General features: G+C 62.2%; 105 protein-coding genes, 1 tRNA gene and 1 pseudogene (1 of these 107 only partly in view). 65 read left to right on the top strand and 42 right to left on the bottom strand.

Translation table 11 applies throughout. The annotated features are described in order from the left end of the window. The 3 genes from ACWTU9_RS09215 to ACWTU9_RS09205 all read right to left on the bottom strand — a co-directional run. Positions 1-642 carry the 5' portion of a hypothetical protein gene (locus ACWTU9_RS09215; RefSeq protein ID WP_455858021.1) on the bottom strand. It extends 147 nt beyond the left edge of the window, so 642 of the gene's 789 nt are visible here — the first part of the coding sequence; its start codon is at positions 640-642; its stop codon lies off the left edge, out of view. 56 nt (positions 643-698) lie between these two features. Then, positions 699-1,979 carry a hypothetical protein gene (locus ACWTU9_RS09210; protein WP_455858020.1) on the bottom strand — a complete coding sequence of 427 codons (1,281 nt, stop codon included), beginning with the start codon at positions 1,977-1,979 and terminating at the stop codon, positions 699-701. 365 nt (positions 1,980-2,344) lie between these two features. Beyond that, positions 2,345-6,121, bottom strand: a complete 3,777-nt coding sequence (locus ACWTU9_RS09205) for a vitamin B12-dependent ribonucleotide reductase (RefSeq protein ID WP_455858019.1) — start codon at positions 6,119-6,121, stop codon at positions 2,345-2,347. 733 nt (positions 6,122-6,854) lie between these two features. Here ACWTU9_RS09205 and gltX point away from each other — a divergent pair. Beyond that, on the top strand, positions 6,855-8,228 hold the full coding sequence (gene gltX / locus ACWTU9_RS09200; RefSeq protein ID WP_455858018.1) for a glutamate--tRNA ligase: 1,374 nt from the start codon (positions 6,855-6,857) through the stop codon (positions 8,226-8,228). Here the strand turns inward: gltX and ACWTU9_RS09195 are convergent. Further along, on the bottom strand, positions 8,146-9,339 hold the full coding sequence (locus ACWTU9_RS09195) for a DUF2865 domain-containing protein (RefSeq protein WP_455858271.1): 1,194 nt from the start codon (positions 9,337-9,339) through the stop codon (positions 8,146-8,148). The genes gltX and ACWTU9_RS09195 overlap by 83 nt on opposite strands. A gap of 204 nt (positions 9,340-9,543) precedes the next feature. On the opposite strand from ACWTU9_RS09195, the gene ACWTU9_RS09190 reads away from it, so the two are divergent. After that, entirely contained in the window at positions 9,544-10,161 is a 618-nt protein-coding gene (locus ACWTU9_RS09190; protein ID WP_455858017.1) for a DUF1287 domain-containing protein, read from the top strand. A gap of 5 nt (positions 10,162-10,166) precedes the next feature. Here ACWTU9_RS09190 and ACWTU9_RS09185 read toward each other — a convergent pair whose 3' ends face one another. Both ACWTU9_RS09185 and ACWTU9_RS09180 read right to left on the bottom strand, forming a co-directional pair. Then, complete coding sequence (locus ACWTU9_RS09185; RefSeq protein WP_455858016.1) at positions 10,167-12,491, bottom strand: NADP-dependent malic enzyme; 2,325 nt, start codon at positions 12,489-12,491, stop codon at positions 10,167-10,169. 177 nt (positions 12,492-12,668) lie between these two features. After that, complete coding sequence (locus ACWTU9_RS09180) at positions 12,669-13,448, bottom strand: SDR family oxidoreductase (protein WP_455858015.1); 780 nt, start codon at positions 13,446-13,448, stop codon at positions 12,669-12,671. A gap of 120 nt (positions 13,449-13,568) precedes the next feature. On the opposite strand from ACWTU9_RS09180, the gene ACWTU9_RS09175 reads away from it, so the two are divergent. Continuing rightward, positions 13,569-14,384 carry a UDP-2,3-diacylglucosamine diphosphatase gene (locus ACWTU9_RS09175; RefSeq protein WP_454576220.1) on the top strand — a complete coding sequence of 272 codons (816 nt, stop codon included), beginning with the start codon at positions 13,569-13,571 and terminating at the stop codon, positions 14,382-14,384. A gap of 103 nt (positions 14,385-14,487) precedes the next feature. Further along, a complete protein-coding gene (locus ACWTU9_RS09170; protein WP_455858014.1) occupies positions 14,488-15,705 on the top strand; it encodes an MFS transporter in 1,218 nt (405 codons plus the stop codon). A 68-nt stretch (positions 15,706-15,773) separates the two neighbouring features. Here the strand turns inward: ACWTU9_RS09170 and dgcA are convergent, their stop codons facing one another. Next, positions 15,774-16,757: an N-acetyl-D-Glu racemase DgcA gene (gene dgcA, locus ACWTU9_RS09165; RefSeq protein WP_455858013.1), complete on the bottom strand. Its 984-nt coding sequence runs from the start codon at positions 16,755-16,757 to the stop codon at positions 15,774-15,776. 77 nt (positions 16,758-16,834) lie between these two features. Between dgcA and ACWTU9_RS09160 the strand changes: the two genes are divergently transcribed. The 4 genes from ACWTU9_RS09160 (at position 16,835) to ACWTU9_RS09145 (ending at position 20,909) form a co-directional block, all read left to right on the top strand. After that, positions 16,835-18,022, top strand: coding sequence for an ABC transporter permease (locus ACWTU9_RS09160; protein ID WP_455858012.1), 1,188 nt, complete (start codon positions 16,835-16,837; stop codon positions 18,020-18,022). Between the two features lies 1 nt (position 18,023). Continuing rightward, on the top strand, positions 18,024-18,842 hold the full coding sequence (locus ACWTU9_RS09155) for an ABC transporter ATP-binding protein (protein ID WP_455858011.1): 819 nt from the start codon (positions 18,024-18,026) through the stop codon (positions 18,840-18,842). Positions 18,843-18,856: 14 nt separating this feature from the next. After that, entirely contained in the window at positions 18,857-20,230 is a 1,374-nt protein-coding gene (locus tag ACWTU9_RS09150) for an MlaD family protein (protein WP_455858010.1), read from the top strand. A gap of 79 nt (positions 20,231-20,309) precedes the next feature. Then, the gene (locus ACWTU9_RS09145; protein ID WP_455858009.1) at positions 20,310-20,909 is read left to right on the top strand and encodes an ABC-type transport auxiliary lipoprotein family protein; all 600 of its coding nucleotides are present in this window, start codon (positions 20,310-20,312) and stop codon (positions 20,907-20,909) included. A 130-nt stretch (positions 20,910-21,039) separates the two neighbouring features. Here ACWTU9_RS09145 and ACWTU9_RS09140 read toward each other — a convergent pair whose 3' ends face one another. After that, a complete protein-coding gene (locus tag ACWTU9_RS09140) occupies positions 21,040-27,105 on the bottom strand; it encodes an apolipoprotein A-IV repeat region-like domain-containing protein (protein ID WP_455858008.1) in 6,066 nt (2,021 codons plus the stop codon). A 314-nt stretch (positions 27,106-27,419) separates the two neighbouring features. Between ACWTU9_RS09140 and ACWTU9_RS09135 the strand changes: the two genes are divergently transcribed. The 3 genes from ACWTU9_RS09135 (at position 27,420) to ACWTU9_RS09125 (ending at position 29,361) form a co-directional block, all read left to right on the top strand. Beyond that, positions 27,420-27,758, top strand: coding sequence for an Hpt domain-containing protein (locus ACWTU9_RS09135; RefSeq protein WP_455858270.1), 339 nt, complete (start codon positions 27,420-27,422; stop codon positions 27,756-27,758). 158 nt (positions 27,759-27,916) lie between these two features. Then, complete coding sequence (locus ACWTU9_RS09130; protein ID WP_023707481.1) at positions 27,917-28,237, top strand: 2Fe-2S iron-sulfur cluster-binding protein; 321 nt, start codon at positions 27,917-27,919, stop codon at positions 28,235-28,237. Positions 28,238-28,329: 92 nt separating this feature from the next. Beyond that, the gene (locus tag ACWTU9_RS09125) at positions 28,330-29,361 is read left to right on the top strand and encodes an NAD(P)/FAD-dependent oxidoreductase (protein ID WP_455858007.1); all 1,032 of its coding nucleotides are present in this window, start codon (positions 28,330-28,332) and stop codon (positions 29,359-29,361) included. 20 nt (positions 29,362-29,381) lie between these two features. Here ACWTU9_RS09125 and ACWTU9_RS09120 read toward each other — a convergent pair whose 3' ends face one another. Together ACWTU9_RS09120 and ACWTU9_RS09115 are read right to left on the bottom strand one after the other, a co-directional pair. Continuing rightward, the gene (locus tag ACWTU9_RS09120) at positions 29,382-30,866 is read right to left on the bottom strand and encodes an MDR family MFS transporter (protein WP_455858006.1); all 1,485 of its coding nucleotides are present in this window, start codon (positions 30,864-30,866) and stop codon (positions 29,382-29,384) included. Positions 30,867-31,072: 206 nt separating this feature from the next. After that, complete coding sequence (locus tag ACWTU9_RS09115) at positions 31,073-31,693, bottom strand: DUF922 domain-containing Zn-dependent protease (RefSeq protein ID WP_454587099.1); 621 nt, start codon at positions 31,691-31,693, stop codon at positions 31,073-31,075. Between the two features lie 118 nt (positions 31,694-31,811). On the opposite strand from ACWTU9_RS09115, the gene folP reads away from it, so the two are divergent. The 3 genes from folP to folK are packed head-to-tail and all read left to right on the top strand — an operon-like array spanning position 31,812 to position 33,530. Beyond that, positions 31,812-32,657 (top strand): dihydropteroate synthase, encoded by an 846-nt coding sequence (gene folP, locus ACWTU9_RS09110; RefSeq protein WP_455858005.1) that lies wholly within the window; start codon positions 31,812-31,814, stop codon positions 32,655-32,657. A gap of 17 nt (positions 32,658-32,674) precedes the next feature. Continuing rightward, a complete protein-coding gene (gene folB, locus ACWTU9_RS09105) occupies positions 32,675-33,034 on the top strand; it encodes a dihydroneopterin aldolase (RefSeq protein ID WP_142865847.1) in 360 nt (119 codons plus the stop codon). Next, positions 33,018-33,530 carry a 2-amino-4-hydroxy-6-hydroxymethyldihydropteridine diphosphokinase gene (gene folK / locus ACWTU9_RS09100; protein WP_455858004.1) on the top strand — a complete coding sequence of 171 codons (513 nt, stop codon included), beginning with the start codon at positions 33,018-33,020 and terminating at the stop codon, positions 33,528-33,530. Before folB ends, folK begins: the two co-directional genes overlap by 17 nt. Here folK and ACWTU9_RS09095 read toward each other — a convergent pair. Both ACWTU9_RS09095 and ACWTU9_RS09090 read right to left on the bottom strand, forming a co-directional pair. Then, on the bottom strand, positions 33,527-34,075 hold the full coding sequence (locus ACWTU9_RS09095; RefSeq protein ID WP_455858003.1) for a DUF924 family protein: 549 nt from the start codon (positions 34,073-34,075) through the stop codon (positions 33,527-33,529). The two genes, folK and ACWTU9_RS09095, sit on opposite strands and share 4 nt — an antisense overlap. Then, positions 34,072-35,922 carry a monovalent cation:proton antiporter-2 (CPA2) family protein gene (locus ACWTU9_RS09090; RefSeq protein ID WP_455858002.1) on the bottom strand — a complete coding sequence of 617 codons (1,851 nt, stop codon included), beginning with the start codon at positions 35,920-35,922 and terminating at the stop codon, positions 34,072-34,074. Before ACWTU9_RS09090 ends, ACWTU9_RS09095 begins: the two co-directional genes overlap by 4 nt. A gap of 161 nt (positions 35,923-36,083) precedes the next feature. On the opposite strand from ACWTU9_RS09090, the gene ACWTU9_RS09085 reads away from it, so the two are divergent. The 3 genes from ACWTU9_RS09085 to ACWTU9_RS09075 all read left to right on the top strand — a co-directional run bounded on the left by ACWTU9_RS09085 (position 36,084) and on the right by ACWTU9_RS09075 (position 38,791). After that, positions 36,084-37,073, top strand: coding sequence for an AraC family transcriptional regulator (locus tag ACWTU9_RS09085; protein WP_454587094.1), 990 nt, complete (start codon positions 36,084-36,086; stop codon positions 37,071-37,073). A 60-nt stretch (positions 37,074-37,133) separates the two neighbouring features. Further along, entirely contained in the window at positions 37,134-38,342 is a 1,209-nt protein-coding gene (locus ACWTU9_RS09080; protein ID WP_455858001.1) for an MFS transporter, read from the top strand. A gap of 182 nt (positions 38,343-38,524) precedes the next feature. Beyond that, positions 38,525-38,791, top strand: a complete 267-nt coding sequence (locus tag ACWTU9_RS09075) for a hypothetical protein (RefSeq protein WP_352561783.1) — start codon at positions 38,525-38,527, stop codon at positions 38,789-38,791. A 71-nt stretch (positions 38,792-38,862) separates the two neighbouring features. On the opposite strand, the gene ACWTU9_RS09070 is transcribed toward ACWTU9_RS09075, so the two are convergent. From ACWTU9_RS09070 to ACWTU9_RS09055, 4 genes are all read right to left on the bottom strand, one after another. Next, positions 38,863-39,411 carry a hypothetical protein gene (locus tag ACWTU9_RS09070; RefSeq protein WP_112561509.1) on the bottom strand — a complete coding sequence of 183 codons (549 nt, stop codon included), beginning with the start codon at positions 39,409-39,411 and terminating at the stop codon, positions 38,863-38,865. Between the two features lie 83 nt (positions 39,412-39,494). Further along, entirely contained in the window at positions 39,495-40,559 is a 1,065-nt protein-coding gene (locus tag ACWTU9_RS09065) for a YcjF family protein (RefSeq protein ID WP_455858000.1), read from the bottom strand. Then, on the bottom strand, positions 40,556-42,034 hold the full coding sequence (locus ACWTU9_RS09060) for a YcjX family protein (protein ID WP_455857999.1): 1,479 nt from the start codon (positions 42,032-42,034) through the stop codon (positions 40,556-40,558). The genes ACWTU9_RS09065 and ACWTU9_RS09060 overlap by 4 nt, the downstream gene beginning before the upstream one ends. Before the next feature lie 85 nt (positions 42,035-42,119). Continuing rightward, positions 42,120-42,623 (bottom strand): SixA phosphatase family protein, encoded by a 504-nt coding sequence (locus tag ACWTU9_RS09055; protein WP_455857998.1) that lies wholly within the window; start codon positions 42,621-42,623, stop codon positions 42,120-42,122. A 254-nt stretch (positions 42,624-42,877) separates the two neighbouring features. On the opposite strand from ACWTU9_RS09055, the gene dksA reads away from it, so the two are divergent. The 5 genes from dksA to ACWTU9_RS09030 all read left to right on the top strand — a co-directional run bounded on the left by dksA (position 42,878) and on the right by ACWTU9_RS09030 (position 47,519). Continuing rightward, positions 42,878-43,294, top strand: a complete 417-nt coding sequence (gene dksA, locus ACWTU9_RS09050) for an RNA polymerase-binding protein DksA (protein ID WP_112395407.1) — start codon at positions 42,878-42,880, stop codon at positions 43,292-43,294. 644 nt (positions 43,295-43,938) lie between these two features. Then, positions 43,939-44,061, top strand: a complete 123-nt coding sequence (locus ACWTU9_RS09045) for a hypothetical protein (protein WP_455857997.1) — start codon at positions 43,939-43,941, stop codon at positions 44,059-44,061. A gap of 26 nt (positions 44,062-44,087) precedes the next feature. Then, positions 44,088-44,462, top strand: a complete 375-nt coding sequence (locus ACWTU9_RS09040) for a c-type cytochrome (protein ID WP_455857996.1) — start codon at positions 44,088-44,090, stop codon at positions 44,460-44,462. Between the two features lie 322 nt (positions 44,463-44,784). Then, entirely contained in the window at positions 44,785-45,258 is a 474-nt protein-coding gene (locus ACWTU9_RS09035) for a (2Fe-2S)-binding protein (protein WP_455857995.1), read from the top strand. 14 nt (positions 45,259-45,272) lie between these two features. Then, positions 45,273-47,519 (top strand): molybdopterin cofactor-binding domain-containing protein, encoded by a 2,247-nt coding sequence (locus tag ACWTU9_RS09030; protein ID WP_455857994.1) that lies wholly within the window; start codon positions 45,273-45,275, stop codon positions 47,517-47,519. Positions 47,520-47,617: 98 nt separating this feature from the next. Here the strand turns inward: ACWTU9_RS09030 and ACWTU9_RS09025 are convergent, their stop codons facing one another. Next, positions 47,618-48,511: a LysR substrate-binding domain-containing protein gene (locus ACWTU9_RS09025; RefSeq protein WP_455857993.1), complete on the bottom strand. Its 894-nt coding sequence runs from the start codon at positions 48,509-48,511 to the stop codon at positions 47,618-47,620. A gap of 115 nt (positions 48,512-48,626) precedes the next feature. Here ACWTU9_RS09025 and ACWTU9_RS09020 point away from each other — a divergent pair, with 115 nt between their 5' ends. Continuing rightward, a complete protein-coding gene (locus ACWTU9_RS09020; RefSeq protein WP_455858269.1) occupies positions 48,627-49,793 on the top strand; it encodes an NADH-dependent flavin oxidoreductase in 1,167 nt (388 codons plus the stop codon). 36 nt (positions 49,794-49,829) lie between these two features. Further along, positions 49,830-50,669, top strand: a complete 840-nt coding sequence (locus ACWTU9_RS09015) for an SDR family NAD(P)-dependent oxidoreductase (protein WP_455857992.1) — start codon at positions 49,830-49,832, stop codon at positions 50,667-50,669. Positions 50,670-50,852: 183 nt separating this feature from the next. Here the strand turns inward: ACWTU9_RS09015 and ACWTU9_RS09010 are convergent, their stop codons facing one another. After that, the gene (locus tag ACWTU9_RS09010) at positions 50,853-51,569 is read right to left on the bottom strand and encodes a hypothetical protein (protein ID WP_455857991.1); all 717 of its coding nucleotides are present in this window, start codon (positions 51,567-51,569) and stop codon (positions 50,853-50,855) included. A gap of 211 nt (positions 51,570-51,780) precedes the next feature. Between ACWTU9_RS09010 and cckA the strand changes: the two genes are divergently transcribed. The 3 genes and pseudogenes from cckA to ACWTU9_RS08995 form a co-directional block, all read left to right on the top strand. Further along, on the top strand, positions 51,781-54,354 hold the full coding sequence (gene cckA / locus ACWTU9_RS09005; RefSeq protein ID WP_455857990.1) for a cell cycle histidine kinase CckA: 2,574 nt from the start codon (positions 51,781-51,783) through the stop codon (positions 54,352-54,354). Positions 54,355-54,438: 84 nt separating this feature from the next. After that, positions 54,439-55,149, top strand: coding sequence for a purine-nucleoside phosphorylase (locus tag ACWTU9_RS09000; protein ID WP_455857989.1), 711 nt, complete (start codon positions 54,439-54,441; stop codon positions 55,147-55,149). Between the two features lie 48 nt (positions 55,150-55,197). Then, positions 55,198-55,345 (top strand): annotated as a pseudogene (locus tag ACWTU9_RS08995) (GMC oxidoreductase); the annotation flags it as partial. A gap of 68 nt (positions 55,346-55,413) precedes the next feature. Here ACWTU9_RS08995 and ACWTU9_RS08990 read toward each other — a convergent pair. From ACWTU9_RS08990 to ACWTU9_RS08980, 3 genes are all read right to left on the bottom strand, one after another. Beyond that, positions 55,414-57,327 (bottom strand): PhoX family protein, encoded by a 1,914-nt coding sequence (locus ACWTU9_RS08990; protein ID WP_455857988.1) that lies wholly within the window; start codon positions 57,325-57,327, stop codon positions 55,414-55,416. Positions 57,328-57,537: 210 nt separating this feature from the next. Next, positions 57,538-58,884 (bottom strand): FAD-binding oxidoreductase, encoded by a 1,347-nt coding sequence (locus tag ACWTU9_RS08985; protein ID WP_455857987.1) that lies wholly within the window; start codon positions 58,882-58,884, stop codon positions 57,538-57,540. A 109-nt stretch (positions 58,885-58,993) separates the two neighbouring features. After that, on the bottom strand, positions 58,994-59,389 hold the full coding sequence (locus ACWTU9_RS08980; protein ID WP_455857986.1) for a hypothetical protein: 396 nt from the start codon (positions 59,387-59,389) through the stop codon (positions 58,994-58,996). Positions 59,390-59,702: 313 nt separating this feature from the next. Between ACWTU9_RS08980 and urtA the strand changes: the two genes are divergently transcribed. From urtA to ACWTU9_RS08945, 7 genes are all read left to right on the top strand, one after another. Beyond that, positions 59,703-61,013, top strand: a complete 1,311-nt coding sequence (gene urtA / locus ACWTU9_RS08975; RefSeq protein ID WP_112561521.1) for an urea ABC transporter substrate-binding protein — start codon at positions 59,703-59,705, stop codon at positions 61,011-61,013. 118 nt (positions 61,014-61,131) lie between these two features. Continuing rightward, positions 61,132-62,748 carry an urea ABC transporter permease subunit UrtB gene (gene urtB, locus ACWTU9_RS08970; RefSeq protein ID WP_455857985.1) on the top strand — a complete coding sequence of 539 codons (1,617 nt, stop codon included), beginning with the start codon at positions 61,132-61,134 and terminating at the stop codon, positions 62,746-62,748. Then, positions 62,745-63,974, top strand: a complete 1,230-nt coding sequence (urtC, locus tag ACWTU9_RS08965) for an urea ABC transporter permease subunit UrtC (RefSeq protein WP_455857984.1) — start codon at positions 62,745-62,747, stop codon at positions 63,972-63,974. Before urtB ends, urtC begins: the two co-directional genes overlap by 4 nt. 4 nt (positions 63,975-63,978) lie before the next feature. Next, positions 63,979-64,725 carry an urea ABC transporter ATP-binding protein UrtD gene (gene urtD, locus ACWTU9_RS08960; protein WP_455857983.1) on the top strand — a complete coding sequence of 249 codons (747 nt, stop codon included), beginning with the start codon at positions 63,979-63,981 and terminating at the stop codon, positions 64,723-64,725. A 69-nt stretch (positions 64,726-64,794) separates the two neighbouring features. Continuing rightward, entirely contained in the window at positions 64,795-65,490 is a 696-nt protein-coding gene (gene urtE / locus ACWTU9_RS08955) for an urea ABC transporter ATP-binding subunit UrtE (RefSeq protein WP_142876834.1), read from the top strand. Between the two features lie 174 nt (positions 65,491-65,664). After that, on the top strand, positions 65,665-66,309 hold the full coding sequence (locus ACWTU9_RS08950) for a glutathione S-transferase family protein (RefSeq protein WP_455857982.1): 645 nt from the start codon (positions 65,665-65,667) through the stop codon (positions 66,307-66,309). A gap of 312 nt (positions 66,310-66,621) precedes the next feature. Continuing rightward, on the top strand, positions 66,622-66,798 hold the full coding sequence (locus tag ACWTU9_RS08945; RefSeq protein WP_112561526.1) for a hypothetical protein: 177 nt from the start codon (positions 66,622-66,624) through the stop codon (positions 66,796-66,798). Here ACWTU9_RS08945 and ACWTU9_RS08940 read toward each other — a convergent pair. The 9 genes from ACWTU9_RS08940 to ACWTU9_RS08900 all read right to left on the bottom strand — a co-directional run bounded on the left by ACWTU9_RS08940 (position 66,795) and on the right by ACWTU9_RS08900 (position 75,425). Then, complete coding sequence (locus tag ACWTU9_RS08940; protein WP_455857981.1) at positions 66,795-67,940, bottom strand: GGDEF domain-containing protein; 1,146 nt, start codon at positions 67,938-67,940, stop codon at positions 66,795-66,797. The two genes, ACWTU9_RS08945 and ACWTU9_RS08940, sit on opposite strands and share 4 nt — an antisense overlap. A gap of 231 nt (positions 67,941-68,171) precedes the next feature. Next, positions 68,172-68,975 (bottom strand): DUF72 domain-containing protein, encoded by an 804-nt coding sequence (locus ACWTU9_RS08935; protein ID WP_455857980.1) that lies wholly within the window; start codon positions 68,973-68,975, stop codon positions 68,172-68,174. A 25-nt stretch (positions 68,976-69,000) separates the two neighbouring features. Next, the gene (locus ACWTU9_RS08930; protein WP_455857979.1) at positions 69,001-69,465 is read right to left on the bottom strand and encodes a GNAT family N-acetyltransferase; all 465 of its coding nucleotides are present in this window, start codon (positions 69,463-69,465) and stop codon (positions 69,001-69,003) included. A gap of 34 nt (positions 69,466-69,499) precedes the next feature. Beyond that, positions 69,500-72,421, bottom strand: a complete 2,922-nt coding sequence (uvrA, locus tag ACWTU9_RS08925; RefSeq protein ID WP_454587078.1) for an excinuclease ABC subunit UvrA — start codon at positions 72,419-72,421, stop codon at positions 69,500-69,502. A 736-nt stretch (positions 72,422-73,157) separates the two neighbouring features. After that, entirely contained in the window at positions 73,158-73,415 is a 258-nt protein-coding gene (locus ACWTU9_RS08920; RefSeq protein ID WP_455857978.1) for a hypothetical protein, read from the bottom strand. A 108-nt stretch (positions 73,416-73,523) separates the two neighbouring features. Then, a complete protein-coding gene (locus ACWTU9_RS08915) occupies positions 73,524-74,132 on the bottom strand; it encodes an ATP-dependent Clp protease proteolytic subunit (protein ID WP_455857977.1) in 609 nt (202 codons plus the stop codon). A gap of 29 nt (positions 74,133-74,161) precedes the next feature. Beyond that, on the bottom strand, positions 74,162-74,635 hold the full coding sequence (locus ACWTU9_RS08910; protein ID WP_455857976.1) for an SRPBCC family protein: 474 nt from the start codon (positions 74,633-74,635) through the stop codon (positions 74,162-74,164). Then, the gene (locus ACWTU9_RS08905; RefSeq protein ID WP_454576260.1) at positions 74,632-74,946 is read right to left on the bottom strand and encodes an ArsR/SmtB family transcription factor; all 315 of its coding nucleotides are present in this window, start codon (positions 74,944-74,946) and stop codon (positions 74,632-74,634) included. The genes ACWTU9_RS08910 and ACWTU9_RS08905 overlap by 4 nt, the downstream gene beginning before the upstream one ends. A 44-nt stretch (positions 74,947-74,990) precedes the next feature. Then, positions 74,991-75,425, bottom strand: coding sequence for a cupin domain-containing protein (locus ACWTU9_RS08900; protein WP_454576261.1), 435 nt, complete (start codon positions 75,423-75,425; stop codon positions 74,991-74,993). A 164-nt stretch (positions 75,426-75,589) separates the two neighbouring features. Between ACWTU9_RS08900 and ssb the strand changes: the two genes are divergently transcribed. Genes ssb through ACWTU9_RS08885 form a run of 3 tightly spaced genes read left to right on the top strand, consistent with a single transcriptional unit; the run spans position 75,590 to position 77,005 of the window. After that, complete coding sequence (ssb, locus tag ACWTU9_RS08895; protein ID WP_455857975.1) at positions 75,590-76,117, top strand: single-stranded DNA-binding protein; 528 nt, start codon at positions 75,590-75,592, stop codon at positions 76,115-76,117. 39 nt (positions 76,118-76,156) lie between these two features. After that, positions 76,157-76,555, top strand: coding sequence for a DUF2306 domain-containing protein (locus ACWTU9_RS08890; RefSeq protein ID WP_455857974.1), 399 nt, complete (start codon positions 76,157-76,159; stop codon positions 76,553-76,555). A gap of 24 nt (positions 76,556-76,579) precedes the next feature. Next, on the top strand, positions 76,580-77,005 hold the full coding sequence (locus tag ACWTU9_RS08885; RefSeq protein ID WP_455857973.1) for an OsmC family protein: 426 nt from the start codon (positions 76,580-76,582) through the stop codon (positions 77,003-77,005). Positions 77,006-77,022: 17 nt separating this feature from the next. On the opposite strand, the gene ACWTU9_RS08880 is transcribed toward ACWTU9_RS08885, so the two are convergent. The 3 genes from ACWTU9_RS08880 to ACWTU9_RS08870 all read right to left on the bottom strand — a co-directional run bounded on the left by ACWTU9_RS08880 (position 77,023) and on the right by ACWTU9_RS08870 (position 78,689). Next, positions 77,023-77,652: a MarC family protein gene (locus ACWTU9_RS08880; RefSeq protein ID WP_454576265.1), complete on the bottom strand. Its 630-nt coding sequence runs from the start codon at positions 77,650-77,652 to the stop codon at positions 77,023-77,025. Positions 77,653-77,751: 99 nt separating this feature from the next. Then, positions 77,752-78,129 carry a VOC family protein gene (locus tag ACWTU9_RS08875; protein ID WP_455857972.1) on the bottom strand — a complete coding sequence of 126 codons (378 nt, stop codon included), beginning with the start codon at positions 78,127-78,129 and terminating at the stop codon, positions 77,752-77,754. 32 nt (positions 78,130-78,161) lie between these two features. Beyond that, positions 78,162-78,689 (bottom strand): hypothetical protein, encoded by a 528-nt coding sequence (locus tag ACWTU9_RS08870; protein ID WP_455857971.1) that lies wholly within the window; start codon positions 78,687-78,689, stop codon positions 78,162-78,164. 87 nt (positions 78,690-78,776) lie between these two features. On the opposite strand from ACWTU9_RS08870, the gene ACWTU9_RS08865 reads away from it, so the two are divergent. Then, entirely contained in the window at positions 78,777-79,652 is an 876-nt protein-coding gene (locus ACWTU9_RS08865; protein ID WP_455857970.1) for a helix-turn-helix transcriptional regulator, read from the top strand. 119 nt (positions 79,653-79,771) lie between these two features. On the opposite strand, the gene ACWTU9_RS08860 is transcribed toward ACWTU9_RS08865, so the two are convergent. Next, complete coding sequence (locus ACWTU9_RS08860) at positions 79,772-81,454, bottom strand: SulP family inorganic anion transporter (protein WP_455857969.1); 1,683 nt, start codon at positions 81,452-81,454, stop codon at positions 79,772-79,774. Between the two features lie 210 nt (positions 81,455-81,664). Here ACWTU9_RS08860 and gyrA point away from each other — a divergent pair, with 210 nt between their 5' ends. Next, positions 81,665-84,454: a DNA gyrase subunit A gene (gyrA, locus tag ACWTU9_RS08855; protein WP_455857968.1), complete on the top strand. Its 2,790-nt coding sequence runs from the start codon at positions 81,665-81,667 to the stop codon at positions 84,452-84,454. Between the two features lie 59 nt (positions 84,455-84,513). On the opposite strand, the gene ACWTU9_RS08850 is transcribed toward gyrA, so the two are convergent. Then, the gene (locus ACWTU9_RS08850; protein ID WP_192253752.1) at positions 84,514-84,660 is read right to left on the bottom strand and encodes a hypothetical protein; all 147 of its coding nucleotides are present in this window, start codon (positions 84,658-84,660) and stop codon (positions 84,514-84,516) included. 191 nt (positions 84,661-84,851) lie between these two features. On the opposite strand from ACWTU9_RS08850, the gene coaD reads away from it, so the two are divergent. From coaD to tgt, 7 genes are all read left to right on the top strand, one after another. Beyond that, positions 84,852-85,352: a pantetheine-phosphate adenylyltransferase gene (gene coaD, locus ACWTU9_RS08845; RefSeq protein WP_454574951.1), complete on the top strand. Its 501-nt coding sequence runs from the start codon at positions 84,852-84,854 to the stop codon at positions 85,350-85,352. 109 nt (positions 85,353-85,461) lie between these two features. Then, complete coding sequence (locus ACWTU9_RS08840; RefSeq protein ID WP_455858268.1) at positions 85,462-85,956, top strand: peptidylprolyl isomerase; 495 nt, start codon at positions 85,462-85,464, stop codon at positions 85,954-85,956. Positions 85,957-85,999: 43 nt separating this feature from the next. Further along, on the top strand, positions 86,000-86,512 hold the full coding sequence (locus tag ACWTU9_RS08835; protein ID WP_454587063.1) for a peptidylprolyl isomerase: 513 nt from the start codon (positions 86,000-86,002) through the stop codon (positions 86,510-86,512). 12 nt (positions 86,513-86,524) lie between these two features. Next, the gene (locus ACWTU9_RS08830) at positions 86,525-86,974 is read left to right on the top strand and encodes a DMT family transporter (RefSeq protein WP_455857967.1); all 450 of its coding nucleotides are present in this window, start codon (positions 86,525-86,527) and stop codon (positions 86,972-86,974) included. Further along, a complete protein-coding gene (queA, locus tag ACWTU9_RS08825) occupies positions 86,974-88,062 on the top strand; it encodes a tRNA preQ1(34) S-adenosylmethionine ribosyltransferase-isomerase QueA (protein ID WP_455857966.1) in 1,089 nt (362 codons plus the stop codon). Before ACWTU9_RS08830 ends, queA begins: the two co-directional genes overlap by 1 nt. Further along, on the top strand, positions 88,052-88,321 hold the full coding sequence (locus ACWTU9_RS08820) for a hypothetical protein (protein ID WP_454574955.1): 270 nt from the start codon (positions 88,052-88,054) through the stop codon (positions 88,319-88,321). Before queA ends, ACWTU9_RS08820 begins: the two co-directional genes overlap by 11 nt. Then, positions 88,314-89,444, top strand: coding sequence for a tRNA guanosine(34) transglycosylase Tgt (gene tgt, locus ACWTU9_RS08815; RefSeq protein ID WP_455857965.1), 1,131 nt, complete (start codon positions 88,314-88,316; stop codon positions 89,442-89,444). The genes ACWTU9_RS08820 and tgt overlap by 8 nt, the downstream gene beginning before the upstream one ends. Positions 89,445-89,450: 6 nt before the next feature. On the opposite strand, the gene ACWTU9_RS08810 is transcribed toward tgt, so the two are convergent. Then, positions 89,451-89,879, bottom strand: a complete 429-nt coding sequence (locus tag ACWTU9_RS08810; protein WP_455857964.1) for a DUF4864 domain-containing protein — start codon at positions 89,877-89,879, stop codon at positions 89,451-89,453. A gap of 265 nt (positions 89,880-90,144) precedes the next feature. On the opposite strand from ACWTU9_RS08810, the gene ACWTU9_RS08805 reads away from it, so the two are divergent. The 16 genes from ACWTU9_RS08805 (at position 90,145) to glpK (ending at position 106,958) form a co-directional block, all read left to right on the top strand. After that, positions 90,145-90,687, top strand: a complete 543-nt coding sequence (locus ACWTU9_RS08805) for a DsbA family protein (protein ID WP_455857963.1) — start codon at positions 90,145-90,147, stop codon at positions 90,685-90,687. A gap of 67 nt (positions 90,688-90,754) precedes the next feature. Then, a complete protein-coding gene (locus ACWTU9_RS08800; protein ID WP_112561551.1) occupies positions 90,755-90,991 on the top strand; it encodes an Lrp/AsnC ligand binding domain-containing protein in 237 nt (78 codons plus the stop codon). Between the two features lie 173 nt (positions 90,992-91,164). Continuing rightward, complete coding sequence (locus ACWTU9_RS08795) at positions 91,165-92,577, top strand: circularly permuted type 2 ATP-grasp protein (protein ID WP_455857962.1); 1,413 nt, start codon at positions 91,165-91,167, stop codon at positions 92,575-92,577. A 21-nt stretch (positions 92,578-92,598) separates the two neighbouring features. Continuing rightward, complete coding sequence (locus tag ACWTU9_RS08790) at positions 92,599-93,540, top strand: alpha-E domain-containing protein (RefSeq protein WP_455857961.1); 942 nt, start codon at positions 92,599-92,601, stop codon at positions 93,538-93,540. An 85-nt stretch (positions 93,541-93,625) separates the two neighbouring features. Continuing rightward, positions 93,626-94,420 (top strand): transglutaminase family protein, encoded by a 795-nt coding sequence (locus tag ACWTU9_RS08785; RefSeq protein WP_455857960.1) that lies wholly within the window; start codon positions 93,626-93,628, stop codon positions 94,418-94,420. Between the two features lie 32 nt (positions 94,421-94,452). Further along, positions 94,453-95,184: a peptidase gene (locus ACWTU9_RS08780; protein ID WP_455857959.1), complete on the top strand. Its 732-nt coding sequence runs from the start codon at positions 94,453-94,455 to the stop codon at positions 95,182-95,184. 71 nt (positions 95,185-95,255) lie between these two features. After that, the gene (locus tag ACWTU9_RS08775) at positions 95,256-96,665 is read left to right on the top strand and encodes a pyridoxal phosphate-dependent decarboxylase family protein (RefSeq protein ID WP_455857958.1); all 1,410 of its coding nucleotides are present in this window, start codon (positions 95,256-95,258) and stop codon (positions 96,663-96,665) included. A gap of 200 nt (positions 96,666-96,865) precedes the next feature. Continuing rightward, entirely contained in the window at positions 96,866-97,633 is a 768-nt protein-coding gene (locus ACWTU9_RS08770; protein WP_454587053.1) for a DeoR/GlpR family DNA-binding transcription regulator, read from the top strand. A 115-nt stretch (positions 97,634-97,748) separates the two neighbouring features. Further along, complete coding sequence (gene glpD / locus ACWTU9_RS08765) at positions 97,749-99,269, top strand: glycerol-3-phosphate dehydrogenase (protein ID WP_455857957.1); 1,521 nt, start codon at positions 97,749-97,751, stop codon at positions 99,267-99,269. Between the two features lie 38 nt (positions 99,270-99,307). Beyond that, entirely contained in the window at positions 99,308-100,387 is a 1,080-nt protein-coding gene (locus ACWTU9_RS08760) for an ABC transporter ATP-binding protein (RefSeq protein WP_455857956.1), read from the top strand. A gap of 10 nt (positions 100,388-100,397) precedes the next feature. Then, positions 100,398-101,465 carry an ABC transporter ATP-binding protein gene (locus ACWTU9_RS08755; protein ID WP_455857955.1) on the top strand — a complete coding sequence of 356 codons (1,068 nt, stop codon included), beginning with the start codon at positions 100,398-100,400 and terminating at the stop codon, positions 101,463-101,465. Then, on the top strand, positions 101,466-102,332 hold the full coding sequence (locus tag ACWTU9_RS08750) for a carbohydrate ABC transporter permease (RefSeq protein ID WP_454574966.1): 867 nt from the start codon (positions 101,466-101,468) through the stop codon (positions 102,330-102,332). A 1-nt stretch (position 102,333) separates the two neighbouring features. Next, positions 102,334-103,248 carry a carbohydrate ABC transporter permease gene (locus ACWTU9_RS08745; protein ID WP_454587049.1) on the top strand — a complete coding sequence of 305 codons (915 nt, stop codon included), beginning with the start codon at positions 102,334-102,336 and terminating at the stop codon, positions 103,246-103,248. Positions 103,249-103,250: 2 nt separating this feature from the next. After that, positions 103,251-103,538 (top strand): DUF2160 domain-containing protein, encoded by a 288-nt coding sequence (locus ACWTU9_RS08740; protein ID WP_454574968.1) that lies wholly within the window; start codon positions 103,251-103,253, stop codon positions 103,536-103,538. Between the two features lie 77 nt (positions 103,539-103,615). Then, the gene (locus tag ACWTU9_RS08735; protein ID WP_454587047.1) at positions 103,616-105,343 is read left to right on the top strand and encodes an ABC transporter substrate-binding protein; all 1,728 of its coding nucleotides are present in this window, start codon (positions 103,616-103,618) and stop codon (positions 105,341-105,343) included. Positions 105,344-105,428: 85 nt separating this feature from the next. Continuing rightward, positions 105,429-106,958 carry a glycerol kinase GlpK gene (gene glpK, locus ACWTU9_RS08730; protein WP_455857954.1) on the top strand — a complete coding sequence of 510 codons (1,530 nt, stop codon included), beginning with the start codon at positions 105,429-105,431 and terminating at the stop codon, positions 106,956-106,958. Positions 106,959-107,022: 64 nt separating this feature from the next. On the opposite strand, the gene ACWTU9_RS08725 is transcribed toward glpK, so the two are convergent. Further along, entirely contained in the window at positions 107,023-107,472 is a 450-nt protein-coding gene (locus ACWTU9_RS08725) for a BA14K family protein (protein ID WP_455857953.1), read from the bottom strand. Positions 107,473-107,797: 325 nt separating this feature from the next. On the opposite strand from ACWTU9_RS08725, the gene ACWTU9_RS08720 reads away from it, so the two are divergent. The 3 genes from ACWTU9_RS08720 (at position 107,798) to ACWTU9_RS08710 (ending at position 110,093) form a co-directional block, all read left to right on the top strand. Beyond that, positions 107,798-107,873: transfer RNA gene (locus ACWTU9_RS08720), tRNA-Lys, on the top strand. A 627-nt stretch (positions 107,874-108,500) separates the two neighbouring features. Continuing rightward, entirely contained in the window at positions 108,501-108,962 is a 462-nt protein-coding gene (locus ACWTU9_RS08715; RefSeq protein ID WP_455857952.1) for a DUF4145 domain-containing protein, read from the top strand. Between the two features lie 579 nt (positions 108,963-109,541). Beyond that, positions 109,542-110,093 carry a hypothetical protein gene (locus tag ACWTU9_RS08710; RefSeq protein ID WP_455857951.1) on the top strand — a complete coding sequence of 184 codons (552 nt, stop codon included), beginning with the start codon at positions 109,542-109,544 and terminating at the stop codon, positions 110,091-110,093. 15 nt (positions 110,094-110,108) lie between these two features. On the opposite strand, the gene ACWTU9_RS08705 is transcribed toward ACWTU9_RS08710, so the two are convergent. The 5 genes from ACWTU9_RS08705 to ACWTU9_RS08685 form a co-directional block, all read right to left on the bottom strand. Beyond that, positions 110,109-110,330 carry a hypothetical protein gene (locus ACWTU9_RS08705; protein ID WP_455857950.1) on the bottom strand — a complete coding sequence of 74 codons (222 nt, stop codon included), beginning with the start codon at positions 110,328-110,330 and terminating at the stop codon, positions 110,109-110,111. A gap of 140 nt (positions 110,331-110,470) precedes the next feature. Continuing rightward, the gene (locus ACWTU9_RS08700) at positions 110,471-111,175 is read right to left on the bottom strand and encodes a hypothetical protein (protein WP_455857949.1); all 705 of its coding nucleotides are present in this window, start codon (positions 111,173-111,175) and stop codon (positions 110,471-110,473) included. 106 nt (positions 111,176-111,281) lie between these two features. Beyond that, entirely contained in the window at positions 111,282-111,665 is a 384-nt protein-coding gene (locus ACWTU9_RS08695; RefSeq protein WP_455857948.1) for a hypothetical protein, read from the bottom strand. 2 nt (positions 111,666-111,667) lie between these two features. Then, a complete protein-coding gene (locus tag ACWTU9_RS08690; RefSeq protein ID WP_455857947.1) occupies positions 111,668-112,018 on the bottom strand; it encodes a hypothetical protein in 351 nt (116 codons plus the stop codon). Positions 112,019-112,492: 474 nt separating this feature from the next. After that, a partial coding sequence (locus tag ACWTU9_RS08685) for a Stf0 family sulfotransferase (RefSeq protein WP_455857946.1) occupies positions 112,493-113,520 on the bottom strand: 1,028 nt, incomplete at its 5' end.

Here is a 113,520-nt window from a genome sequence, read left to right as displayed (position 1 = left end):
GCCGTACCAATGGTTGATCGTGAACCAGGATACATGTTCGCACCAAGCATACCCGTTCGTGACGGCCGGGTCTGATCGCGACTGAAGCGGGTACAGATTGCCCTTGCCGATGAACCCGTTGCGATCCGCAGGTGGCATCAGGACGATGTCCTCATTGACCGAGAAAGTGATCCTGAGAGCCGTGGGGAAACAGCTCCGAGGCAGAAGAGCAATGAGGTCTTGGGGAACGGGCATGCCGGCGTCAACCAACCTGCAGCCGAAGGTCTTCACGAAATACTTGTAGAGATCGGTTTGCATCTCTGCCCAATCCAAGCCGTAGACTTCGTTGAAATCGATTAGCCGCCTTTTCAGCACGATCTGCTCATTGGCGAATACCCAACTTATTAGGCGGTCGTATGCGATGTCATACTGCTGCGTGCGCGATGTATTGCAGTCGTGACAAAGAAACTGAGTGTACTTGATAGCAGCCGAACGCGGCCCCTGTATGGGAGTGACGGTACCGCCGACGACGTGCACGGGCCTACGATCGCCGACATAAGGACCCGGTCCGTAGGCGCGTACGATATCGGCTTTCTTCAGCCGATGTTCCGCGCTGTCAGCTGGCGACTCACAAATCCAGCACCGTGCAGCCGTCTGGTTCAATTGAATTCCCCTGCGATTCGAGCCGGTGACCTAGTCCGGTGTCTGGCTAGTCCCGTTTAGACAATGCGCCCTGTCTTCTCCTTGATGAGTTCGGCATAAGTATGCGGCCTCTCCTCCATCGCGCTGCCGAAAATCTCTTGCCGCAGGCATTTTGAAGCAATATTTTCAAGATCAGAAATCGGGTCCTCACCGTAATCGACGTAGTAATCATGGTATTTGTCAGACTCGACTACGTCGGGCGCGCCACCATGCATGACCGACCCCCGCAAACTCATCATTTTCTTCAGTCTCGCATAGTCGTATTCTGGGCCAATGAGAGGAGCCACGGACGCCACGACAGCTTGGGTCGCTTGGCTGGCATCACCAAAGATTGCATCTAGTGCCATAAAGAGGGTCGGAAAGCGTGCAACCGGGCTTGGTCCCCAAGCGCGATAGAAGTATTCGAGGGCCTTCGTGTGCTTACGGTCCTGCTTCTGGTCGGAATTGAGCTTCTTGGCTAAGATTTCGAGCCAGGATTTGTCATTTTCAGTCAGAACTATGTCTTCCGAGAGCGGTGGCGTTTCGGAGGCGTGAAAGCCGAAAGAATAACCGCCGCCTTCAAAAGAGGCCCTCCCACCAAAAACCTTTCTGCCAGTGAAGATGTATCGTTCAAAATGATGGGGAAGCAGCGCAAGAGCGCCTAAAACCGTAGCCTTAGTCTTTCCGGCAGCGAAGGAAGTTTTCGCCCGTGTCCCTAACCAGGCCGCAGGCGTGTGCTTATCCCCCTCGTGGTCCGAAAACGGTGGAAACTGATTGGGCAGCAATAACTTTTGGGGAAAAGCCGTCGGCACCTTTCCCGCAAGCGACGACGGAGCAATGAGGAAAAAGGCGCCGCCGTCAAAGTCCTCCTTCACCGTGAGTGGCACAATGGGGTAGATCGTAAGGACGTCTTCAGCCTTGAACAGATCAGAGCCCTTTATTGCCTCCTCCAATTTGGCTTTGGCCGATTCAGAAACGACTTGGGAAAATGGCCCTGTAAAGCGGGGAAAAAAGGCGTCATCCATCATGTGCCAATAATTTTCGGAGACGAAATTCGTAAGCCTGTTTTCGATTTGCCCCATTGGCAGCATTCGCAGGAAACTCGGCCCTTTCTCACGCGCGAAGATGGCGGCGCTTTGCAGGCCTCGACGGCTGTAGTGGACCTCCGTTCCAAACCGCCTTTCAAAGGGAGGAGCACCGGGCTTGCCGAAAAGAAACTTATGTATCGTACCGTCCGTCATTGTCTTGAACATCGAGGCTAGAAGAAGATCTAGCAGTTCGCGTTCGATGCTTCTCTGTGGGATGTCCCTCACTGTCATGGCCGCATGCTAGCGCAAAGTTTTCTTCTTAAATAGCGAGTTAAATAGCGCGAATCAGACCTCGATCTTCTGACGGGCTGTTCGGCCGCCCGCAATCGGTCGAAATCAGTCGTTCTGTGTGATTGGGTTTTGGCCTAAGGCGTTAGATGCCTTCAACTGCGGACGAGAGGCTCCCTGTCGAAACCCGGACCACGTGAACTGCACTGCTCTATGCCTCACGACATGGACGACGCGCGAGAACGGGGGCGGCCTGATATCTAATTTTGGTTTGTAGGACCCAAGTCGAATGTGTTGTCATATTGCACACAATAAGAAGCCCGAGACGATGGTCTCGGGCTTCTTAAATCAACCAAGCCAAACCTTACTCAGCTGCACCCGCTCGTGGCGCCGCACGTATCGCACTTCTCGCAAGTCCCATTCCTTACCATGGTAAAATTCTGGCACTCGGAGCAGGAATTGCCGGTGTAGCCTTGCAGCAGCGACTTGGCGCGGCGGTCGGCGGCGAGTTTCTTTGCCTCGGCCGCTTCGTTGGCTGCGGCGTCGGTGAACAGTGCTGCGGTGGCGTCGGTGGAAGCCGCGTTCTCCTCGAAGGCGATGTCCTCGGCCAGTTCCCTGGCACGCTCCTCATAGTCACGCTTGTAGGCAACCGCCTCGTCGCTGGCCGGCTTCAGCGCCAGCACGTTGGAGCCGGAGAAGGCGGTGGGCGCCGAGCGGGCAGGGGTGCTCGCCGAACCGCCGGCAAAGCCCTTCGGATCGCTGCTTGCCGCGCGGGACACCAGCTTCACCGGCGAACCGCGGGTCAGGCCCTTGGAGACCGCGTCCGTCTTGCCTTCGCTGATGCCACGTCCCAGTGCCGTGTTGGAAAAGTCCGACTGGTCGACATGGGCGAGGTCGTTGCGACCGAGATAGGAGATGGCGAGTTCCCGGAACACGTAGTCGAGGATCGACGTCGCGCTCTTGATGGCGTCGTTGCCCTGCACCATGCCGGCCGGCTCGAACTTGGTGAAGGTGAAGGCGTGCACATATTCGTCGAGCGGCACGCCGTACTGCAGGCCGAGCGAGATGGCGATGGCGAAGTTGTTGAGCAGGCCGCGCAGCGTTGCGCCTTCCTTGTTCATATCGATGAAGATCTCGCCGAGGCGGCCATCGTCATATTCGCCGGTGCGCAGGAAGATGGTGTTGCCACCGATCTTGGCCTTCTGCGTGTAGCCCTTGCGGCGTCCCGGCAGCTTTTCCTGCTCACGCGAAACGCGCTCGATGATGCGCTCGACGATCCGCTCGGTGATCTGCGCCGCGCGCGCCGCCGCCGGGGCCTGGATCAGCTGCTCGACCGCATCGTCCTCATCCTCCTCGCCATCGGCGAGCAGCGACGAATTGAGCGGCTGCGAGAGTTTCGAGCCGTCGCGGTAGAGCGCGTTGGCCTTCAACGCCAGCTTCCACGACAGCATGTAGGCGCCCTTGGCGTCCTCCACCGTCGCGTCGTTTGGCATGTTGATGGTCTTGGAAATGGCGCCGGAGATGAAGGGCTGTGCGGCCGCCATCATCTGGATGTGGCTGTTGATCGACAGCGAACGCTTGCCGATCTTGCCGCACGGGCTGGCGCAGTCGAACACGGCAAGGTGCTCCGCCCTAAGGAAGGGCGCGCCCTCCAGGGTCATCGCACCGCAGACATGGATGTTGGCGGCCTCGATGTTCTTCTTCGAGAAGCCCAGCGCCGGCAGCATCTCGAACGAGAAATCGTTGAGCTGCTCGTCGGTGAACCCGAACGTTTCCTTCACCCAGTCGGCGCCGAGCGTCCACTGGTTGAAGACGAACTTGATGTCGAAGGCCGACTTCAGCGCCGCATTCAGCGCCGCGATCTTCTCATCGGTAAAGCCCTTCGCCTTGAGCGAGCCGGGGTTGACCGCCGGCGCCTGGTTCATGTTGCCGTGGCCGACCGCATAGGCCTCGATCTCGGCGATCTGGCTTTCGGAGTAACCGAGCGTGCGCAGTGCTTCCGGCACGGCGCGGTTGATGATCTTGAAGTAGCCGCCGCCGGCGAGCTTCTTGAACTTCACCAGCGCGAAGTCGGGCTCGATGCCGGTGGTGTCGCAATCCATGACTAGGCCGATCGTGCCGGTCGGCGCGATCACGGTTGCTTGCGCATTGCGGTAGCCATGCTCCTCGCCGAGCTCGATGGCGCGGTCCCAGGCAGCCTTGGCGTGCGCTGCGAGTTCCGGCTGCTTCAGATCGGAAGCGACCAGCGGCACCGGGTTGACGGCAAGCTTCTCGTAGCCGCCCTTTTCACCGTAGGCAGCGCGGCGATGGTTGCGCATGACGCGCAGCATGTTCTGCGCATTGCGGTCGTAATCGGCGAAGGCGCCGAGTTCCGACGCCATCTCGGCCGAGGTGGCATAGGCGACGCCGGTCATGATGGCGGTGAGTGCGGCGCAGATGGCGCGGCCCTCGTCCGAGTCATAGGGAATGCCGGACGTCATCAAGAGACCGCCAATGTTGGCATAGCCGAGGCCGAGCGTGCGGTATTCGTAGGACTGCTTGGCGATCTCCTTCGACGGGAACTGCGCCATCATGACGGAGATTTCCAGAACGACGGTCCACAGCCGCACCGTGTGCTCATAGGCAGCGATATCGATCGTGCCGTCGGCGTTACGGTAGGGCAAAAGGTTGATCGAGGCGAGATTGCAGGCTGTGTCGTCGAGGAACATGTATTCCGAGCACGGGTTGGAGGCCCGGATCGCACCGGCCGAAGCGCAGGTGTGCCAGTCGTTCATCGTCGTGTTGAAATGCAGGCCCGGGTCAGCAGACGCCCAGGCGGCATAGCCGATCTTTTCCCAGAGGTCGCGCGCCTTGAGCGTCTTCAGCACCTTGCCGTCCTTGCGGGCGGTCAGGTGCCAGTCGGCATCGTCCTCGACGGCGCGCAGGAAATTGTCCTTCAGCGACACCGAATTGTTGGAGTTCTGGCCGGAAACGGTGAGGTAGGCGTCGGAATCCCAGTCGGTGTCGTAGGTCTTGAACGACATCGAGGTGTAGCCCTGCTTGGCGAACTGGATGACGCGATAGATGTAGTTCTCCGGCACCGCAGACTTCTTGGCCGCCTTGATCTCGCGCTTCAGCGCGGTGTTGAGCGCCGGATCGAAACAATCGTCGGCATTGCCGTCGCAATTGATGCAGGCCTTCATGATCGCTTCGAGATGCTTCTTGACGATCTTGGATCCTGTCACCAGCGAGGCGACCTTCTGCTCTTCATTGACCTTCCAGTCGATGAATTCCTCGATATCGGGGTGGTCGGCGTCGACAATGACCATTTTCGCCGCGCGGCGCGTCGTGCCGCCCGACTTGATGGCGCCCGCCGCGCGGTCGCCGATCTTGAGGAAGCTCATCAGGCCGGACGAGCGGCCGCCGCCCGACAGTTTTTCGCCTTCGCCGCGCAGCAGCGAGAAGTTGGAGCCGGTGCCGGAGCCGTATTTGAACAGGCGCGCTTCACGCACCCACAGATCCATGATGCCGCCCTCGTTGACGAGATCGTCCTGCACGCCCTGGATGAAGCAGGCATGTGGCTGCGGATGCTCGTAGGAGGACTTCGACTTGGTCAGCTTACCGGTGAACGGGTCGACATAGTAGTGGCCCTGGCTTGGGCCATCGATGCCATAAGCCCAATGCAGGCCGGTGTTGAACCATTGCGGCGAATTCGGCGCCACGCGCTGGGTGGCCAGCATGTAGGCGAGCTCGTCGCGGAAGGTCAGCGCATCGTCTTCCGACTTGAAGTAGCCGCCCTTGTAGCCCCAGTAGGTCCAGGTACCGGCCAGCCGGTCGAAGACCTGGCGAGCGTCGATCTCGGAACCGTAGCGCTCGGCCTCCGGCAGTTTTGCCAGTTCGGCCTCGTCGGCGACGGAGCGCCACAGGAAGGACGGGACGTCGTTCTCCTCGACCTTCTTCAGGCGCGCAGGCACGCCGGCCTTGCGAAAATACTTCTGCGCCAGAATGTCGGCGGCAACCTGGGAAAACTGCGCCGGCACATCGATGTTATCGAGACGGAACACCACCGAGCCATCCGGATTCTTGATCTCCGAAAGCGCCTTGCGGAATTCGATCTCCGCGTAAGCCGATTGCCCTTGCTTGGTGAAACGACGCTCGATGCGCATTGGTCCGATCCCTTTTGTCTATATATAGCGCTTTTCCCCAGGGATTTCTGCCCCACATGGCGAAAAGCACGGTCCGCCGTTTGCCGGTGCTGCAAGCAACACCGACACTCTCCTCGTCGCGGGCGCCAAGCAGCGAACTGGCAAACACCTCTTCAGGCGCTTACCCTGGCTGCAGGCCGACCCACGGGTCCCTCAAAACTGAAACTTTGATCGATTCCCTCGCTGGAGGGAGGTTCACACTATCTAGCGTCGAGACTGCCTGCAAACACTAAATATAGTGTTAACAGATGATTTTTTCCAGTCCGACAATTCTCCCTTTCGTCACCCCAAGCCCCACGATCCCAACGCTTCCGCCAACCTCGTAAACAGGCGAAAATCTGGGCAAAAACGCACAAAATCCGGGAAAAAAGACCGGGCTCTAAACTCTCCGGTCGCGCCCTCAACAAGAGCACATGGCATATAAAAGGCGACTCGGTTTGCGTCGTCAAGGATTCGTTTACGTAGCTTTTGTGACCCCAACATCTTGTGTGTCACATATGTGGATAACGGGGATAGAAAGCGGCTGGGGAAAGCCCGGTTTTGCCGGCGTACATCACTGGTGAGCGGTTCACCGGGGACAGGCCCGGCCGGATTCGGCTCACAGCCTTTTCATTTTAGCTGGCGTGCATTATGTCTTTGGCGTCGCGCGGGGGCGCGTCTTGTCAATTCCAAGAGCATCCGTTACGCCCCGCCCATGACAGTTACCGTCCGTTTTGCCCCCTCACCAACCGGCCGCATTCATATCGGCAATGCCCGCACCGCCTTGTTCAACTGGCTGTTTGCCATGAACAACAAGGGCCGTTTCATTCAGCGTTTCGACGACACCGACATTGGCCGCTCGAAGCAGGAATTTTCCGACGCCATCCTGTACGACCTGCACTGGCTGGGCATTTTCCCCGACGCCACCGAATACCAGTCGCGGCGCTTCGAAGCTTACGACGCGGTGGTTGAACGGCTGCAGGCGGCAGGCGTGCTCTATCCCTGCTACGAAACCCCTGAAGAACTCGACCTGCGCCGCAAGGTGCGCCGCACGCGCGGCCTGCCGCCGGTCTATGGCCGCGAGGCGTTGACGCTTTCGCAGCAGCAGATCGCCGAGTACCGGTCGGACGGGCGCCGGCCACACTGGCGCTTTCTGCTGCCCAACTTCACCAGCGACCCGTTGCAGCCGGAACGCACCGAAATCCACTGGGAGGATCTGGTGCGCGGCGAGGAAACCGTCGACCTCGCCTCGCTGTCCGATCCGGTGCTGCGGCGCGAGGACGGCACCTATCTCTACACGCTGCCTTCGGTAGTGGATGATATCGATATGGGGGTCAGCCACGTTATCCGCGGCGACGACCACGTCACCAACACCGGCGTGCAGATCGCGCTGTTCAAGGCGCTGGGCGCCGAGCCGCCTGTGTTCGGCCACCACAATCTGCTGACCACGGCCTCGGGTGAGGGCCTGTCGAAGCGCAGCGGCGCGCTGTCGATCGAGAGCCTGCGCGAGGACGGCATCGAACCGATGGCGGTCGCTTCTCTGGCCGTGCTTGTCGGCACCTCGGAAAATGTCGCGGCCATGCATGACATGCCGGCACTCGCCGAGCGCTTCGATCCCGCCGCAACGTCGAAATCGGCGGCCAAATTCGACCCGGACGAGCTGTTCGTGCTCAATCGCGCGCTCATGCATCACATGCCATTCGCCGAGGCGCAGGACCGGCTGATTGTGCTCGGCATCTCGGGCGACAAGGCCGAACCGTTCTGGCTGGCGGTGCGCGGCAATATCGACCGGCTGAGCGATGCGGCCGGCTGGTGGCGTATCCTTGCCGACGGGCCGCAGCCGGCGCCGGAATTTTCCGACGAGGATCGCGACTTCCTGCAGCAGGCTTTCGACCTCTTGCCGGAAGAGCCATGGACCGGCACGGTCTGGAAGGACTGGACGGCCAGGATCAGGGAAGCCAGTGGCCGCAAGGGCAAGGCGCTGTTCATGCCTCTGAGGCTGGCGCTTACCGGACTTGCTTCCGGGCCGGAGCTTGCAGATCTATTGCCGCTGCTGGGTCGGGAAGGAACGCTGGCCCGACGACCCTGACCTTGCGCTGGTCGGGCGGGATCAGCGACACCGGCGATACCACCGGTTTGACGGCTAGGCGCTTGATGGCGTCGCGGTCGAGCCCGCCTTGCATGTTGGCCAGCGTCTCCGGATCCGCGCCCGCATCGGGCTTTGCGGCCGGCATCGGAATGAACGGCGTCGCCTGGGTGTCAGGCCGCGATTGTTCGGGCGGTGGCGGGTTGCCGCCGATGATCTCGAAATTTCCAGCCTGCGAATTGCAGCCGCAGGCCAGGGGCCGCGACATGTCGGGTTTTTTGTAGAGATAGGCGGTTGGCAATTCGCTGTAGGGACGGCCGGTGACCGATGACGTCATGTTGGCCGAATCGTCATCCATGCCGCGCGAATAGAACACCTGCATCTCTGTGCCGGGGCAGCTCGATTCGCAGTTTTTCTGATCACGCTCGAAATCGCCCAGCGAAGCCGAATTCGACATCGGGAAGAAATAGCCGTCGCAGGTGCGTACACAGCTCGTATGGAACTCGCCGCCGACCGTCGGGAAATCCGGCACGCCGGGCTGGTTGAGCACGCGGCGCACATTGCGTTCTTCGTCGGGATCGTCGGGCTGATCGAGCGTGTCGATCTCCCGGTTGCCACCGAAAAGCTGGTCGAACAGATTGCCGTCGTCGGGTTCGCGGCTGGCTTCTTGCTCCTGCAGGCGTGGCGCGGGCTCGTCCCGGCAGCCATTGGCGTCGAGCGCGGCCAGGATGCGGCCGCGGTCGCGCCGCGAACCGCCGCCGGCAAGCTGCGCGCGCTTGGCTTGCAACGCGTCGAGATTGGCGTTCATGCGATCGATGCTGCTGTTCAGCGCAGCACATTGGCTGACGTTGCGCGAAAACAGCGAAAACCCGCAATTCGCATCGCTCGCCCGGCCGCGCACCTTTGACAATTGTTCCAGCTGGCGGGCGATGGCGTTGTCATACTTGCGCACCATGCCAGACTTGCCGCCGCCATTCGATGAAGAAGCAAGCTCGGCTTCCAGCTGCCGGCAGACACGCGAAGCGGCTTGTGGTTCGGTGGCGGCGACGGCCGAAAGCACCAGCGCGCCAAGCAGCGCAGCCAAATGCGTCCACTTTCCGCCTGCCATTGCCAGAGACCCCGCTTGCCTGCCTGTCGCGATGCTACCGGATTCGCGGTTAACCGTTCCCTCAATCTACAACCAAAGATGGTCTTAGCCCATAGACGCGGTGCAAGAGGTGTTCGGATAAGGCGCATCTGCGCCATCTCACCGCTGCAATGAAAAAGGCGCAATCGCTCGGGAAATATCCCTCGATCAAGCAATGCCCCGGGGCCTGGCATGACCACGATCAGCCGTCGAACCGCACTGCAATTCGGTCTGGTCTGCTTGGCGGCGCCCACCCTCGCGCAGGAAAGGCCAGCCGCGCCGGACTGGCGCAGCAGACTGGTCGAAGCCGCGCGTGAGCAGATCGGCGTCACCACTCTCTACGACCCGACCTATGTCCGGCTCGGCTATCCCGGCGGCGATGTCGCGCCGGATCGGGGCGTGTGCACGGATGTCGTCGTGCGCGCCTATCGCCGCGCCTTCATTCTCGACCTGCAGAAACTGGTGCATGAGGACATGGCGGCCAATTTTGCGGCCTATCCCAAGACCTGGGGCCTGAAAGCGACTGACCGCAACATTGACCACCGACGGGTAGGCAACCTTGCCGCCTTTTTCGGCCGCAAGGGCGTTTCCTTGGCCGTAAGCGAGGAGCCCGCCGACTTTCAGCCAGGCGATCTCGTCACCCAGATGCTGCCCGGCAATCTGCCGCACATCGTCATCGTCTCGTCCGAACGCTCGGCGGACGTGCCGGAAAGGCCGCTCGTAATTCACAATATCGGGGCGGGCGCCCGGCAAGAGGATACTTTGTTCGCCTTCAGGCAGACCGGGCACTACCGCTTCGCGCCTGCCTGAGGAACTCAGCCGAAATCAACCACCGCCTGCGCCTTGTGCGCTGCCTCGACCACCGCCAGCGCCGTCATGTTGACGACGCCGCGCGAGGTCACCGACGGCGTCAATATATGCGCCGGCTTGTCGGTGCCGAGCAGGATCGGGCCGACATGCAGCGCGTCCATCATCGTCCTCAGTGCGGACAGCGTGATGTTGGCGGAGTCGAGGTTCGGGAACACCAGCAGATTGGCTTCGCCCTTCAACCGCGAATGCGGATAGACGCGCTGGCGCAGATTCTCCGACAGCGCGGTGTCGGCATGCATTTCGCCGTCGCATTGCAGGTCGGGCGCAACCCGCGCCAGGATCGCCGCTGCCTGCCGCATCTTCAGGGCGCTGGGGGAATCGCGCGAGCCGAAATCCGAATGCGAGAGCAGCGCCGCCTTCGGCTCGATGCCGAAGCGCTGGATTTCCTCCGCCGCCAGAATGGTCATTTCGGCAATTTCCTCGGCCGTCGGATCGACCGAGACATGGGTGTCGGTCAGGAAAATGATACCGCGCTGCGAGATCAGCATCGACAGCGTCGACAGATCGCGGTCCTTGACGCCGGGGCGAGCGCCGATGACCAGCGTCACATTGCGCAGATGCCGCTCGAAACGGCCTTCGAGGCCGCAGACCATGGCGTCGGCATCGCCGCGCTTCAGCGCCAGTGCCGCGATGACCGTATTGTCGGTGCGCACCATGGTGCGCGCGGCTTCGGTCGTGACGCCGCGCCGGCCGGCAAGCTCGATCAGCAGGTCGACATAGTGGCGGTAGCGCGGATCGTCCTCGGGGTTGATCAGGCCGAAATCGACGCCGGGCTTGATGCGCAGGCCATAGCGCTTCAGCCTGACCTCGATGACATGCGGGCGACCGATCAGGATTGGCTCGGCGATGCCTTCCTCCAGCACCACTTGCGCCGCGCGCAACACGCGTTCGTCCTCGCCGTCGGCATAGATCACGCGCTTGGCGCTCGACGCCTTGGCCGAGGAAAACACCGGCTTCATCACCAAACCGGAGCGGAAGACGAAGCGGTTGAGCTGGTCGATATAGGCGGCGAAATCGGTGATTGGCCGGGTCGCGACGCCGGTGTCGCAGGCGGCCTTGGCCACGGCTGGCGCAATGCGCAGGATCAGGCGCGGATCGAAGGGCGATGGGATCAGGAAGTCAGGCCCGAAGATCGGGGTCTCGCCGGAATAGGCGCGCGCCGCAACATCGGACGGCTCTTCGCGGGCAAGGGCTGCGATCGCCCGGACCGCCGCCATCTTCATCTCCTCGTTGATGGCGCTGGCGCCGCAGTCCAGCGCGCCGCGGAAGATGTAAGGAAAACACAGTACGTTGTTGACCTGATTGGGAAAATCGGAACGGCCGGTGCAGATCATCGCGTCCGGACGTGCGGCGCGCGCCGTCTCCGGCATGATCTCGGGATTGGGGTTGGCCAGCGCCAGGATCAGCGGCTTTTCCGCCATGTGCTGCAGCAGTTCCGGCTTCAGCACGCCGGCCGCCGACAGGCCGAGGAAGACATCGGCGCCCGGGATCACATCGGCCAGCGTGCGCGCCTCGGTGTCCTTCACATAGGGATCTTTCCAGCGGTCCATCTCATCGGTGCGGCCCTTGTAGGCGACGCCGAACCGGTCGGTGACCCAGATGTTTTCAACTTTGGCGCCGAGCGAGACCAGCAGATTGAGGCAGGCGAGCGCCGCCGCACCGGCGCCCGAGGTGACGATCTTGATGTCGGAAATGGTCTTGCCGGCGAATTCCAGCCCGTTGAGCACGGCGGCGGCGACGATGATGGCGGTGCCGTGCTGGTCGTCGTGGAATACGGGAATGCTCATGCGCGCCTTCAACTGCGCCTCGACCTCAAAACATTCCGGCGCCTTGATGTCCTCGAGATTGATGCCGCCGAAGGTCGGCTCCAGCGCCGAGATCGTCTCGACCATGCGCTCGATGCCGGGCGCGTCGATCTCGATGTCGAAGACGTCGATGCCGGCGAACTTCTTGAACAGCACCGCCTTGCCTTCCATCACCGGCTTGGAGGCGAGCGGGCCGATATTGCCGAGGCCAAGCACCGCCGAACCGTTGGAGACGACGCCGACCAGATTGGCGCGCGCCGTATAGTCGGCGGCGGTCGCCGGATTGTCGCGGATTTCAAGGCACGGGGCTGCGACACCCGGCGAATAGGCCAGCGCCAGGTCGCGCTGGTTTCCGAGCGGCTTGGTTGCCTGGATCTCGAGCTTTCCCGGTCGCGGATGCTTGTGGAAGTAAAGGGCGGCTTCGTCGAGGTCCGAACGTGCCGGTTTCTTGTTGTCGCCTTCCATGCGGCCGCTCCCTCGAAACTGCTATGCCAGCGTCCTTTTAGCATGCGGCCAAGGTTTGTCGCGACGCTAAATGACGCGCCGTCAGCTTTCCGCCACCGCACGTCGAAAGCGCCGTTGTATCAGATATTTATACCGATTTCATCGCGAACGACTCCTGCTGCTTCGCAGGCGCGTCGATCAGAATGCGCTGACATAGAGGCCGCCATCGACCGGGATGTTCTGGCCCGTGAGGTAGCCGGCATGGACCGAGCACAGGAAGGCGCAGATCTGGCCGAACTCTTCCGGCGTGCCGAGCCGCTTGGCCGGAACGTCGGCGCTGATGCGGGCCTTGCGGGCGGCAGCAGCGGCCGGGTCTTCCGTCGTGCCGGCCTCGTGCGGGCCGCGTAGCCGGTCGGTGTCGAGCTTGCCCGGCAGCAGGCTGTTGATGGTTACGTTGCGGTCGATCACCGTGCGCGCCACGCCGGCCAGGAACGAGGTCAGGCCCGCGCGGGCACCCGATGACAGGTCGAGGCCAGGGATCGGCACATAGACCGACAGCGAGGTGATGTTGACGATGCGGCCGAAGCCGCGCTTGGCCATGCCGTCGATGACAGCCTGCACCAGTTCGATCGGCGTCACCATGTTCTGCGTCACGCCTTCGAGGATTTTTGCACGGTCGAGCTCGCGGAAATCGCGCAGCGGCGGACCGCCATTGTTGTTGACCAGAATGTCGGGGTCGGGGCAGGCGGCAAGGAGTGCCTTCTGTACATCGGGTTTCGAGACGTCGCCGATAATCTCCGTCACCTTCACGCCGTAGCGTTCGCGCAGTTCGGCGGCGGTTTTCGCCACCAGTTCGGCATTGCGTCCGTTGACGACCAGATCGCAGCCCGCCTCGGCCAGCGCCATGGCGCAGCCGCGGCCGAGCCCCTTGCTTGAAGCGCAGACAATGGCCTTCTTGCCCCTGATACCGAGATCCATGACGATTTTCTCCTGTGATTGGCGCGGCACGCTAGCTCTTTGGCTGGCCCAATCGCAACCGTCATACGGTTGTTGCATGAATCGGGGCATAGCCTGCGCGAAAGCAACGGTGACGATCTGATGTCCAGCACAGAAACCCGCACTTTCCGCAGCATGTTCATATCCGACCTGCATCTCGGATCTAAGGCGGCCAAGGCCGAGTTCCTGATCGACTTCCTGCGGTATCACGACGCCGATATCATCTATCTCGTCGGCGACATCGTCGACGGCTGGCGGCTGCGGCGCAGCTGGCATTGGCCGCAGAGCCACAATGACGTCGTCCAGAAACTGCTGCGCAAGGCGCGCAAGGGCACCTCGATCACCTACATCGCCGGCAATCACGACGAGTTCGCGCGCCAGTTCCAGGGCGTGCATTTCGGCGGCATCGTCGTTGCCGACCGAGCCATCCACGAAACCGCCGACGGCAGGCGCCTGCTGGTCATCCATGGCGATCAGTTCGACACCGTCGTCCACAATCAGCGCTGGCTGGCGTATCTCGGCGACTACGCCTATGACGCGGCCATGATGGTGAACCGCGTGGTGACGAAGCTCCGCCATCTGTTAGGCCTTCCTTACTGGTCGTTCTCGTCCTGGGCAAAGGGAAGGGTCAAGAGGGCGGTCAATTTCATCGGCTCGTTCCAGACCGTGCTCTCCGACGAGGCGCGCCGCTCGCATGTCGACGGCGTCATCTGCGGCCATATACACCACGCCGTGATCGAGAATTACGGCGATGTGCAGTACATCAACACCGGCGACTGGGTGGAGAGCTGCACGGCGGTGGTCGAGCATTTCGACGGCCGCATGGAGATCATCCACTGGGCGAAAATCCTGCCCGAGGCGCCAGACGAGCCCTTCATCCCGATGCTGATCGAGGACAGGGTCGTCGAAGCGGCGTGAACCCCTGTTAATCGGTTAGTCCAGGCAGTTTCGACTCGCTTCCCCGCATGTTAAGGGATCGATGCGCGTTGCAGCCCTTTGTGCAGCGTTATTGGATCGATTCATGTCGCTGCCGCCGCTCTCGCCTGAACAACTCGTCAAGCCGCGCCATTTCGAACTGCGTATGAGCCTGATCTTCGCGACACTCTTTGTGTCGCTGGGAACGCATGTGCCCTTTTTCCCGGTTTGGCTCGAGGCTCAGGGGTTTGACGCCGAGCAGATCGCCATTATCCTGGCCGCGCCGATGTTTTTGCGCGTGGTGACGACGCCGCTTCTCACCGCACTGGCCGACCGGGCGAAGGACAGGGCCGACGTCTATATCGCGCTGGTGGCAGCAACCATGGTGCTTTCCGCCGGCTATTTCCTCACCCCCACCTACGTCATGGTGCTTGCCGTTTCGCTGGCGCTGACGGTGGTGTGGACGCCGCATTCGCCGATCGCCGATTCACTGGCGCTGTCGGGCGTGCGCCGTTTCGGTTCCAACTACACGGCGATGCGCAAATGGGGCTCGATCTCCTATCTCTGCGCCAATGCCGTCGGGGGCTTCATCCTGTACTGGACAAGCGTGCAGGCCGTGCCGGTGATCATCTTCCTGTCGCTTGCAGCCGCACTCGTCGCCGGGCTGCTGGCGCCCCGCCTTGGCCGTCCGCGCCGGGCCTCGCCGCTGTCGGCCACCGACATCCAGCATTCGGCGCCCAGCCTGCTTAACCCGTATTTCCTCTATTTCACCCTCGGCGTCGGCATCATCACCGCCAGCCATGCCTTTCTCTACGGCTTCGTATCGATCTACTGGAAGTCGATTGGCATCAGCGGCTCCGTCATCGGCCTGCTATGGGCTTGGGGCGTCGTAGCCGAAGTCTGCATGTTTTTGTTTTTCAACCGTATTTTCGCCTCCGTCTCGGTCGTCAAGGTGATGCTGATCGCCGGTATCGGCTCGATCGTGCGCTGGATCGCCTTTCCGCTGATCTGGCCGCTCGGGCTTGGCGTTATCGGCTTCTTCGGCGTCCAGACCTTGCACTCGGTGTCAGTGGCGATGGTGCTGATCGGCTTGCAGAGGATGATCGGCGAGACGGTTTCGGAAGAGCGCACCGGTGCCGCGCAAGGCATTGCCTACTTCTTCAATGGCTTCTTCATGGCTGCGGTGACACTGGCATCCGGCCCGCTTTACGAGCGCTACGGCGTCGACGGCTTCCTGGCGATGATCCCGATCGCCATCACCGGCCTGGCGCTGATCGGGCTCGCCGCGCGCTCAGAGCATCTCACCGTTTCACTCAGACGGTGAGATGCTCTGGTTTTTGTCTTTAACGCAATTCCGGACGGAAAACCGCTTCGCACTTTTCCTGGAATTGCTCAGCCCCACAGCATCCTGTCAGGCGGTGACACCAGCGACCCCTGGTAGACGAGGCTGGGATCGCGGTCGCGCGCCAAAAGCAGCGGACCGTCGAGATCGACGAACTCGGCGCCTTGCGCGAGCAGCACCGCCGGCGCCATCGCCAGCGAGGTGCCGACCATGCAGCCGACCATCACCTCGAAGCCCAGTTCGCGGGCGCGGTCACGAAGGGTAAGCGCAGCAGTCAGGCCGCCGGATTTGTCGAGCTTGATGTTGACGGCGTCATAGAGGCCGACAAGTCCTTCGAGGTCCTTGGCCTCGTGCACGCTTTCGTCGGCACAGATCGGCAACGGGTGCGCGATGTGGCGCAAGATCGCGTCATGACCGGCGGGAAGCGGCTGTTCGATCAGGGTGATGCCGTGATCGGCCGCAAAAGCTAGGTTCTCGACGATGTTGGCATCGGTCCAGCCTTCATTGGCGTCGAGGATGATGCGGCTGTCGGGCGCCGCTTCGGTCACGGCGCGGATGCGGGCAACATCGTTGTCGCCGCCGATCTTAACCTTGAGCAACGGCCGCCCCGCATTGGCGCGGGCTTGCGCCGCCATCGCCTCCGGCTCGCCCAGCGACAGCGTGTAGGCCGTCTCCAGCGCCGACAAGGGCATGGCGTGGATAATGTCCGCCACCGCTATGCCGCTCGTCTTCGCCTCCAGGTCCCACAAGGCGCAGTCGATGGCGTTGCGCGCAGCACCAGCCGGCATCGCATCGAGCAGGTCCTTCCGGCTGATGCCGCCTTCTATCTGCCGGCGCATCGCCTCGATGGCGTCGCGCACGCCGTCCATGGTCTCGCCATATCGCTTGTAAGGGACGCATTCGCCCCATCCGCGATTGTCCCCATCGCTGATCGTGCATGTGATGACTTCGGCTTCGGTCTTCGATCCGCGTGAGATGGTGAAGGTGCCGGCGATGGGAAAACGCTCGGCCTCGACCGAAATGACACGCGCCATAATTTTCTGCTCCGGCTATGCAACATCAGCCTGTCGGCAAATCGACAGGCTCGACCCGTCAGGCTAAACAGGACGCCATGTTGACCATCGGCAAACGCGACGCAAGCGGCAACGCCGCCAAGGAGGCCGACCACCAGCCCCGCGTCGCGGTCGGCGAGGAGGGCGGCGTCCTCGGATGCGCTTTCTCCGGAATCTGGACGACGCGGACGGTGGCGCTGATCGATGCCGAGATGCGCAAGATCGAGCAGCGCAAAGGCTTTCAAACGCTGGCCCTCGACCTCTCCCACATCGAGAAGATTGATACGGCCGGCGCCTGGTTGATCGACCGCCTGGTCAGCGTCTTTGAGAAGAAGGGCGTCGAGGTCAGGATGCAGGGGCAAAGCGATGTTGCCTCGATCCTGCTTGGTGCTGTCGGCGAGGCCGTTCGGCGCGAGCCCGAATCGGGTCGTGTCCGGCGCCCCAACATCGTCCTTCGCGGGCTGGAGGCGATCGGCCGCCGCGTCTATGAGATGCGCGACGATTTCCTCGCCTCGATGAACATCCTCGGCGCCACCATCGGCGGCGCGCAGATGAAACTCGGGCGCGGCCATGCCATCAACCCTGCGGCGATCTTCAACCAGATCGATCGCATGGGTGTCGGCGCCATCCCGGTGGTGGCGTTGATGTCGGCCATCGTTGGCGCCATCGTCGCCCAGCAAGGCGCCTACCAGCTCAACTATTTCGGCGCCAACATCTTCGTTGTCGACCTGGTCGGCGTGCTGATCCTGCGCGAACTCGGCGTGCTGATGACCGCAATCATGATCGCCGGCCGCTCCGGCAGCGCCATCACCGCCGAGATCGGCTCGATGAAAATGCGCGAGGAGGTCGACGCGTTGAAGGTCATCGGCCTCAACCCGATCGGCGTGCTGGTGTTTCCGCGCCTGGTGGCGCTGGTGATCGCGCTGCCCTGTCTCACCATCATTGCCAATTTTGCAGCCCTTGGCGGCGGCATCCTCGCTGCCTGGCTTTATTCCGGCATCACGCCGTCCGCTTTCATCGATCGGCTGCGCGGCGCGATCGACATCAGTACCATCTTCGCCGGCCTGATCAAGGCGCCGTTCATGGCCATGATCATCGGCACCATCGCTTCCGTCGAAGGCATGAAAGTCGGCGGCAGCGCCGAATCGCTGGGCCTGCACGTCACCGCCTCGGTGGTGAAGTCGATCTTCGTCGTCATCATCCTCGACGGCCTTTTCGCCATCTTCTACGCCTCGATCGAGTTCTGACATGACGGGTAAGAGCTCAAAGGCGATCAAGGCTGAGCAAGGGACGAACGAAAGCGATATCGTGCTCTCCGTGCGCGACATTACTGTCTCCCTGGATGACAAGCTGATCCTCGACAAACTGGCGCTCGACATCAAGCGCGGTGAAATCCTCGGTTTCGTCGGTGCTTCGGGCGCCGGAAAATCGGTGCTTCTGCGCACCATTCTCGGCCTGCTGCACAAGCAGTCCGGGACGATCAAGCTGTTCGGCGTCGACGTCGACAAGGCGAGCGACATCGAACGGTTGCGCGTCGACATGCGGCTTGGCGTGCTTTTCCAGCATGGAGCGCTGTTTTCGGCGCTGACGGTGCAGGAAAACGTGCAGGTGCCGATGCGCGAATATCTCGATTTGCCGAAGAAGCTGATGGACGAGCTGGCCTTGCTCAAGATCGAGCTGGTCGGCCTGCCGCCGGACGCCGCGCAAAAATTCCCCTCGGAGCTTTCGGGCGGCATGATCAAGCGCGCCGCCCTGGCGCGGGCGCTGGCGCTCGACCCCGACATCGTCTTCCTCGACGAGCCGACGTCCGGCCTTGACCCGATCAGCGCGTCCGAGTTCGATGAATTGGTCGTCAAGCTGCGCGATACGATGGACCTGACGGTCTATATGGTCACACACGATCTCGACACGCTCTTTACCGCTTGCGACCGGGTGGCGGTGCTCGGCAACAAGAAAATCCTGGTCGAAGGCACGATCGACGACATGCTGAAGAGCGAGGAGCCGTGGGTAAAATCCTATTTCCGCGGAAAACGCGCCCGGCAACTTGATCTTGCGGCGCGCGCATAGCCATAAGTGGGGCAATGGAAACCAGAGCCAACTACGTCATTGTCGGCATTTTCACGCTGGCCGCGATCCTGGCGGCCTTCGCGTTCGTCTACTGGACAGCGCAGATTGGCGATCGCGGCGAGACGGCGGAGTTGCGCGTGCGCATTCAGGGCTCGGCCTCAGGCCTTGGCCCAGGCAGTCTGGTGCTGTTCAACGGCGTCAAGGTCGGTGTGGTCAAGCGGGTCTATTTCGACCGCAACGATCCGAATGCCGCCATCGCCACGACCGAGATAGACACGACAACACCGCTCACCAAATCGACGCAGGCCGATATCGGCATCGCCAGCCTTGCCGGCCAGGTCAACATCGAATTGAAGGGTGCCAATCCCAAGGAGCCGAACCTGCTTGAGGAGGCGGCCAAGGAAGGCAGGGTCGCTGAAATTCTCGCCAACCCGTCGGCTGTCAACAATCTCCTGCAGACAGCGCAAAACATCTTCACCCGTGCCGACAAGGTGCTGTCGGACCTCGAAGGCTTCACCAAGGATGTGCGCGGGCCACTGACCCAGACCGTCAAGAACGCCCAGACGTTCTCGGATGCGCTTGCCAAGAATGCCGACGGCATCGACAAGTTCCTGACCGCCGTCAGCGCGCTGTCGGACGAGTTGAAGGGTGTTTCGGGCAAGCTCGACGGCACGCTGAAGGCCGCCGAAGGCCTGCTCAACGCCGTCGACAAGGACAAGATCAAGAGCATCGTCGCCAACGTCGATGCGGTGACGGGCAACCTCAAGGAAACGTCGAAGCAGCTCGATGGCGTGATCAAGAACGTCGATACGGCGGTCGGCTCGGTCAATGATTTCGCCACGCGCACGCAAGGCACGCTGGCCAAGGTCGACAATGTGCTCGACGGCATCGATCCGGCGCAGGTGCGGGTGGCGCTCGCCAACATCCAGAAGGCCAGCGAAAACGCCAACAAGGCCGCCGCCGACATCGCCAAGGTGACCGACAAGTTCGCCGACCGGGCCGACGATATCGACGAGACGATCAAGGATGCCAGACAGCTGGCGCAGCGCCTCAACGATGCCTCGGTGCGCGTTGACGGCATCCTGAAAAGGGTCGACACGCTGCTGGGTTCAGGCCAGGCCGACGGCGTGATGGCGGACGCCAGGGACACGTTGAAATCGTTCAAGCAGGTCGCCGACACGCTGAACGCACGGCTTGGCACCATTACCGACAATCTGGCGCGGTTCTCCGGCCAGGGCCTGTCGAATGTCGAAGCGCTGGTCCAGGACAGCCGGCGTTCGATCAGCCGCATCGAAGAGGCGGTGACCGATCTCAGCCGCAATCCGCAACGCATCCTTTCGGGCGGCGCCGGCGAGGTTCGTCAGTTCGACGGCAGGGCGCGGCGTTGACTTCGGCCGCCGCCCGCCGCAAGAAGTTGAACCGCGACTGCGGGTTGGTCTTACGATCCGGGGACAATGGGGATCGCGCGTGACGTTCAGCTTGGGTGGGTATAAGTCTGCTGTCGTGTTGCTTGGCTTGACGTTGGCCGGTTGCGCGGCATTGGGGGGCAAGCCGGCGCCGCTCGATACATTCGAGCTTTCCGCTCCCTCGATCGACATGCGGGGCCACAGCCGCCGCCAGATCCTGATCGCCCAGCCTTCGGCGCTCAAGGCGCTGGACAGCCAGAACATCGTCATCAGGCCGTCCGACCACTCGATCCAGTACCTCAAGGGCGCGCAATGGGCGGATCGCCTGCCGCTCATCGTGCAGGCAAGGCTCGCCGAAACCTTCCAGCATTCCGGGAGCTTTAGCGGTGTTGGCAAGCCGGGCGAGGGGCTGGCGATCGACTATCAAATCATCGTCGAGGTGCGGTCCTTCGACGTTCGCGTCAATGGCGGCGAACATGCCGAGGTCGACCTGTTCGTGCGCATCCTCAACGACCGCAACGGCGAGGTGCGCGCCTCCAAGAGCTTCACCGCATCTGCTCCCGTCTCGGGCAGCGGCAATCCGGCCTATGTCAGCGCACTCGACAGCGCCTTTGGCGAGGCTGCGAAGGATATCGTGCGCTGGACGGATTCCGTGATCTGAGCGAGGCGATTGCTTCGTATCGCGACAAGATAGTGCGTTTGGTTGCGATCCTTCGCGCCCCTCCAAGCTCTCGGGAATGAAAAAAGGCGGGAAAAATCCCGCCTTTTGCTTGTCCGGTGATTTTGCCCGATCAGTGCAACCGGCCGCTCGCGTGGGCCAGCATGGTGTAGACCTTGCCGGTGTCCGACGTCAGGTAGGTCTGCGCCATGATGTTGTCGCGGTCGTTGCGCGAGACGTCCTTGAGCAGCTTTTCGAAGTCGTCGCAATAGCGATCGACGGCGGCGCGGAACTCCGCCTCACCCTGATACTTGCGCCGGATTTCGTCGAAGGTCTGCTGGCCCTTCAGCGTGTAGAGGCGGCGCGTGAACACGTCACGTTCGCCGCGCCGGTAGCGGTTCCACAGCTCGATCGAAGCGTCATGGTCGATCGCCCGGGCAATGTCGACGGAGAGCGAGTTGAGCGACTCCATGACATGCAGCGGCGAACGCTGGGCGGGTGTTGCGCGCGGCGCTTCCGCGGGCGCTGCCGGCCTGGCGACTTCCTCCTCGCGCGATGCCCCGGTCAGGAGGTCGCGCACCCATCCGCCTTGCGGTGTACGGGCGTTGGCGTCGCGCTGGCGCGGTGCTTCGGCGGGACGTTCGATATCGAGCGTGCCGCGCAGGCCACCAAGCGGCACCTGCGGTGCCGGACGCTCGTCCTGCGGCGCTGGCGGCGGGCGGCGTACCGGCTCGGCCGGGCGCTGGACCGGCGCCTGGGGGGCCGGGCGCAAATTACGGGGCTCGGAATTGTCGCCCCCGCCGCGGCCCGATTTCGCAACGATATCCGAAAGTTCCTTGAGCGCGTTGATCTGCTCGGAAACGGCACGGCGGATCGCCGACGTCGATTCCTTGGCCTCTTCCGGCATCTCGATGACGCCCTTCTTGAGCTCGGCGCGTGTGAGGTCAAGCTCGCTCTTGATCGAGCTTGCGGTGCGCCGCATCTCCTCGGTCGCATCGGCAAACCGGTTGGTTGCCGAATCGACCACTTCCGCAATGGCAATGCGGATCTTGTCGGCCGATGCCAGCGTCCTGCCTTCGGCATTCTGCATCGTCTGACCGACAAGGCTCTCGAACGAACGCATCACCTTCTCGAGGTCTTCCGACTTCTTGACCAGGCCGACGGCGAGATCCTCCAGTGAGGACTGCCTCTCCAGCGTGTGTTCCAGGTTACTCTGCGCCGAGCTCAGCAGGTCGGAAGCCGACGACAACAGACGGCTGTGCTCGTCGAACTTGGTGGCGATCGAGGCGACTTCGCGCAGCGTCGCAGACGACAGTTCGGTAAGCCGTGTCGTGTTCGAATCGACCAGGCGGGCCGAGCTGGCGAAGGTCTGCGCCGCCTTTTCGGTGGTCGCCGCGAAGCTTTGCGTGCTGCCGCTGAGGCGTTCGTCGACCTGGCCGAGATTGAGCGCCGCCTGCTCGATCAGCTCACCGAGTTGCGAGCTGGAGACGCTCATCCGGCCGATAAGATCGGCGACACTGTCGGCAAGCGAAGAGCGCGCGCCTTCGACGGCCGACAGAGTCTCGGCCGTACGGCTGGCGAGCGCGTTGACGAGGGCGGCGTTTTCGCTGCGCAGCTTCTCGGTGGCGCGTTCGGTGACCTCTTCCATGCTCTTTTGCAGTTCCGAGCCGCCCTGGGCGAAGCGCTCGACCAGCGGCCGTGCGGTTTCGTCGAGGATCTTCGACATTTCGGCCGAACGTGCCGCCAGCATCGTGTTGAGCTCGCGGGTGTTGGTGCCGATGGTCTTGGCCGCGTCGTTGGTGCTCTGGCCGATATGTTGGCCAACCGCGGTGAAGGTCTCGGCAATCGTGTTGGCGCGCGAGATCAGTTGCGCCTCGGCGCTCGACACCTGCTCGTTGAGCTTCTGGCCCATCGTCTCGGTGGTGTAGGCGAGGCGGTTTTCGACACTCGCGACCTGTTCCTCGACGCGGGTGGTTGCGGCAGCGACGCTCGCTGCCAGCCGCTCGTCGGCGCCGGCCAGAGCCTGCTCCATCTCGCGGGCGTGGACGGCAAGTTCCTGGCCGGTTTGGCGTGCGCGTTCGGCAACCCGCTGCTCGGTATTGGTGAACGCGCCGACGATGTTGTCGGCATGCTCGCCGATCGTCGAGGTGGAGTCGGCGATGCGCGACACCAGGCGGTGATCGGCCTCGTCGAAGATGCGGCTGATCTCGGTGGCGCGCGCCGACAGGGCGTCTGAACCCTCGGCAATGCGCGAGATGAGCTGCTGGTCGGCGGCGTCGAAGATGCGGCCGAGGTCGGAGGCGCGGGCGGCAAGCGCTTCGGCGGATTCGCCGATGCGCATGCTCAGCCGTTGGTCTGCACCCTCGAAGTTGCGCAGGATGTCGCCGGCGCGGTCAGCCAGCGACTGCGCCGTCTCGACCGCACGGGCGACTAGCTTCTGGTCGGCGGCGTCGAACGTGCCGGCGATTTCGCCGGCGCGGGCAGCCATCCGTCCGGCCGTTTCTTCGGCGCGGGCGAGCAGCGAGTTCGACGTCTCGTCGTGCCGGGCAAGCAGCGCGCTCGTCGTGTCCTCGGCACGTGCGTGCAGGCGGCGATCCGCGTCCTCGAAGGTGCGGGCGATGTCCTCGGCGCGGGCGAGCAGGGCGGCCGACGTCTGCTCGGCGCGCTCTGCGATCTTGCGGTCTGCATCGCTAAAGGCAGCGCCCGCCTGTTCGTGCAAGGCACTGGTGACTTCCATCACTTTCTCGCGCAGGGCGCCGGCAACGAAGACGGCGCTCTTTTCGAGCACGTTGCGGACATTGTCGACACCCACCGACAGCGCACGCTCCATCGTTCCAGCGCGCTCCTCGATGATGCCGGTCTGCTTGCTGAAGGCCTGCTCGATCTTTTCGACGTCGGCTGCGATGGCCGCCGAGATATCGCTGCTCCTGGCGGCAATCTGGTCGATATGCCCCGACAGCGAGATGTCGACATCCTTGCGTGTGTCGGCGAGCTTTGCCAGATCGTCTTCCAGCGCCTGCGTCAGCATATTGCGGCCTTCGGCCAGCTTGCCGACATGCCCCGCAATGATGTCGTCGACCTCACTGCGGCTTGCCGACAGCTTCTGCAGGTCGGCTTCCAGGGCGCGCTTGAGGATGTCGCGGCCTTCGGCCAGCTTCTCGACCTGGCCGGCGACCAGCCCGTCGATGCTCGACCGGCTCTCGGCCAGCTTGGCGAGGTCGTCCTCAAGAGCCTTCGACAGCGTCGCGCGATCCTGGACGAGCTTGTCGCTGTGGCCCTGGAGCAGGCTGTTGACATTTTCCAGATCGGCTTCCAGCACCCGTGCGAACTCTCCACGGTTTTGGGTCAGCTTCTGCGACTGGTCGGCAATGGCGCTCCTGATCGTGTTGAGATCGGCTTCGAGCGCCCGCTTGAGGATGTCGCGGCCCTCGGCGAGCTTCTCGACCTGTCCGGCGACCAGCCCATCGATGCTGGAGCGGCTCTCCGCCAGCTTGGCGATGTCGTCTTCCAGTGCCTTCGAGAGGGCCGAACGGTCCTGGACGAGCCTATTTTGATGATCGGCCATGATGCCGCTCACATTGTGCAGATCATCCTGAAGCGCCTGGGATAGCGTCGAACGATCCTGGACAAGCCGGCTCGTGTGGTCGGCGATCAGGCTGTTCACATTCTGCAGGTCGGCTTCCAGTGCCTTCGAAAGCTGGCTGCGCTCTTCCGCCACCCGGTCGGAATGACCCACGATGGCACCCTTGATGGTATTGATGTCGGCTTCGAGCGCGCGCTTGAGGATGTCGCGGCCTTCGGCCAGCTTCTCGACCTGGCCGGCGACCAGCCCGTCTATGCTCGACCGGCTTTCGGCCAGCTTGGCGAGGTCGGCCTCGAGCGTCTGTGACAACAGGCCACGATCGTCGGCGAGCCGGTTCGAATGGTCGGAGAGCAGGCCCCTGATCCCGGACAGATCGTTCTCCAGCGCCTTGCTGAGTTCGGTCCGGTCCTCGGCCAGTTTCGCCGAGTGGTTCTCGATCACGCCCTTGATGCCGATAATGTCGTTTTCGAGCGCCTTGGTCAGGACGGCGCGGCCCTCGGCGATCTTTTCGACCTGACCGGCGACCAGCCCGTCAATCGAGGCGCGGCTGTCGGCAAGCTTGCCGAGATCGGCTTCCAGGGCGCGTGAAAGAATGTTGCGGCCTTCAGCCAGTTTCCCAACATGTCCGGCGACCATTTCATCAATGATCGTACGGGCTTGCACAAGTTTTCCGGAGTCTTCATGCAAGGCCTGGTTAAGCCGGTTGCGGCCCTCTTCGAGCCGTTCGAGATGGCTGCCCAGCGACGCATCGATGGCGGCGCGGGACTCGTTGACCTTGCGCAGATCCTCTTCCAAAGCGCGCGAAATCAGGTTGCGGCCTTCGGCCAGCTTCTGCACCTGGTTGGTTACGGCTGCGTCGATGCCGGCGCGGCCCTCGGCGAATTTCGCCAGGTCGGCCTGCATGGCCTCTGCCATGCGTTCGCGGCTTTCGGACAGCTTGCGGCTGTGGTTTTCAACAGCTTCCTCGATGCCGACGCGAGCGTCGGCGAGGCGCTGGATGTCGGTATCGAAGGAACGCGACACGACATGGCGGGCCGCTTCCATACGGCCGGCGAAATCGCTGGCGCGGGCTTCGAGCATGGACGAGGTCGACGAGACGATGTCGGCCATGTCGGCGCCGATCTGGGTCTTGCCCTGATCGATCATCGCCGACAAATGGTCCTTGCTCTCGGCAAAGGTGTGGGCGATCTCGCGAGCGCGCTCGACCAGCGTCTCGTTGATCTGGCGGGCACGCGCCTCAAGCGCGGCGTTGAGTTTTTGCGTGCCGGTGTCGAGCGCTTCTGCGCGGGTCTCGAATTCACTGATCAGCGCCTGGCCACGTTCGGCCAAGGTGCGCTCGATGCCGCTGAGGCTGGATTCGAATTCCGAGCTCAGGGTCCGGGCGGCGCCGCCGAGCAGCGACACCATTCCGGTGGTGCGGTCGTCGAGCAGGTCGGTCAGCGACCGGGTCAGGCCGTCCGTGGTGTCCGTCAGCTTGGCGATGCGGGTATCGAGCAGCGATGCGAAGGCTTCGCCCGACGTCGACAGCCGGTCGGTGATCGTATCGAGCCGGCCTTCCACCTGATCGAAGATCGACATCGAGCTTTCGTTGATGCGGTCGATCAGCGTGTCGCCGGAATTGGTGATCGTCATCGAAAGCTTGGTCGAGGCGTTGAGGATCGAGTCGCGAATGATGTCCGAGGCAGCGCCGATTTCGTCCTTCAGTGTCTCATGCGCGCCTGTGATCGAGGCGCGCACGCGCTCGGCATGGGTGACGACGGCTTCGCGCTCGCTGCCCAGACCGTCGACCAGCGAGCGGATGCGGGATTCGTTCTCGGAATAGGAGCGTTCGATCTGGTTGACTTCGCTGTGGACCAGCGTTTCGAGCTCGACGGCGCGCGCCAAAGTGCGCTCGATGCCTTCGCCCATCGCCGCCACCTCGCGGCGAACGGCCTGGCCGATCATCATGACACGGTCCTGGGCGAGGTTTTCCGGCTCCGCCAGGCGGAAAGCCACTTCCGTCATCGACTGGGCGGCGATGCGCATTTCCTGCGCGCGGCGGATCATCGCCGCGAAGGCCCAAAACAGGACAACCGGAATGATTGCCGCGATTGCGAGGCCGATCAGTTCGGGGCGGGCCAGGAGCTGATCGAATGTACGGATTTTCCAGATGCTGGGGCCAAACAGGAGGTTGGCAAGGCCGCCGGCGCCGGCAATCCAGGCCAGCGACACGAACGCCACGACCCAATAGATCGTGCTCGACGCGCGCCGGTTGAGGCTGTGCAGCAGCGTCTTGTAGTCTTTCTGGTGGTCATCGTTTGCCGGCTTGAAACCGGCCGGCTGGGCGGCGTTGCGCGATTCAACCGGGCGCAACTCCGCGGGCTTGGCCTTGGCAGCCGGCGTTGCGCTTTGATTTTGTTGGACGGGTGCGCTTTGAACGGGGGCGGGTTTTTGGGTGCGGCCTTCGCGCGCCAGTTCATCGGCGGCCTGCGAAATCTGCGCTTCCAGATCTTCCATCGACGCCGCAATATCGAGATCGCCGCTGCCGTCCCCGCTAAGGTCGAGGTCTAGTGCCTTTTCGAGTTCCCTGGCTACGTCGCTGTCGAGATTTCTGGTCGTCGTTGGTTTCTTCGCCATGCCTTCGCTACCCTGTACTAGCTGCCGAGGGACTTTATGATTTTGGCCTGATTCTGGCTTGTCTGGTCCCACGCAGGAGGCTGAAAATGGACCCTCGTATCGTAATGACACACAGGGGTAAAGAAAACATGCATTCCGCGAGATACGTAAAACTTTAAATATAAGGTTAACGAGAACGTGATTTCGCCGCCTCCACGGCAACAATTTTCCAGCCCATTCATTAACGCGTTGGCGACGGAAATCGCCTAGGTTTTTTGGTGATTGGCACAGGGAGTTTCAAATTGGTACGCGGTGAAAGCGGCATTGCCTTCTCAATGCCGGGCGGCGATGTGTCGGGACCGGCCCGTTCGCGGCCGGTGGATATGGCCCATCTGGCCCGTCAGACAATGGGCGATCGCGCCCTCGAACAAGAGGTATTGGCACTCTTCGTACAGCAGGCGCTTTCCGTCCGCGACAGAATAGTCGACGCCGACGTCAGGGAGAGGCTGCTTCTGGCACATGGGCTGAAAGGTTCGGCGCGCGGGGTCGGCGCCTTTGCCATCGCCGACTGCGCCTCATCGATCGAACGGCAGCCGGAAGACATGCGCACCCTCAAGCGCCTCGGAGCCCTGATCGAGGAAGTGCGCGATTTCATCGCCGCCATCAACCGGTAATGGCTGCCGCTCGGCAGCGGCCACCGGGATGAATCAGCGGGGCCAGGGCGCGCTTTAGCCAGCTTTCTGAAAAAAACGTCACAGAGCGGCGCTTTCGCGCCGCAGTTGACTTGTCCGGCGGAGTGATTATCTCGGCTGAGACTCCCTTCAGGTGACAAATGACCAAGCTGACCTTCATCGCCCATGACGGCACTCCTTTCGATGTCGAGGCCGAAAACGGCTCGACCGTCATGGAGAATGCGATCCGCAACGCGGTGCCGGGCATCGAGGCGGAATGCGGCGGCGCCTGCGCCTGCGCGACCTGCCATGTCTATGTCGACGAAGCCTGGACGGCAGAGGTCGGCGAGCCGGAGGCGATGGAAGAGGACATGCTGGACTTCGCCTATGACGTCCAGCCGAACTCACGCCTGTCCTGCCAGATCAAGGTGCGCGACGCGCTTGACGGCCTCGTGGTGCGTGTGCCCGCCCGCCAGGGCTGAACCAACTTCTTTCGGATTTTTATCGCCGGCGCTTGGCAGCAAGCCAATGCTCATGCAGTCTCGCGCCAGTTTGGCAATGAGGCTCACCTGGCATGACCGATGTAATCAAGACCGACGCACTTATTGTCGGGGCAGGGCCGGTTGGCCTGTTCGCTGTGTTCGAACTCGGCCTCTTCGACATGAAGTGCCATTTGATCGACATCCTCGACCGGCCGGGCGGCCAGTGCGCCGAGCTTTATCCGGAAAAGCCGATCTACGATATTCCGGGCTGGCCCTCGATCTCGGCGCAAGGCCTGGTCGACAAGCTGCTCGAGCAGATCCACCCGTTCAAGCCCGATTTCACCTTCAACCGCATGGTCTCCAGCCTGGAGAAACTCGACGACGGCTCATTTCGGGTCACCACCGACGAGAACGAGGTGTTCGAGGCCAAGGTGGTGGTGATCGCCGCCGGCGGCGGCTCGTTCCAGCCCAAGCGGCCGCCGATTCCCGGCATCGAGGCCTATGAGGGCAAGAGCGTCTTCTATTCGGTGCGCCGCATGGAGGACTTTCGCGGCCACGACCTCGTCATCGTCGGCGGCGGCGATTCCGCGCTCGACTGGACGCTGAACCTGCAGCCGGTGGCAAAGAGCGTGACGCTGGTCCACCGCCGCCCGGAATTCAGGGCGGCGCCCGACAGCGTCAACAAGATGTACGCCATGCAGGAGATGAAACAGCTGGAATTCCGCGTCGGGCAGGTGAGCGGCCTGGCCGGCGCCGACGGCCAGCTGGCGTCCGCGACCATCAAGGGCGGTCCTGAGGGCGATATCGAGGTGCCATGCACGCGCATGCTGCCGTTCTTCGGCCTGACCATGAAGCTCGGCCCGATCGCCGAATGGGGACTCAATCTTCACGAGAACCTGGTTCCGGTCGACACCGAAAAGTTCCAGACCTCGGTGCCCGGCATCTTCGCAGTCGGCGACATCAACTGGTATCCCGGCAAGCTGAAGCTGATCCTGTCGGGTTTTCACGAAGTCGCGCTGATGGCGCAGGCGGCCAAGCGCATCATAAGCCCCGGCGAGCGCATCGTCTTCCAGTACACGACGTCGTCGACGAGCCTGCAGAAAAAGCTCGGCGTCGTGGAGTAGGTCCTACCGGGCTCTCTGGATCACTCCACCAGGACTGCCGCCTCGGTCTCGTCGCGGCCACGCAGCGACTTCTCCGGCATCAGCGCCAGTGTGATCAGCGACAGGACGAGCGTGATGGCCGCGGCAAGGAAGATCATCATGAAGGGCGTCGCCGACACGATCTGTCTGGCGGCGGCAGGCGCGCCTTCGCCGGCAAGCGGCAGGCCATAGCCGAGCGCGACGGCGCCGAGCATGGCGACGCCGAGCGCGCTGCCCAGCGAACGCAGGAAAGTCAGCACGCCGGTGGCGACGCCGAGATGCGCGCGGTCGACGGCGTTCTGCACCGAGACGGTGACGACCGGGAAGGTGGTGCCGCTTCCAAGCCCGATGCAGATGGTCAAGAGTTCGACCACCAGCAGCGAGGCGCGGCCTGCAGCCAGGCTGAGCACGCCAAGACAGATGATGGCGAAGAGAACGCCGATCATGGCGATGCGCTTGTAGTGGAAGAAGCGCGGTATCGTGCGGCCGCTGAACGTCGCGCCGGCGACCGTGCCGAGCAGCAGGCCGAGCATGGCAAGGCCTGACTGGCTGACCGATAGGCCGATGATCGACTGCAAATAGACCGGCAGGTACACGGACAGGCCGATATTGGCGGCCTGCAGCAGGAACATCGACGCCGTTCCGGCAAGCACGATGGGATTGCTGAGCACTTCCAATGAAATCAGCGGCTCGGTCGCTCGCATCAGCCGCAGCGCGAACGCGCCCCAGAAGACCGACGAACAGGCGAGCAGGCCGAGAATCTCGCGAGAGGCCCATGGATAGGCGCTGCCGCCCCAGTTGAGCGCCAGGAGCAGCAATGCCGTCGCCACAACCAGAAGCAGCGCGCCCAGGGCGTCGATGCGATGGCGCTTTGCGGCGACCGGCAGTTTGCGCAGCGGCTTGTTGATGATCGCCATCGCCACCAGGCCAAGCGGAATGTTGATCCAGAAGATCAGCGACCAATGCAGATGTTCGGCAAAACCGCCGCCGAGCAACGGTCCGGCGATGCTGGCGACAGCCCATGTGCCCGAAATCCAGGCGGCATAGCGCGCCCGTTCGCGCGGCGGCACCAGGTCGCCGATGACGATCTGCGCCAGGGCGAACAGGCCACCGCCGCCCCCACCCTGGATCGCCCGGCCGATGACCAGCACGAACATGTTGGGCGCCAAGGCACTGACCAGCGACCCCACGAGGAAGATCAGGATCGCCGCATAGACGGTCGGCCGGCGGCCATGGACGTCGGAGATCTTGCCATAAAGCGGCGCCATGGCGGTCGCCGTCAGGAGATAACCGGTCACGATCCACGGCAGATAGTCGGCGTGGCCGAGCGCACGGCCGATGGTCGGCATGGCCGGCGCGACGATTGTCTGGTCGAGCGCCGCCAGGAGCATCGACAAAAGGATGCCGGCGATGATGACGTTCTTCTCGCTTTCCGTCAGCGGCGCGGCGGGCGCCACCATAGCCGGATTGTCGACAGCCTGGTCCATATCAGTTCATCCATAACGTTTGAGTGCGGCGCCAAATGGCCGCTTCGCTATACGCCGCCTCAATTGGTCTTGATCTCGTGTTTCGAAGCTCGCGTCTTGCGGGCCTGACATATGTCGTCCCGTATAGGCCGATTTCGACCCTTGCCCGAAAATTTTCAGCGGCTGGCCTCATGTTTCGGCAGGATTGGCTTGTTCCAGTCCCGTGGTCAGCCAGGCGGAACCTGGCCGCTTTCGACGCGCTGCATGCGGTAGCGCAGCAGCCGCAGAATGCGGCTTTCGAAGTTGACGCCTTCGACGCGGTCGAAGCGCAGCTGGTCCTGGTCATGCCGGGCGAGCTCGGTCGCGGTGATCTGCGCCGCTTTCGCCTTTGCCTCGGCGCAGGTCTTTTGCGGAAAGCTCCCGTTCAGCGCGTCCTCGAGCTGACGGCCGTGGTTCTTGGCAATCTCGACATGGCGCTCCTCGTGGCGCTTGATGTCTGCCGACAGCGTATCCCAGAACAGCCTGACATCGGGGTCGGCCTTGCGCGGCCGGCGCCACTCCGGAAGGATGACCTTGACCTTGACGGTGACGGCAGCCTTGGCAATGTGGCAGGAATCGGCAGTCTGCGCGTAGCTGATGCGGGTGGTGAACGCCATCTGGGTCGCACCCGGATGCCGCATGCCGGTGCTTTTCACCTCGGGTCCATGCTTCGACAATTGCGTCTCGATGTCATCGAGCGTGCTGCCGCCGATGGCAAAATAGCTATAGGTCTTCACCAGATTGGTCGCGCCCGCCGGCGGGGCGGTCAAAGCCAGCATCAGGGCGCAGAGCAGGGGTCGCTTCATCATGTTGCCTCTTCACTCACCTTGCTTTACGGCCGTTGCCGGCGCAACCGAATTGATCCTCCACCGATCACGCATCGTTGATGGATTGCAAGCGCTCGATGGGTCACATGGTTGAAGGACAATGACGACAAGGCGATGGCAACTGGCGCATGGGCGCCATCTCGACCTTGGCGAGAAGGCCATAGTGGTCGGCATTCTCAACGTCACGCCGGACAGTTTTTCGGATGGCGGGCGGTTCATCGCGCCTGACCAGGCGGTGGCGCGGGCGCGCCGCATGGTGGAAGAGGGCGCTGCCGTCATCGACATCGGCGGAGAATCCACGCGCCCCGGCGCCTCTCCCGTAACCCCTGAGGACGAGCAGGCCCGCATCCTGCCGGTGATCGCAGCACTCGCCGGCTCCGGCGATGCCCTGATTTCGGTCGACACCTATCGCGAGCAAACCGCGCGCCTCGCCGTTGCCGCCGGCGCGCATATCGTCAACGATGTCTGGGGCCTGCAGCGTGAACCCGGCATTGCCCGCGTCGCCGCTGAGACCGGCGCTGGGCTGGTCATCATGCACACCGGGCGCGAGCGGCAAAAGCTGCCCGACGTCATCGACGATCAGTTTTTATTCCTGAAGAAATCGCTGGAAATCGCGAAGCGCAGCGGCGTCAAGGACGACCATATCGTGCTCGATGCCGGCTTCGGCTTCGCCAAGGAGACGGCGGAGGAGAACCTCGATCTGATGGCGCGGTTTTCCGAACTAAAGGCGCTCGGCTTTCCCCTGATGGCCGGCACCTCCAGAAAACGCTTCATCGGCACGGTCACCGGCCGCGAGGCCGCCGCGCGCGGCGCCGGCACGGCCGCCACCAGCGTCATCCTCAGGCTGAGGGGTGCCGATCTGTTTCGCGTCCACGATGTCGCAATCAACGTGGACGCACTGGCCGTGGCCGATGCTATGCTGGCGCGTGAAAAGCCGGGATACTAAGCCCAGGAAGCTAAGAAATGTACGTGATCCGCATGAAGAACTGCGCCTTCTTTGCCCGGCACGGCGTGCTGGACGAGGAGGAGGCGCTTGGCCAGCGTTTCTACGTCGATGCCGAATTGACGGTCGAGCCCAGCCGCCCGCTGGAGGATGATTCCATCGAGGACACCGTCAATTACGGCATCGCCTTCACGGTGATTGAAAAGATCATCACGGGGCATCGCCGTTTCCTGATCGAGGCGCTGGCGCTCGAAGTGGCGAAGGCGCTGACGGCGCGGTTTCCACAGATCAGGAAGGCCGAGATCACCGTGCGCAAACCAAACGCGCCGGTGCCCGGCGTGCTCGATTATGTCGAGGTGACCGTTGTCTGGCCCGAATAACACGGTCTATCTCAGCCTTGGCGGCAATCTCGGCGATCCGGCGGCCTCGATGGCCACGGCGCTGCGCCTGCTCGACGCCGACGAGAGCACGCGCGTCATCGCTGTTTCCTCGCTCTACCGCACGCCGCCCTGGGGCAAGCTCGACCAGCCGGATTTCCTCAACGCCGCTGCCGAGATTTCGACGGCGCTGGCGCCGAGGGCGCTGCTCGACCTCTGCCTCGAGGCCGAGCGCAAGCTGAAGCGGGTGCGTGAGGAGCGCTGGGGGCCGCGCCTGATCGACATCGACATATTGGTGTTCGGCGACCGCATCATCCACGAGACCGGGCTGGAAGTGCCGCATCCCCGGATGCTGGAGCGCGCCTTCGTGCTGGCGCCCCTGGCCGAGATCGCGCCGGAGCTGGCGGTGGGAGGCCGCAGCGTGTCAGAGCGGCTTGGCGCCGTCGACACGTCTGGCATAGAGCGGCTCACGTCCGGCCGTGACTGGTGGTTGAGCTAACCCGAAAACCCGCCGCCATCGAGAAATGCCTGTTCGTCGGCAGTCGTCTCACGGCCAAGCATCTTGTTCCTGTGCGGAAAGCGCCCGAAACGCTCGATGATGTCGCGATGCTCGATCGCGTATTTGATATACTCCGGCGCCCTGGCGGTCGTGAGTTCGACCGATCTGTCCTGGTCGGCGGGCAATTCCGAATGTTCGTAGGGAAGGTACAGGAAGACGCGCAAGTCTTTTTCCAGCGCAACGTCATGGCCGGCGGCGATCGCCTTGCCGGCAAAGTGCCTTGCCAGCGGATCGGTGGCGTACATGTGGCCGGTGCCGCGAAAGCAGTTGCGCGGGAACTGGTCGAGCAAGATCATCAGCGCCAGTGAGCCCTCGGCATGCTCCGACCATACATCGCATTCGCGGCGCGCGGCGGCAAAATGCAGGTCCAGAAACCGGCTGCGGAAATCCGCGTCGAAAGCGTCGTTCTTCTCGAACCACGCATCTTCACCGGCCTCGCGCCAGAATTTTGTGACGGCGAGCGCGCGCTCATCCAATACGGTCATCGGCCTTCCTCTGGCTGGGCTTGTTCGGATTTGCTCAACACACCGGCGGTTTCCTCATTCAGTGCCTGGCCGGGTCGGCGTGGCGGGGCAAGCGGCGTCGGTATGGGCGTGCCGATATTGCCCCTGAGGAAGCGCCGGCCAGCCCGTATGCCTTCCGCCAGTTGCGTCTCGAAGCGGTCGTTGTCGCGGCGGCGCACGTCCTCGATGACGTCGGCGACATCTTCCGGTTCGACGCCAAGTGCTTCGAGCGCCGAGCCACCAAAAACGAGGGCCGATTCGAAGGTTTCGCGCAGCTGGAAATCCACTCCGACGCGAATGAGCGACAGCGCGGTGCCGCGATCATACGCACGCGCCAGAACGGTCAGCAGCGGGAACTCCGCCTTAATCAGTTCGGCAATGCGAACGGCAGCGTCCGCCTTGTCGACGCAGATCAGCACGGCGCGTGCGCGGCCAGCACCGGCGGCGCGCAGAATGTCGAGCCGGGTGCCGTCGCCATAATAGACCTTGAAGCCGAAATCGGCGGCCGCCTGGATCATTTCGACATCATTGTCGATGATCGACACGTCGATGCCGCGCAACAAAAGCGGCTGGCTGGCGATCTGGCCGAAGCGACCGAAACCGATGACCAGAACGCTGCCGGTCAGGCCGTCGGCGATGTCCACGCCCTCGAGCGACTGCTCATCGCGCGGCGTCAGATATCTAAGCGCAATGATGGCCAGCGGAGTCAGCACCATGGAGATGATGATGATCGCGGTCAGCGTGGCGTTGGCCCGGCTGTCGATGATGCCGACTGCCGCGGCGGCGGAATAAAGCACGAAGGCGAATTCGCCGCCCTGCGCCATGAACACGGCGCGCTCCAGCGCTTCGCGGTGGCCGCTCTTCAGCATGCGGGCGACGAGATAGATGCCGAGCGCCTTCATCGCCATGTAGGCGACGACATACACGGCGACGAGCCGCCAGTTGTCGACGACCACATGCAGGTCGAGCGACATGCCGACAGCGAGGAAGAACAGGCCGAGCAGGATGCCGCGGAACGGTTCGATGTCGGCTTCCAGTTGGTGGCGGAATGTCGATTCGGACAGAAGCACGCCGGCCAGGAACGCGCCCATCGCCATCGACAGGCCGGAAAGCTGCATGACCAGCGCCGACCCCAGCACGACCAGCAGCGCCGCCGCCGTCATCACTTCGCGCGCCTTGGCGTCGGCCAGGATGCGGAAGAACGGATTGAGCAGATACCGGCCGGCGACCACCAGCCCGACGATGGCGCCAAGGCCGATGCCGATCTCGGTCAGCCTTTGCTGCAGGGTCATCTCGGCGCCACCCGGCGCCAGGAAGGCGACCAGCGCCAGCAGCGGCACGATCGCCAGATCCTCGAGCAGCAGGATGGAAACGATGCGCTGTCCCTTCGGGCTGGCCATCTCGCCGCGCTCTTCCAGCAGCTGCATGACGATTGCCGTCGAGGTCAGCACGAAGCCGGCACCGGCAACGAAGGATTGCGCGATCGGAAATCCGCCGGCGAGACCGACACCGGTGAGCAGCAAGGCGCAGACGCCAACTTGCAGGGCGCCGAGGCCAAAAATCTCACGCCGCAGGCCCCACAGCCGCGATGGCTGCATCTCCAGCCCGATGATGAACAGGAACATGACGACGCCGAGTTCGGCGACATGCAGGATGGCTTCCGATTCGGAAAAAATGCCGATACCGAACGGCCCGATGACGACGCCGGCGGCGAGATAGCCGAGGATCGAGCCCAGCCCCATGCGTTTGAAGATCGGAACAGCGACGACGCCCGCGGCAAGCAGCGCCACCACCTGAATGAGATCGCTGCCCGATGCTTCCGCCGCCATGCCTCTTGTCCCTGTGTTCTCCAGCACTCCTTGCATGCAGTTGGAGTGGGAGGCAAGGGCGGGAAGCCTGCCAGGAAGGGTAGGGCGTCATCGTAGCGGTCGCCCCGGTGGAACAACGGTCTCTGCTTGCCTGCCGGACGTTCGGCATCTATATTCGGCAAATGCTTGACCATTCGTCCCGACCGTCTTCGCCGCCCCATATCCCGATGGACGCGCTAAGCGAAGTTTTGCAAGACTTTCGCTTGAGTGGCGTCAACTATGGCCGCTGCGAACTCCGGCATCCATGGAGCATAGAGTTTCCGCAACAACCGCTGCTTCGTTTTCACTTTGTAGGCCAGGGTCCATGCTGGATTCATACCGAAGCGCAAGGCTGGCAGGAGTTGCGCGATGGCGATCTGGTGCTGCTCCCGCAAGGCACCGCCCATCGGCTGGCGAGTGCGCCGGACGTTGAAGGCGACTCGCTCGAGGGCTGCCAGGTGACCAAGTTGGGTGGCAATGTCTGCGAAGTGGTAAGGCAGGGAACGGGCGCGACAAGCACCCTTTTCTGCGGCTCCATGGCCTTGGGCTCCTGTGCGCTCAACCCGTTGATCACGTTGATGCCGCCTGTCATCAAGGGTTGCGATGTCGCCGGCAATGACCCGGTCGTCGGTCCTTTGCTGGCGGCGATGACGGTGGAGGCCGCGCAACCGCAGATGGGCAGCGCCACGATTCTGTCGCGTATGGCGGACTTGCTGACAGCCCGGCTCATCCGCTGCTGGGTCAATTGCAACGGAGCCTCGACGACTGGTTGGCTCGCCGCCATCCGCGACCCTCATATCGGCCGCGCTCTGGCAGCCATGCACCGGGACCCCGGCCATAACTGGACGCTGGGAAGCCTGGCCGGCGTGGCGGGCCAATCGCGGTCGATTTTCGCCGAGCGCTTCAGCGCTGTCTTGGGGGAGGGCGCTGCACATTATCTCGCCCGCCTGCGTATGCAGCTTGCCCGCGATTTGCTAGGGCAAAACGGCATGTCGGTTGCCGAAGTCGCTACCCGTCTGGGCTATGATTCCGAGGCATCATTCGCCCGCGCGTTCAAGCGCATCACCAATGTCTCGCCCGGCGTTGTGCGCCGCACAATTCCCGGACGAATAGATATGAATTTCGGATTTTAAGATACATATAATCCGGGCAGACTCGCCTATCTAAGATCTCCAAACTTTGGAGATCGTTCCGTGACTGACACAACATTACAGCTTGAAGACACCGCGATCGGCCTTGACGCCGATGCGCCAGCAGCGTGGAGCACAACCACCTGGTTCGCGGTCATTTCATTGGCTGCCACCAGCTTTGCGCTGGTGTCGGCCGAATTCCTGCCGGCAGGTCTGTTGACGCCGATGGCGCGCGATCTGGGCATCAGCGAGGGAACGGCCGGACAGGTCGTTACCGCCACCGCGTCCGTCGGTGCCGTGACGGCCATGTTGAGCAATGTTCTCATCGGCCGGTTGAACCGCAAGACCGTGCTGGTTGGCCTCATGGCCCTGGCGGTCGGTTCCAACATTCTTGCAGCGTTGGCGCCCAATTTCTGGCTGCTGTTGTTAGGCAGGGCCGGGCTGGGCGTCGCTCTCAGCGCTTTCTGGGCACTTTCGGTTGCCGTCGTGGCGAGGCTAGTCGGCGCTAATGCGACAGGTCGAGGCATGGCCATCGTCACCCTCGGCGTCTCGCTTGCCACCATTGCCGCGCCCTCGATGGGTGCGTTGATCAGCGACTGGCTGGGATGGCGCAGCGCCATGGCCATGACGGCGGGGCTGGCCGTGATTGCCATGCTGCTGCAACTGCTTAGCCTGCCGACCTTGCCTGCGGCTGCAAGCAACAGTCTTGGAGACGTATTTCGACTGACACGGCGGCGTGGCGTTCAACTCGGCATGCTTGCCATTGTCTTGCTGATGACGGGGCATTTTGCCGGCTCCGTCTATGTGCGCCCCTTCCTCGAACACGTTTCGCTGCTCGCAACCGGGCCGATTGCGTTGGCTCTGCTTGGATTTGGCATCGCCGCCGTAATCGGCAACATTGCCGGCGGCCGCTTGGCCGATGCCAATATCCACATGGCGCTCCTGGTCACCGCCGCTTTGATGGGGTTTGCGGCGCTGGCATTGGTACTTTGGGGCGTGCACATCGGTATTGCCTTCGGGTTTGTCACGCTTTGGGGCTTCGCCTTCGGCATGGCGCCGGTGGTGCTGCCGACCAATCTGTCCCGTGCGGCGCCTGATGCGCTGGAAGCAGCGGGCAGCCTGATGGTCACCTCTTTCCAGGTCGCCATCACCATGGGCGCGGTGGTCGGTGGTTATGTCGTGGACACCTATGGCGCTACGGGGCCCTTGACCCTTACCGCGGTCCTTGCCGCATCGACAGCCGTGCTGGCGATGCTGCAGCCTCGCGGCTGAACCTTGCTCCCGCTCACGCCGGCGGCCTGAAGTCCGGGCCGCCGCGATGTTGCAGCCGCGTTACACAAGTTTATGCGGTGCGCGCGTTGCGTTTTGCCGCAATCGGCGGCTAAGGGACGCTCGGCTTCGGCCGTTGGAAGGCAGCGACGATCAAGTTCTGCCTTTTTGAGGAGATGACTGACATGAAGAAGTTTTTGCTCGCCGGCGTGGGTGTCGCCATGCTTGCCGCATCGGCCTGCTCGAAGGCGCCTGAATGCACGCAGGAGATCGCGGCCAAGAAGGCGCAGGAGATGACCGCCGCGCTGCAGGAGGCGATCACCAAGGACCCGTCCAAGGCCGCCGACCTGACGGCCAAGGTGCAGGCGGTGACAACCAAGTACCAGGGCGCCACGACGCTGGACGAAGCCTGCAAGGCCTATGACGAGCTGACGGCCGCCATAAAGGGCTGATTGTCGTTCGGGGAATTGAAGAAGGCGGTGGCTCGGATGGCCGCCGCCTTTTTTCTTGCCGCTGCCGGCAATCAGTTCTTGGCGATGGAACCGACTTCCACGGCATCGACGCGCTTGAGGCTCATGCCGATCACCGGCACCAGTTGCTGGTCGACGCGCACGGCGATGGTCACCGTCATCGAATTGTCGTCGGGAATGCGAGCCTGCATGACGCCACGCAACTGGTTGCGGTTGATGGTGAAGACCACCTTGCGGGGATCGACGACATTGCCGCCGATAATGTCGAGACCCGAACCCGCGGCGCCGCCCATGAAGTTGCCCTTGTAGTCGCGTCCCTTGCGCTCAACGGTCGCTGACATTTTCTGGGTGAAAACACCGACCCGGCAGTCGCCGTCCAGCGACATGCCCGTCTTGTTGTCAGGCGTCGAGCCGTCGAAGCTGCAGGTGAATTTCGTGCCCTTGTACTTGCCGGCAACGATCTCGCCCGGGCCGACCCATTTGCCTTCGACGGTGCGGAAGAATTGCTTGTCGGGTTCGGCTGCAGAGGCTTTCCCGGCCAGGCCCAGAGGTGCTGCAAGCGCGACCAGGGGCAGGACGCAGGACAAGATTACGCTTTTCATGGACGACACCCGGCAACAAGGAGGCTGTTGTTGGACGACCATGAACAAGATTGGTTAATGCTTGGTGACCGCCGGGCGGGAAGTTACTTTCCGGCTTGCGCTGTTTCGCCTTCTTTTTTGGTCGCGAAAGAGGTCAGCGCCGACAGGAAATCGCCCATACCCGGCCGCCTGGCGGCAATGAAGGGCAGGGGTCGCGCCGTCTCCATCGCCGCAATGCCGATGCGCGCCGTCATCATGCCGTTGACGACGCCTTCGCCGAGTTTGGCCGAAAGCCGCGCGGCAAGGCCGTGGCCGACGATCTGCTGGACAAAGCTGTCGCCGACGGCGATCGAGCCGGTCACCGCCAGATGGGCGAGAACGCTGCGCGCCAGCCGGAAAAAGCCCAGTGTGCCCGGCCGGCCACCGTAAAGCTCGGACAGGCGGCGGATCAGGCGCCCCGCCTCGAACACGACATAGGCGACGTCGACCAGCGCCCGTGGGCTGACCGCCGTCACCAGGGACACACGCTTGGCCGCTTCCAGGATCATCACCTTTGCCCGTGCGTCGAGCGGCCCGAGAATCTCGGTTTCGGCCAGCCGCACCAGATTGCCGCCATCGATGATCTCGCCGCGCAATTCGGCCAGCGATCGTCTGCCTGCCGCCGTTTCGGGTTTGGCCGCGACAAAGGCCGAGAGTTCGTCGACGACGGCCCTTGCCGCCTTCGGATCGTCGCGCGCCACGGCATCGAGAGCCCGCTTTTGCAGCTTTTCGACCTCGGCCAGCCGGGCGATGGCCAGGAATTCGCGCACCAGCACGATCACCAGCGCCAGCACGGCGATCCCGGCCATTGCGGCCGCCAGCCAGCCCAGCCACTCTGCGCGCTCGAACAGGTCGCGAATGAGCTGGTCGGTCCACAGGCCGACGGCCAGCGAAACCAGCACGCCGACCGCGCCGAAAAACAGGCTGGCAAACAGCGAGCGCTTGCGCGGCACGGTCGCTGGCGGTGGTTCGGCAGCAATGATTTCGGGTTCGTCGAAGACGTCGATCTCGGCCGGCACGACCACGGCGCGCGGCTTGCGCGTCGGAAGCGGCTCGGCATGGCTGCGGGCCTGCTTCGGTTCGGCCGCCGGCTCGATACGGAAAGCTGCCGGTCTGCGGGGCGCGGTCATGCCAGATGGTCTCCGATCAGGAACTGCAGGGCGCGGTCGAGCCTGATATGCGGCAACGACAGCGTGACGCCTTCGGCGGTGCGTTCGAGCTTTGGCGGGCGAAAGCGCACGAAACGGATCGCCGGATCGTCGCTGCTTTGCCGATGGTCGGTTTCGGAAACATCGAAAACGGCATCAATTTTTTCCGGCAAGTCCCCGGGAAATATGGCGGTTTCGGTTTTGCCATCGAAGGTTTCGCCGTTGATTTTTTCGCCGTTCAGCGGCGTGCCGATGATAACTGGCAACGTCTCCCGGCCCTGCTTGACCGTGCCTTCGCGTGTCGCGCGCATAGCCGCCATGGCGACCACGTCGACATCGGCGCCGGTGAAATTTGCCCGCGCCACGGCCCGGTCGGCAAGCCGCCGCACGATCGCCTGCAGCCGGTCATGGCTTTCGTGATGCAGATGGTCGGCCTTGGTCGCAGCGACGAGAATGCGGTCGATGCGGCGTGAAAACAGGTCGGTAAGGAAATTGCCCCGGCCGGGGCGGAAGCAGGAGAGGATCTCGGTCACCGCACGTTCGAGGTCGGCCATCGCGCCAGGGCCGGCGTTCAGCGCCTGCATGGCGTCGATCAGCACGATCTGGCGGTCGAGGCGGGTGATATGTTCGCGGAAGAACGGCTTCACCACATGTGTCTTGTAGGCCTCGTAGCGCCGCTCCATCATCGCCTGCAGCGAACCGGAGCGCGGCCGCCGCTCGCTTTGAAGCAGCAAGGGCGCGAAGGTCAGCGCCGGCGAACCCTCGAGGTCGCCAGGCATCAGGAAACGGCCGGGGGGCAAGGTCGAGAGCGCCCGTTCGTCGAGCTTGCAGGCCTTGAGATAGGCGGCAAAGCTCTCGGCCAGCCGGCGCGCCGTCATCTCGTCGGCGTCGGCATTGGGGTCGATCGTCCCCGACAGGGCCCGCCAGTCCTGCGACAGGTCGACCCGCACCGGCAGCATCGCCATCTCGAAGGCTTCGCGCGAGAAATCGGCGAAGGATTTGCCGAGCAGCGGCAGGTCGAGCAGCCATTCGCCGGGGTAGTCGACGATGTCGACCGACAATCGGCCGCTGGAAAACATGCGGTTCCAGCCGGAGGCCGATTCATATTCGATGGTGAGCCTGAGTTCCGAAATGGCGCGCGTCGAGTCCGGCCAGATACGGTCATTGACCAGGACGGCGATATGGTCCTCGTACTGAAAACGCGGCACCGCGTCATCCGGCTGTTCCTCGAGGAAGGCCCGCGCGATGCGTCCAGACTTTTGCGCCTCGAACAGCGGCAGCCGCCCGCCGTGGATCAGATTGTGGACAAGAGCCGAGATGAACACCGTCTTGCCGGCGCGGGAAAGGCCGGTGACTCCGAGCCGCAGCGATGGCGAGAAAAGCCCACTCGCGCGCCCCGAGAGCGTATCCAGGGCAATTCTCGCTTCGTCGGTAAATGTCGTCAGCGATGATGCCAAAATCTGTTCTCTCGGGGCTTCCCTCAGCCCCGATATAGGCTCTGCGGCTCAAGTTTGAAATGGCGCCCGGGCTGGCCGGCTCCGCTCAGAGATCGGCGGGGGTCAGGAAGGCTTCGAGATAGCCGGCACCTTGCGCGGCCTCGGCGAGGGCGCCGTTAAAGCGGACGACGGCAAGGCCGGAGGTCGGGAAACCATGGTTCATGATGGCCCGCGCCGCCTCGTCGCCATTGCCGGAAACCGCCATGGCAAGGTCTTCCGTCATCGGATTGTGGCCGATGACCAGCAGCGAGCCGGGGCCGCCATTGCCGCGGATGATGCCCAGGTAACCGGCGGCGTCCTCGCTGTAGAGCGTGTCGAAGAACAGCACCCGGCCGGTATCGGTGTGGCCGGCGATGCCCTCCAGCGTTTGGCGCGCTCGCTTGGCATTGGAGCAGAGCGTGATATCGGGAATGTAGTTGCGGGCACGCATGGCTGTGCCCATCGTTTCGGCATCGGCAATGCCCGATGCGTCGAGCGGGCGGTCGAAGTCGCGCACGCCGGGCAGGGCCCAGCCAGCCTTGGCATGCCGCAACAGATACAGTCTGCTCACCGGACCCCCCATGGCGTGCTGCCTATCAAATGACACAATGGATTAGCCACGAGAACGGCCTGCCGCACAATGGGCGGCGGCACCCAAGCGCAACGAATCATGTGCGAATTCGCGCGCGCCCTTGCTGTGGAAGGCTTTGCCGCGCCTCGCCAGTACGGCATTAACAATTGCGTGAAACGCGCGCCGATTACGCTTGTGCAGCCCCCTCCGCGCGAATATATAAGCGCAAAATTTGGGGTTGTTGGGTGAGTCGAATGAACGATATCTCTACCGCCGATTACGTACCCTCCGAAGACGAGCCGTTCATGAACGAGCGGCAGAAATCTTACTTTCGCTTGAAGCTCGTCACTTGGAAGAACGACATACTGCGCGAAGCGCGCGAAACTCTCGAAATCCTGCAGCAGGAAAACGCCAACCACCCGGATCTCGCAGATCGGGCTTCTTCGGAAACCGATCGCGCCATCGAGCTTCGCGCCCGCGACCGCCAGCGCAAGCTCATTTCAAAGATCGATTCGGCGCTGCAACGCATCGATGAAGGCACTTACGGCTATTGCGAGGAAACCGGCGAGCCGATCGCGCTGAAGCGGCTCGACGCGCGCCCGATCGCGACCTTGTCGATCGAAGCGCAGGAGCGCCACGAGCGCCGCGAGAAAGTCTATCGCGACGATTGAGAGGCAGCCGCAGGGCAGCAATTCAAAAATGGCCGGGATTCCCGGCCATTTTTGTTTTTTGCCATGTCGTGACGGGCGGAAACCTCATCCGACGAAACGCTCATCCCTAAAGGTCATAAACAGGCGTTCAGCAAAGACGGGGCGACGTTTTTGAGCAGTACAACATCTGACGTGTGATTGGTGAAGCATGCAGCAGAGCCACCACACAGTCCGCACATTTCCTGAATGGCAAAACGCCATTGGCCGGGTCAAGCGCTGCCGGTAAATCCGGCCGATAACACCCGAAACATCAGAAAATGTCGCTTCAATCGTTATTATCCTCGATATCCATGTGACTTCGAAACCAGATCGTCATGCGCTTGGTTCAGCGCATCTCGTGGACCAGCGCACAGCCGTGCGGATTCAGTCCGCGTGTTGAAGTCGGGCCGTGTGTCGTCTCCGTGAAATTTCATCAATCCTGGAATAGGGACGGGAACCCGCCGTGCCGATGCTTGGGGAGATATCCCACGAGTCAAAGAAGCGGCTTGAAATAATGTATTTCGAGATCCGAATGCGGTTTCCTTCGCACATTCAGAAATCCCGTTTCTAGGCTCATGCAAATAATAGCTCCTAACCGTCGGTCGGTTAGCGAGGTATCGTCGTCCGTGAACGTCAACGCCATCGACTTCAGTTTTTGGTTCATCGGTGGCTCGCATGCTTTTTGCACGAACAGCGCCGCCAGCAACGATGCTGAAGTGCGGAAATCCGCGATCCATTCGGGCCTTTGACAGCCTACTCACCTGGAAGAAGACGCATGATAAAAATGATGGTTTCTGTTGCGGGCTCTTCTCTGGTCCTTCTGTCAACAATAGTCTCCGCCGCTGCAGAGGGAGATGCGGCCCAGGGACAAAAAGCGTTTCAGCGCTGTTCCGCCTGTCATTCGACCACCGACCAGATGAAGGTGGGACCTGGCCTCGGCGACGTGATTGGGCGCACCGCAGGCACGGTGGAGGGCGTCCGCTATTCGGCGGCCATGAAAGCATCAGGACTGGTGTGGGACGAGGCGACGCTGGATCGGTTCCTTGCAGCGCCCCGCGATGTCGTGCCGAAGACCACAATGACGATGGGCGTGCCCAAGGCTGAAGATCGGCAGAATATCATCGCCTACCTGAAGTCCCTATCCCAGTAGGGGCGATCGGCCCACACATGGCTGATTGTGGGCGAACTCACTTGGAAGGTGATGTCTCGCGCCCGACGAAACTGACGTGACTGTCCTTAAACACGCCTCGCATTCAGAAGCGGTGTTTCTAGCCACATGCAGTTTGCGCAATCTAATCCTCTGCCGCAGGCCTGGCTATCGTCGCCTGGAGAATAGGCATTTGGCCAACGGCACATGTTCATCTCTCGGGTTGGCGTTGGCACCCGCCTTGGTGACGATTGGTTCTAACGACCAACTGAAAAGCCTCCGGCAAGGAGCAGAGCCGAAGAAACTATAGGAGACCGACCAAGCTATGATCACACTGAATATCAACGGCAGTCAGCACGAGGTCGATGCCGACCCCGAAACTCCCGTCCTTTGGATCCTGCGTGATACGCTCGGCCTGACGGGAACCAAGTTTGGTTGTGGCGCAGCGCTTTGCGGCGCTTGCACAATTCATCTCGACGGGGAGGCTGTCCGCTCGTGTAGCACGCCTATTTCCGCTGCGGAGGGGGCGAAAATCACGACGATCGAAAAGGTGACCGACGGCACCGACCGCATTGGTGCCGCTGTTCATGCCGCTTGGGTGAAGAACGACGTGGTCCAGTGCGGCTACTGTCAGAGCGGTCAGATCATGAGCGCCACGGCGTTCCTCGCGTCCCTCCCAAAAGGCAAGCAGCCGACTGTCGCTGAGATCGATGCTGCAATGGAGGGCAACATTTGTCGCTGCGGAACTTATGTCCGTATCCGCGCCGCCATAGCCGACGCTGCCAGCATTCTCGTCTAAAGGAGACGCTCCGTATGTTGCCTAACCCGAACCTAGAATATAGCCAACTGCCGCGTGCCCTGCAGCACATGCTAGAAAAAGGACGCTCAACGGTTGTCCCGGCGATGCCGCGCCGGAGTTTCCTTAAAATGGCGGGAGCCGTCGGTTTGGCCGTCGGCGTTTTCCCCCATCTTGCCGCCGCGCAGTCCACCAACGCCGCTGACGCGGGCTTGAAGCCTACCGAGCAACCCTCAGCATTCGTCCAAATCGCGCCAAACGGCGAGGTGACGGTCACGATCAATCGATTGGAGTTCGGCCAGGGCGTTCAGACGGCATTGCCAATGATCCTTGCCGAAGAGCTCGACGCGGACTGGAGATTGGTGCGCAGCCAGCTCGGCACCAATGACGCGGCCTACGTCGATCCGCTTTTCGGCATGCACCTCACCGGCGGTTCGAACACGATCAAGAACAGCTTTACGCAGTATCGCGAACTCGGTGCCCGCGTCCGCGCCATGCTCCTTGCTGCGGCGGCCGCCCGCTGGAACCTGGAGGTTGCTACGCTGCGGACCGAGGCGGGTGCGGTCCTTGCCTCCGATGGTCGCAAACTCGGTTACGGTGAGCTCGCCGAGGCGGCCATGACCCTGCCGGTGCCCCAGAAGATTGCGCTGAAGGACCCCAAGGATTTCCGCATTATCGGCAAGCCCACGCAGCGTTTGGACGCAAAAGCCAAGAGCAGCGGTCAGCAGAGTTTTGGCATCGATTTCAAGCTCCCGGGACAACTGACGGCCGTTGTCGCTCGCCCACCGGTGTTCGGAGCGAAGATTGCCTCCCTGGACGACCGCGCGGCCCGTTCGATAACGGGCGTAAGAGCTGTTTTGCGGATTCCGTTGGACCGCGGTGCCGAGGGCGTAACTGTTATCGCCGACGGATATTGGCAGGCCAGCCAAGGCCGTAATGCCCTGAAGATAGAATGGGACACATCGGCGATTGAAAAGGTCGATAGCGAAAAGCAGCTTGCTCAGTTTCGCGAAATGGCGACTCGATCTGGCCCGCGCCATTTCGACGCGGATATGGCACCCATGGACACAGCACCGCTCACCTTGGATGCCGAGTTCGTGTTCCCGTATCTGGCTCACGCGGCCATGGAGCCGCTGAACTGTACGGTTCGGCTTTCCGACGATCGTGCCGAGATTTGGATGGGGAGCCAAAGTGCCGGGCTCGACGCCGGCGTTGCCGCGAACGTGCTCGGCCTCAAGCCGGAGCAGGTCGTGGTAAACGTGCTGACATCGGGCGGCGGCTTTGGTCGACGCTTCTCGAGCAGCAGCGACACGGCAATGGAGGCCTGCCAAATAGCCAAGGCCGCCAAGGCGGCAGGGATCGATGCACCGGTGCGCATGCTCTGGAGCCGCGAGGACGATATGAAGGGCGGCTACTATCGCCCGACGCACCTTCATCGTGCCCGCATCGGCTTTGACAAGCAGGGCAAAGTACTGGCTTGGGATCATACCATCGTTGGCCAGTCCATACTGACGGGAACGGTGTTCGAGCAATTCCAGGTGAAGAACGGCATCGATGCCGCCACGACCGAAGGAATGCGGAACCCTTACCCTCTTCCGATGCGCCTGACAGTGCATCATCCCGTTGCCAACGTGCCCGTTCTCTGGTGGCGCAGCGTTGGCTCCACCCATACGGCTTTCGTTATGGAGACCTTGCTCGACGATATAGCGCGCGCCACCGAGCAGGACCCGGTCGCATACCGTATGAAGATGTTTGGCGAGGAGCACACTCGTCATCGCGATGCCCTGCAACTCGCCGTGGACAGAAGCGGCTACGGCAGCAAGACCTTGGCGGAAGGCAGGGCCTGGGGCGTGGCGGTGCATGAATCCTTTTCGTCCGTGGTGGCATACGTGGTTGAAGCCTCCGTCGTCGATGGGCAACCGAAGCTGCATCGGGTCACCGCCGGGGTTCACTGCAATCTGGCCGTCAACCCCCGGACAGTCGAAGCACAGGTGCAAGGCGCGGCGATCATGGGTCTTTCAGCCTGCCTTGCGGGCTCTGAAATCACCCTCAAGGACGGTGTTGTGGAGCAAAGCAACTTCAGCGAATACACGGTGGCAAGGATAACCGATGTGCCGGAATTCGACGTCCACATCGTACCAAGCGCTGAAGCCCCGACAGGCATGGGCGAACCCGGCCTGCCGCCTTTGGCCCCCGCTTTTGCCAATGCCATTTCGCGGCTGACAGGCAAGCCGGTACGGCAGATGCCTTTCAACATCGTTTAGACCACCACAGGATGAACTGGTCTGGATCCCGTGCGCCCCAAAGCGAAGGCGCCGCACGGGACCAGGACGCACTTCATGGCGTTAGGTCCAAGCCCGCTCTAGCCTTTGAAACGAAGCGCTTCGACGAACAAGGCAAACGCTGCCGTGTGCTGACGTCTGCTCGGATAGTAGAGGTGATAGCCAGGGAAAGGCGCGCACCAGTCTTCCAGGATTCGGATCAGTCGGCCGTCCGCAATATGTTTCGAGACCTGATCTTCGAACGTGTAGGCGAGCGCCAGCCCGTCCAAGGCTGCGGCTTCCAGCATGAGTCCATCATTCAAAATGAGCGGCCCATTCATCCTGACTTGGAGTTCTTCTCCGTCGCGCTCGAACTCCCATGCGTACAATCCACCTCCAGTAGTCTGCCGGTAACTCACGCCCCGGTGTTCCCCGAGCTCGCGCGGTGTTTGCGGGATTTTGTGGTTCGCGAAGTAGGATGGCGACCCGACGACGGCCATACGCAGGTCCGGACCGATCCTGACGGCCACCATGTCTTTCTGGATCTGTTCACCCACCCGGATACCCGCGTCGAACCGGTCCGCCACAATATCGGTGAGGCCCTCGTCAAGGATGATTTCCATTTCGATATCAGGGTATTCCGCCAAGAACTTGGTGACGACGGGCCAGAGCACGCTTGTGGCGGCATAGCGAAACGTCGTGATGCGGATCGTACCCGCAGGCTTGTCGCGAAGTGCGGTGACGGCTGCGATTTCGCTTTCGATGTGATCGAACGCCGGACGGAGGTTTCGCAGCATGCGTTGCCCGGCGTCCGTCAGCGACAGGCTTCGGGTAGTGCGAGAGATCAGCCGCACCCCCAGCTTCTGCTCCAGCATCCTGACTGAATAGCTGACAGCGGATTGGGAAAGCCCCAGCTTGGCGGCCGCGCGTGTGAAACTGCCAGCCTCGGCGACGGCGATGAAGGCTGCAAGTTCGCTGAAATCACCCTGACGCATTTATCAATCCCATTTCTGACTTCATGCAGATTATAGCGACTAATCAATGTTTGTCGTCATCGTTATCTGTGCGTCTCACAGCCGTCGTAGCGGCGATCAAGAGAGACGTTTCACCATGCAGACCGCCCCCACACTCTTTGAACCATTTACCTTCGCCAATGGAATCACCTTGCGAAACCGGATCGTCATGGCTCCGATGACGACGTGGTCGGCGAACGACGACGGAACAGTGTCCGATGAGGAGGTCTTGTACTATCGCCGTCGGGTGAAGGACGTCGGTCTGGTTCTGACGGGCTGCACGCATGTCATGCCGAATGGCATCGGCTTCACGGGTGAATTTGCTTCCTATGACGACAGGTTCATGCCAAGCCTCCGTCGTCTGGCGGACGCTGCCAAAAGCGGAGGCGCGCCAGCCGTTCTCCAGATTTTCCACGCGGGCAACAAGGCCGTGCCGGACCTTATCCCTGGCGCGGACGTGGTTGGCGCGAGCGCGGTGCAGGTTCCTCCGGGCCTTTTCAATCCGGGCGGCGTTACACCTCGCGCGTTGGGCGATGCCGAAATCCTTGAAGTAATTTCCGCTTTCGGTGATGCGACCCGCCGAGCCATCGAGGCAGATTTCGACGGCATAGAACTCCACGGTGCTCACGGCTTCCTGATCCAGAATTTCTTCTCGCCACACTACAATCAACGCGACGACGCGTGGGGCGGCACGTTGGAAAACCGGATGCGGTTCCCGCTCGCCGTGGTCCGCGAAGTAAAGCGGGTCATCGCGAAACATGCGGAGCGACCGTTCCTTCTGGGATATCGGGTTTCGCCCGAGGAGCCGGAACAAGACGGCCTCCGCTTAAGCGACACCTGCGCCCTCATCAAGCATCTCATCGACTGCGGAGTGGACTACATCCATGCCTCGTTGTCGGAGGTGCTCCAAGCGAAGCCGGCCGAAGACACCGATAACCGTACCATCGCCGAACTCGTCGCCGCGAAAGTTGCCGGACGCGTTCCGGTTATCGCGGCTGGCCAGCTCAGAACGCCGCAACAGGCGAAGCGTGCGCTGGATATGGGCCTTTCACTCGTGGCGGTGGGTCAAGGGCTGGTGATGAACCCGGAATGGGTGGAGCTTTCGAAGCATGGCAACGGAAGACTGATCGAGACCGAGATCAGGACGACGAAAGTTCCTGAAATCGCCCTCCCGGCCAACCTCTGGGACCGCATTCAGTTCGCAACGGGCTGGTTCAGCATCAATGATGATCGCGAAGCGCCACGGCAGAAGGCCACTGCTTAGAGCGACGATAAATACCTGACAATCAAGGGAACTATCATGAACAAGGTATGGATGATCACCGGGGCCGGTCGAGGCATGGGCCTTGATTTTGCCAAGGCAGCGCTTGCCGCGGGCGATAAGCTCGTCGCGACTGGCCGCAATCCGGAGCGCGTCGCCAAGGCGATCGGCCCATCGGAAAATATGCTGGTTGTCACACTGGACGTGACCAAGCCGGCTGATGCCGAGGCCGCAGTCAAGGCGGCCGTTGAACACTTCGGTCGCATCGATATTCTGGTCAACAATGCCGCGAACTTCTATGCGGGCTATTTCGAGGAATTGACCCCGACCCAAATCGATCTGCAACTGGCCAGCAGTCTGATCGGCCCGATGAGCGTTACCCGCGCTGTCCTGCCTGTGATGCGTAGGCAAAGGTCCGGCCGGATCATCTCGATCTCCTCCACGGCCAGTTTGCTCGGCTTTGAATTCTGCAGCGCATACTCGGCCTCGAAGTTCGCTCTCGATGGCTGGATGGAATCGCTGCAGGGAGAAGTGGCCCCGTTCGGGATCGAAACGATGATCGTTAATCCGGGCTTCTTCCGTACCGAGCTCCTTACCGATGAATCCACACAGTACGCCCCGACTTCGATCAGCGACTATGACGAACGGCGCGGCCAGCATATGGCCTTCTGGAAATCCGCCAACGGACAGCAAAGCGGCGACCCCGCCAGACTCGCTGAAGCCTTGATTACCTTGGTAAATCAGCCGGAGCTGCCCCGCCGATTTGTCGCCGGAGCCGATGCCGTCGGCATGCTGGAACAGAAAATCGCGTTGCTGCAGCAGCAGATTGAAGCCCACCGGGAGTTATCGAGTTCACTCGGCTTCCAAATCAAGGCCTAGGTCGTCCTTGGTACTGCACCAACTGGGCCGCGCCGCAAATCTCGGCAATCTCTTTGGGCCGCCGATCGGAAGCACCGCGTGCTTGCCCCGGATGTCTGACGGATTGCGACGACTGAGACTTGCGGCTCGTGCATTGCCAGCAGCAATGTTTTGGATCGCAGGTCTCTGGCCTTTTATTTCTGATTATCGCTTCTGGCTGGCGAGTTCGCCGAGCAGCTTGGTCATCTCGTCATCGAGCGAAGCCGGAACTGTCGCTGCCGGCCTGCTTGCCGGCTTGCTGGCGTGCGAATCGTCGAGCGAGACCTCAAGTTCCCGCATCAGCGTGTCGTCGATCGACTCGCGCTTCGGTGGCGGCGGGGCCTGCCGGGCGGTATTGGCGGCCGCGCCATAAGCCGGCAGCGGTGTCACATTGCTCGCCTGGTAGGTTGGGGCTGGTTTTGGCGCCGGTGCTGCCTGGCGGGGCGGAAGGGCGGCCGGAGCAGCCTTTACCGGTTGCGGCGATGGCGCCTGTCTTGCGGGTGGAGCGGACGCGGGTTGTGCGGCGCGCGGACGCGGCGCCTGTTGCTGCTGGCCGCCATCGCCGGTCAAAGCCGGACGGCGTGGCGCCGCCAGCCTGATGTCGCGCTCGACCACAACGTCGGTCGGGCCGCCGATCAAAATGAGGTGTTCGATATCGTCACGACGGATGAGCACCAGCCGGCGGTGGCTGTCGACCGCGGTGGCGTCCATGACGGCCAGCCGCGTCTTGCGGTTCCTGCCGCCGGCAACGAAGGTGCCGAAGGTCAGGTTGCGGACCAGCCTGATGATGACGAGCACGATGACCAGCAGGACAAGGGCGGCAAACGTCCATAGCAGCGCTGCGGCATATCCAGGACCCGCCACGCTATCCAGCCACTGCATCGGTGCCCCCAAATCGGTTTTTGAAGTGGAAGCGACACTAGACCGTTGCGACCAGACACCGCAAGTTGCCTTCACGCTTCGTGAACAGCTTGAAACGCCGGCACGTCATTTTTATCCGACATTTGCCGCCAAGGCCTTTTCCGGATTAGGAGAATGTGATTCAACCGGCCGGGGCGGTGTCGGATATCAGGAATTCACGAGCAGGGGGCATATGGCCAGGGAAACGCGCGGCGATTTCTATCCGGTACCGATCGTCGACCAGAACACGCGGCCGGGCGCGGTTACCCGGCTCATCGTCTTCATCATCGTCCTGACCGGGGCCGCGATCGTTTTCGGCATTTTCCGAGAGCGTCTTGGCGATCCCTTCCTGCTCGGCATGCTGGGCGTGCTTGCCATGATCGGCGTCGGCTTCCTGTTCGCCACGGCCATCGGCTTCATTCAGATCGCGCCGCGGTCGACCGGCGACGAACTGTCGAAGGCCTTCGTCGATTCGATGTCGCAGGGCCTGATCGTCACCGACACCAAGGGCCGTGTCGTCTACGCCAACCGGGCTTATGCCGAGATGACGGGGGCTGCGTCGGCAGCCGACCTGAAGACAGTCGAAGGCCTGCTTTCCGATGTTCCGGAAGCCTCGGTGACCATATACCGGCTGGCCTCGGGCCTGCGCGACGGCCAGGCCGGCGACGGCGAATTCCGGCTGGCGCAGTCGATCCGGCCGGGCGCCGAACCAGGCGCACGCTGGTACCGGGCGCGGGCCCGCACCTTCAGCGTTCCCGGCCAGCGTCTGCCCATGCTCGCCTGGCAGCTTGCCGATATTTCCCAGGAACGGGCCGAGCAGGAACGTTTCTTCCTCGACCTGCAAAAGGCCATCGACCATCTCGACCACGCCCCGGCCGGCTTCTTCTCGGCCGACCAGGAGGGCCGCGTCACCTACATCAACGCCACGCTCGCCGAATGGCTGGGCATCGATCTCGCGAGCTTCACGCCTGGCGCGGTGACGCTGCCGGAAATCGTCGCCGGCGACGGCATGGCGCTGGTGCGCTCGGTCAAGGCCGATCCCGGCACCACCCGCAACGCGGTCATCGATCTCGATCTGACCACGACGACCGGCGAAGCGCTGCCGGTGCGCTTCATGCACCGGGTTTCGGCCAGCCGCGAGGGGACCAACGGCCCGACGCGTACAATCGTGCTCAACCGCACCCAGGGCGAGGATGCATCCGCCGACCTTCGGGCGTCGGAAGTGCGCTTCACCCGCTTCTTCAACTCGACGCCGATGGCGATTGCCGGCGTCGACGCCAGCGGCCGCATCCTGCGCACCAACGCGCCGTTCCTGTCGCTGTTTTCCTCCGTCGTTGACCGCGATGCCGTCGACCGCCGCGTGCGGCTGGATACGGTGATCCATGAGCGCGACCGCCCGGCCTTCGCCGCCGCCTTCGAGAAAGCGCGGCTGAGGCAGGCCGACATCGAGCCGATCGACACGCTGCTGCCCGGCAATGAGGAACGCCACATCCGCTTCTACGTCAACGCGGTCGCCGACGGCACCGGCGGCGAAGGGGCGGAGGAATCTGCCATCGTCTATGCCGTCGACACCACCGAGCAGAAAGCGCTCGAGGGCCAGATGGCGCAAAGCCAGAAGATGCAGGCGGTCGGCCAGCTCGCCGGCGGCATCGCCCACGATTTCAACAATGTGCTGACCGCCATCATCATGGCCTCGGACCTTTTGTTGACCAACCACCGCCCGTCGGACCCGTCCTTCCCGGACATCATGAACATCAAGCAGAACGCCAACCGGGCGGCCTCGCTGGTGCGGCAGCTCCTCGCCTTCTCGCGCAAGCAGACGCTGCGGCCGGAGGTGTTGAATCTCACCGACGTGCTTGCAGATCTCAGGATGTTGCTTGCCCGCCTGGTCGGCAACGACATCAAGCTCAAGGTCGACCACGGCCGCGACCTGTGGCCGGTCAAGGTCGACATCGGCCAGTTCGAGCAGGTGGTGGTCAATCTCGCTGTCAATGCGCGCGACGCCATGCCGGCCGGCGGCGAGCTCACCGTGCGCACCCGCAATGTCACCGCCGAGGAATGCAAGAGCTTTTCCTACCGCGAGCTCACCCCGGCCGACTATGTCCTGGTCGAGGTCGAGGACACCGGCTCCGGCATTGCGCCGGACGTGCTGAAGAAGATCTTCGAACCGTTCTTCACCACCAAAGAGGTCGGCAAGGGCACCGGCCTGGGGCTTTCGATGGTCTACGGCATCATCAAGCAGACCGGCGGCTTCATCTACTGCGATTCCGAAGTCGGCAAGGGCTCGACCTTCCGCATCTTCCTGCCGCGCCACATCGTCGAGGCGAAAAAGCCCGGCGACGCAAGCGAAGCGCCGGCAGCCCCGGTGAAAGCCGCCGACACCGCCAAGGATCTGTCGGGGTCGGCCACCGTGCTCCTGGTCGAGGATGAGGACGCCGTGCGCATGGGCGGCTCACGGGCGCTGACCTCGCGCGGCTACACCGTGCATGAGGCGTCCTCAGGCGTCGAGGCGCTGGAAGTCTTCGAAGCGCTCGGCGGCAAGGTCGATATCGTCGTGTCCGACGTGGTGATGCCGGAAATGGACGGCCCGACGCTGCTTGGCGAATTGCGCAAGCGCCAGCCCGACATCAAGTTTGTCTTCGTGTCCGGCTATGCCGAAGATGCCTTCGCCCGAAACCTGCCGCCCGACGCGCAATTCGGCTTCCTGCCGAAGCCGTTCTCGCTCAAACAACTGGCCACTGTCGTCAAGGACGTGCTTGAATCTTAGAGTCACCTAATTCACCGCTTGCGCAATGACGTGACGCTGCCATGATTGCAGGCGAAACGGGCGGCGGGTTTTGGGGAGCATGTCGTGACGCCGCACAACGAGGCAGCCAAGGGTGACTATGCCGCAACCGTGCTGTTGCCGGGCGATCCGCAGCGCGCCGAGTGGATGGCAAAGACGTTTCTTGAGGCACCGCGCTGGGTCAACCGCCGCAGGGGCGCGCTGGGCTTTACCGGCCTCTATCGCGGCCGGCCCATCAGCATACAGGCCACCGGCATCGGTGTGCCGTCCTTCCTGATCTATGTGCATGAGCTCCTGGATTTCCACGGCGTCAAAACGCTGATCCGCACCGGCACCTGCGGTGGCCTGACCGCCGGCGTGCCGCTGCGCTCCCTGGTGATTTCACAATCGGTGCGCGCCGAAAGCGAGCGAAGCGGCCAGGTCTTCGGCCTCTACGATGCCGCCGCCGGACCAGATCCGGGCCTGTTTGCGCACGCGCTGGCCCGCGCCGCTCAACTCGGCATCGACCATCGGGCAGGGCTGACCATCTGCAGCGATATATTCTATCACCCGGAAGGGCGCGCTCGATTCGCTGAAGCACAGGCGCTCGGCGCGCTCGCCGTCGACATGGAAACCAGCGCGCTCTACCGCATCGCGGCGCATTTCGGCGCCCGCGCGCTGTCGCTGCTGACCGTCGTCGACAACATCGTGACAGAGGAGCAGACGGCCTATTCCGAGCGCCAGGCGCTGTTCACCGACATGGCGCGGCTCGGGCTCGACGTGGCGGCAGAAGGCTAGCTTCTCATGCCGCTTCGCGTTTCGGCGCCAGCTCATCCATGTCGGGCCCAGGCGCACGACATCAAGAACCTGTTCGTGCCAGACGGCAGCCAGTTCACGACCGGGGGCGGCGGAAAACCCGACGCTGACGATCGTGTCGCTGGCGACCCGCCAGGCCGAATACATCGCATCGCAAATGTCGGCCAAGACGATCTGAGCCATCCTCCCCGACCGCTACGCGGAACGCGCATGGGCGCGTTCCGCACTTTTTTCTCCCGAGATTGACTAGGCGCCGACCGGCTGTCCGTCCTTGCGGCGGATGGCGACGACGGAAGGCCGTGGCAACTGGCCGTCTTTGAAGTCGGGCCACAGCGTCTGCACCTTGTCGAGCGTCTCCGCATCTTCCGCGGGGTGCTGCACCGACAGGAACAGCGTCGTTCCGTCTGGCGTGAAGCACGGCCCGGTTGCCTCGGCGCCGTGTGGGCAGGTGAACAGCAGTTTCGGCAGGCCGCGCGCCGCCCCCTCCGTGTCGACGCCATAGACGCCGTCCGGCAGGTCGAAATCATTGGCGCCGTCGGTCGCCACCCAAAGCCGGCCGGCCGGATCGAAGGTGATGTTGTCGGGGCAGACGAACCAGCCATTGTCCGACGTATCCGGATGGAAGGTGGCGCCGATCTTTGCGTCCTTTGGATTGCCGCAGAGCACGAACAGGTCCCAGGCATATTTTTCCGCCGTATGGTCGGCATCCGCGCCACGGCCGCCAGGCGGGATCAGTTCGACAATGTGGCCCCACAGGTTTTCGGGACGGGTGTTGGCCGGATTGACCTTCGACTGGTCGCGCTTCTTGTTCTTGGTCATCACCGCGTAGACGCGGCCGGTCACCGGATTGGTCTCGATGTCCTCGGGCCGGTCCATCGGGGTGGCGCCCAGCGCGTCGGCGGCGAAGCGCGCCTTCAGCAGCACCTCGGCCTGGTCGGCAAAGCCGTTCTCGGCGGTGAGCTTGCCCTGGCCGTGCACCAGCGGCAGCCATGTCATCGAGCCGTCGGCATCGAAGCGGGCGACCGACAGCACGCCGTCATCAAGCAGATCGGCACCGGCCGCCGGGTTGGCCTTGTCGTAGGCCTTGGCAGAGACGAAGCGGTACATGTATTCAAAATAATCGTCGTCACCCATATAGACGACGACGCGGCCGTCCTTGTTGAGGACGACGGTCGAGGCCTCATGCGACATGCGGCCAAGCGCGGTGCGCTTCACCGGCTTGGACTGCGGGTCGTAGGGATCGATCTCGACCACCCAGTCGAAGCGGTTGGCCTCGTTCGGCTCTTTGTCGAGGTTGAAGCGGTCATGGAAGCGGCCGCGGCCATAGATGTCGGATCCGTCAAAGCCATAACGGTCGAGAAGGTCGGCGGTCGGCGCTTTCTTTGGATCGCCGCCGAAAATGTCGGACACGCCTTCCTCGCAGGTCAGCACCGTGCCCCAGGGGGTGAAGCCGCCGCTGCAGTTATAGCTGGTGCCGAGCACCTTGGTGCCGGTGGCGTCGGCCGAGGTCTTCATCAGGGCATGACCTGCGGCCGGTCCGGAAACCGTCATTTCGGTGTTGGCCGTGATGCGGCGGTTGAGCGGGCTGTCGGCCACGGTTTCCCATTTGCCGTCCTTCAACTGCACCTCGACGATCGAGTGACCCATGGCTGCCATGCCGAGATCGACCTGTTCCTTGCTCATCGTCTTGCCGGCGTCGTCCTCGGTCATCCCTGGAAACATCACATTGGGCGAGATGTATTCATTGTTGACGCAGAGGAGGCCATGGTCGGAATTGACCGTGCCCTTGGGCAGCGGCATGAAGGCGATGTAGTCGCAATTGTAACCGAAGCGCTTTTCCTGCTCGTCGGCGGCAACCTTGTTGCCGTCGAACTCTGCCAGGCCGGCGGCAAGCGGATCGCCCCAACGCGCGACGATGGTGGTTCCATAGCCTTCGGCGGCGGCATGGGTCTTGTCGTAGACCCGCTTCAGTTCGGGAAAGCCGAGTGTCGACTGCGCTGCCGCGGCATGCGTTTCGCCGGCAAACAGTGAGCCGACGAAGCTGCCGCCGGCAAGCAGCGCGCCGGAGGCGACGCTGCCTTTCAAAACAGACCGGCGCGAGACGCGCTCGGCAATGATTTCGCGGATGACGGGGGAGGATGAAGACGGTGCGTTGGCCATGGTGTCTGCCTCTCAGGGTGGATGTTGCGGCGCACCGCTGCCTAGTCTGCTTCGGCAACATCCGCATGACATACATCCAGATGACATAAGAGAGAGAGAGAGAGAAAGAGAAAGAGAAAGAGAAAGAGAAAGAGAAAGAGAAAGAGAAAGAGAACAGTTTCGAGACCGTACAGATGGCGACCTATGGCGGGCAGCTTTCTTCAACCGCAATTATCGCGGCGCGGCCGCCAAAGGTACGATGTTCTGGTTGAGGCGGAACCGATTGGTCGGATCAACACGGGATTTCAATCGCCTCAATCGATCATATTTAACGGCCCCATAGGCGCCCGCCGCGATGGCGGTATCGGCCTGTTCGTTTATGTAGTTTGCCTGCATCGACGGATCGGCCATTTGTTCGGCGGCAGCCCTTCCCCAGGCAATACAGCGCTCGTCGTCTGCCGGATTGTCCCATACGGGCTCCGCAATCCAATAGTACCCGGCCTGCCTGCCGGAGTAAGCGGTGGCCTCTTCCGCCACATCCGAAACAGCGCCCCCAAGTTGCGTCACATAGAGTTCAGAATCCGGTGTTGGCGCGGTGACGGTCTGCTGGACCATGGCGTCCACCGCCTCGCCGCTGATCTCCTGCCAAAACCCACCTTTTGCGTAATACCGGCGCGACCAGGCGAAATGAACGTCGTTGCGGCTTTGCAGTTCAATGAACGGCATGGCGCCCATCGCTCCCTCGCCAGCGCCAGCAAGCTCGCCGAAAGGTGAGAGCATCTGCTCCGCATGCCTGCTGTCGCCGATCCAGACGGCCGTCACGCCCAAGCTCATTGAGGCCAATGTGAAGGCAACCGAGAACTCTCGCGGGCGTTGTCGAGCCAAATCGCCCAGGGCGGTAATCGCCCGCCGCGCGCTGGCAAATGGGTAGCTCCACTGGCCAACCGACACCGGGCCAAGCTGATGCAGTTTGAACCTGAAGCGAGTGACGACGCCGAAGTTCCCGCCGCCACCTCGGATGCCCCAGAAAAGTTCAGGATCCGAGTCCGCATCTATCCAGGTGACACTGCCGTTGGCGGTCACGATCTCGGCCCCAATCAGGCTGTCGATCGTCAGTCCGTAGGCGCGGCTGATACGACCCATGCCGCCGCCAAGGGTGAGGCCTGCGACCCCGGTGTGAGAAATGACGCCCGCCGGAACCACATACCCCTCTGGAACTGTCGCTCCATCGAGATCTCGCAGCATGGCTCCGCCGCCGGCCTCGACTGTTCCGGCGCCTGCGTTCAGCAGGGTGGAATTGAGTTGCGACAGATCGAGCAGAAGCCCGGCGTCACAAGTCGACAGGCCCGGGAAGCTGTGTCCGCCTGCCCGGACCGCAAGGACCGCATCGCAACTTGCCGCGATGTCGATCGCCTTTCGAACGTCGTCGACATTTTCTGCGTATAGTACAGCCGAGGGCTTTCGATCGACGACACCGTTCCATACGCTTCGGGCACGATCATAGTCCCGATCGCCAGGCATAATCAGCGGCCCGCGACATTTGGCCAAGGCGAGCTTTCTTCGCAGCACGTCGGACATTCGAGCCCCCCGCTCCAAGCGACCCGCAAACGGTATCACGCGTTTGCCCGACGCGGAATAGTCAGCGAAGTCATCAGGACTGCCTCCGAGAGCCGGCCGATTGGCCTGCTCAGCCCTTGGTGCAGGTCGAGGCGGTGAAGGCGCCGTCGGGTTGCTTCAGGATGATGTCGAATGACGGGGTGGTCTCGCCGTCCAGCGTCGCTTGCGTCATCGAGACGGAGTTGCCGCCGCTGGTGTAGCCGCCCAGCGGGCCGAGCCAGGTGATCTCGCCATTGGCATTCATCTGATAGTTGTAGCCCTGCGACGCGGTGCCGAACGTCACCGGGCCGCTATAGACATTGCCCTTGATGGTGATGTCGCCGAGGTTGAGGAAGGCGCCGAGCAGGTAGACTTCGCAGTGATAGGTGCCGTCCGGCAGCTTGCCATCGCTGAAATCGGCGCGCGCGCCGCCGTTCGTTGCCATCAGCAGCAGGAAGCCGGAAATGCAGGAGATGCGGGATGTCATCGGGTCACTCGTTTGCGGGATGAGCTTGCCCCATTTTTGCGCCGTGCCGCAATATTGTTCGTCCGCATGCCATTGGCGGAGTTCAAAATCTAGGCAGTTGTCATACTTGGGCAAAACTTGGGCAAAAGCCTTGTGCGCTGCGCAAATTTCCCTCAGTCAATCTTTAACCGGCTGCCTTTGTTTTCTTTAGGCTAATATAATAGGAGCCTGATAACGTTGTGCTATTCCCCTTTTTCCGAGCGGGCCTTTGCGTTTGGCACGGCTGTTGCATTGCAGTGTAGCGGTGCAATCAACTAGCTGGGGAGTCTTCGGTATGAGGGGTAATTTCGCGACAATAACAAAAATGTTTTCGGCCGGCGTGGTCGCTGCCGGCCTGTCGATGTCGTCTCCGGCCAAGGCCGCCGAAGACACGATCAAGGTCGGCATTCTGCATTCGCTGTCGGGGACCATGGCGATTTCGGAGACGACGCTGAAAGACGCCATGCTGATGCTCATCGAAGAGCAGAACGCCAAGGGTGGCCTGCTCGGAAAGAAGCTGGAAGCGGTCGTTGTCGATCCGGCGTCCAACTGGCCGCTCTTCGCCGAAAAGGCGCGCGAGCTGATCTCGAAGGACAAGGTCGCGGCCGTGTTCGGTTGCTGGACCTCGGTGTCGCGCAAATCGGTGCTGCCGGTGTTCTCGGAACTCGACAACATCCTGTTCTATCCCGTCCAGTATGAGGGCGAGGAAAGCGAGCGCAACGTGTTCTACACCGGCGCCGCACCGAACCAGCAGGCGATCCCCGCTGTCGATTACCTGATGAGCGAGGACGGCGGCTCGGTGAAGCGCTGGGTGCTGGAAGGCACTGACTATGTCTATCCCCGCACCACCAACAAGATCCTCGAGGCCTATCTGAAGGCCAAGGGCGTCGCCGCTGAAGACATTATGGTCAACTACACGCCGTTCGGCTTTTCCGACTGGCAGACCGAAGTCTCGGCGATCAAGAAGTTCGGCTCCGCCGGCAAGAAGACCGCCGTTGTCTCGACGGTCAATGGCGACGCCAACGTTCCCTTCTACAAGGAGCTCGGCAACCAGGGCATCAAGGCCGAGGACATCCCGGTCATGGCCTTCTCGGTCGGCGAGGAAGAACTGGCCGGTCTCGACACCGCGCCGCTGGTCGGCCATCTCGCCGCCTGGAACTACTTTGAGAGCGTCGACACGCCCGAAAACAAGAAGTTCATCGCCGACTGGCACAAGTTCATCAAGAATGACAAGCGCACCACCAACGACCCGATGGAAGCCCACTATATCGGCTTCAACATGTGGGTGAAGGCGGTTGAGAAGGCCGGCACCACCGATCCGGACAAGGTCATCGACGCCATGGTCGGCGTGTCCGTGCCGAACCTCACCGGCGGCTATTCGACGATGATGCCGAACCACCACATCACCAAGCCGGTGCTGATCGGCGAGATCCAGGCCGACGGCCAGTTCGAGACCGTGTCGCAGACGCCCGGCCTCGTGATGGGCGACGAATGGTCCGACTATCTGCCTGATTCCAAGGACCTGATCTCCGATTGGCGCGCGCCTCTGTCCTGCGGCAACTTCAACGTCGCCACCGGCAGGTGCGGCGGCAAGGGTACGAACTGATCCCTCCCGGGGCTTCGTGTCGCAGAGTGGCCTCACGACACGAGACCGCGGCCCGGGCGAACCTATCGCGGTTCGCCCGGGCAAAAACCTCAAACCTTTGCGAAGCTTTCGGAAGACGATGACCCTATTGCGTGCCCTAGGTCTGATGCTGGTGTTCCTGGCGGCAAGCCTGTTGCCCTCGAACGCAGCCGAATCCGATCTGCGCGCCATCATCGCCAAATTCGCCACCGGCACCGGCTTCTCCGCCACCGAGGCCGTGGTGCGCGAGCTTGCCGCCACCGGCGATCCGCTGGTTGAACGGCCGCTTGCCGCACTTGCCGACGGCAATCTCTATATCCGCAAAGCCGATTCCCTGGTCTTCGTCGGCAATGAGGCCGGCGACAGCGTCGCGCTACTCGACCCGCTGAGCGGCGAAAAGACCGGCGATGCCGCCAAGGCTGACCTCACCAAGATCAAAGTCAACAACACGCTGCGCCGCGTCATCCGCGATGCGCTTGGCACGCTGACGCTGCGCGCCAAGGATCCGGCGGTGCGCATTGCCGCCGCCGACACTATGTTCAAGACGCCCGATGCCGCCAACATCGAGCCGCTCGACGCGGCCATCGCCGCCGAGACCGACGCCAAGGTCAAAGCGCTGTTCGAACAGGCGCGCGCCGCATCGGTGCTGGTCTCCGACAAGCCCGAGGCCGACAAGCTTGCGGCCATCGCGCTCATCGGCGCGCGCGGCGATCGCGATGCGCTGTCGCTGCTCACGTCGGTGGAAGCCAATGCGCAAGGCGCGGTCAAGGATGCGGCGACAGCAGCAATCGCCAGCATCAATTCGAGCTTGGCGCTGTGGGATGCCGGCCAGAACATCTGGTACGGCATTTCGCTCGGCTCGGTGCTGCTGCTTGCGGCCATCGGCCTTGCCATCACGTTCGGCGTCATGGGCGTCATCAACATGGCGCATGGCGAGATGGTCATGCTCGGCGCCTACACCACCTTCGTCGTCCAGCAGGTGATCCGCACCTCATTTCCAGGCCTGTTCGACTGGTCGCTGGTCATTGCGCTGCCGCTCGCCTTTCTGGTTGCCGCTTCTGTCGGCCTCATCATCGAGCGCGGCGTCATCCGCTTTCTCTACGGCCGGCCGCTGGAAACGCTGCTCGCGACATGGGGCGTCTCGCTGGTCCTGCAGCAGGCGGTGCGCTCGATCTTCGGGCCGACCAACCAGGAGGTCGGCAATCCCTCCTGGATGTCGGGCTCGTTCGATGTCGGCCAGTTGGCCATCACCTGGAACCGGCTCTGGATCCTGGTCTTCGCGCTTACCGTCTTCGGCGTTCTGCTCTATGTCATGAAGCGCACGCCCTGGGGCCTGCAGATGCGCGCCGTCACCGCCAACCGCCGCATGGCCGCCTCGATGGGCATCCGGACGCCCTGGGTCGACGCGCTGACCTTTGCGCTGGGGTCCGGTATTGCCGGCATCGCCGGCGTCGCGCTCAGCCAGATCGACAATGTCTCACCCAATCTCGGCCGCGGCTACATCATCGACAGTTTCATGGTCGTCGTCTTCGGTGGCGTCGGCAATCTCTGGGGCACGCTCGTCGGCGCCTTCTCGCTCGGCATCGTCAACAAGGTTCTGGAACCCTATGCCGGCGCCGTGCTCGGCAAGATCGTCGTGCTTGTCCTGATCATCCTGTTCATCCAGAAGCGCCCGCGCGGCCTGTTCGCGCTCAAGGGCAGGGCGGTGGAAGCATGATCACCGGACGCTTCTTCGCCGCCGGTGCGGACCGCCGCATCGCCATCACCATTTTCATCCTGCTGGCTGCCGCCATCATCGTGCCGCTGCTCAACCTCGCTGTGTCGCCGACCAGCGCGTTCTATATTCCGCCTTACATCGTCGCGCTCACCGGCAAATATCTCTGCTACGCGCTGCTCGCCTTGGCGCTCGACCTGGTCTGGGGCTATTGCGGCATCCTTTCGCTCGGCCACGGCGCCTTCTTCGCGCTCGGCGGCTATGCGATGGGCATGTACCTGATGCGCCAGATCGGCTCGCGCGGCGTCTACGGCAATCCGATCCTGCCCGACTTCATGGTGTTCCTGAACTACAAGGAACTGCCCTGGTTCTGGACCGGTTTCGACCATTTCTGGTTCGCCGCCATCATGGTGCTGGCGGTGCCCGGCCTGCTTGCCTTCGTCTTCGGCTGGTTCGCCTTCCGCAGCCGCGTCACCGGCGTCTATCTCTCCATCATCACCCAGGCCATGACCTATGCGCTGCTGCTCGCTTTCTTCCGCAACGACATGGGTTTCGGCGGCAACAACGGCCTGACCGATTTCAAGGACATTCTGGGCTTCAACGTCCAGGCCGACGCCACGCGTTCGGCGCTGTTTGCCGCCAGCGCGGTGATGCTGGCGCTTGCCGTCTTCATCACCTGGGCAATCGTCGGCTCCAAATACGGCAAGCTGCTGATGGCTGTGCGCGATGCCGAAAGCCGCACGCGCTTCCTTGGCTGGCGGGCGGAGAACGTCAAACTGTTCGCCTTCACTGTCTCGGCCGTCATGGCCGGCATTGCCGGCGCGCTTTACGTGCCGCAGGTCGGCATCATCAATCCCGGCGAATTCGAGCCGTCCAACTCGATCGAGGTGGTGATCTGGGCAGCCGTCGGCGGGCGCGGCACCATTGTCGGCCCGATCGTCGGCGCGCTGCTCGTCAATGCCGGCAAATCCTGGTTCACCGGCGTGCTGCCCGAATTCTGGCTGTTTGCGCTGGGCGGCCTGTTCGTCGCCGTCACCCTGTTCTTGCCCAAGGGCATCGTCGGCATGTGGGATTCTTGGCGCGGTAACGCTCGGGCGATGCGCGCGGCATCGCTGGCTGAAGAGGCTGGCACGGATGCCGAAGTCGTGTCGCCGAAGATCGTGCGGGCAGCGGCGCGGACCGCCGGCGAGTGGTCGTCTTCCGCTGCCGAACCGCAGCCGGCGGAGTAGAGCGATGTCGAAATCCAACACCATCCTCTATCTCGACGGCGTCTCGGTCTCCTTTGACGGTTTCCGCGCCATCAACAATCTCTCGCTTGTGCTCGACAAGGGTGAGATGCGCGCCATCATCGGCCCTAACGGCGCCGGCAAAACGACGATGATGGACATCGTCACCGGCAAGACGCGTCCCGACGAGGGCGAAGTGTTCTTCGACGGCCAGGTCGATCTCACCCGCCACGACGAGGCCGAGATCGCCATGATGGGCATCGGCCGCAAATTCCAGAAGCCGACCGTCTTCGAAAGCCACAGCGTCGAAGACAATCTGATGCTGGCGCTGAAGGGACCGCGCTCGATCTTCCCGGCGCTGTTCCATGGCCGCTCGGCCGGCGAGGCGCGGCAGATCGACGACATTCTCGGCGTCATCCGGCTCGGCGACAAGCGTCACGATCTGGCGGCCAATCTCAGTCACGGTCAGAAGCAGTGGCTGGAGATCGGCATGCTCTTGGCGCAGGACCCGAAACTGCTTCTGGTCGATGAGCCGGTCGCCGGCATGACCGATGCCGAGACCGTGGAAACCGCGCGCCTGCTCAAGGACATTGCGCGCGACCATTCAGTCATCGTCGTCGAGCACGACATGCATTTCGTGCGCGAACTCGGCGTCAAGGTCACCTGCCTGCATGAGGGCTCGGTGCTGTCGGAAGGCTCGCTCGATTTTGTTTCGGCCGACGAGCGCGTCGTCGAAGTCTATCTGGGGAGATGAGCATGGTGTGGCGGGTGCAATTCCATCGCTTCGACCTGTCGTACCTCCGCTTCTGGAAAAGGCGCTGACATGCTCGAAGTTTCCAATGCCACGCTCCACTACGGCGCCGCCCAGGCGCTGCGCGGCGTGTCGCTGAAGGCGGGAGCCGGCAAGATCACCTGCGTGCTCGGCCGCAACGGCGTCGGCAAGACCAGTTTGATGAGATCGATCGTCGGCCACCACCGGCTGACGAGCGGAAGCGTTGCCTTCGAGGGGAAGGCGCTCGACCGGAGCGCGGCGTATGATCGCGCCCGGTCGGGCATCGCATTCGTACCGCAGGGCAGGGAGATCTTTCCCCTGCTGACGGTACGCGAGAACCTGGAGTCGGGCTTTGCGCCCTTGAAGCGCGCCGACCGCAACGTGCCTGCGCATGTCTTCGAACTGTTCCCGGTGCTGAAGCAGATGCTGGGCCGCCGCGGCGGCGATCTCTCCGGTGGCCAGCAGCAGCAGCTCGCCATCGGCCGGGCGCTGGTGATGCGGCCGAAACTGCTGGTGCTGGATGAACCGACCGAAGGCATCCAGCCGTCGATCATCAAGGATATCGGCCGCGCCATCCGCTATTTGCGCGATCAGGCAGGCATCGCCGTGCTTCTGGTCGAGCAATATCTCGATTTCTGCCGCGAGCTCGCCGACGAGGTCAACATCATGGACCGCGGCCAGATCGTCCATACCGGCCCGGCGCAGGATCTCGACCGCGCGGATGTCAGGAAGTTTCTGACGGTGTAGCGCGTCGGGTCAACGGGTCTGACGTCTTGGCGATGCCTCTATCGACACCCCGACCGATTCCCCCAATCTGCCTTTCTGCAACTTCTTTGAAGAACGATGTAGCCTCCCGGCACGCTCGTCCGTCTTTACCATGTGACGCCGAATCCCGGCGGCGCGTGCAAGGAGAAGGACACAATGAGCCCCACGATTACCGCCTTCGAACAATCGCCTGATGGCGGCAACGGACTGGCACGCGATACGCGCGTTCGCTGGGCGCTGGAAGAGGTGGGTCAATCTTACGACGTTCGCCGCGTCTCCTTCCAGGCCATGAAGCAACCCGCGCATCTGGCGCTGCATCCCTTCGGCCAGATCCCGACCTATGAGGAAGGCGAACTTGCCGTGTTCGAAACAGGGGCGATCGTCTTTCACATCGCGGAGCGGCATGCGGGTCTGTTGCCGCCGGCGCCCGAAGCCCGGGCGCGGGCGATCAGCTGGATGTTCGCCGCGCTCAACACGGTGGAACCGCCAATCCTCGATCTGACCATCGCCAGGATACAAGAGCGCGACCGACCGTGGGCTCAGGAACGCCTGCCGCTGGTCATGGACCGTATCCGCGTCCGCCTGGGTCAATTGTCCGCTCGCCTGGGAGATGCCGACTGGCTCGACGGCGCGTTCAGCGCCGGTGACCTGTTGATGGTGTCGGTTCTGCTGCGCTTGCGCATGTCAGGCCTGTTGAACGAATACCCGAACCTGGCTGCTTATGTTGCCCGTGGCGAGGCACGACCGGCCTACCAGCGGGCTTTCGCCGCGCAATTGGCGGTCAATGCCGCGGCAAGCTGAAGGCTCGCTCGAGCCCCCAAGCAATGGCTTTCATTTCACGCCAACGACCATCTTATTCCGGTGTACGAAGAAAGGCCGCGCGTCGGTCTTTCTCTGCTGAAGCCGCGCAGAACACTGGCACCCACAATACTGCATGCTAGTCTTTGTCAGGCCTCGGTGAGTCGGCCGCTTCCGTATCAGTCTGGTTCTGTAGATCGAGGGAATGCGCTGGCTCAGCCTGCAAGTTCCACGCAAGCAAGCCGCCCTAGCTTTCCCTCGCAGTTCTGATTGTCGGTCAATGCGTCCAGATAATCTTGCCAGGAGAATAGGGCTATGGAGCGGTTCGTCGAGGACCACCAGAAACGACGGCTGACGGAGCGCGTCGACATCATCACCGCCATCAACATTCTGCGCTCCCAAGGCTACCAGCAGGATGAGCTGATCGGCGAAATCACCAAGGTTTTCTACGTCGATCTCGATACCTATAACGAGATCGTGCTGGCGGCCTAACCGGCGCGCCGGAAGGCCAGCACGCGATTGCGGCCGCCGCGCTTGGCGCCGTAGAGCGCCTTGTCCGCGGCGCTGAGCACCTTGTCGAATTTGGTGCCGCCCTCGCTGCCGAAGGCGTAGCCGGCGCTGACCGTGCAGGCCAGCAGGCGGGTCTCGGTGTCGATCCGTCGCGAGGCAAAACTGGCCCGGATGCGCTCGGCTATGAATTCCACCTTCTCAGGCAAGATGCGATCGAGGACCAGCGCAAATTCCTCTCCGCCCATGCGCGCGGCGATGTCGCCCGGCTGCAGATTGGCGGTCAAATCCTTGGCAAACAGTTTCAGCACCTCGTCGCCGGTGGCGTGGCCGAACTCGTCGTTGATGGCCTTGAATCCGTCGAGATCGAACACGATCACGGCGGTGAAGACGCCCACCGGCGTCTTGCCATGCAGGTCGAACAGAGCGCGTCGGTTGAGCAGGCCGGTCAGCGGATCGGTCAGCGCTTCGCGGCGGTGATGCTGTGCCAGGCGTCCCTGGTTGAGCGCCAGCGACAGCGCGCCGATGCCTGTCATGCAGGCGATGACGACGATCAGGCTGAGATCCTCGGCCCAGTTGCTTGGCGCATGGCCGAGCACCAGCCTGCCATCCCAGACGAGCACCCCGGAGCACAGCACGAAGGATATGGCAGTGGCTGTGTAAAGCCCGGCAATGCCGATGATGGGCGCCGGGAATTCGGTGCGCCCCTTCCAGTATTCATAGGCCGTCGCAAACAGGAGCAGCGCGGCGAAGGCATTTTCCAGCATGAAGCCCAGCCCGTCATAGCCGAGCGCCATCGGCGGCAAGGCGATCGCCAGCGAGACGCCGGCGCCAATAGCGATGCGCGGCAGTGGCGAGCGGCCGGTCGTGAATTGGTGGGCGGCGCCCAGCATGGTCGCGAAGCCAAGCAGCAGGAAGGTGAAAGTGGCGAGGCCAAGCAGGCGTCCGGGCGTGTCGATATAGGCCTGGTAGGCGAAGACGTCGGCGACGATCAGAAGCACGCTGACCGCCCAAGTCAGCAGGAATTTTTCCGAGCGCGCGGTCAGCCAGATGCCGAACAAAGTCATGCCGAGGCAAGCGGCGGAAAAACCGACAGCCAGCAGAAGCGAATTGTAGTCGAGCGACATGCCCTCGTCCTTGCTCGCGGCTACCTGTCGCGACGACGGAGCCCAACCGGATTTATGCAGCAAGGTGGTATCGATAAGGTTACGATGGGGCGGAAGATATCGCGCATCGGTTGATTGGAGCAATTCTGGGTTGAAGCGCTGTTGCGCGTTCGGACGTTCGGAATCGCATTAACCCAAAGCGGGAGGAGCGGTTCGCTATTTTCCGCGACGAGGGGCGAACCGTTCAGCCGATCAGCTTACCCGCTTCATCAGAGCCATGGCGCCGAACGGCGCGCGCACCTTGCCCTCGGTGATGAAGTAGGCGAACACGTCGCGCGGCTTCACCGGCGCGTCGAAAGCCGGGTCGGCCCGCCGCAGATCGGCCGGCTGCTTGCCTTCCGCCCAGGTTTTCACCCGCGCCGCCCATTCGTCCAGCCCTTTCGGCGTATAGCAGTCGGGATTGTCGTCCGAGCCCGACTGCAGCCGCGCATAGATGAAGTCGCCGGTGATGTCGGCGATATCAGGGTATTTGGCATGGTCGGCATAGACGATCGCCGCCTTGTATTTGCGAGCGAGTGAGGCGAATTCCGGCACGATGAAACTGTCGTTGCGCACCTCGAGTGCATGGCGCAGCGCCACCCCGTCCTGTTTTTCCGGCAGCAGTTTCAGAAAGGCCTCGAAATCGTCGGCATCGAATTTCTTCGTCGGCGCGAACTGCCACAGGATCGGCCCGAGCTTCTCGCCGAGTGCCGCGACGCCTGAGCCTAGGAAGCGCGTGATGGATTCGCCGGCTTCGCCGAGCACGCGCCGGTTGGTGACGAAGCGATTGCCCTTCAGCGAATAGACGAAACCGTCCGGGGCTTCGCTCGCCCATTTGACGAAAGTCGGCTCCTTGAAGCTGGAATAGTAGGTGCCGTTGACCTCGATGCTCGGCACCTGCCGGCTGGCATAGTGCAGCTGCTTGGCCTTCGACAGTTTGTCCGGATAGAAGGACGTATCCCAGGGTTCGAAAGTCCAGCCACCCATGCCTGAACGGATTGTTCCGGATTTGCTCATAGTCGTCCTCCCTAATTCAGAAAAATCAGGCCGTCTCGCCGACAGGTTTTGCCATATCGACCACTATCCACCCCGGCCGGTGGGGATTGGCCCGGCGGCCGGTTTCGCGAAAACCATAGGCGGTATAGATCGCGATGTTCCGCTCCATACGCGAATTGGTGTAGAGCCGAACCTCCGGAATGCCCCACGAGCGCGCCTGCTCCTCCGCGAAGTCGAGCAACGCCGTGCCGAGTTTCCTGCCTTGGAAGGCGGGGGAGACCGCGACGCTGAAGATCATTGCATGCTCGGGATGCCGCTCGATGACGATCAGCCCGGCGAGATCCGAGCCACGCTCCAAGAGCCAAACCTCGCCGCGTTCGATGCGTGGCGCATAATCTTCGGTGACCGGGATCGGCGGGGCGCCTAGCAGAGGTGTGTAATGCTCGTAGGCGGCCTGCGTCAGCGAGACGACTGTGTCGAGATCACCGGCAAGCGCCTGTCGGAATGTCATTCGAAACTCTCCAGGCGCTCGATCGGTGCGTCTATCACTCCGCCGCTTCGCGCTTGCCCCCCGGCCGCCGCTCCAGCAACTCCTTGAGGAACTGCCCGGTATAGCTGCGCTTTTCGCGCACGATGGCTTCCGGCGTACCCTGGGCGACCAGTTCGCCGCCGCCGTCGCCGCCTTCGGGACCGAGATCGAGCACCCAGTCGGCGGTCTTGATCACCTCGAGATTGTGCTCGATGACCACCACCGTGTTGCCCTGGTCGACCAGTTCGTGCAGCACTTCCAACAACTTGGCGACATCGTGGAAATGCAGGCCGGTGGTCGGCTCGTCGAGGATGTAGAGCGTCTTGCCGGTCGCCTTGCGCGACAATTCCTTGGCAAGCTTGATGCGCTGCGCCTCACCGCCGGACAGCGTTGTCGCCTGCTGGCCGATATGGATGTAGCCAAGGCCAACCTGCTTCAGCGTGTCGAGCTTGTCACGCACGCCGGGCACGGCGGCGAAGAAATCGACGCCTTCCTCGACCGTCATGTCCAAAACGTCGGCGATCGACTTGCCCTTGAACACGACGTCGAGCGTCTCGCGGTTGTAGCGCTTGCCGTGGCAGACATCGCAGGTGACGTAGACGTCGGGCAAAAAGTGCATCTCGATCTTGATGACGCCGTCGCCCTGGCAGGCCTCGCAGCGGCCGCCCTTGACGTTGAACGAGAACCGGCCCGGCTGATAGCCGCGCGCCTTTGCCTCGGGCAGGCCGGCGAACCAGTCGCGGATCGGGGTGAAGGCGCCGGTATAGGTGGCCGGATTGGAGCGCGGTGTGCGGCCGATGGGCGACTGGTCGATGTCGATGACCTTGTCGAGGAACTCGAGGCCCTCGATGCGGTCGTGGTCGGCCGGATGTTCGCGCGAGCCCATGATGCGCCGCGACGCCGCCTTGAACAACGTCTCGATCAGGAAGGTCGACTTGCCGCCGCCCGACACGCCGGTGACGGCGGTGAAGGTGCCGAGCGGGATTTCGGCGGTCACGTTCTTCAGATTGTTGCCGCGCGCGCCGACGATCTTCAGCCGGCGGTTCTTCTTCGCCTCGCGCCTGACACCTGGCGTGGCCACTTCAAGCGCGCCCGATAGATATTTGCCGGTGATCGAATTCGGGTTGGCCATCACCTGCTGCGGCGTGCCCTGGGCGATGATCTCGCCGCCATGAATGCCGGCGGCCGGGCCCATGTCGACGACATAGTCGGCATGCAGGATAGCGTCCTCGTCGTGCTCGACGACGATCACCGTGTTGCCGATGTCGCGCAGGTGCTTCAGCGTGTCGAGCAGGCGCGCATTGTCGCGCTGGTGCAGGCCGATCGACGGCTCGTCCAGCACATAGAGGACGCCGGTGAGGCCTGAGCCGATCTGCGAGGCCAGGCGGATGCGCTGGCTCTCGCCGCCCGACAGAGTGCCCGAATTGCGCGACAGCGTCAGATAGTCCAAGCCGACATCGTTGAGGAAGCGCAGCCGGTCGCGGATTTCCTTGAGCACCCTGACAGCAATCTCGTTCTGCTTGTCGTTGAGTTGCGCCGGCAGGTCGGTGAACCATTTGTCGGCGCTGCGGATCGACTGCTCGGTGACCTCGCCAATGTGTTTTCCGGCAATCTTGACCGCCAGCGCTTCCGGCTTCAGCCGGTAGCCTTTGCAGGCGGGGCAGGGCGTCGCCGACATGAAGCGCTCGATCTCCTCGCGCATCCAGGCGGATTCGGTTTCCTTCCAGCGCCGTTCCAGATTGGGTATGACGCCTTCGAATGTCTTGGTCGTCTTGTAGGACCGCAGACCGTCATCATACTGGAAGGTGACCTCGCGCTCGCCGGTGCCGCGCAGAACGGCTTCCTTTGCCTCTTCGGTCAGGTCTTTGAACTTGTCACCGAGCTTGAAGCCGTAGGCCTTGCCCAGCGCTTCCAGCGTCTGCGCGTAATAGGGCGAGGTCGACTTCGCCCATGGGCTGACGGCGCCGTCGCGCAGTGAGACGTTCTCGTCCGGCACGATCAGGCTGGCGTCGATGGCGCGCTGGCTGCCGAGACCGTCGCAGGTCGGGCAGGCGCCGAACGGGTTGTTGAACGAGAACAGCCGGGGTTCGATCTCCGGAATCGTGAAGCCGGACACCGGGCAGGCGAATTTTTCCGAGAACAGGATGCGCTCATGCGTCTCGTTCTTCGACTTGTTGACGGAGTCCTCGCCGGTCTGGCTGGCGTCGAGCGGCCGGTCGGCGAATTCTGCCACCGCCAACCCCTCGGCGAGCTTCAGCGCCGTTTCGATGGAGTCGGCAAGCCGCGTCGCCAGGTCGCCGCGCACGACGATGCGGTCGACGACGACGTCGATGTCGTGTTTGTACTTCTTGTCCAGCGCCGGCACATCGGCGATCTCGTAGAAGACGCCATCGACCTTGACGCGCTGAAAGCCCTTTTTCTGCAACTCCAGCAGTTCCTTGCGGTATTCGCCCTTGCGGCCGCGCACGATCGGCGCCAGCAGGAACAGGCGCGTGCCTTCCTCGACCGCCAGCACCCGGTCGACCATCTGGCTGACCGTCTGGCTTTCGATCGGCAGGCCGGTGGCCGGCGAATAGGGGATGCCGACGCGCGCGAACAGCAAGCGCATATAGTCGTAGATCTCGGTGACGGTGCCGACCGTGGAACGGGGGTTCTTCGACGTGGTCTTCTGCTCGATGGAGATGGCAGGCGACAGGCCGTCGATCTGGTCGACATCCGGCTTCTGCATCATTTCGAGGAACTGGCGCGCATAGGCCGATAGGCTCTCGACATAACGGCGCTGGCCCTCGGCATAGATGGTGTCGAAGGCAAGCGACGATTTGCCGGAGCCCGACAGGCCGGTCATGACGATCAGGCTGTCACGCGGCAGGTCGAGATCGACATTCTTCAGATTGTGTTCGCGTGCACCGCGAATGGAAAGGTATTTATGGTCGGCCATCGCCGGTCGCCGCCTCAAGTCTGGTATCAGTGGGATCGGCGGGGTTATCCCGGCCACCCCCTATGTAGGTATTTTTGCCGCCACGTCGAGACACGTCACACTTCTCGACCAAAGTCGTTTAACCGTCTTTCTCCCGAAGGGGCAAGCGGAAAGAACAAAGGCCGAACACGCTCCTGACAAAGCTGTGTAGAAACCTGACAGGGGTGTTTCAAAAACTTACCCTAACGTAAGCTCCCGGCGATCACATTTTTCGGTAACCGGCTATTCAACGGTTGACGTCACCGACTCAGGGGCGCAGTCTCCAGAAGTCAACGAAGCCGGCCGTCTTTCGATGGCCTCGCCGCCCATAGGTGGCCTGCGAGACGCCGCAGGTTTTGCGATTTGCGCTTCGGACGACACAGTCGCAACGGACACAGGAGCGGAGCATGACGCCACCGGATAGTCCTTTGAGGCTCCACATCTCGTTGGAGCCGCGGCGGGCATAAGTGCCAGGGTTCGGCGTTTTCGCCACCCGACAAACCGTGACCTGCCGTATCACACCAAAATCAGAGACGGATAGTCGGATCGTCGGCTGAATGCCGCGAAGCATCCGAGACAAAAGTCGGTATAACCCTACCGGCAAGTTGGATCTGGAATCCAAAAAGAGCCCCGACCGTTTGCGGAAGCAACGGCGGGGCTATTTGTATGTGCGGGGTACCGGCGCGGCAGCCGACGAGGGTCACTCTGTCGCGGCACCCTATCGGTTGGAAGGCTTGTTCGCACCCACTCCGACATCGACAGTGATACTGCCGGAAATCCTGACATCGGTATCGCCGATCTTGAATGTGCCGTTCTCGCCGGCGGGCAGCGCGTCGTCGGGCTCGGGCTGCGGCGCCGGCTTGGCGATGCGGTAGTCGCCGGTCACGCCGGGCAGGGCGCCTTTCGGCGACTGGGACGTGCTGTCCCCGGCAAGAGCCGCGCTCGCGGTCACGGCGGTGATCGCGACGGATGTCATCAGTCTGTTCAGGCGGTAGCGCATCGCAGGACTATAGTGTCGCGCCCAATGCGAGGCCAGACCGGCGGCGTCGAAATTGACACGACGCCGGCGCGTTCAATCCCGCGATCAGGCCGCCGCCTGCTTGCGGGTGTCGAAAACATGGTCGACGAGGCCCCAGTCCTTGGCCTCGCGCGCGGTCATGAAGAAATCGCGGTCGAGCGTGCGTTCGACCTCTTCATAGGTGCGTCCGCAATGCTGCGCGTAGAGCTCGGTCATGTGCCGCTTGGTGCGCAAAATGCCTTCGGCATGCCGCTGGATGTCGGAGGCCTGGCCCTGGAATCCGCCCAGGGGCTGATGCAGCACGATGCTGGCATTGGGCAGGGCGATGCGACGTCCCGGCGTTCCCGCCATCAGCAGGAACGAGGCCATCGAGGCGGCAAAGCCCATGCACACCGTCGACACCGGGCAGCTGACATATTGCATCGTGTCATAGATGGCGAAGCCGCTGCTGACCACGCCGCCCGGCGAGTTGATGTAGAGTGAGATCTCCTTGTCGGGATTGTCCGATTCCAGCGACAGAAGCTGGGCGCAGACCAGCGCCGACATGCCGTCATTGATCTCGCCGTTGACAAAAATGATGCGCTCGCGCAGCAGCCGCGAAAAAATGTCGAAGGCGCGTTCGCCGCGGCTCGATTGCTCGATTACCACCGGCACCAGATTGGCAAAGCCGCTCATCCCATTGTCTCCATTCGTTTTTCTCTAGATCAAGCTGCGCGCAGCAACAGGCGCGGCGCGTTCGCGGCGATAGGTCGCGTGGGTTTGTCTGCGCGGAGCGAAAGCCGGCAACTGCCGCCCGCCATCGCAACCGCAGGCGTTGCCGCCTGGACGAAGCCGTCATGGACGATGCGCAGATGCGTGCCGCCGGAAACGGTGCGGGAAAGCGTGAAGGTGACGATGCTGTCCAGCCCATTGGCATTTCTGGTTGCGGACCGCTCGCGCCAGGAATAGCGCAGCAACCGCCCCGGCTCGGCATCGAGCACTTCGCACTCGATCGGCGCGTCCGGTCCGGCAAAGGCAAAGCGGGTGCCGGTTTCCGGCTTGATGTCGTTTGGCATCATCCACGCCGCCAACAGCTCCGGCACGGTCAGCGCCCGCCACACCTTTTCCGGTGCGTCCGGCAGATCGCATTCGAAGGCGAGGCTATCCTTGGCGGTCTGCGCCTGCTTTTCATCGGTCATTGGTCCATGTCCTTCAAAACGGCCTTCAGTCTTTCGATGCGCTCCGGCCAGAATGCGCGGTAGCGTTCGATCCAGCCGAGCAACGGCTCGAGCCCTTGCGGATCGGTGCGGTAGTACGCATTGCGGCCCGACCGCCTTTCGCTGACCAGGCCGGCGCCGCGCAGCACCGCCAGGTGCTGCGACACCGCCGGCTGCGACACGCTCATGCCGCTGCGCAACTCCGACACGCTCATCTCGCCGGCGGCAAGCCGTTCAAAGACGGCGCGCCGTGTCGGGTCGGCGAGGGCGCGAAAAATTTCTGCTTCGATCATGGCAAAAGCATAAGTCGATACTTATCGATTTGGCAAGCGCTGTTTTATTCGCTCGCTGCAAGCCAGCGCCTCACCGGCGCGGTTGCCCCCTCGAACGTCGCTTCGAAGATTGGCGACGCCAACACGGCATGGATATGAAGCGTATCGGTGCCGGCATTTCGAAAGCCGTGTTGTCTCTGCGCTGGAATGAGGAGCGACTGTCCGGCAGTCAGCGTCACGTGGTCGTCATCGATCCACATTTCGGCGGTTCCGGCGATGACGCTCAGCACCTCCTCGACCGGGTGCCGATGTGACGGAGCCCCGACGCCCGGCTGAACCCATTGTTCGAACATGCAAAGCTGGCGGGCTCCATTGCTGGCGGAAACCTGCATGCGGGTCTCCACGCCGGCTCGCCATTGCTCGCGGGGCTGATCCAGATGCGCAATGACCTTCATTCGCCACAGCCTTTCGATCCCGCATGGTCGCAATTTCAGGCGCATACCCTACCTCTTGTTGACGTTCCTTGACAGAAGGGGGCGGCAGGAATAGAACAAAAAAAGAACAAAAACCTTGTGGGAAAAGCCAGCCTTTGCAGGCATAGGCGGCTCGCAGGCTGTAAGGTGAGCGACTTGAAATTTGTTTCGGATGAGCGCGGAGAAGTGTCATGGCGGGTAGCGTCAACAAGGTCATTCTGGTCGGAAACCTCGGCGCGGACCCTGAAATCCGCCGCCTGAATTCGGGTGACCCGGTCGTCAACATCCGCATCGCCACGTCTGAAAGCTGGCGCGACAAGAATTCCGGCGAGCGCAAGGAAAAGACCGAGTGGCACAACGTCGTCATTTTCAATGACCAGATCGCCAAGGTCGCCGAACAATATCTGAAGAAGGGCATGAAGGTTTACGTCGAAGGCCAGTTGCAGACACGCAAATGGCAGGACCAGACCGGCGCCGACAAGTACACGACGGAAGTCGTGCTGCAGAAATTCCGCGGCGAGTTGCAGATGCTCGATTCACGGGGCGAGGGCGGCGGCCAGGTCGGCAACTATGCCGGTGGCAGCAGTGCGAGCCGTGGTTCGGATTTCGGTCAGTCGGGCCCCAATGAAAGCTTCAACCGCAGCGGTGGCGGCGGCAGTTCCAGGGGTGGCGGTGGCGGCGGTTCGTCGCGCGAACTGGACGACGAAATCCCGTTCTGAGTATCAAGGCCGCGTGAAGGCATTTGAGGAGAGGGCGCGATGTCGCTCGGACCGCTTCTGTCGGCGCCCCCTCCCATCCCATGGCACGCCTTCGCAGCCCTTGCCGCGCTGGCTATAGGCGGCGCCCAACTGGCGCTGCCGAAAGGTACGACGCGCCACCGCGTCTTCGGCTATGCCTGGGCGGCTCTGATGTTGGTCATCGCCGCCTCCAGTTTCTGGATCCAGCAGATCCGCCTCGTCGGTTCGTTCAGCCCGATCCATATCTTGTCGATCCTGGTGCTGATCACCGTGCCGTTGGCGGTTTGGCATGCGCACAGGCATCGCGTCGCAAAGCATCGCAAAGTCATGATTTCACTCTATGTTTTTGCGCTGATCGGCGCCGGCGTGTTCACCCTACTGCCGGGGCGGATCATGCATGCGGCCGTGTTCGGCCAATGATAGGTTTCTGAAAGGAAGATTGTCGTGAAAGCACGGATCAAATGGGTCGAAGAGCGCACCTTTGTCGGCGAGTCCGGCAGCGGTCACAAGGTCGTGCTGGGAACCGCCTTCGGTCCGGAAGGCAAGACGCCAGGCCCGAGCCCGATGGAGCTGGTGCTGGTCGGCACCGGCGGCTGCTCGGCCTATGATGTCGTCCACATCCTCGAAAAAGGCCGCGAGGCGATCGAGGACTGCGTCGTCGAGCTCGACGCCGAGCGGGCCGAAACCGACCCAAAAGTCTTCACCCGCATCCACATGCATTTCATCGTCACGGGCCGCGCGCTGTCGCACGACAAGGTCCAGCGCGCGATCAACCTGTCGATCGAAAAATACTGCTCGGCCTCCGCCATGCTGGCCAAGACCGCCGTCATCACCCACGATTTTGAGGTCGTCGATACGGCGGTGAAGTAGGCAGTAGGGCCTGCCGTTCACCCCGCCATCAGCGCCTTGATGCCATCCGCCACGAATTGCACCGCGAGCGCCGCCAGGATGACGCCGAGCAGGCGGGTGAGGATCGAGCGGCCTGTCTGGCCGAGGATGCGGTCGATGCGTTCCGACAGCACGAACACCAGATAGGTGATGGCGAGGCAGACGAAGATGATGCCGACCAGCGCCGCCTGTGCGGCAAACCCCTGAAACGAGCCGGACAGAAGCACGGTCGCCGAAATCGCGCCGGGACCGGCAATCAGCGGGATCGCCAGCGGGAAGGCGGCGATGTTGTGGATCATGTCCTTGGTGATGGCGACGTCGCCGATCTTTTCCTTGCGGTCCTGCCGGCGCTCGAACACCATTTCGAAGGCGATGAAGAACAAAAGAAAGCCGCCGGCGACGCGGAAGGCCGGCAGCGTGATGCCGAACACTGACAGGATCGCGGCGCCCGCAACGGCAAACAGCGCCATCACCAGAAAGCCGATGATCGAAGCGCGGATCGAAACCTGCTGACGTTCCTCGCGGTTCATTCCGCGTGTCACCGCAAGGAAGAGCGGGGCGAGACCGGGCGGGTCGATGGTCACCAGAATGGTGACGAAGGCGTTGAACAGGCTGTCGAAACTCGGCATCGCTGACCCCTCCCGCCGGGCCTGGCCCTGCGCCACCATAGTGGTAGAGCAAAGCCTGGTCGGTGGGAACCGTCAGGGATGGTGAAACTGGTGCGTCGGCTAGCCGGCAGCGCTGCAATGGGCCTCAAGACGATAGCCGTCGGGATCGATGACGAATGCGGCATAGTAGTTGTCGCCATAGTCGGCACGCAGCCCCGGCGCACCATTGCTGCTGCCGCCTGCACGCAAGGCGCCGGCATGAAAGGCGTCGACGCTGCCCCTTGTCGGCGCGGCAAAGCAGAAATGCAGGCCGGACTTTTCGTCGGCCGCTACCGGTCGCGTCGCATCGTTCACCCAGAGTGCTATCGCCTCTGCGCCATAGCCTAGCGAACCTGGCGACTGGCTGAGGCAGGAATAACCGAGCGGCTTGAGTGCGGAGTCGTAGAAGGGCTTCGAAACGTTGGTGTCGCGGACACCGATCGAGACATGGTCAAGCATGTTTTTCACCTTTTTTACAATATGTTGCGTTGTCAGGCCTCGGCGCGGCGCGCCAGGAACTCGACCTCGAGCCGCCACGTCGCCCCATCGTCGTGCGAACGCTCGCCCAGCCAGCGGAAGCTGTCCTTGGTGATCCGCGAAAAGCTCCAGCGGACCGAGGAACCCGTGCCGTCCGCGCCGACCTGCACAATCGTGTCGCCTTCGGCGCGACCAAGCTGGCGGCTGTAATACTGGTTACGCGGGTCGCTCCAGAAGATGTGCCAGGCGTCCTGGCCGGGATCATAGACCCGCAGCGTTGTGCCATAGAAAGTCCATTTGCCGAGCGACGGCGTGGGGCCGGCATCCCGCGCGGGCAGGATCCACACATCCTGGATCGCCCTGCCTTCCAGGACCCAGCCGAAATGCACCTCGCCGCGTCCGGTCAAAACCGTGCCGTCCTCGAGGTGGCGCGTGGCATCGAATGTCCAGGCGCCGACAAAGCGGCCGTAGAGATCGAGCTTTGCAGCCAGGTCGGGGACAGGGCCGTCGCTGTGGAGGGCTTTTGTGAATGGATCGGTCATGCTGCTGCCTTCGTGGTGTCAGGAGGCTGCAACCGATAGGCCGGGGCGGGGGTGTTGGGCTTGGGAAAAATTGCTATCTTTCAAGCCATGACGACGACTGAGCAAAAACTGGCTTCGGGGCCGGACTGGTATGTGTCCGACGTGCTGTGCACGGCCGGCGCCGGCGGTCGGCCCTTCGAGGAAGAGCACCGCAGTGTCTGCATTGCCGCGGTTACGAGCGGCAGCTTCCGCTACCGCACCAGCCAGGGCGCCGCCATGCTGGCGCCAGGTGCCATCCTGCTCGGCAATGTCGGCGCCTGCTATGAATGCGGGCACGAGCACGGTGCCGGCGACCGTTGCCTGTCCTTCCATTTCGCTCCCGCCCATCTCGATCGCATCGCCAGCGACGTGGCTGGCGCGAAGAAGCTGACGTTCGGGGTGCCGCATCTGCCGCCCTTGCCGGCGCTGGCGTCTCTGCTGGCCGAGGCCGAAGCGGCACGCGAGACGGCCGACATCGATGCCTTCGAGGAGCTTGGCCTGCGCATTGCCGCCGCGGCTCTTGCCGTCGGCGGTGCAGCACTTGCTGTCGCCAGTGAGGCCCCGCCTGCCGCTCGCCCGCCGAGCCGCCGCGACCAGAAACGGGTTGCCGAAGCGGTGCGGCAGATCGAACTCAATGCTGACCGGCCAGTCTCGCTTTCCGAGCTCGCCAGCTCGACGGCGACCAGCCCCTATCACTTCCTGCGCACCTTCCGGCAGGTCGCGGGCATGACGCCTTATCAGTTCCTGCTCAGGACCCGGCTGCACCGCGCGGCGGTGCGGCTGCGCATGTCGGCTGAGCCCATCTCGGCTATCGCCTTCGAGGCCGGATTCAATGACCTCTCCACGTTCAATCGCCGTTTCCGGCGCGTCATGGGCGAGACGCCGGGCAACTATCGCGCGCGCCGGTCAGGTAGCGTTTTGCCAAGTACCACCGGCACCGTGTGACGTCCCAGGAAAGTACCGGTCTTCTCCGGGCCTTTGCGCCCGGATCATCCGGCGTTCAGTTCCACCGGCCCGCAGCTCCCGTACGGCGACAGGCTTCAGCAAGGGTTCCCGCTCGGTCGTCATGGTGTCTGGTCCTGTCGTCCGACAAGTTGCTTGTCCGGCGCCAGCGCCTTGATGGCGGCGTCGACGCTGTGAAAGATCCTGTGCCGGCCGACAAGGTCGGCAATGCCGAAACGCGCAAGGGCTGCCTGGGCGCGCAGGGATTCCAGCCGCGCAATGGCAAAGATCGCACCCGCCTTGCGGCAGTGGGCGATGGTGTCGATCAATGCCTGCGCGGCGGTATAGTCGATCTCGGCAATGTTGCTGGCCTCCAGCACGACCAGTTTCACACTGTCGCTTCTGGCGTCGATCAGCTCGCAGACGCCGCGCTTGAAGCTGTCGGCATTGACGAAGGACAGCGGCGCCTGGAACGCTGCAACCAGCACGCCGGAGAGTTGCTCGCCTGCCGAAGGCGTGTTTGGCGGCCACCACACCGAGGTGCCGGGCACCTGTTCCAGCTCGATGGCCTGCGTGCGTGTCGCGCTCCACAGACCGTGCAGCAGCGACAGGCCGATGCCGACTGCGACGCCGGTTTCGATCGGCAACACGACGATCGCCGTCATTGTGACCAGGATCAGCACGAATTCGACCAGCGCCTGCCGGTAGACGCTGGCGAACACCTTCCAGCGCAAGATGTGCTGGGCAACGAACATCAGCACGCCGGCAAGGGCGGCCTGCGGAACATTGGCAAGCAGGCCGCCACCAAAGGCGCCCAGGGCCAGCACGATGGCCGCGGCAATCAGGCCGGACACTTGCGAACGGCCGCCCGATTGGGCGGCGATTGCGGTGCGCGGCGGGCTGGCATTGACCGCGAAGGCGCCGAACAGGCCAGACAGGATGCTGCCAGCGCCGACGCCGACAAAATCGCGGTTGATGTAGTCGCCCTCAAAGGAGCGGCTGGTGGCCGCGGTCTGCACCATGACGACGATGGCGATCAGCAGGGCCAGCGGCAGCAGCGCCTGGGCATCGTTGAGGCTGGCCGTCGGCAGGCCGGCCTGCGGCAGGCCGTTGGGCAAGGCGCCAAGCACCTCGACGCCGCGCCCCTTCAGGCCGAAGACTACGACCGCTGCAGTGGCCAGTACCATGCCGATCAAGGCGCCGGGGATGCGGGCGCTGATGCGCTCGGCAGCGAACACGATTGCAAACACGCCAAGGCCGATCGTCAGGCTCCAAGGGTTGGTGAGGTGCAGATTGCCGACGATCTCACCGACGCGGCGCAACGTTTCACCACTTTCGGCAGGCAGACCGAGCAGTCCGGGCAATTGCGAGACAATGATATGGACGGCGATGCCGGCCAGGAATCCGGTGGTGACCGGCACCGATAACAGGTCGGCGATCCAGCCGAGCCGGAAGATTCCGCTCAAAGCCACCAGCAGGCCGACCATCAGCGCCAACATGGCCGCCAGTGCCAGATAATGCGCCGAGCCGGCAACGGCGATGAGTGCGAGCCCGCCGGCAAACAGCGGTGTGATGGTCGAATCCGCGCCGGACGACAGATGGCGGTTGGCGCCGAACAGGGCAAAGGCCAGCGATCCTGCGACAAAGGCGAAGAAGCCGATCTCGGGCGCAAAGCCGCCAAGCCGCGCCGTCGCCATCTGTTCGGGGATGGCGATTGCCGCCAGCGTCAGGCCGGCGGCCAGATCGCCCTTGAGATCCCTGGGCTGCCAACCGCTCAGCGCTCGCAAAGGCAGCCACCGATTCATCGTGCTTATGGCTCTTGGCTGGGAAAACGACCCATCGCAGGCTTTTGCCCTGATGGCGGCGAAATGGGCTATGGCCAAATCGTCGCAATCAGCGGTATCCATTTGAAATTACCACCGAAATTGTCGTTGGAAAAGTGCCGCGAATATTGGAGTTTCAGGCTGGCTTCCTATATAAGCGGTCAGTGATTCCCGATTAGATTGTGATCCGATTTGACCGACCAAAAAACACCGCGCGGCGCCGACGGCGGCCCCACCGGCATCGAGCCGATCTCCATCATCGAGGAGATGCAGAGCTCCTACCTCTCCTACGCCATGAGCGTGATCGTCAGCCGTGCGCTGCCGGACGTTCGCGACGGCCTGAAGCCGGTGCATCGCCGCATTCTCTATGCCGCGCATGAGAGCGGCTACCACTGGAACCGCAAATATGTGAAGTCGGCCCGCCCGGTCGCCGACGTGATGGGTAAATACCATCCTCACGGCGACGCCTCGATCTATGACGCCTTGGTGCGCATGGCGCAGGACTGGTCACTGCGCGTGCCGCTGATCGACGGGCAGGGTAATTTCGGCTCCATCGACGGCGATCCACCGGCGGCCATGCGTTACACCGAATCGCGCCTGACCAAGGTCGCGCATGAACTGCTCGAGGATATCGACAAGGAAACCGTCGATTTTCAGGAGACATATGATGCCTCCGACACCGAGCCGAAGGTTCTGCCGGCTCGCTTCCCCAACCTCCTGGTCAACGGTTCGGGCGGAATTGCCGTCGGCATGGCCACCAACATTCCGCCGCACAATCTGGCCGAAGTCTGCAACGGCGCCATCGCCATCATCGACAATCCGGCGATCGACCTGCCGGCGCTGATGGAGATCATTCCGGGTCCCGATTTCCCGACCGGCGGCATCGTGCTTGGCCGTTCCGGCATCTACAGCGCCTATGCGACGGGGCGCGGCTCCATCGTCATGCGTGGCAAGGTCAATGTCGAACAGCGCGGCAATGACCGTGAATCGATCATCATCACCGAGGTTCCCTATCAGGTGAACAAGGCCTCGATGATCGAAAAAATGGCCGAACTGGTGCGCGACAAGCGCATCGAAGGCATTTCCGACATCCGCGACGAGAGCGACCGCCAAGGCTACCGCGTCGTCATCGAGCTGAAGCGCGACGCTGTCGCCGACGTCATTCTCAACCAACTTTACCGCTTCACGCCGCTGCAGACGTCTTTCGGCGCCAATATGGTGGCGCTAAACGGTGGCAAGCCGGAAGTGATGACGCTGACCGACATGCTGAAGGCATTTGTCGGCTTCCGCGAAGAGGTGATTAGCCGGCGAACGAAATTCCTGTTGCGCAAGGCGCGCGACCGCGCCCACGTCCTGGTCGGTCTCGCCATTGCCGTCGCCAATATCGACGAAGTAATCAAGCTGATCCGCACCGCGCCCGATCCGCAGACGGCGCGCGAACAGTTGATGGAGCGGCGCTGGCCCGCCGGCGACGTCGAATCGCTGATTCTGCTGATCGACGATCCGCGTCATCGCATCAACGAGGACGGCACCTACAATCTCTCCGAGGAACAGGCGCGCGCCATCCTCGAACTGCGCCTGCAGCGCCTGACCGCGCTCGGCCGCGACGAGATCGCCGACGAGTTGAACACGATCGGCGCCGAAATCGTTGATTACCTTGATATTTTGTCGTCCCGCGCGCGCATCCAGCAGATCGTCAAGGATGAGCTCGCCGCCGTGCGCGACGAGTTCGGTACGCCACGCCGCACCGAGCTCACCGACGGCGGCGCCGACATGGAAGACGAGGACCTGATCCAGCGTGAGGACATGGTCGTTACCGTCAGCCATTCCGGCTACATCAAGCGCGTGCCGCTGTCGCTCTACCGGGCGCAGCGCCGCGGCGGCAAGGGCCGCTCTGGCATGTCGACCAAGGAAGAGGATTTCGTCACCAGGCTGTTCGTGGCCAACACCCATACACCGGTGCTGTTCTTCTCCTCCCGCGGCATCGTCTACAAGGAGAAGGTCTGGCGCCTGCCGATCGGCAATCCGCAGTCGCGCGGCAAGGCGCTGATCAACATGCTGCCGCTGGAGCAGGGCGAGCGCATCACCACCATCATGCCGCTGCCGGAGGACGAGACCAGCTGGGGCGAGCTCGACGTGATGTTTGCCACCACGCGCGGCACCGTGCGGCGCAACAAGCTGTCCGACTTTGTCCAGGTCAACCGCAACGGCAAGATCGCCATGAAGCTGGAGGAGGACGGCGACGAGATCCTCGGCGTCGAGACCTGCACCGACAATGACGACGTGCTTTTGACGGCGAACTCCGGCCAGTGCATCCGCTTCCGGGTCTCCGACGTGCGCGTCTTCCAGAGCCGCAATTCCGTCGGCGTGCGCGGCATGAGCATGGCCGAGACCGACCGCATCATCTCCATGTCGGTGATTGAGCATGTCGATGCTTCTCCCGCGCAACGCGCCGCCTACCTGAAGCGTGCTGCGGCCGACCGGCGGCTTGCCGCTGGTACAGCCGGTGAGGAAGAAGAGATTTCGCTGACCAATGAGGAGATCGGCGAGGAAGCGGAGCTTTCCGACGACGACTATGAAAAGCTCAAGGCGCATGAGCAATTCGTGCTGACGGTGACCGAATACGGCTACGGCAAGCGCTCGTCGTCCTATGACTTCCGCCTGACCGGGCGCGGCGGCAAGGGCATCCGCGCCACCGACGTGTCGAAAACGGCCGAAATAGGCCAGCTGGTGGCGACGTTCCCGGTCGGCAATGACGACCAGATCATGCTGGTTTCGGATGGCGGCACGGTCATCCGGGTGCCGGTCAACGGCATCCGTTTCGCCAGCCGCGCAACCAAGGGCGTGACCATCTTCAACACCGCCGAAGGCGAGAAGGTGGTTTCGGTCGAGCGGATCTCTGAGCCTCAGTCGGACGAGGATGTCGAAGAAAACGGTGAGGGCGACGCCGGTCCGGATGCCTCGGATGCTGCGCCCGAATAGGCGTTGGATGCAACAACGCCGGCCCGATGGGCCGGCGCAATCAAGAAATAGCAATAAAATCAGTGGTGACGGTGGGGCCAGCGGGCACCGAAGCCTTCGAAGCGCTTGGTCCGGACACGGACGCGCTCTGCCTCCTGATGCAGCCCGAATGCGGTTGCGATCAGCATGGCGACGGTCATTGCGGTGGCGAGCATGTAGATCAGCATGTGCGTGTTCTCCTGCGCCTTACAACGGTTAGATGGGGTTTTGGTTTCATCTTCTGAAGTGCAAACTAGCGAACGCTGCGTGAAGTCTTCGTGATCAAGGCATTCATCTGTCGTTCATGTCTGCGAAAAGGTTCACGCAGATGTTCCCAATCGCATTTGCCTTCCGTCCAATGCCCCGCTAGAAGCCTGCCATGACCGAACGCACCGCCCTGTATGCCGGCTCCTTCGACCCGCTGACCAACGGACACCTCGACGTCCTGAAGGCATCATTGGCTGTCGCCGACACGGTTTATGCGGCGATCGGCACCCATCCCGGCAAGACACCGCTGTTTTCCTTCGAGGAACGAGTGCAGCTGATCGAGGCTGCGACGAAGGCCGAATTCGGCCGTGACGGCGGCCGCATCAAGGTCGTCGCCTTCGACGGGCTGGTCATCGACGCCGCCCGCAAGCACGGCGCCTCGATCATGATCCGCGGCCTGCGCGACGGCACCGACCTCGACTACGAGATGCAGATGGCCGGTATGAACGAGACCATGGCGCCAGAGCTGCAGACGGTTTTTCTACCCGCCAGCCCATCAGTCAGAACCATTACCGCCACACTTGTGCGCCAGATAGCTTCGATGGGCGGCGACATCCGTCCCTTCGTGCCGGCTGCGGTTTCCGGCGCGCTCACCGCAAAATTCAAGAAATAATCGTTCGGAGATCCCTATGCAGCTGAAGAAGCTCGCCTCGTTCCTCGTCGTGCTTGCCGGTCTTGTGACCGCATCGGTGTCGGCCTATGCCGCCGAGCCGGAAAACACCATGATCATCACGCTGAAGGATGGCGACGTCACTATCGCGCTGCGGCCCGACCTGGCGCCCAAGCATGTTGCCCAGATCAAGAAGCTGGTGCGCGAGGGCGCTTACGACAATGTGGCCTTCCACCGCGTCATCGACGGCTTCATGGCGCAAACCGGCGACGTCAAGTTCGGCAACATGAAGAAGGGGTTCAGCCCCGAGGCCGTCGGCACCGGCGGGTCCGAGCTGCCTGATCTGCCCGCAGAATTCTCGCAGAGCGAGCATTACAAGCGTGGCACGCTCGGCATGGCCCGCTCGCAGGATCCGAACTCCGCCAATTCGCAATTCTTCATCATGTTCGCGCCGGCGCCGAACCTCGACGGTCAGTACACCATCGTCGGCAATGTCGTCAGCGGCATGGAACTGGTCGATCACATCAAGAAGGGTGACGAGGCCGACAATGGCACGGTCGGCGACCCCGACCGCATGATCAAGGTCCGCATCGCGGCCGACATGTAATCTGTCAAATCAATCTGTTTTTCTGAGATAAAGGATATCCGACATGGCTGAGATCAAGGACCGCGAGAACGCGCTCATCATGGAAACGACCAAGGGCAAGGTCGTCATCGAACTGCTCCCCGAACTGGCCCCCGGCCACGTCGCCCGCATCAAGGAACTGGCGCGCGAAGGCGCCTATGACGGCGTGGTCTTCCACCGCGTCATCGAAGGCTTCATGGCGCAGACCGGCGACGTCAAGTTCGGCAATTCGTCGAAGCCGACTTTTGCCCCCTCCCGCGCGGGCATGGGCGGGTCGGAAAAGCCGGACCTGAAGGCCGAGTTCTCCAACGCCAACCACGGCCGCGGCACCTGCTCGATGGCGCGTTCGCAGAACCCGAACTCGGCCAACTCGCAATTCTTCATCTGCTTCGACGATGCCGCCTTCCTCAACCGCCAGTACACGGTCTGGGGCCAGGTCATCGAAGGCATGGACAATGTCGACAAGATCAAGCGCGGCGAGCCGGTGGTCGATCCCGACAAGATCGTGTCGCTGAAGGTCGCGGCCGACGTCAAGTAGGGACTGAAAACGATGATGGGCGTGGTCTGGTCGCTGCTCGGCATCCTGTCCGGCGCCTTCATCGCCATTCAGGCGCCGATCAATTCGCAGCTGGCGCGCAGCCTGGGTCTCCCGGTCGCGGCGGCTGCGTTTTCGTTCCTGTCGGGTGCAATCGTGCTTGGTATCATCTCTGTTGCGGTCGTACGGCTGCAGGGCATCTCGCTCGACTGGAAGGCGCCGGTGCCTTGGCTGTTCGTCGCCGGCGGCATGCTCGGCGGTTTCTATGTCACGCTGTCGACCATCCTGACGCCGCGCATCGGGGCGGCCGCCCTGATGGCGTTCCTGGTTGCCGGCCAGCTGCTGGCCGGCATGCTGATCGACCGCGTCGGCTTCCTCGGCGTGGCGGTGCGCGAGATATCGCTCGGCCGCGTCGCCGGCGCGGTGCTGCTCTTGGTCGGAGCGCTGCTCGTCCGGCTTTACTGATGCGCGTCGACCTCTTCGACTTCGATCTGCCGGAGGAGCGCATCGCGCTTCGCCCGGCGGAGCCTCGCGACAGCGCAAAAATGCTGGTGGTCAGGCCGGAGGAAGACCTTTCGGACCGCTCGGTGCGCGACTTGCCGTCCTTGCTCAGGGCTGGCGACGTGCTGGTCTTCAACGACACCAAGGTGATCCCGGCGCAGTTGAAAGGCATCAGGCGGCGCGGCGAAGCGCAGGCGCAGGTCGAAGCCACGCTTCACATGCGCATGACACCGGACCGCTGGCTGGCCTTCATGCGGCCGGGCAAGCGCATCGCCGCCGGCGACCGCATTCATTTTGGCCATGACGGCAATTCCTGCTTCCTCGGCCAGCTCGACGCAACGGTCATCGAGAAGGGCGAGGCCGGTGAGGCGCTGCTTGCCTTCGACCTGTCCGGCCCGTTTCTCGACGAAGCGCTGCGCGTCGTCGGCCACATCCCGTTGCCGCCCTATATCGCCTCCAAGCGCGATGACGACGCGCGCGATATTTCCGACTATCAGACCATCTATGCCAAGGAGGAAGGCGCTGTCGCAGCGCCCACCGCCGGCCTGCATTTCACGCCGGAGCTGTTTGCCGCGCTCGACGCCAAAGGCATCGAACGCCGCTTCGTTACCTTGCATGTCGGCGCCGGCACCTTCCTGCCGGTCAAGGCGGACGATACCGCAGACCACAAGATGCATGCCGAGACCGGCTCAGTCAGTCAGGCAACAGCCGAGGCGCTCAATGCCGCCAGAGCGAGGGGCGGGCGCATCATCGCCGTCGGCACCACGTCGTTGCGCCTGCTGGAGAGCGCGGCGCGTGAGGACGGTACCCTGCCCGCATGGTCCGGCCCGACCGACATCTTCATCACGCCCGGCTATCGCTTTCGCACCGCCGACCTGCTGATGACCAATTTCCATCTGCCGCGCTCGACGCTGTTCATGCTGGTTTCAGCCTTCAGCGGCCTCGATACGATGCGCGCTGCCTATGCGCATGCAATCGGGAACAGCTACAGATTCTATTCCTACGGAGATGCAAGCCTGCTGTATCGAGCGGAGATGAGCGATGGACGATGACCTGCAAGCCTTTGACCGAGAAAGCCTGATTGCCGAAGTGAAGAAATTGCGTGCCGGCATCCGCGCGCACCGCGACACGACGGGCCATGATCTCTGCTGGCACCATCCCGATCTCTGGGATCTGCTGCCGGAAAAGACCGACCCATCGATTGCCGTGCCGCCGTGGCCCAAATTCATGCGCGGCTGCATCCAGTACCGCCAGTCGCTCGACAGACAGGCGCCAGACGCACCTGTCCATGACAAGGAATTCAATGGCTAAGCCGTTTACTTTCAAGGTCCTCGCAACAGACGGCAAGGCACGGCGCGGCGTCATCGACATGCCGCGCGGCGAAATCCGCACGCCGGCCTTCATGCCTGTCGGCACCGGTGGCACGGTCAAGGCCATGTATATGGACCAGGTGCGCGGCGTCGGCGCCGACATTATCCTGGGCAACACCTACCATCTGATGCTGCGGCCCGGCGCCGAGCGCGTGGCGCGGCTTGGCGGTCTGCATGAGTTCGCCCGTTGGCCGCAACCGATCCTGACCGACAGCGGCGGCTTTCAGGTGATGTCGCTGTCGAAACTCAGGAAGCTCACCGAGAAGGGCGTCACTTTCCGCTCCCATATTGACGGTGCTGCCTACGAGATGTCGCCGGAGCGCTCGATCGTGATCCAGGGCCTGCTCGATTCCGACATCCAGATGCAGCTCGATGAATGCACCGCGCTGCCGGCCGAGTTGAAGGAGATCGAGCGCGCCATGGAGCTGTCGCTGCGCTGGGCCGAGCGCTGCAAGACGGCGTTCGGCGACCAGCCGGGCAAGGCGATGTTCGGCATCGTCCAGGGCGGCGACAACGCAGCACTCAGGGTACGCTCGGCCCAGGCGCTGAGCTCCATGGAGCTGAAGGGCTATGCCGTTGGCGGCCTCGCCGTCGGCGAACCGCAGGCGGTGATGCTGGACATGCTCGACATCACCTGTCCGGAACTGCCCGCTGGCAAGCCGCGCTATCTCATGGGCGTCGGCACGCCGGACGATATCGTGAAATCGGTGGCGCGCGGCATCGACATGTTCGACTGCGTCATGCCGACCCGCGCCGGCCGCCACGGCCTCGCCTACACCAGGCGCGGCAAGGTCAATCTCAGGAATGCCCGCCACGCTGACGATCCGCGCCCGCTCGACGAGGAGAGCGACTGCCCGGCAGCGCGGGATTATTCCCGCGCCTATCTGCATCATCTCGTGCGCTCGCAGGAGGCGTTGGGGGCGATGCTTTTGACTTGGAACAACTTGTCCTACTATCAGAAGCTGATGCAGGATATTCGCGCCGCCATCGAAGCGCAGGCTTTTGAGGCGCGCACGGCCGAGATTTCCGAGGGATGGACGAGGGGCGATATTCCGGCCATCTGAGCGGGGTTAGGTGCTCAGTGAATTCGACGCCCGCAAGCTGCATCCCGTGATCTGAAAACTTCCATCAGGCTGCTGCTGCAGCGTATAGACCGCCTCATAATCCTTGCCGTCAGGCCCGACGATCAGCACCTGCTGGATGATCGAACCCGGGCCGGTCTGCTCGACCTTGCCGAAGGAATAGCTTTGTGGCTGACGCACCGGCGCGTAGCCGTTGGTCACCATGTTCATGAAGGCGTCGACGGTCGGGAAAATCTGCTTCACGTTAGGAGCAGCGAAGCTGTACGCCTTGGCGCCGTCATTGGCGATGAGCGCCTTCAACTGACCATCGATGACGGCCTGGCCGGCTTTGACTTCGGCGTCCCCGGCACGGACTGCCGAGACGAGCACGACTGAAGCGAACAGCAATGAAACGACTGCGAATGCGATGCGGCGCATGGCCTGTCTCCATTGTCCCCCAACAAAACCTGTCCCAGGACGCATCATACCATACGCTTGGCGTGGCCTCACGGTTTCAGCAACGGCAAATAATCGCCACGCAAGGGCCACGAGATCATGCTTAAGCATCCTTTAAGGCGGGGCGCGCATCGTAGGGGACGGGTGGGGACCCCGTTCGCGCAACCAGGGACGAACCATGTCGGGACAGCCGATTGACCGGCGCCTTTTTCTGAAAGGCGCGGCTAGCTTTGCAGCTCTGGCTCCCTTGCCCGCTTGGGCAGCCGCCGGGGCGACTGTCACTGAAATCGCCTTCGATCCGGCCATTCCAGCACTCGGCAATCCCGATGGCGACGTCACCATCGCTGAATTCGTCGACTATCAGTGCCCGATCTGCAAACTCGTCTTCGTCGAGTTGAAGAAGCTGATGGAAGAGGACAGCGGCATCCGGCTGGTGATGAAGGACTGGCCGATCTTCGGCGACGTCTCGCGCGATGCGGCGCGCGTGGCTCTGCTGAGCGGCGAACATTATGCCGCCGCGGTCGATGCGCTGATGACCAACCAGCGCGGGCTCACGGAACGCCGCACCAACGATATCCTGGCTTCGGTCGGCGTCGATGTGGCGATGGTGCGGGCCGATCTCGGCGTCCGCGAACCCGACATTGACGCCGCGCTTTTGCGCACCGACAGCCAGGCGACGGCCTTCAAGCTGTGCGGCACGCCGGCACTGGTCATCGGCGGTAGCCTCTACCGACGCGGTATGCCGGTATCCGAACTCAGGCAGGCTGTTGCCAAGGCACGTGCGGCCTGATGCTTGAAAGCCGGGCGGCAGTCTGCCACAAGGGCCGCTTGTTTGCGAAGCTCGATCGGGACCGGCAATGAAGACGTTTTTCGTGCAGATAAAGTGCGACCTGGGCAAGTCCTATGAGGTTGCCAGCGCGCTCGCCGATGCCGAGATCGCCTCGGAAATCTACTCGACCGCCGGCAATTACGACCTGCTCGCCAAATTCTATGTCGACGACGAGGAAGATGTCGGCCACTTCGTCAACGAGAAGGTGCAGCATCTTCCCGGAATCAAGGACACCTTCACGGTCGTCACTTTCCGCGCTTTCTAAAGCCACATCAGGCACTTGCCCGGCGACGAGGCAAAGCCTGATTACGCGCCGGTTTCGACTGCCTGAATTTTGGGCAGTTGCGACATACTGATCACCGGCATTCTCCAAATCGCCGATTGCGCTTGATTTTCTCCGTCGAGGCCAGTGAAATGGTCTCACAGGGGAGTATGCGATTGGCAGCGTTCGATGAAATGCTTCCGGAAGTTTCCGGATTGAGAAAACCATATACGGCTTACGACCGCTGGCTGAAGGAGCAGGACCCGGCCAGGCTTACCGAAAAGATGCAGGACGCCGAGCGCGTCTTCCGCAAGACCGGCATCACCTTTGCCGTCTATGGCGAGCAGGAAGCCTCCGAGCGGCTGATCCCCTTCGATATCGTTCCGCGCATCATCTCGGGCAATGAGTGGCGAAGGCTGACGCAAGGCATAGAGCAGCGCGTGCAGGCGCTGAACGCTTTCCTCGACGACATCTACCATCGCCAGGAGATCCTGCGCGCCGGCCGTGTGCCCAGGGAGCTCATCGCCAGGAACGAGGCATTCCTGCCGGAAATGATCGGGGTCAGGCCGCCGGCCGGCGTCTACACCCACATCATCGGCGTCGATATCGTGCGCATCTCTGAGAACGAGTTCTATGTGCTGGAGGACAATGCACGCACGCCGTCGGGCGTCTCCTATATGCTGGAGAACCGCGAGACGATGATGCAGCTCTTCCCCGAGCTGTTCCAGCAGATCAAGGTGCGGCCGGTGGAGAATTATCCGCAGCTCTTGCGCCAGTCGCTGGCCGCGGTCCGGCCGCAAAGCACCAAGGGCGCGCCGACCATTGCCGTGCTGACGCCGGGCAGCTTCAACTCGGCCTATTTCGAACATGCATTCCTGGCCGACCAGATGGGCGTGCAACTGGTCGAAGGCCAGGACCTGCGCGTCGTCGACGGCCATGTCGCCATGCGCACGACCGAAGGCTACAAGCAGATCGACGTGCTTTACCGGCGTGTCGACGATTCGTTCCTCGACCCGCTGACCTTTAGGCCCGATTCGGCCCTTGGCGTGCCCGGCATCATGGATGTCTACCGCGCCGGCAACATCACCATCGCCAACGCACCGGGGACCGGCATCGCCGACGACAAGGCGATCTATTCCTACATGCCCGAGATCGTCGAATTCTACACCGGCCGCAAAGCGATCCTCGGCAACATCCCGACCTGGCGCTGCTCGGAAGCCGATAGCCTGAAATACGTGCTTGAGCACATCCATGAGCTGGTCATCAAGGAAGTGCACGGCTCCGGCGGCTACGGCATGCTTGTCGGGCCGGCGGCGACCAAGAAGGAATGCCAGGATTTCGCCAAGAAACTCGCGGCAAAACCGTCGAACTACATCGCCCAGCCGACGCTGGCGCTGTCGACCTGCCCGATCCTGACTGAAAAAGGCCTGTCTCCGCGCCATGTCGACTTGCGTCCCTACGTGCTGGTCTCCGACCGCATCCAGATCGTGCCCGGTGGATTGACACGGGTGGCGCTGAAGGAGGGTTCGCTGGTGGTCAACTCCTCGCAGGGCGGCGGGACGAAAGACACCTGGGTACTCGATGACTGATTTTCACCTGAAGGATTTTTGATGCTTTTAGGCCGCACCGCCAACGGGCTCTACTGGATGAACCGCTATATCGAGCGGGCGGAAAACATGGCGCGTCTGGTCGATGCCGGGCTGCGCATGGCGCTGACCCGCACCCAGAATGCTTCGGAAGAGTGGAATTCGGTGCTGCTCAGTGCCGGCTCCGATGTCGCCTTCACGCAGAAATACCAGGACTATACCGCTGCCAATGTCGCCGACTTCCTGTTGCGCGACACCTCGAACCCGTCGAGCACAATGTCGGCGATCGAAACCGCCCGCAACAATGCCCGCATGGTGCGCACCGCGCTGACGCGCGAGACCTGGGAGAGCATCAACGAGGCCTGGATGGCGCTCAAGCGGATGCTGGCCAAACCCATCGACGAGCGCGACCTGCCCAGCGTGCTCGACGCCATCAAGCGCGAGACGGCGCTGATCCGCGGCTCCTTCTACGGCACCATGCTGCGCAACGAGATTTTCGATTTCTCGCAGCTCGGCACCTATGTCGAGCGCGCCGACAACACGGCGCGCATCCTCGACGTCAAATACTACGTGCTGTTGCCGTCGATTTCCTGGGTCGGTTCGAGCCTCGACAATTATCAGTGGGAATCGATCCTGCGCTCGGTCTCGGCGCACCGTTCCTATCGCTGGGTCTATGAGGCCGACTACAAACCGACCAACATCGCCGACTATCTGATCCTCAATGTCCGCATGCCGCGCTCGCTGACCTTCTGCTATCGTTTTCTCGCCGAGCACCTGAAATTCCTCGGCGACGATTATGGCGAACGCCATGCCTGCCACGCGACCGCCGACAGGACACAGGCGATGCTGAGGGCAGGATCGATCAAGGACATATTCGACGCCGGCCTGCATGAATTCCTGGCTAGGTTCATACAGGACAACACCAAGCTCGGCGAGGAAATCGCACAAGATTACCGGTTCAACTGAGCATGATCCCGAACCGAAGGACCGCGTTAGCGAAAAGCGGGTGCCGGTTTTCGGACAAGATCATGCTCACAAACGGAAAATGAGCATGCGGCTGAAAATCACACACCGGACCGAATACCGCTACGATGCGCCGGTGCACTATCTGCTGCAACGGTTGCGGCTGTTGCCGGTCAGCGGCCCGACGCAAACGGTCTTGTCCTGGGCGCTGAAGATCGAAGGTGCGCGCGAGGAAGTGCGCTTCAACGACCATTTCGGCAACGACAACAGGCTGTTGAGCGTCGAGGGCGAGCGCGACTTCATCACTGTCGAGGCCTCCGGCGAGGTTGTCACGCGCGACACAGCGGGTGTTTCCGGCCCGCATCACGGCTTCGCGCCGCTCTGGCTGTTCAGCCAGGAGACCGCTTTGACCGTCCCCGGCGAGGGCATCCGCGAGCTTGCCGCTGCGGTCGGCAAAGGCACCGACATCGAAAGGCTGCATCGGCTGATGGCGCTGATCGTCGAGCGCGTCGCCTATACGCCGGGCACCACCCGCGTGACGACCCCGGCGGAAGAGGCGTTGTCGCTGAAAACCGGCGTCTGCCAGGACCACAGCCACATATTTGTCGCCGCCGCCCGCGCCATGGGCTTCCCGGCCCGCTATGTCAGCGGCTATCTGATGATGGATGCGGCCATCGAACAGGCGGCGAGCCATGCCTGGGCCGAAGCCCACGTCCAGGGTCTCGGCTGGGTCGCCTTCGACGCCGCCAATGGCATTTCCCCTGATGAGCGCTATGTAAGGGTGGCCACCGGTCGCGATTATCGCGACGCCTCCCCGGTGTCGGGAATTCGACTGGGACAGGCGGAGGAACAGCTTGCGGTCACCGTCACGGTAGAGCAGTAGTTCTCGGCAAGATTGCTGCCTGAAGTGATTCCATGACTTATTGCGTCGGCCTCAAGATCGATCGTGGGCTTGTGTTCATGTCGGACACGCGCACCAATGCCGGCATGGATTCGATCTCGACCTTCAAGAAGATGCATGTCTGGGAAGAGCCGGGCGAGCGCGTGATCGTTTTGATGTCGGCCGGCAATCTGGCAACGACGCAGGCCGTTGTCAGCCTGCTCGACGAGCGCACCAAGGCGGTGGAGGATCGCCATGCGACTCTGCTCGAAACCCCCTCCATGTATCAGACCGTGCGGCTGGTCGGCGACACCGTCAAGGAAGTCATCGCCAGTTCGTCGCCAGCCGGCGAGAAGGCGGATTCCTATTTCAATGCCTCCTTCATCCTCGGCGGTCAGATCAAGGGCAGCCCGCCGCGGCTGTTCATGATCTACCCCGAGGGCAATTTCATCGAATCCACCGACGACACGCCGTTCTTCCAGATCGGCGAGACCAAATACGGCAAGCCGATCATCATCCGCGCCTATGAAAGGACGATGAGCCTGGCCGAAACGGTCAAGCTCTTGCTGGTGTCGTTCGATTCGACGTTGAAGTCGAACCTGTCCGTCGGCCTGCCGCTGGACTTGCTGTTCCTGGAGAAGGACAAATTCAAGGTCGGACTGAAGAAGCGCATCGGCCAGGACGACCAGTACTACCGCACCATCTCGGACGGTTGGTCGAATGCGCTGAAGGCCGCCTTTGCCAGCCTGCCTGATTTCCCGGGATAGAGATGACCACGGCTAGCGGGCAGGCGCTTGCTGCCGCGGCCGATGATGTTGGCCCAAATCTGGGGACCCGAATGAACAACGATGATTTCCGCCAATGGTCGAGACGCGCCGCGGATTGGGGCGTCGATTACCGCTCCTCGCTGCGCGAAAAACCGGTGCGGCCGCTGATCGAGCCCGGTGAAATTTTTCGCAGCATCGAGGCTTCGCCGCCGGAAGCGGCTGAGCCGATGGACAGGATTTTTGCCGATTTCGAAGAGAAGATCGTGCCCGGCATGACGCACTGGCAGCATCCGCGCTTCTTCGCCTATTTCCCGGCCAATGCAGCACCGGTCTCGGTGGTGGCCGAATATCTCGTCTCGGCGATGGCCGCGCAATGCATGCTGTGGCAGACCTCGCCGGCCGCCACCGAACTCGAAACCCGCATCGTCGACTGGATGCGCCAGGCGCTCGGCCTGCCCGAAGGCTTTTCCGGCGTCATCCAGGACTCGGCCTCGTCGGCGACGCTGGCGGCCGTGCTGACCATGCGCGAGCGGGCACTCGACTGGCAGGGCAACAAACACGGCCTGACCGGGCAGAAGCGGGTGCGCATCTACTCCTCCGATCAGGTCCACACTTCGATCGACCGTGCGATCTGGGTGTCGGGCGTCGGCGAGGACAATCTGGTCCGCATTCCGGTCGCCGGGCGCTTTCGCGCCATGGACACGGCGGCACTCGAGGCGGCAATCGTCGCCGACCGCGCCGCCGGCATGCTGCCCGCCGGCATCATCGCCAGCGTCGGCGGCACTAGCACCGGTGGCACCGACAATGTCGCTGAAGTGGCCGCGGTGGCCAAGCGCCACGGGCTCTATCTGCATGTCGATGCCGCCTGGGCCGGATCGGCGATGATCTGCCCGGAGTTTCGTCATTTCTGGAGCGGCGCCGAGCAGGCCGATTCCATCGTCTTCAACCCACACAAATGGCTCGGCGCACAGTTCGACTGCTCGATGCAGTTCATCCGCCAGCCGGAGGATCTGGTCCGAACGCTGGCGATCAAGCCCGAATTCCTGAAGACGCACGGCCGTGACGGCATCATCAATTATTCCGAATGGTCGGTGCCGCTCGGCCGCCGCTTCCGGGCGCTGAAACTGTGGTTCCTGCTGCGCGCGCATGGGCTGGAGGCGTTGCGCACCATGATCCGAAACCACGTCGCCTGGAGCGAAGGGCTCGCCGCCCGGCTGGCAACCGAGCCGGATTTCGAGATCGTCACCGAACCGATGCTGTCGCTGTTCTCGTTCCTTCATAAGGCCGCCGGCGATGCCGACGAACACAATCTGCGCCTGGTCAATGCCATCAATGATGACGGCCGCCTTTATCTGACGCAGACGCGGGTCGATGGACAGGTCGCCATTCGTTTCCAGGTAGGACAATTCGAGACCACTGCGGCGGATGTCGATATCGCCTTCACTGTCATTTGCGATTGTGCAAGATCCCTGAGGGACTGACGGGAATTGCCCGGTTGCCGTCGCCGAGGTGGCCAGCAGGCAAAGTCACTTCCGTTGCCCGCAAGGTGTCTGAACAGGTCTCAGCTGTATCTGCCCGGTTCGCCTTTACAATCATCAATATTTCATTAGCCGGCGTCTGCCTTTTCATTGCTTTCGTTTTCAGCTACAAACAAGGAAAACGAAAACGGGAGGTTCTCTCAGTGTATTTGTCGCCACGCCATGCCGAAATCATCCAGATGGCCAAAGACCATGGCCGCGTGCTGGTTGAAGACCTGGCCACGCATTTCAACGTGACGCCGCAGACCATCCGCAAGGATCTCAACGATCTCTGCGACCAGCGGTTGCTGTCGCGCATCCATGGCGGGGCGTTGTTCCCGTCCGGCATCGAGAACATGGAGTATGAGGCGCGCCGCAAGATCGCGGCCGAGGAGAAAGAGGCGATCGGCCGCGCGGCAGCCAGGCTGATCCCGGACAACGCTTCGCTGTTCATCAATATCGGCACCACGACCGAGGCGGTCAGCAAGGCGCTGCTCGACCATGCCGGGCTCATGGTCATCACCAATAACATCAATGTTGCCAATAGGATGCGCATTTATCCTTCGATCGAGGTGGTGATCGCCGGCGGTGTCGTTCGCGGCTCCGACGGCGGCGTGGTCGGCGAAGCGGCGGTCGACTTTATCAGGCAGTTCAAGGTCGACTACGCCGTCATCGGCGCCTCAGCGATCGACCATGACGGCGCGCTGCTCGACTTCGACTTTCGTGAAGTGAAAGTGGCGCAGGCCATCATTGCCAATGCCAGACATGTCATCCTGGTTTCCGACCAGACCAAGTTCGAACGCACCGCACCGGTTCGAATCGGCCATCTGTCGCAGGTCAACACCTTCATCACCGATCGTTGCGACATCCCGTCGGTGCGCCGGATCTGCGAAGAGGCGGAGGTGCAACTGATCGAAACGTCGCTCGGATAGGTGTGATCACAGCACCGTTACATTTCGTTTGACATTCGTTCTGATTTCGAAATAATCCCGATACGGTTTCGTAAAAACCTAAAAATGCTGCAATGCGAAATCGCGGGAGGGCTTTGTGGACGCAATCCATGACATCTTCGTCATCGGTGGCGGCATCAATGGCTGCGGCATTGCCCGCGACGCCGTCGGGCGAGGCTTTTCTGTGTTTCTGGCCGAGATGAACGATCTCGCCAGCGGAACCTCGTCGGGGTCGACCAAGCTGATCCATGGCGGCCTGCGCTATCTCGAATTCTACGAATTCCGGCTGGTGCGCGAGGCGCTGATGGAGCGCGAGGTTCTGTGGAAGAATGCGCCGCACATCATCTGGCCGATGCGCTTCGTGCTGCCCTATGCCAAGGGCTTGCGCCCTGCCTGGCTGATTCGGCTCGGCCTTTTCCTCTACGATCATATTGGCGGCCGCAAATTGCTGCCGGCGACCCGCACGCTCGACATGGCGAAGGACCCGGCCGGCAAGCCGCTGAAGCCGCTGTTTCACAAGGCCTTCGAATATTCGGATGGCTGGGTCAACGATGCTCGTCTGGTGGCGTTGAACGCGCGTGATGCCGCCGACCGCGGCGCCACCATCCGCACCCGCACGAAAGTCGTCGCGGCGCGGCGCGAAGGCGATCTGTGGGCGATCCGGCTGGAAGACCTAGCGACCGGGAAGGCCGAGGAGGTCAAGGCCCGGCTACTGGTCAATGCCGCCGGTCCGTGGGTCGACCATGTCCTGTCGACCACTGTGGGCCAGAACGATGTGCACAATGTCCGCCTGGTGCAGGGCAGCCATATCGTCATCAGGAAGAAGTTCGACGATCCGCGCGCGTACTTCTTCCAGAACAAGGACGGGCGCATCATCTTCGCTATTCCCTATGAGGAAGAGTTCACGCTGATCGGCACCACCGATCGCGACTATCCCGGCGATCCGCATGACGTGAAGATCAGTGACACCGAGATCGATTATCTCTGCGCGGCGGCGAGCGAATATTTTGCCCAGCCAGTGAAGCGTTCCGACATCGTCTGGACCTATTCGGCCGTGCGCCCGCTCTACGACGACGGCGCCTCGAAGGCGCAGGAAGCGACCCGCGACTATGTGCTGAAGGCCGATGGCGGCGAAGGCAAGGCGCCGATCGTCAATGCTTTTGGCGGCAAGATCACCACCTATCGCCGGTTGTCGGAATCGATGCTGGAAAAGATCGAAGGTTTTCTCGGCAAGCGCGGCAAGCCATGGACGGCGAACGCGTCCCTGCCGGGGGGCGATTTCCCGGCAACCGGTTTCGACGCGCAGGTAGCGAAGCTGAAGAGCGCCTATCCCTTCCTCGACCAGCGCCTGGCGCGCCGGCTGACCAGGCTTTACGGCACGCGCGCGCAAGTGCTGCTCGGTCTCGCCAAGTCGAATGCCGAGCTTGGCCGAAATTTCGGTGCCGATCTGTATGAGGCAGAAGTACGCTACCTCTGCGAAAACGAATGGGCGCTGACCGCCGAAGATGTATTGTGGCGCCGCACCAAGCGCGGCCTGCATTTCAGCCGCGAGCAGGTCTCGGCCCTCGACGAATTCATGCGCGGCATCAGCCAGCGCCATGTCGTGGCCGCGGAATAGGGAAGGCGATTGATGCTCAAAGCCTGGGAGGAGGCATTATGCTGGAACTGAGAAACGTGACGAAGACGGTCGGGGCGGCGGAGCATATCCGCGACGTGTCGCTGACGCTTCAGCACGGCTCGCTCAATGTCCTGCTCGGGCCGACGCTGTCCGGCAAGACCAGCCTGATGCGGCTGATGGCCGGCCTCGACGTGCCGACCTCCGGCTCGGTCTGGTTCGACGGCCAGAATGTCACCGGCATGCCGGTGCAGCAGCGCAAGATCGCCATGGTCTACCAGCAGTTCATCAATTACCCCGCGATGACCGTCTATGAGAACATCGCCTCGCCGCTGCGGGTGGCCGGCACAGATCAGGCCAAGATCGACAAGGAAGTCCGCAACGCGGCAGCGCTCCTCAAGCTGACGCCCTATCTCGACCGCACCCCGCTCAGCCTGTCCGGCGGCCAGCAGCAGCGCACTGCGCTCGCCCGCGCCATCGTCAAGAACGCCAGCCTGGTGCTGCTCGACGAGCCGCTCGCCAATCTCGACTACAAGCTTCGCGAGGAGCTGCGCGCCGAACTGCCGAAGATTTTTGCCGCCGCCGGCACCATCTTCGTTTACGCCACGACCGAGCCGCACGAGGCGCTGTTGCTCGGCGGAAATACGGCTACGCTTTCGGAAGGCCGCATCACCCAGTTCGGCCCAACCATTGACGTCTTCCGCAAGCCGATCGACCTGGTGACGGCAAGGACCTTTGCCGATCCGCCGCTCAACACCATCGTGCTGGCCAAGAAGGGTCCGGATTTTCTGCTTGAGGGCGGCGTCAAGCTGCCGGTGCCGACCGAACTCGCCGGCATTGCCGACGCCAATTACACAATCGGCTTCCAGCCGCATCATCTGTCGCTCGAGCGGTCCGACGCGGTCGCCGTGCCGGTCCGCGCCAAGGTCACGATCACCGAGATCACCGGTTCGGAAAGCTTCATCCATCTCGATTTCGCCGACGCGCGCTGGGTCATGCTGACTCACGGCATCCTCGACTTCGAGCCCGACGCCGAGATCGACGTGTTCATCGATCCGCGCCATATCATGGTCTTCGACGGCAACGGCAGTGCCGTCGCCGCGCCGAAGCTCGCGGCTTGAGGGGGAAGAGATGGCGCGCATCGACGTCAACCATGTCAGGCACTCCTACCTGCCCAACCCGCAGAAGGATGCCGATTTCGCGCTGAGGGAAGTGCACCACACTTTCGAGGATGGCGGCGCCTATGCGCTGCTTGGGCCGTCCGGCTGCGGAAAGACCACGCTGCTCAACATCATTTCGGGACTTTTGCATCCCTCGCACGGAGAACTGCTGTTCAACGGCAAGGACGTCACCAACCTGTCGACGCAGGAGCGCAACATCGCGCAGGTGTTCCAGTTCCCGGTCATCTACGACACCATGACCGTCTACGACAATCTGGCCTTCCCGCTGCGCAACCGCGGCGTGCCGGAGGCCGATGTCGACCGCAAGGTGCGCGAGACACTGGAGATGATCGACCTTGCGTCGTGGGCCAAGAAGAAGGCGAGGGGCCTGACCGCCGACCAGAAGCAGAAGATTTCGCTCGGCCGCGGCCTGGTGCGCTCGGACGTCAACGCCATCCTCTTCGACGAGCCGCTGACCGTCATCGACCCGCATATGAAGTGGGTGCTGCGCTCGCAGTTGAAGCAGCTTCACCGCCGCTTCGGCTACACCATGGTCTATGTCACCCATGACCAGACCGAGGCGCTGACCTTCGCCGACCAGGTCGTCGTCATGTATGATGGCGGCATTGTCCAGATCGGCACGCCGGCCGAACTGTTCGAGCGCCCGCGCCACACATTCGTCGGTTATTTCATCGGTTCGCCCGGCATGAACGTCATGCCGGTGGCGATTGACGGCAAGACCGCGACCATCGGCAGCCAGCGCATCGAACTGCCGGGCGCGCCCAAAGCAGGCGCTGGGCCTATCGAACTCGGCATCCGTCCCGAATATGTCAGGCTCGGCCGCGAGGGCATGGCTGTGAAAATCAGCAAGGTCGAGGATCTCGGCCGCCACAAGGTGGTGCGCGCCAGTCTCGAAGGCCGCGAGATCGCAGCCGTCATCGGCGAGGATGAAAGCGTGCCAGCCGAACCAAAAGTGCGCTTCGACCCGGCCGGCATCAACATCTATGCCGATTCCTGGCGCGTCGAGATGGGGGCATAGATGGAAAAGACCTGGAACAACAAGGCCTGGTTCCTTGTCCTGCCGGTGCTGGTCCTGGTGGCGTTCTCGGCCGTCATCCCGCTGATGACGGTCGTCAACTATTCAGTGCAGGACACGTTCGGCAACAATCAGTTCTTCTGGGCCGGCACCGAATGGTTCGAGGAGCTCTTGTCATCCGACCGCTTCTGGGAAGCGATGGTCCGCAACCTGATCTTCTCCTTCATCATCCTCGCCATCGAAGTGCCGCTCGGCATCTTCATCGCGCTGAACATGCCGAAGAAAGGCTGGGGCGTTCCGGTCTGCCTGGTGCTGATGGCGCTGCCGCTCTTGATCCCGTGGAACGTGGTCGGCACCATCTGGCAGGTCTTCGGCCGCAACGACATCGGCCTGCTCGGATACTACGTCAACGCGCTCGGCATCGACTACAATTACGTCCAGGACCCGTACGACGCCTGGGTCACCATCATCATCATGGACGTCTGGCACTGGACCAGCCTTGTCGTGCTGCTTTGCTATGCCGGCCTGGTTTCGATCCCCGACGCCTTCTACCAGGCGGCCAAGATCGACGGTGCCTCGCGCTGGGCGGTGTTCCGCTACATCCAGCTGCCGAAGATGCAACGCGTGCTTTTGATCGCCGTGCTGTTGCGCTTCATGGATAGCTTCATGATCTACACCGAGCCTTTCGTCGTCACCGGCGGCGGTCCTGGCAATTCGACGACCTTCCTGTCGATCGACCTCGTCAAGACAGCACTTGGCCAGTTCGACCTCGGTCCGGCGGCGGCGATGTCGCTGGTCTACTTCCTGATCATCCTGTTGTTGTCGTGGGTGTTCTACACCGTGATGACCAACTACGACGCGGAGCGCTGAAATGAGCGGCGCCAACGAGAGAGCTGACCGAGTGAGCGAGACGACAGCCGAGGGCAAACTGGCGAGCACGCTCTCGCAGGAGCAGGTCGCCCGGCTGATGCGCAAGCGCGGCGAGGAATCGCGCTGGTGGTGGATCGTGCCGACGGTCTACATCATCGTGCTGTTGCTGCCGATCTACTGGCTCATCAACATGAGCTTCAAGACCAATGCCGAGATCGTCTCCTCGCTGACGCTCTATCCGCATTCGCCGACGATCGCCAACTACGTCACCATCTTCACCGACGCCTCCTGGTATTCGGGCTACATCAACTCGATCACCTATGTGGTGATGAACATGGTGATTTCGGTGGCGGCGGCACTGCCGGCGGCCTACGCCTTTTCGCGCTACCGCTTCCTTGGCGACAAGCATCTGTTCTTCTGGCTGTTGACCAACCGCATGGCGCCGCCGGCGGTGTTTGCGCTGCCCTTCTTCCAGCTCTATTCCGCCTTCGGCCTGATCGACACCCACATCGCGGTGGCTCTGGCGCACTGCCTGTTCAACGTGCCGCTGGCGGTGTGGATCCTCGAAGGCTTCATGTCGGGCGTGCCGAAGGAGATCGACGAGACCGCCTATATCGACGGCTATTCCTTCCCGCGCTTCTTCGTAAAAATCTTCATGCCGCTGATCGCCAGCGGCATCGGCGTCGCCTGCTTCTTCTGCTTCATGTTCTCATGGGTGGAACTCTTGATCGCGCGCACGCTGACCACCACCGATGCCAAGCCGATCGCCGCGACCATGACCCGCACCGTTTCGGCCGCCGGCATGGACTGGGGCCTGCTCGCCGCTGCCGGCGTGCTGACACTGATCCCTGGCGCGCTCGTCATCTGGTTTGTCCGCAACTACATCGCCAAGGGCTTCGCCCTGGGGAGGGTGTGACCATGAATCTCGACCTCACCTGGATGGCGTGGACGTGGCCGACGGCCGCGTTCTTCGGCACCATTCTTCTGCTGTTGTGCGGCATGGCGGCCTGGGAATTCGTCTCGCCGGGCGGCAATCCGCGTGTCGGCGTGCTGCGCTTCGAGACGACGCGCGGCGATCGCCTTTTCCTTTCGCTGCTTGGCAGCGCCTTTATCCATCTCGCTTGGCTGGGTCTTGTCGGATCCAACCTGTGGTGGGCTCTCGCTCTCTCCGTGGTCTACGCCATTGGCGTGTTCCGCTACGTATAGAGGGGGAAACTGTTGGAGCGACCGCGTGCCGGCGGCCGCTCCAGATCGCACTTGAAACCTAAATGTGGAGGAAACCTATGCGACGGCAATTTTTAACATCAACAACCGCCCTTGTCCTGTTGCTCGGGGCAGGCAATGCCTATGCCGGAATGGACGAGGCGAAAGCGTTCCTGGACAAGGAAATCGGCCCGCTGTCGACGCTCTCGCGCGCCGACCAGGAAGCCGAAATGCAGTGGTTCATCGATGCCGCGAAGCCTTTCGCCGGCATGGATATCAAGGTTGTCTCGGAAACCATCGCCACCCACTCATATGAGTCTCAGGTGCTGGCGCCGGCCTTCTCCGCCATCACAGGCATCAAGGTCACGCACGACACCATCCAGGAAGGCGACGTCGTCGAGAAGATTCAGACCCAGATGCAGACCGGCCAGAACCTTTATGACGGCTGGGTCAACGATTCCGACCTGATCGGCACGCACTGGCGCTACCAGCAGGTGCGCAACCTGACCGACTGGATGGCGGGCGACGGCAAGGATGTCACCAACCCGAACCTCGACCTGAAGGATTTCATCGGCACGTCCTTCACCACCGCGCCGGACAAGAAGCTCTACCAGCTGCCCGACCAGCAGTTCGCCAACCTCTACTGGTTCCGCTACGACTGGTTCAACGACGAGAAGAACAAGGCCGACTTCAAGGCCAAATACGGCTACGACCTCGGCGTTCCCGTCAACTGGTCGGCCTATGAGGACATCGCCGAATTCTTCACCGGCCGCGAGATCGACGGCAAGAAGGTCTATGGCCACATGGACTACGGCAAGAAGGACCCGTCGCTCGGCTGGCGGTTCACCGACGCTTGGCTGTCCATGGCCGGTAACGGCGACAAGGGCATCCCGAACGGCCTGCCGGTCGACGAATGGGGCATCAAGGTCGACGAGAATTCGCGCCCTGTCGGCTCCTGCACGGCGCGCGGCGGCGACACCAACGGCCCGGCCGCCGTCTACTCGATCCAGAAGTACCTCGACTGGCTGAAGGCCTACGCTCCGGCCGAAGCCCAGGGCATGACCTTCTCCGAATCCGGCCCTGTGCCGGCGCAGGGTGCGGTTGCCCAGCAGATCTTCTGGTACACCGCCTTCACCGCTTCGATGGTCGACGCCGGTGCCAAGGCGGTGATGAACGACGACGGCACGCCGAAGTGGCGCATGGCCCCGTCGCCGCATGGCGTCTACTGGAAGGACGGCATGAAGCTCGGCTATCAGGACGTCGGTTCCTGGACGCTGATGAAGTCGACGCCGACCGATCGCGCCAAGGCCGCCTGGCTGTACGCGCAGTTCGTGACGTCGAAGACCGTCGACGTGAAGAAGAGCCATGTCGGCCTGACCTTCATCCGCGAGAGCACGATCCACGACAAGAGCTTCACCGAACGCGCTCCGAAGCTTGGCGGCCTGATCGAGTTCTACCGCTCGCCGGCCCGTGTCCAGTGGTCGCCGACCGGCACCAACGTGCCTGACTATCCGAAGCTGGCACAGCTCTGGTGGCAGGCGATCGGCGATGCCTCGTCCGGCGCCAAGTCGGCGCAGGAAGCCATGGACTCGCTCTGCGCCGAGCAGGAAAAGGTCATGAGCCGCATCGAGAAGTCGGGTGTCCAGGGCGATATCGGCCCGAAGATGGCCGAAGAGCATGACCTCGCCTACTGGAACGCCGACGCGGTCAAGAAGGGCAATCTCGCACCTCAGCTCAAGATCGAGAACGAGAAGGAAAAGCCGGTCACCATCAACTACGACGAACTGGTGAAGAGCTGGCAGAAGTAATCTTGGCGTCCGCGCCAGGACCATAGTGAAACGGGGAGGCGGCAACTTGCCGTCTCCCCTGTTTGTATGATTACCGGGAGGGCCTATGACCGGACACATCCTTGCCATCGACCAGGGCACGACTTCGACCAGGGCGATCCTGTTCGACGGCGATATGAAGGTCGCCGGCAGCAACCAGCAGGAATTCACCCAGCATTACCCGGCCTCCGGTTGGGTCGAGCACGATCCCGAAGAAATCTGGGCAAGCGTCGTCGCTACGGTCAAAGGCGCGCTGAAGGCCGCCGGGCGGGAGGCGTCCGATGTGGCGGCGATCGGCATCACCAACCAGCGCGAAACCGTCGTCATCTGGGACAAGGCAACGGGCAAGCCGATCCACAATGCCATCGTCTGGCAGGATCGCCGCACCGCGCCGCTCTGCCAGAAGCTGAAGAAGCAAGGGTTGGAAAAAAAGTTCACCAAAAAGACCGGCCTTCTGCTCGATCCCTATTTCTCCGGCACCAAGATCGCCTGGATGCTGGACAAGGTGAAGGGTGCCAGAAAGCGCGCCGAAAAAGGCGAGCTGCTCGCCGGCACCATCGACAGTTTTTTGATCTGGCGGCTGACCGGCGGCAAGGTGCACGCCACCGACGCCACCAACGCCTCGCGCACGCTTGTCTACAACATCGAGAAAAATGTCTGGGACGACGAGCTGCTGTCCATCCTGCGCATTCCCGCCGCGATGCTGCCTGAGGTCAAGGATTGCGCGGACGACTACGGCGTGACGGGGAAAAGCCTGTTTGGCGCTGAGATAAAGATCCTCGGCGTGGCCGGTGACCAGCACGCAGCGACCATCGGCCAGGCCTGTTTCGAGCCGGGGATGATGAAATCGACCTATGGTACCGGCTGTTTCGCGCTGCTCAACACCGGCGCCGACCTGGTGCGCTCGAAGAACCGGCTTCTGACCACCATCGCCTACCGCCTGAACGGCAAGACGACCTATGCGCTGGAAGGTTCGATCTTCATCGCCGGGGCCGCGGTGCAGTGGCTGCGCGACGGCATCAAGGTGATCGGCAAGGCCGAGCACAGCGGCAAACTGGCCGCCGAGGCTGATCCTACGCAGAACGTCTATCTGGTGCCGGCTTTCGTCGGGTTGGGAGCGCCGCACTGGGACGCCGAGGCGCGTGGCGCCATATTCGGGCTGACGCGCAATTCCGGCCCGGCGGAGTTTGCCCGCGCAGCACTCGAATCCGTCGCCTACCAGACCCGCGACCTGCTCGACGCTATGCGCAAGGACTGGAAGGGGGCTTCGGCGAAAACTGTGCTTCGCGTCGATGGCGGCATGGTGGCGTCCGACTGGACCATGCAGCGGCTGGCCGACATCCTCGACGCGCCGGTCGATCGCCCAACCATCCTGGAGACGACGGCGCTAGGCGCCGCTTGGCTTGCCGGCTCGAAGGCAGGCGTGTGGCCGAAGGCGAAGGACTTTGCCAGGAGCTGGGCGCTCGAGCGGCGCTTCAAGCCGGACATGGATGCCGCCGTCCGTTCGGCAAAGCTGGCGGGCTGGCGCGATGCGGTGCGCAGGACGCTGAGCGCACCCCTGACGGGTCTCGACAAAAACGAAGGCCCGCACCGCTAACGGCGCGAGCCTCGCTACGCATTTAGTGCTCACTCACTTTCCAACTGTTACTCACCCACCGGGATCAGTAGGGCGAACGGCACTGCTTTCTGCCGCCGTAGTTGGGCTGGAAGGTGTTGTCCGAGGCGCGGTAGCTGCGATAGTGGTCATAGCACCACTGCACATGCGCATCGCCTTCATAGACGCGGTTGTTCTCGCTGTTGATGATCGCGCCGGTGATCAGGGCGCCGGTGGCGAAGGCAGCCAGCGGGAACCAGTAGTCGCCGTGACGGCGATAGCCATGGCGATAGTGGCGGGAGCCGCGATGGCCGTTCCAGTAGGGCCCGTCATTGTTGTAGCGCGAGAAATTGCGGTTGCCGTTGAAGTTGCGCTTCATCCACGGCTTGTAGTCCACCGCCTGCACATCGGACGATGCCGACGGCGCCTGCGGTGCCAACACCTGTGCTGCGCCGGCCGGCACTGCGAACGAAGCTGACAGCGCCGCCGCCAGCATACCCAACATGATCTTGTTCATGGCCTTCTCCCGAAATGGGTGGTTCATGTCCCTTGTGCGGAGAAAACGGATCGGCAGTGCGATGGTTCCGGCCAAAACATTAAGTTGCTGATTTGTAATGCTTCTCCAGTCGACCGGAGAAGAAAGTCCCATCTCGGACGCCTGCAGATTTTGAAGCGGTGACCTCATTGAGGAAGCGGCTCACCAGGCTCCTGCCACGCCAATTAGCGGGGCGTCAGGCGATGGCGGAAACCTCGGTGAAAGACCCATCTTTTTCCGGTTGACCGGTCGCGGCACTCTCCCTATGTTCCGCGCAATTTCGAGGGCGGCCTATTAGAGCCCGCGGGAGCGCGTAGCTCAGCCGGTAGAGCAACTGACTTTTAATCAGTAGGTCATGGGTTCGAATCCCATCGCGCTCACCAAAACACCAGCAGAATCAAACTATTAGAGCATATGACTAATTTGGTGTTTCCCGCAACTGGGTTGGGGCAACACCGGGGCAGCACCGTGAAAGGGGAATGGACCGGTTCGGTTTCGGAGGCGACTGAGTCGTTATTGCCGCAGGTAGGGAAATGCGGCTCTCATCCACGCCATAAGCACTAGGATTTCTTCGACGGGCCGGTCCCGGTAAAGCTCTTTTATCTGGCGAACGATTTCAGGGTTTTTGCTCATTTTGGTGCTCCCGTGTTTGGTTCACGGCGATAGGCTAGACCGAAAACGATATGGATTTCGCCTAGCCGATGATTTCTTTTTTCACACCCGTGTCTATTGTTTTCAATAGCTTGGCGTAGCGCAAGAAATGGAAATCCCATATTTCCACAAGGCGCGACTTCGTGGCATCGTGGAGTCTGGGAATTTGGGGGCGAGTTATGAAATGTCCACACTGCGCGGTTCATTTTTTCGAAGTCTGGCTTCACTCGAAAGTCGCGGTGGGCGGGAGGCCCGCGGATCGCGGTATCCAGACAACCGTCTGCCCAAAATGCGACAACGTTACCGCTGTCTACACTATACCTACGGGCGGCGCTGATAAGACCTTTTTGGTGGAACCAATGGGAACGAACAGGGGCCCAGTTCCCAAGGAAATTCCGAGCACTGTCGCTGTTGACTACATTGAAGCCTGCCGGGTCCTGTCTATAAGCCCCAAGGCTTCGGCGGCGCTTGCCAGACGGTGTCTCCAGGCCGTGCTCCGGGCCCACGGCTATTCCGCAAAGGATCTTGCAAAAGAGATCGACATGCTGCTTGGCGAGGCTGACACGACAAAGGCAATTCCTATCACTCTTCGCACGGCGGTCGACGGAATACGCAATTTTGGAAATTTCTCGGCGCATCCAATCACAGACGTCACAACTCTTCAGATCATAGACGTTGAGCCGGAAGAGGCCGAATGGTGTCTCGAGGTCTTAGAGGAATGCTTCGAACATTTTTATGTCCGACCTGCCCATGCTGCTGCGCGCAAGGCTGCATTGGACGCGAAGCTTGCTGCGGCCGGCAAACTGCCCTCCAAGGGCTAGGGCGCTAGAGCGTCGCCGGCAGCAAACGGCGGGATGTGTCAGACAGCTATAGGAGTTTATGCGAATGCGGGACTGGGAAGACGATTATATTGAAGCGTGGAACACAGGTGGGGCAGCAGCCGTCAATAAGCTAATCAAAGACAGGTTCCCCAACGCAGAAGATCAAGTTCGGGAGGCCCTACGATTGGACGACACTGGTCGCTGGGATGTGTTGCCTCACGAGTCCACTAGGGGGCCCAAGAAAAAAATTGATCGAGCTATGATCCGGCAGTACCTCGGCTAATGGAGCCGTCTCCCGTTTACAAGCCTGTCGGCCGGTGCATCTATTGCGACGCTACCTCGTATTCCACCCTACGAGCCAAACTAGGCGACGAACACATCATTCCTGAGGCAATAAACGGCAATCTGATTCTCCCTCAAGCTTCATGCGGCGATTGCGAAGGCAAGATAAGCCGGTTTGAACAGTACTGCATGAAGCAGACTTTGGGCCCATTGCGATACGCGCTAGGTCTGAAAACAAAGCGCCCGAAAGAACGCCCTGAGACCCTTCCGCTTGACCTTAAGATTGGAGGAGAATGGGTGACGCGGGAGGTGCCTGTGGAATTGGCTCCTTTCACACTCCTACTCCCGGTCTTTGATCCGCCAGAGATCCTCTACGAGCGCGAGCCCAGCCGGACAGACATCAATACCCCCTCATTCAAGTTTGTGAACATGTCAGCCGGCGACCCAGCCAGGCTTTTCGAGATGTTCGGGGCAACGCAAGGACGAACGTATCAAGGCGCACTGATAGGTGAACGCTTTGCCCTACTGCTTGCCAAGATCGCTCATGGATATGCGACTGCCGAGCGCGCCGACATGGATAAGTTCAATCCAGTTTTGCCGGACACTATCTTACGAGAATCGACCGCACCACCATTGCCCTATCTGATTGGTGGCGCTCCCAAATTGATCCCCGCGTCTACCGAGATGCACGAGCTTGGCCTTGCACGCGGCGTAACCAAATTCGGTGTTACTTGGATTGTCCCGATCAGGCTCTTCGGAGCATTCGACGCGCCAAGCTATCAAGTCGTGGTCAGCGTTGAGCACCCCCCATTCTCGATCACCAAACGGACCATTGGCTCAACTCTTTAAACAATCGCCGGGCGTTCACTCTTTGAGATCTTTCAGCGTGTTCTGCGAAACAACGAAGAATGCGACGCACAGAACCGCACCGAGACCGACGGGGAGCCAGAGAGCTAGTGACGACTTCTGGAGGGCGGACAGCGATATGATGGGTACGACCATCCCGGTTGCCAATGACAGGACGCTGAGGTTGTTCCAGAATGTTGCTGCCAGCTTCGTCTGCTCGTTGTGAATAAGATTGCTCATTGCAGGCCCCCAAGGCGGCTAGTTCCGCCGCGGGGCCGATATTAACGTCATGCCGATCAGTCCGCCAAGCCGGAGCCCTTTCAGACGGTTGATAGAGCCGGAAGCAAACTTTCGTCCTGCGGCGCCAAGACAGTCTGGCATCATGACGGGGAGAATGGCCGTTGAAGCCCATGATATCGGTCGCCGAGAGCGACCAGGCAATCTGCAAATTCTACGAGGCTATGGATGTAGTGATTGATGTCCCCGATGTAATGCAGAACTTCGGCATGCAGTTTGTGGTCGGCAGCATCCCCGCGCGCCAAATTCATTTTATGCAGGTCGTTGACGCCAATTTCCAGGCCCGGCATCGCGAAGCCTAGAGCCTCGTAAACCTGCGCCATTCTCGGCCCGAATAAATCCGCAGCAGATTTCACAAGCGTCATATTGACGGCGATGTTGAACCGCTTTCCGAGATTGATAAGGGCGTCGACGTCGTCCTCACTTGGGCGGACCGTGCCGTTTTCCAGCTTTGCCTTCACCTTTTCGGTGGTCGCCGCGATGTCGTCCGCGAGTCGGCGATAGAAGTCGTCCATGTGAGCGGCCCGCTCGACTGCAAGGATGTCGCGGCGGAGGGTCAAGGCGTAGATTTCGTTGTGACGCTCCTGCTGTTTTGCGTCAGTGCGGAACATGGCGAAGACTGTTAGCAGCGCGGCGCCTATGGCCATCAGTCCGGCGAAAAGCGTCTGCCACATGTAGAGCCATCCATTGACCCCAGGTTGCGCTCCCCAGATGGCCCCCATCTGAAAGCCGATGAAGAGAAGCGTCAGGCTGATGGCCAGACGAATGGCATTGTCCATCGTGATCACGAAACACCCCCGCAGAAGCCCTGGCTAATAATTTGTGTATGGCGGAGGAAATCCGCAATGCTGATCAGGGGTTCGGCTAACCAGATCTACAAGCGATAGGACGCCACTAAAACGTGGCCACCAAAACCACTGCTACAAGGGATAGGGCTCCCACACCGACGAAAACCCGTTTCGCCTCAAAAGCGCCTTGCCTCCCCCGGTAGGCCCAAGACGTGTCGTCGTACTCGTAGACCTTGGTGGCAAGCGCCCGGTTGATTGTAATCAAGCCGCACACATACTGCAGGTAATCGCAAAGGATCGCCATCGCGCCACAGAAGCCGATCAAAAAAACAAGGACACCGCAGGTTTTCAGGGTCTTGGAAAATTCGGAACTGTCGACGCTCACCGTGTAGAAGGCCACTAGAAGCCCGAAAGCGATGTACCGACAAAGTTCGGAAATCGTCGTGCTGAGAGATTTTTTCTCCTCTAAGAAGTGGCTGCGCTTTAGCATTCTCAGTTTGCACTCGGGCCAGGATCGTCTGTGCCGGGATCGGAATATTTGAGTATCAGCGCGCCGGCTGGATAGATTTTAGGGTCTGGCGGGCTTGCCAACAGAAATTTGACGCCATCTTTGCATCGAAACAATGCATCGGGTGCGGAGGACCAATATGCCTCTGGTGGACAGACCAGGGGCTTCTTCCCATCGACCGCTTCGACGACTGGCTGAGTCAAACCCGTCGAACGGTTGACGACTTTCGGGCCTTCCCCGTTCTTTGTTATGAAATACAAGCTTTCAACGTCGTCTGCCCTGGCGCTAATTGTGGCAAGCGTCAGAATGAAACTGACAAGCAAATTGATGCGCATTAGACCCCCCAAGAACGCGAAACATACAGAATGTTCCTTCACGTAGCTAGGCGGTCGATTCCGCGAAGACCCCTCTTCGGTGCATTTAAGTGACGCCACCGGGACCATGACTTACGCGATCACACCATAGGCTAACGCGACCCGCAGTTCACAATACAAATACAAGCGGCCGATTCCTTAGGGATTTAGCCGCTCCCATCAGAGGTCCGTCGCGTGGGGGCACGCGGCGGACTGCTGGTGGCCGGCGGCGCTGGGGTGAGGCTGAGGAAATGACGATGCTGCCGAACGGGGTGATCATCATCCAAGCGTTGCTGACCCCCATGATAGGAATCGCTGTCGCCTTCATATAGCCTTCTTGCAGTGGCGGACAGCTAAACGGAAGGTTGTCTTGGATCTCTTCGACCGATGCTTCTCGGTCTTCATGGATATTCGACAGATCGCGAGCGTCAGCGGTATCAGGCGAGCGATGACAGATCAAAGTCTACCAAACGAGACCGGACGCTTCAGGAGAAAGCGCACCAGATTTCCCAACGTCCTACTAACGGTCGTGTTCCCGATCCCTTCAATCGCACCCTTGGCCGCAACGTCTTCGCGGAAGCGAGCCAACCATTCTTCCGTCACGCTGTCTCGTTGAATCATGAATTTCGAAGCAGACGTGCTCTCCGGAGCCGGCACTTCCATAAACTCAGCGAACGCTTCTAGATAAAGATTTGGGTCAGGCAGCAAATCTTCATAGACAAAGAGCCGACAATCCAACCCAAGCAGATTCACGTAGGCTCGCCAATACGCATAGCTTAGGTCAATTTGGAAATACGCCTGGCTAATACCAGTAAAGCTATAGGGAACAGTTCTCGGGGTGGTCCGTTCGTGCTGGTGGCTAGTAAACACCCCGGACATCTTTGCCCGGTAGGCTGAGATAGCTTGTCGAAATCGGTCTCGACGTTCCAGTAAAATGACGAGCAGATCGTGCTTCCTGTTTATCTCGAACAAAAAGTCCTTGCCGTACTTGCGCTTGCACGGTTCCAAGTGTCGCGGAAATATCTTGATTGCGAACCGTCCGTTATCGGTCGACCCTTTTTTAATGACAGCTTCTTCAAAAGCAACGTAGCTGCTAGGCGCGAATCGCAAGTTTCCCGAACCTAGCCATTCCTCCGAATGCCCCATCAGGCCAGTCGCATTTGTCAAACTCCCTAACCAGTTCGAGCCGCTTCTTTGCTCTGTTAAGATTGCGACACCCCGCATGGTAGCCTCGCCTTCGCTGTGGCACGCCAGGCGCGCCATCCGATATCGCCGGCATGCGCGAATTCGAAGCGTCGCACCATGTCGGGGCTTGTCGATTTGACCGTCGTCGGCGTCGCCTTCACCGCCTTTGTCGCTCGAAGGTGTTCCACTGAACGGCCGCAGCGCCGCCCACGGCGCACCGCGGCCAGACGTCCGGCTTGTCAGTACCGGCAAACCCGAACGCGTTCCAGCACCCGGTGGTGATGGTGCCAGTGCCTCAC

The sequence above is a fragment of the Mesorhizobium sp. 128a genome (assembly GCF_053848025.1).
This window is presented reverse-complemented; position numbering and strand designations above follow the sequence as displayed.

Bases quoted from the DNA above. Each gene is read 5' to 3' on its own strand.
- ACWTU9_RS09210 (WP_455858020.1), bottom strand. From the start codon at position 1,979: ATGACAGTGAGGGACATCCCACAGAGAAGCATCGAACGCGAACTGCTA.
- ACWTU9_RS09205 (WP_455858019.1), bottom strand. From the start codon at position 6,121: ATGCGCATCGAGCGTCGTTTCACCAAGCAAGGGCAATCGGCTTACGCG.
- gltX (WP_455858018.1), top strand. From the start codon at position 6,855: ATGACAGTTACCGTCCGTTTTGCCCCCTCACCAACCGGCCGCATTCAT.
- ACWTU9_RS09190 (WP_455858017.1), top strand. From the start codon at position 9,544: ATGACCACGATCAGCCGTCGAACCGCACTGCAATTCGGTCTGGTCTGC.
- ACWTU9_RS09185 (WP_455858016.1), bottom strand. From the start codon at position 12,491: ATGGAAGGCGACAACAAGAAACCGGCACGTTCGGACCTCGACGAAGCC.
- ACWTU9_RS09180 (WP_455858015.1), bottom strand. From the start codon at position 13,448: ATGGATCTCGGTATCAGGGGCAAGAAGGCCATTGTCTGCGCTTCAAGC.
- ACWTU9_RS09175 (WP_454576220.1), top strand. From the start codon at position 13,569: ATGTCCAGCACAGAAACCCGCACTTTCCGCAGCATGTTCATATCCGAC.
- ACWTU9_RS09170 (WP_455858014.1), top strand. From the start codon at position 14,488: ATGTCGCTGCCGCCGCTCTCGCCTGAACAACTCGTCAAGCCGCGCCAT.
- dgcA (WP_455858013.1), bottom strand. From the start codon at position 16,757: ATGGCGCGTGTCATTTCGGTCGAGGCCGAGCGTTTTCCCATCGCCGGC.
- ACWTU9_RS09160 (WP_455858012.1), top strand. From the start codon at position 16,835: ATGTTGACCATCGGCAAACGCGACGCAAGCGGCAACGCCGCCAAGGAG.
- ACWTU9_RS09155 (WP_455858011.1), top strand. From the start codon at position 18,024: ATGACGGGTAAGAGCTCAAAGGCGATCAAGGCTGAGCAAGGGACGAAC.
- ACWTU9_RS09150 (WP_455858010.1), top strand. From the start codon at position 18,857: ATGGAAACCAGAGCCAACTACGTCATTGTCGGCATTTTCACGCTGGCC.
- ACWTU9_RS09140 (WP_455858008.1), bottom strand. From the start codon at position 27,105: ATGGCGAAGAAACCAACGACGACCAGAAATCTCGACAGCGACGTAGCC.
- ACWTU9_RS09135 (WP_455858270.1), top strand. From the start codon at position 27,420: ATGCCGGGCGGCGATGTGTCGGGACCGGCCCGTTCGCGGCCGGTGGAT.
- ACWTU9_RS09130 (WP_023707481.1), top strand. From the start codon at position 27,917: ATGACCAAGCTGACCTTCATCGCCCATGACGGCACTCCTTTCGATGTC.
- ACWTU9_RS09125 (WP_455858007.1), top strand. From the start codon at position 28,330: ATGACCGATGTAATCAAGACCGACGCACTTATTGTCGGGGCAGGGCCG.
- ACWTU9_RS09120 (WP_455858006.1), bottom strand. From the start codon at position 30,866: ATGGACCAGGCTGTCGACAATCCGGCTATGGTGGCGCCCGCCGCGCCG.
- ACWTU9_RS09115 (WP_454587099.1), bottom strand. From the start codon at position 31,693: ATGATGAAGCGACCCCTGCTCTGCGCCCTGATGCTGGCTTTGACCGCC.
- folP (WP_455858005.1), top strand. From the start codon at position 31,812: ATGACGACAAGGCGATGGCAACTGGCGCATGGGCGCCATCTCGACCTT.
- folB (WP_142865847.1), top strand. From the start codon at position 32,675: ATGTACGTGATCCGCATGAAGAACTGCGCCTTCTTTGCCCGGCACGGC.
- ACWTU9_RS09095 (WP_455858003.1), bottom strand. From the start codon at position 34,075: ATGACCGTATTGGATGAGCGCGCGCTCGCCGTCACAAAATTCTGGCGC.
- ACWTU9_RS09090 (WP_455858002.1), bottom strand. From the start codon at position 35,922: ATGGCGGCGGAAGCATCGGGCAGCGATCTCATTCAGGTGGTGGCGCTG.
- ACWTU9_RS09085 (WP_454587094.1), top strand. From the start codon at position 36,084: ATGCTTGACCATTCGTCCCGACCGTCTTCGCCGCCCCATATCCCGATG.
- ACWTU9_RS09075 (WP_352561783.1), top strand. From the start codon at position 38,525: ATGAAGAAGTTTTTGCTCGCCGGCGTGGGTGTCGCCATGCTTGCCGCA.
- ACWTU9_RS09070 (WP_112561509.1), bottom strand. From the start codon at position 39,411: ATGAAAAGCGTAATCTTGTCCTGCGTCCTGCCCCTGGTCGCGCTTGCA.
- ACWTU9_RS09065 (WP_455858000.1), bottom strand. From the start codon at position 40,559: ATGACCGCGCCCCGCAGACCGGCAGCTTTCCGTATCGAGCCGGCGGCC.
- dksA (WP_112395407.1), top strand. From the start codon at position 42,878: ATGAACGATATCTCTACCGCCGATTACGTACCCTCCGAAGACGAGCCG.
- ACWTU9_RS09040 (WP_455857996.1), top strand. From the start codon at position 44,088: ATGATAAAAATGATGGTTTCTGTTGCGGGCTCTTCTCTGGTCCTTCTG.
- ACWTU9_RS09035 (WP_455857995.1), top strand. From the start codon at position 44,785: ATGATCACACTGAATATCAACGGCAGTCAGCACGAGGTCGATGCCGAC.
- ACWTU9_RS09030 (WP_455857994.1), top strand. From the start codon at position 45,273: ATGTTGCCTAACCCGAACCTAGAATATAGCCAACTGCCGCGTGCCCTG.
- ACWTU9_RS09025 (WP_455857993.1), bottom strand. From the start codon at position 48,511: ATGCGTCAGGGTGATTTCAGCGAACTTGCAGCCTTCATCGCCGTCGCC.
- ACWTU9_RS09020 (WP_455858269.1), top strand. From the start codon at position 48,627: ATGCAGACCGCCCCCACACTCTTTGAACCATTTACCTTCGCCAATGGA.
- ACWTU9_RS09015 (WP_455857992.1), top strand. From the start codon at position 49,830: ATGAACAAGGTATGGATGATCACCGGGGCCGGTCGAGGCATGGGCCTT.
- ACWTU9_RS09010 (WP_455857991.1), bottom strand. From the start codon at position 51,569: ATGCAGTGGCTGGATAGCGTGGCGGGTCCTGGATATGCCGCAGCGCTG.
- cckA (WP_455857990.1), top strand. From the start codon at position 51,781: ATGGCCAGGGAAACGCGCGGCGATTTCTATCCGGTACCGATCGTCGAC.
- ACWTU9_RS08990 (WP_455857988.1), bottom strand. From the start codon at position 57,327: ATGGCCAACGCACCGTCTTCATCCTCCCCCGTCATCCGCGAAATCATT.
- ACWTU9_RS08985 (WP_455857987.1), bottom strand. From the start codon at position 58,884: ATGTCCGACGTGCTGCGAAGAAAGCTCGCCTTGGCCAAATGTCGCGGG.
- ACWTU9_RS08980 (WP_455857986.1), bottom strand. From the start codon at position 59,389: ATGACATCCCGCATCTCCTGCATTTCCGGCTTCCTGCTGCTGATGGCA.
- urtA (WP_112561521.1), top strand. From the start codon at position 59,703: ATGAGGGGTAATTTCGCGACAATAACAAAAATGTTTTCGGCCGGCGTG.
- urtB (WP_455857985.1), top strand. From the start codon at position 61,132: ATGACCCTATTGCGTGCCCTAGGTCTGATGCTGGTGTTCCTGGCGGCA.
- urtC (WP_455857984.1), top strand. From the start codon at position 62,745: ATGATCACCGGACGCTTCTTCGCCGCCGGTGCGGACCGCCGCATCGCC.
- urtD (WP_455857983.1), top strand. From the start codon at position 63,979: ATGTCGAAATCCAACACCATCCTCTATCTCGACGGCGTCTCGGTCTCC.
- urtE (WP_142876834.1), top strand. From the start codon at position 64,795: ATGCTCGAAGTTTCCAATGCCACGCTCCACTACGGCGCCGCCCAGGCG.
- ACWTU9_RS08950 (WP_455857982.1), top strand. From the start codon at position 65,665: ATGAGCCCCACGATTACCGCCTTCGAACAATCGCCTGATGGCGGCAAC.
- ACWTU9_RS08945 (WP_112561526.1), top strand. From the start codon at position 66,622: ATGGAGCGGTTCGTCGAGGACCACCAGAAACGACGGCTGACGGAGCGC.
- ACWTU9_RS08940 (WP_455857981.1), bottom strand. From the start codon at position 67,940: ATGTCGCTCGACTACAATTCGCTTCTGCTGGCTGTCGGTTTTTCCGCC.
- ACWTU9_RS08935 (WP_455857980.1), bottom strand. From the start codon at position 68,975: ATGAGCAAATCCGGAACAATCCGTTCAGGCATGGGTGGCTGGACTTTC.
- ACWTU9_RS08930 (WP_455857979.1), bottom strand. From the start codon at position 69,465: ATGACATTCCGACAGGCGCTTGCCGGTGATCTCGACACAGTCGTCTCG.
- uvrA (WP_454587078.1), bottom strand. From the start codon at position 72,421: ATGGCCGACCATAAATACCTTTCCATTCGCGGTGCACGCGAACACAAT.
- ACWTU9_RS08920 (WP_455857978.1), bottom strand. From the start codon at position 73,415: ATGACATCCGTCGCGATCACCGCCGTGACCGCGAGCGCGGCTCTTGCC.
- ACWTU9_RS08915 (WP_455857977.1), bottom strand. From the start codon at position 74,132: ATGAGCGGCTTTGCCAATCTGGTGCCGGTGGTAATCGAGCAATCGAGC.
- ACWTU9_RS08910 (WP_455857976.1), bottom strand. From the start codon at position 74,635: ATGACCGATGAAAAGCAGGCGCAGACCGCCAAGGATAGCCTCGCCTTC.
- ACWTU9_RS08905 (WP_454576260.1), bottom strand. From the start codon at position 74,946: ATGATCGAAGCAGAAATTTTTCGCGCCCTCGCCGACCCGACACGGCGC.
- ACWTU9_RS08900 (WP_454576261.1), bottom strand. From the start codon at position 75,425: ATGCGCCTGAAATTGCGACCATGCGGGATCGAAAGGCTGTGGCGAATG.
- ssb (WP_455857975.1), top strand. From the start codon at position 75,590: ATGGCGGGTAGCGTCAACAAGGTCATTCTGGTCGGAAACCTCGGCGCG.
- ACWTU9_RS08890 (WP_455857974.1), top strand. From the start codon at position 76,157: ATGTCGCTCGGACCGCTTCTGTCGGCGCCCCCTCCCATCCCATGGCAC.
- ACWTU9_RS08880 (WP_454576265.1), bottom strand. From the start codon at position 77,652: ATGCCGAGTTTCGACAGCCTGTTCAACGCCTTCGTCACCATTCTGGTG.
- ACWTU9_RS08875 (WP_455857972.1), bottom strand. From the start codon at position 78,129: ATGCTTGACCATGTCTCGATCGGTGTCCGCGACACCAACGTTTCGAAG.
- ACWTU9_RS08870 (WP_455857971.1), bottom strand. From the start codon at position 78,689: ATGACCGATCCATTCACAAAAGCCCTCCACAGCGACGGCCCTGTCCCC.
- ACWTU9_RS08865 (WP_455857970.1), top strand. From the start codon at position 78,777: ATGACGACGACTGAGCAAAAACTGGCTTCGGGGCCGGACTGGTATGTG.
- ACWTU9_RS08860 (WP_455857969.1), bottom strand. From the start codon at position 81,454: ATGAATCGGTGGCTGCCTTTGCGAGCGCTGAGCGGTTGGCAGCCCAGG.
- ACWTU9_RS08850 (WP_192253752.1), bottom strand. From the start codon at position 84,660: ATGCTGATCTACATGCTCGCCACCGCAATGACCGTCGCCATGCTGATC.
- coaD (WP_454574951.1), top strand. From the start codon at position 84,852: ATGACCGAACGCACCGCCCTGTATGCCGGCTCCTTCGACCCGCTGACC.
- ACWTU9_RS08840 (WP_455858268.1), top strand. From the start codon at position 85,462: ATGATCATCACGCTGAAGGATGGCGACGTCACTATCGCGCTGCGGCCC.
- ACWTU9_RS08835 (WP_454587063.1), top strand. From the start codon at position 86,000: ATGGCTGAGATCAAGGACCGCGAGAACGCGCTCATCATGGAAACGACC.
- ACWTU9_RS08830 (WP_455857967.1), top strand. From the start codon at position 86,525: ATGATGGGCGTGGTCTGGTCGCTGCTCGGCATCCTGTCCGGCGCCTTC.
- queA (WP_455857966.1), top strand. From the start codon at position 86,974: ATGCGCGTCGACCTCTTCGACTTCGATCTGCCGGAGGAGCGCATCGCG.
- ACWTU9_RS08820 (WP_454574955.1), top strand. From the start codon at position 88,052: ATGGACGATGACCTGCAAGCCTTTGACCGAGAAAGCCTGATTGCCGAA.
- tgt (WP_455857965.1), top strand. From the start codon at position 88,314: ATGGCTAAGCCGTTTACTTTCAAGGTCCTCGCAACAGACGGCAAGGCA.
- ACWTU9_RS08810 (WP_455857964.1), bottom strand. From the start codon at position 89,879: ATGCGCCGCATCGCATTCGCAGTCGTTTCATTGCTGTTCGCTTCAGTC.
- ACWTU9_RS08800 (WP_112561551.1), top strand. From the start codon at position 90,755: ATGAAGACGTTTTTCGTGCAGATAAAGTGCGACCTGGGCAAGTCCTAT.
- ACWTU9_RS08790 (WP_455857961.1), top strand. From the start codon at position 92,599: ATGCTTTTAGGCCGCACCGCCAACGGGCTCTACTGGATGAACCGCTAT.
- ACWTU9_RS08785 (WP_455857960.1), top strand. From the start codon at position 93,626: ATGCGGCTGAAAATCACACACCGGACCGAATACCGCTACGATGCGCCG.
- ACWTU9_RS08780 (WP_455857959.1), top strand. From the start codon at position 94,453: ATGACTTATTGCGTCGGCCTCAAGATCGATCGTGGGCTTGTGTTCATG.
- ACWTU9_RS08775 (WP_455857958.1), top strand. From the start codon at position 95,256: ATGAACAACGATGATTTCCGCCAATGGTCGAGACGCGCCGCGGATTGG.
- ACWTU9_RS08760 (WP_455857956.1), top strand. From the start codon at position 99,308: ATGCTGGAACTGAGAAACGTGACGAAGACGGTCGGGGCGGCGGAGCAT.
- ACWTU9_RS08755 (WP_455857955.1), top strand. From the start codon at position 100,398: ATGGCGCGCATCGACGTCAACCATGTCAGGCACTCCTACCTGCCCAAC.
- ACWTU9_RS08750 (WP_454574966.1), top strand. From the start codon at position 101,466: ATGGAAAAGACCTGGAACAACAAGGCCTGGTTCCTTGTCCTGCCGGTG.
- ACWTU9_RS08745 (WP_454587049.1), top strand. From the start codon at position 102,334: ATGAGCGGCGCCAACGAGAGAGCTGACCGAGTGAGCGAGACGACAGCC.
- ACWTU9_RS08740 (WP_454574968.1), top strand. From the start codon at position 103,251: ATGAATCTCGACCTCACCTGGATGGCGTGGACGTGGCCGACGGCCGCG.
- ACWTU9_RS08735 (WP_454587047.1), top strand. From the start codon at position 103,616: ATGCGACGGCAATTTTTAACATCAACAACCGCCCTTGTCCTGTTGCTC.
- glpK (WP_455857954.1), top strand. From the start codon at position 105,429: ATGACCGGACACATCCTTGCCATCGACCAGGGCACGACTTCGACCAGG.
- ACWTU9_RS08725 (WP_455857953.1), bottom strand. From the start codon at position 107,472: ATGAACAAGATCATGTTGGGTATGCTGGCGGCGGCGCTGTCAGCTTCG.
- ACWTU9_RS08715 (WP_455857952.1), top strand. From the start codon at position 108,501: ATGGGAACGAACAGGGGCCCAGTTCCCAAGGAAATTCCGAGCACTGTC.
- ACWTU9_RS08705 (WP_455857950.1), bottom strand. From the start codon at position 110,330: ATGAGCAATCTTATTCACAACGAGCAGACGAAGCTGGCAGCAACATTC.
- ACWTU9_RS08695 (WP_455857948.1), bottom strand. From the start codon at position 111,665: ATGCTAAAGCGCAGCCACTTCTTAGAGGAGAAAAAATCTCTCAGCACG.
- ACWTU9_RS08690 (WP_455857947.1), bottom strand. From the start codon at position 112,018: ATGCGCATCAATTTGCTTGTCAGTTTCATTCTGACGCTTGCCACAATT.